Annotated in this window: 99 protein-coding genes (2 of these 99 cut by a window edge); 29 read left to right on the top strand and 70 right to left on the bottom strand. The window is 59.8% G+C overall.

What is annotated here, in order from left to right; all coding sequences use genetic code 11:
* On the bottom strand, positions 1-73 hold the beginning of the coding sequence (locus I2I05_RS00985) for a hypothetical protein (RefSeq protein ID WP_196280344.1). 377 nt of this gene lie to the left of the window's left edge; 73 of the gene's 450 nt are visible here — the first part of the coding sequence; the start codon lies at positions 71-73; the stop codon falls past the left edge of the window.
* Between the two features lie 271 nt (positions 74-344).
* Here I2I05_RS00985 and I2I05_RS00980 point away from each other — a divergent pair, with 271 nt between their 5' ends.
* Complete coding sequence (locus I2I05_RS00980) at positions 345-791, top strand: hypothetical protein (RefSeq protein WP_196280343.1); 447 nt, start codon at positions 345-347, stop codon at positions 789-791.
* Between the two features lie 298 nt (positions 792-1,089).
* Positions 1,090-2,328 carry an MFS transporter gene (locus I2I05_RS00975; RefSeq protein WP_196280342.1) on the top strand — a complete coding sequence of 413 codons (1,239 nt, stop codon included), beginning with the start codon at positions 1,090-1,092 and terminating at the stop codon, positions 2,326-2,328.
* 32 nt (positions 2,329-2,360) lie between these two features.
* On the opposite strand, the gene I2I05_RS00970 is transcribed toward I2I05_RS00975, so the two are convergent.
* Entirely contained in the window at positions 2,361-2,822 is a 462-nt protein-coding gene (locus I2I05_RS00970) for a GNAT family N-acetyltransferase (RefSeq protein ID WP_196280341.1), read from the bottom strand.
* Between the two features lie 140 nt (positions 2,823-2,962).
* On the opposite strand from I2I05_RS00970, the gene I2I05_RS00965 reads away from it, so the two are divergent.
* The 4 genes from I2I05_RS00965 to I2I05_RS00950 all read left to right on the top strand — a co-directional run bounded on the left by I2I05_RS00965 (position 2,963) and on the right by I2I05_RS00950 (position 5,066).
* On the top strand, positions 2,963-3,388 hold the full coding sequence (locus tag I2I05_RS00965; protein WP_196280340.1) for a hypothetical protein: 426 nt from the start codon (positions 2,963-2,965) through the stop codon (positions 3,386-3,388).
* A gap of 106 nt (positions 3,389-3,494) precedes the next feature.
* Positions 3,495-3,941, top strand: a complete 447-nt coding sequence (locus tag I2I05_RS00960) for a DUF6526 family protein (RefSeq protein WP_196280339.1) — start codon at positions 3,495-3,497, stop codon at positions 3,939-3,941.
* Between the two features lie 83 nt (positions 3,942-4,024).
* The gene (locus I2I05_RS00955) at positions 4,025-4,327 is read left to right on the top strand and encodes a DUF4286 family protein (protein ID WP_196280338.1); all 303 of its coding nucleotides are present in this window, start codon (positions 4,025-4,027) and stop codon (positions 4,325-4,327) included.
* Positions 4,328-4,457: 130 nt separating this feature from the next.
* Positions 4,458-5,066: an arylesterase gene (locus I2I05_RS00950; RefSeq protein ID WP_196280337.1), complete on the top strand. Its 609-nt coding sequence runs from the start codon at positions 4,458-4,460 to the stop codon at positions 5,064-5,066.
* Here I2I05_RS00950 and I2I05_RS00945 read toward each other — a convergent pair.
* Together I2I05_RS00945 and I2I05_RS00940 are read right to left on the bottom strand one after the other, a co-directional pair.
* Positions 5,029-5,946: a DUF72 domain-containing protein gene (locus I2I05_RS00945; RefSeq protein ID WP_196280336.1), complete on the bottom strand. Its 918-nt coding sequence runs from the start codon at positions 5,944-5,946 to the stop codon at positions 5,029-5,031. The two genes, I2I05_RS00950 and I2I05_RS00945, sit on opposite strands and share 38 nt — an antisense overlap.
* Positions 5,947-5,978: 32 nt before the next feature.
* Complete coding sequence (locus tag I2I05_RS00940; RefSeq protein ID WP_196280335.1) at positions 5,979-6,566, bottom strand: phospholipid scramblase-related protein; 588 nt, start codon at positions 6,564-6,566, stop codon at positions 5,979-5,981.
* 501 nt (positions 6,567-7,067) lie between these two features.
* Here I2I05_RS00940 and I2I05_RS00935 point away from each other — a divergent pair.
* Together I2I05_RS00935 and I2I05_RS00930 are read left to right on the top strand one after the other, a co-directional pair.
* Entirely contained in the window at positions 7,068-7,955 is an 888-nt protein-coding gene (locus tag I2I05_RS00935; RefSeq protein ID WP_196280334.1) for a septal ring lytic transglycosylase RlpA family protein, read from the top strand.
* 157 nt (positions 7,956-8,112) lie between these two features.
* A complete protein-coding gene (locus tag I2I05_RS00930) occupies positions 8,113-10,545 on the top strand; it encodes a penicillin acylase family protein (RefSeq protein ID WP_196280333.1) in 2,433 nt (810 codons plus the stop codon).
* 124 nt (positions 10,546-10,669) lie between these two features.
* Here I2I05_RS00930 and I2I05_RS00925 read toward each other — a convergent pair whose 3' ends face one another.
* Positions 10,670-10,996 carry a hypothetical protein gene (locus I2I05_RS00925; protein WP_196280332.1) on the bottom strand — a complete coding sequence of 109 codons (327 nt, stop codon included), beginning with the start codon at positions 10,994-10,996 and terminating at the stop codon, positions 10,670-10,672.
* Positions 10,997-11,367: 371 nt separating this feature from the next.
* Positions 11,368-12,072 carry a C40 family peptidase gene (locus tag I2I05_RS00920; protein ID WP_230688068.1) on the bottom strand — a complete coding sequence of 235 codons (705 nt, stop codon included), beginning with the start codon at positions 12,070-12,072 and terminating at the stop codon, positions 11,368-11,370.
* 334 nt (positions 12,073-12,406) lie between these two features.
* Between I2I05_RS00920 and I2I05_RS00915 the strand changes: the two genes are divergently transcribed.
* Positions 12,407-12,769, top strand: coding sequence for an eCIS core domain-containing protein (locus I2I05_RS00915; RefSeq protein WP_196280331.1), 363 nt, complete (start codon positions 12,407-12,409; stop codon positions 12,767-12,769).
* Positions 12,770-13,071: 302 nt separating this feature from the next.
* Positions 13,072-13,842, top strand: a complete 771-nt coding sequence (locus tag I2I05_RS00910; protein ID WP_196280330.1) for a hypothetical protein — start codon at positions 13,072-13,074, stop codon at positions 13,840-13,842.
* 129 nt (positions 13,843-13,971) lie between these two features.
* Here I2I05_RS00910 and I2I05_RS00905 read toward each other — a convergent pair whose 3' ends face one another.
* Both I2I05_RS00905 and I2I05_RS00900 read right to left on the bottom strand, forming a co-directional pair.
* Positions 13,972-14,898 carry a helix-turn-helix domain-containing protein gene (locus I2I05_RS00905; protein WP_196280329.1) on the bottom strand — a complete coding sequence of 309 codons (927 nt, stop codon included), beginning with the start codon at positions 14,896-14,898 and terminating at the stop codon, positions 13,972-13,974.
* A gap of 159 nt (positions 14,899-15,057) precedes the next feature.
* On the bottom strand, positions 15,058-16,218 hold the full coding sequence (locus I2I05_RS00900; RefSeq protein WP_196280328.1) for an acyl-CoA dehydrogenase: 1,161 nt from the start codon (positions 16,216-16,218) through the stop codon (positions 15,058-15,060).
* 207 nt (positions 16,219-16,425) lie between these two features.
* Here I2I05_RS00900 and I2I05_RS00895 point away from each other — a divergent pair, with 207 nt between their 5' ends.
* Both I2I05_RS00895 and I2I05_RS00890 read left to right on the top strand, forming a co-directional pair.
* Positions 16,426-16,788: a DoxX family protein gene (locus I2I05_RS00895; protein WP_196280327.1), complete on the top strand. Its 363-nt coding sequence runs from the start codon at positions 16,426-16,428 to the stop codon at positions 16,786-16,788.
* 42 nt (positions 16,789-16,830) lie between these two features.
* Complete coding sequence (locus I2I05_RS00890) at positions 16,831-17,418, top strand: hypothetical protein (RefSeq protein ID WP_196280326.1); 588 nt, start codon at positions 16,831-16,833, stop codon at positions 17,416-17,418.
* 16 nt (positions 17,419-17,434) lie between these two features.
* Here the strand turns inward: I2I05_RS00890 and recJ are convergent, their stop codons facing one another.
* The 12 genes from recJ to pdhA form a co-directional block, all read right to left on the bottom strand.
* The gene (gene recJ / locus I2I05_RS00885) at positions 17,435-19,174 is read right to left on the bottom strand and encodes a single-stranded-DNA-specific exonuclease RecJ (protein WP_196280325.1); all 1,740 of its coding nucleotides are present in this window, start codon (positions 19,172-19,174) and stop codon (positions 17,435-17,437) included.
* 243 nt (positions 19,175-19,417) lie between these two features.
* On the bottom strand, positions 19,418-21,244 hold the full coding sequence (locus tag I2I05_RS00880) for a tetratricopeptide repeat protein (protein WP_196280324.1): 1,827 nt from the start codon (positions 21,242-21,244) through the stop codon (positions 19,418-19,420).
* A 204-nt stretch (positions 21,245-21,448) separates the two neighbouring features.
* On the bottom strand, positions 21,449-23,575 hold the full coding sequence (locus I2I05_RS00875; RefSeq protein WP_196280323.1) for a peptidylprolyl isomerase: 2,127 nt from the start codon (positions 23,573-23,575) through the stop codon (positions 21,449-21,451).
* Between the two features lie 242 nt (positions 23,576-23,817).
* Entirely contained in the window at positions 23,818-24,081 is a 264-nt protein-coding gene (locus I2I05_RS00870) for a hypothetical protein (protein ID WP_196280322.1), read from the bottom strand.
* 67 nt (positions 24,082-24,148) lie between these two features.
* Positions 24,149-24,724 carry an LPS export ABC transporter periplasmic protein LptC gene (gene lptC, locus I2I05_RS00865; RefSeq protein ID WP_230688066.1) on the bottom strand — a complete coding sequence of 192 codons (576 nt, stop codon included), beginning with the start codon at positions 24,722-24,724 and terminating at the stop codon, positions 24,149-24,151.
* Positions 24,725-24,752: 28 nt separating this feature from the next.
* Positions 24,753-26,090, bottom strand: a complete 1,338-nt coding sequence (locus tag I2I05_RS00860; protein ID WP_196280321.1) for a porin family protein — start codon at positions 26,088-26,090, stop codon at positions 24,753-24,755.
* The gene (locus tag I2I05_RS00855; RefSeq protein WP_196280320.1) at positions 26,077-26,817 is read right to left on the bottom strand and encodes a type III pantothenate kinase; all 741 of its coding nucleotides are present in this window, start codon (positions 26,815-26,817) and stop codon (positions 26,077-26,079) included. The genes I2I05_RS00860 and I2I05_RS00855 overlap by 14 nt, the downstream gene beginning before the upstream one ends.
* Positions 26,818-26,980: 163 nt before the next feature.
* On the bottom strand, positions 26,981-29,008 hold the full coding sequence (locus I2I05_RS00850; RefSeq protein ID WP_196280319.1) for a pseudouridine synthase: 2,028 nt from the start codon (positions 29,006-29,008) through the stop codon (positions 26,981-26,983).
* 199 nt (positions 29,009-29,207) lie between these two features.
* Positions 29,208-29,591 (bottom strand): TraR/DksA family transcriptional regulator, encoded by a 384-nt coding sequence (locus I2I05_RS00845; RefSeq protein ID WP_196280318.1) that lies wholly within the window; start codon positions 29,589-29,591, stop codon positions 29,208-29,210.
* A 183-nt stretch (positions 29,592-29,774) separates the two neighbouring features.
* The gene (gene ribH / locus I2I05_RS00840; RefSeq protein WP_196280317.1) at positions 29,775-30,251 is read right to left on the bottom strand and encodes a 6,7-dimethyl-8-ribityllumazine synthase; all 477 of its coding nucleotides are present in this window, start codon (positions 30,249-30,251) and stop codon (positions 29,775-29,777) included.
* 122 nt (positions 30,252-30,373) lie between these two features.
* Entirely contained in the window at positions 30,374-31,147 is a 774-nt protein-coding gene (locus tag I2I05_RS00835) for a tetratricopeptide repeat protein (RefSeq protein ID WP_196280316.1), read from the bottom strand.
* A gap of 65 nt (positions 31,148-31,212) precedes the next feature.
* Positions 31,213-32,244 carry a pyruvate dehydrogenase (acetyl-transferring) E1 component subunit alpha gene (gene pdhA, locus I2I05_RS00830; RefSeq protein WP_196280842.1) on the bottom strand — a complete coding sequence of 344 codons (1,032 nt, stop codon included), beginning with the start codon at positions 32,242-32,244 and terminating at the stop codon, positions 31,213-31,215.
* A gap of 221 nt (positions 32,245-32,465) precedes the next feature.
* On the opposite strand from pdhA, the gene recF reads away from it, so the two are divergent.
* Together recF and I2I05_RS00820 are read left to right on the top strand one after the other, a co-directional pair.
* Entirely contained in the window at positions 32,466-33,581 is a 1,116-nt protein-coding gene (recF, locus tag I2I05_RS00825; RefSeq protein ID WP_196280315.1) for a DNA replication/repair protein RecF, read from the top strand.
* A gap of 73 nt (positions 33,582-33,654) precedes the next feature.
* Positions 33,655-33,963: a DUF721 domain-containing protein gene (locus I2I05_RS00820; RefSeq protein WP_196280314.1), complete on the top strand. Its 309-nt coding sequence runs from the start codon at positions 33,655-33,657 to the stop codon at positions 33,961-33,963.
* A gap of 398 nt (positions 33,964-34,361) precedes the next feature.
* Here I2I05_RS00820 and I2I05_RS00815 read toward each other — a convergent pair whose 3' ends face one another.
* Both I2I05_RS00815 and I2I05_RS00810 read right to left on the bottom strand, forming a co-directional pair.
* Positions 34,362-34,748 (bottom strand): helix-turn-helix domain-containing protein, encoded by a 387-nt coding sequence (locus tag I2I05_RS00815; protein ID WP_196280313.1) that lies wholly within the window; start codon positions 34,746-34,748, stop codon positions 34,362-34,364.
* 281 nt (positions 34,749-35,029) lie between these two features.
* Positions 35,030-35,875 carry a glycerophosphodiester phosphodiesterase family protein gene (locus tag I2I05_RS00810; protein ID WP_196280312.1) on the bottom strand — a complete coding sequence of 282 codons (846 nt, stop codon included), beginning with the start codon at positions 35,873-35,875 and terminating at the stop codon, positions 35,030-35,032.
* Positions 35,876-36,069: 194 nt separating this feature from the next.
* Between I2I05_RS00810 and I2I05_RS00805 the strand changes: the two genes are divergently transcribed.
* Entirely contained in the window at positions 36,070-36,693 is a 624-nt protein-coding gene (locus I2I05_RS00805; RefSeq protein ID WP_196280311.1) for a hypothetical protein, read from the top strand.
* Positions 36,694-36,786: 93 nt separating this feature from the next.
* Here I2I05_RS00805 and I2I05_RS00800 read toward each other — a convergent pair whose 3' ends face one another.
* From I2I05_RS00800 to I2I05_RS00750, 11 genes are all read right to left on the bottom strand, one after another.
* A complete protein-coding gene (locus I2I05_RS00800; protein ID WP_196280310.1) occupies positions 36,787-37,077 on the bottom strand; it encodes a PLDc N-terminal domain-containing protein in 291 nt (96 codons plus the stop codon).
* Between the two features lie 99 nt (positions 37,078-37,176).
* Positions 37,177-37,827, bottom strand: a complete 651-nt coding sequence (locus I2I05_RS00795) for a rhomboid family intramembrane serine protease (protein WP_317192292.1) — start codon at positions 37,825-37,827, stop codon at positions 37,177-37,179.
* Positions 37,828-37,833: 6 nt separating this feature from the next.
* A complete protein-coding gene (locus tag I2I05_RS00790) occupies positions 37,834-38,805 on the bottom strand; it encodes a polyprenyl synthetase family protein (RefSeq protein WP_196280309.1) in 972 nt (323 codons plus the stop codon).
* Positions 38,806-39,013: 208 nt separating this feature from the next.
* Complete coding sequence (gene rnr, locus I2I05_RS00785; RefSeq protein WP_196280308.1) at positions 39,014-41,503, bottom strand: ribonuclease R; 2,490 nt, start codon at positions 41,501-41,503, stop codon at positions 39,014-39,016.
* A gap of 237 nt (positions 41,504-41,740) precedes the next feature.
* The gene (locus I2I05_RS00780; protein WP_196280307.1) at positions 41,741-43,645 is read right to left on the bottom strand and encodes an ABC transporter ATP-binding protein; all 1,905 of its coding nucleotides are present in this window, start codon (positions 43,643-43,645) and stop codon (positions 41,741-41,743) included.
* Between the two features lie 256 nt (positions 43,646-43,901).
* Complete coding sequence (locus I2I05_RS22250; protein WP_317192291.1) at positions 43,902-44,063, bottom strand: GIY-YIG nuclease family protein; 162 nt, start codon at positions 44,061-44,063, stop codon at positions 43,902-43,904.
* Positions 44,064-44,097: 34 nt separating this feature from the next.
* Positions 44,098-44,424: a hypothetical protein gene (locus tag I2I05_RS00770; protein ID WP_196280306.1), complete on the bottom strand. Its 327-nt coding sequence runs from the start codon at positions 44,422-44,424 to the stop codon at positions 44,098-44,100.
* A gap of 111 nt (positions 44,425-44,535) precedes the next feature.
* Entirely contained in the window at positions 44,536-45,222 is a 687-nt protein-coding gene (locus I2I05_RS00765; RefSeq protein ID WP_196280305.1) for a lipoprotein signal peptidase, read from the bottom strand.
* Positions 45,223-45,389: 167 nt separating this feature from the next.
* Positions 45,390-48,833, bottom strand: coding sequence for an isoleucine--tRNA ligase (gene ileS / locus I2I05_RS00760; RefSeq protein ID WP_196280304.1), 3,444 nt, complete (start codon positions 48,831-48,833; stop codon positions 45,390-45,392).
* Positions 48,834-48,965: 132 nt separating this feature from the next.
* Positions 48,966-51,413, bottom strand: a complete 2,448-nt coding sequence (locus I2I05_RS00755) for an efflux RND transporter permease subunit (RefSeq protein ID WP_196280303.1) — start codon at positions 51,411-51,413, stop codon at positions 48,966-48,968.
* 255 nt (positions 51,414-51,668) lie between these two features.
* Positions 51,669-53,171 (bottom strand): glycine--tRNA ligase, encoded by a 1,503-nt coding sequence (locus I2I05_RS00750; protein ID WP_196280302.1) that lies wholly within the window; start codon positions 53,169-53,171, stop codon positions 51,669-51,671.
* A 206-nt stretch (positions 53,172-53,377) separates the two neighbouring features.
* Here I2I05_RS00750 and I2I05_RS00745 point away from each other — a divergent pair, with 206 nt between their 5' ends.
* Positions 53,378-54,781: an inorganic phosphate transporter gene (locus tag I2I05_RS00745; protein WP_196280301.1), complete on the top strand. Its 1,404-nt coding sequence runs from the start codon at positions 53,378-53,380 to the stop codon at positions 54,779-54,781.
* A gap of 185 nt (positions 54,782-54,966) precedes the next feature.
* Here the strand turns inward: I2I05_RS00745 and I2I05_RS00740 are convergent, their stop codons facing one another.
* The 13 genes from I2I05_RS00740 to I2I05_RS00680 form a co-directional block, all read right to left on the bottom strand.
* The gene (locus I2I05_RS00740) at positions 54,967-55,452 is read right to left on the bottom strand and encodes a hypothetical protein (RefSeq protein WP_230688064.1); all 486 of its coding nucleotides are present in this window, start codon (positions 55,450-55,452) and stop codon (positions 54,967-54,969) included.
* A 42-nt stretch (positions 55,453-55,494) separates the two neighbouring features.
* Positions 55,495-55,989, bottom strand: coding sequence for a DUF4385 domain-containing protein (locus tag I2I05_RS00735; protein ID WP_196280300.1), 495 nt, complete (start codon positions 55,987-55,989; stop codon positions 55,495-55,497).
* A gap of 935 nt (positions 55,990-56,924) precedes the next feature.
* The gene (locus I2I05_RS00730; RefSeq protein WP_196280299.1) at positions 56,925-58,553 is read right to left on the bottom strand and encodes an Ig-like domain-containing protein; all 1,629 of its coding nucleotides are present in this window, start codon (positions 58,551-58,553) and stop codon (positions 56,925-56,927) included.
* Positions 58,537-58,818: a hypothetical protein gene (locus I2I05_RS00725; protein WP_196280298.1), complete on the bottom strand. Its 282-nt coding sequence runs from the start codon at positions 58,816-58,818 to the stop codon at positions 58,537-58,539. Before I2I05_RS00725 ends, I2I05_RS00730 begins: the two co-directional genes overlap by 17 nt.
* The gene (locus I2I05_RS00720) at positions 58,818-59,723 is read right to left on the bottom strand and encodes a class I SAM-dependent methyltransferase (protein ID WP_196280297.1); all 906 of its coding nucleotides are present in this window, start codon (positions 59,721-59,723) and stop codon (positions 58,818-58,820) included. The genes I2I05_RS00725 and I2I05_RS00720 overlap by 1 nt, the downstream gene beginning before the upstream one ends.
* A gap of 147 nt (positions 59,724-59,870) precedes the next feature.
* The gene (gene mnmG, locus I2I05_RS00715; RefSeq protein WP_196280296.1) at positions 59,871-61,739 is read right to left on the bottom strand and encodes a tRNA uridine-5-carboxymethylaminomethyl(34) synthesis enzyme MnmG; all 1,869 of its coding nucleotides are present in this window, start codon (positions 61,737-61,739) and stop codon (positions 59,871-59,873) included.
* Positions 61,740-61,995: 256 nt separating this feature from the next.
* Positions 61,996-62,721 carry an arginine-tRNA-protein transferase gene (locus I2I05_RS00710; protein WP_230688063.1) on the bottom strand — a complete coding sequence of 242 codons (726 nt, stop codon included), beginning with the start codon at positions 62,719-62,721 and terminating at the stop codon, positions 61,996-61,998.
* Between the two features lie 105 nt (positions 62,722-62,826).
* Positions 62,827-63,321 carry an rRNA maturation RNase YbeY gene (ybeY, locus tag I2I05_RS00705; RefSeq protein ID WP_230688062.1) on the bottom strand — a complete coding sequence of 165 codons (495 nt, stop codon included), beginning with the start codon at positions 63,319-63,321 and terminating at the stop codon, positions 62,827-62,829.
* Between the two features lie 6 nt (positions 63,322-63,327).
* Positions 63,328-63,774 (bottom strand): ATP-binding protein, encoded by a 447-nt coding sequence (locus I2I05_RS00700; RefSeq protein WP_196280295.1) that lies wholly within the window; start codon positions 63,772-63,774, stop codon positions 63,328-63,330.
* 122 nt (positions 63,775-63,896) lie between these two features.
* Positions 63,897-67,406, bottom strand: coding sequence for a DUF4175 family protein (locus I2I05_RS00695; RefSeq protein WP_230688061.1), 3,510 nt, complete (start codon positions 67,404-67,406; stop codon positions 63,897-63,899).
* Positions 67,407-67,533: 127 nt separating this feature from the next.
* On the bottom strand, positions 67,534-68,301 hold the full coding sequence (locus tag I2I05_RS00690) for an exodeoxyribonuclease III (RefSeq protein WP_196280294.1): 768 nt from the start codon (positions 68,299-68,301) through the stop codon (positions 67,534-67,536).
* Positions 68,302-68,429: 128 nt separating this feature from the next.
* A complete protein-coding gene (locus tag I2I05_RS00685; RefSeq protein WP_196280293.1) occupies positions 68,430-68,813 on the bottom strand; it encodes a hypothetical protein in 384 nt (127 codons plus the stop codon).
* Positions 68,810-69,190: a carboxymuconolactone decarboxylase family protein gene (locus I2I05_RS00680; protein WP_092671126.1), complete on the bottom strand. Its 381-nt coding sequence runs from the start codon at positions 69,188-69,190 to the stop codon at positions 68,810-68,812. The genes I2I05_RS00685 and I2I05_RS00680 overlap by 4 nt, the downstream gene beginning before the upstream one ends.
* Before the next feature lie 208 nt (positions 69,191-69,398).
* Here I2I05_RS00680 and I2I05_RS00675 point away from each other — a divergent pair, with 208 nt between their 5' ends.
* Positions 69,399-70,100, top strand: coding sequence for a ComF family protein (locus tag I2I05_RS00675; RefSeq protein ID WP_196280292.1), 702 nt, complete (start codon positions 69,399-69,401; stop codon positions 70,098-70,100).
* Positions 70,101-70,172: 72 nt separating this feature from the next.
* Here the strand turns inward: I2I05_RS00675 and I2I05_RS00670 are convergent, their stop codons facing one another.
* The 3 genes from I2I05_RS00670 to I2I05_RS00660 form a co-directional block, all read right to left on the bottom strand.
* Positions 70,173-71,444 (bottom strand): SUMF1/EgtB/PvdO family nonheme iron enzyme, encoded by a 1,272-nt coding sequence (locus I2I05_RS00670; protein ID WP_196280291.1) that lies wholly within the window; start codon positions 71,442-71,444, stop codon positions 70,173-70,175.
* Positions 71,445-71,513: 69 nt separating this feature from the next.
* Complete coding sequence (locus I2I05_RS00665; protein ID WP_196280290.1) at positions 71,514-72,560, bottom strand: PorP/SprF family type IX secretion system membrane protein; 1,047 nt, start codon at positions 72,558-72,560, stop codon at positions 71,514-71,516.
* Positions 72,561-72,652: 92 nt separating this feature from the next.
* Positions 72,653-73,822, bottom strand: a complete 1,170-nt coding sequence (locus I2I05_RS00660; protein ID WP_196280289.1) for an OmpA family protein — start codon at positions 73,820-73,822, stop codon at positions 72,653-72,655.
* Between the two features lie 545 nt (positions 73,823-74,367).
* Here I2I05_RS00660 and I2I05_RS00655 point away from each other — a divergent pair.
* Both I2I05_RS00655 and I2I05_RS00650 read left to right on the top strand, forming a co-directional pair.
* Positions 74,368-77,403, top strand: coding sequence for an AsmA family protein (locus I2I05_RS00655; RefSeq protein ID WP_196280288.1), 3,036 nt, complete (start codon positions 74,368-74,370; stop codon positions 77,401-77,403).
* Positions 77,404-77,515: 112 nt separating this feature from the next.
* Positions 77,516-78,361: a DUF4382 domain-containing protein gene (locus tag I2I05_RS00650; RefSeq protein WP_196280287.1), complete on the top strand. Its 846-nt coding sequence runs from the start codon at positions 77,516-77,518 to the stop codon at positions 78,359-78,361.
* A gap of 85 nt (positions 78,362-78,446) precedes the next feature.
* Here the strand turns inward: I2I05_RS00650 and I2I05_RS00645 are convergent, their stop codons facing one another.
* From I2I05_RS00645 to fumC, 6 genes are all read right to left on the bottom strand, one after another.
* A complete protein-coding gene (locus I2I05_RS00645; protein WP_196280286.1) occupies positions 78,447-79,067 on the bottom strand; it encodes a thioredoxin family protein in 621 nt (206 codons plus the stop codon).
* 83 nt (positions 79,068-79,150) lie between these two features.
* Entirely contained in the window at positions 79,151-79,648 is a 498-nt protein-coding gene (locus I2I05_RS00640) for a DinB family protein (protein ID WP_196280285.1), read from the bottom strand.
* Between the two features lie 92 nt (positions 79,649-79,740).
* A complete protein-coding gene (locus I2I05_RS00635) occupies positions 79,741-80,202 on the bottom strand; it encodes a DUF6970 domain-containing protein (protein WP_196280284.1) in 462 nt (153 codons plus the stop codon).
* A gap of 133 nt (positions 80,203-80,335) precedes the next feature.
* Entirely contained in the window at positions 80,336-80,749 is a 414-nt protein-coding gene (locus I2I05_RS00630; protein ID WP_317192290.1) for a diacylglycerol kinase family protein, read from the bottom strand.
* Positions 80,742-81,335: a GNAT family N-acetyltransferase gene (locus I2I05_RS00625; RefSeq protein ID WP_196280283.1), complete on the bottom strand. Its 594-nt coding sequence runs from the start codon at positions 81,333-81,335 to the stop codon at positions 80,742-80,744. Before I2I05_RS00625 ends, I2I05_RS00630 begins: the two co-directional genes overlap by 8 nt.
* A 186-nt stretch (positions 81,336-81,521) precedes the next feature.
* A complete protein-coding gene (fumC, locus tag I2I05_RS00620; RefSeq protein ID WP_196280282.1) occupies positions 81,522-82,916 on the bottom strand; it encodes a class II fumarate hydratase in 1,395 nt (464 codons plus the stop codon).
* 202 nt (positions 82,917-83,118) lie between these two features.
* Here fumC and I2I05_RS21720 point away from each other — a divergent pair, with 202 nt between their 5' ends.
* From I2I05_RS21720 to I2I05_RS00600, 4 genes are all read left to right on the top strand, one after another.
* Positions 83,119-83,499: a dodecin family protein gene (locus tag I2I05_RS21720; RefSeq protein ID WP_230688060.1), complete on the top strand. Its 381-nt coding sequence runs from the start codon at positions 83,119-83,121 to the stop codon at positions 83,497-83,499.
* Positions 83,500-83,689: 190 nt separating this feature from the next.
* Positions 83,690-85,960, top strand: a complete 2,271-nt coding sequence (locus tag I2I05_RS00610; protein WP_196280281.1) for a transferrin receptor-like dimerization domain-containing protein — start codon at positions 83,690-83,692, stop codon at positions 85,958-85,960.
* Between the two features lie 182 nt (positions 85,961-86,142).
* Positions 86,143-87,960, top strand: a complete 1,818-nt coding sequence (locus I2I05_RS00605; protein WP_196280280.1) for a CocE/NonD family hydrolase — start codon at positions 86,143-86,145, stop codon at positions 87,958-87,960.
* Between the two features lie 79 nt (positions 87,961-88,039).
* Positions 88,040-89,131, top strand: a complete 1,092-nt coding sequence (locus I2I05_RS00600) for a proline iminopeptidase-family hydrolase (protein WP_196280279.1) — start codon at positions 88,040-88,042, stop codon at positions 89,129-89,131.
* A 74-nt stretch (positions 89,132-89,205) separates the two neighbouring features.
* Here I2I05_RS00600 and I2I05_RS00595 read toward each other — a convergent pair whose 3' ends face one another.
* The 3 genes from I2I05_RS00595 to I2I05_RS00585 all read right to left on the bottom strand — a co-directional run bounded on the left by I2I05_RS00595 (position 89,206) and on the right by I2I05_RS00585 (position 92,757).
* Entirely contained in the window at positions 89,206-90,453 is a 1,248-nt protein-coding gene (locus tag I2I05_RS00595) for a S8 family serine peptidase (protein ID WP_230688059.1), read from the bottom strand.
* 458 nt (positions 90,454-90,911) lie between these two features.
* Positions 90,912-92,084 carry an energy transducer TonB gene (locus tag I2I05_RS00590; RefSeq protein WP_196280278.1) on the bottom strand — a complete coding sequence of 391 codons (1,173 nt, stop codon included), beginning with the start codon at positions 92,082-92,084 and terminating at the stop codon, positions 90,912-90,914.
* The gene (locus I2I05_RS00585) at positions 92,071-92,757 is read right to left on the bottom strand and encodes an RNA polymerase sigma factor (RefSeq protein ID WP_196280277.1); all 687 of its coding nucleotides are present in this window, start codon (positions 92,755-92,757) and stop codon (positions 92,071-92,073) included. Before I2I05_RS00585 ends, I2I05_RS00590 begins: the two co-directional genes overlap by 14 nt.
* A 103-nt stretch (positions 92,758-92,860) precedes the next feature.
* Here I2I05_RS00585 and I2I05_RS00580 point away from each other — a divergent pair, with 103 nt between their 5' ends.
* Entirely contained in the window at positions 92,861-94,843 is a 1,983-nt protein-coding gene (locus I2I05_RS00580; protein WP_196280276.1) for a vWA domain-containing protein, read from the top strand.
* Positions 94,844-94,978: 135 nt separating this feature from the next.
* Here the strand turns inward: I2I05_RS00580 and I2I05_RS00575 are convergent, their stop codons facing one another.
* The 6 genes from I2I05_RS00575 to I2I05_RS00550 form a co-directional block, all read right to left on the bottom strand.
* Positions 94,979-96,040, bottom strand: a complete 1,062-nt coding sequence (locus I2I05_RS00575) for a DUF6268 family outer membrane beta-barrel protein (RefSeq protein ID WP_230688058.1) — start codon at positions 96,038-96,040, stop codon at positions 94,979-94,981.
* A 94-nt stretch (positions 96,041-96,134) separates the two neighbouring features.
* Positions 96,135-96,590 (bottom strand): DUF2147 domain-containing protein, encoded by a 456-nt coding sequence (locus tag I2I05_RS00570; protein WP_196280275.1) that lies wholly within the window; start codon positions 96,588-96,590, stop codon positions 96,135-96,137.
* 257 nt (positions 96,591-96,847) lie between these two features.
* Positions 96,848-97,657, bottom strand: a complete 810-nt coding sequence (locus I2I05_RS00565; RefSeq protein WP_196280274.1) for a porin family protein — start codon at positions 97,655-97,657, stop codon at positions 96,848-96,850.
* 279 nt (positions 97,658-97,936) lie between these two features.
* Complete coding sequence (locus tag I2I05_RS22415) at positions 97,937-99,166, bottom strand: DUF7619 domain-containing protein (protein WP_394368720.1); 1,230 nt, start codon at positions 99,164-99,166, stop codon at positions 97,937-97,939.
* Between the two features lie 1,761 nt (positions 99,167-100,927).
* Complete coding sequence (locus tag I2I05_RS00555; RefSeq protein ID WP_196280272.1) at positions 100,928-102,064, bottom strand: hypothetical protein; 1,137 nt, start codon at positions 102,062-102,064, stop codon at positions 100,928-100,930.
* Between the two features lie 683 nt (positions 102,065-102,747).
* Complete coding sequence (locus tag I2I05_RS00550) at positions 102,748-103,305, bottom strand: RNA polymerase sigma factor (protein WP_196280271.1); 558 nt, start codon at positions 103,303-103,305, stop codon at positions 102,748-102,750.
* A gap of 233 nt (positions 103,306-103,538) precedes the next feature.
* On the opposite strand from I2I05_RS00550, the gene I2I05_RS00545 reads away from it, so the two are divergent.
* The 3 genes from I2I05_RS00545 (at position 103,539) to I2I05_RS00535 (ending at position 106,524) form a co-directional block, all read left to right on the top strand.
* Positions 103,539-103,943 carry a BlaI/MecI/CopY family transcriptional regulator gene (locus I2I05_RS00545; RefSeq protein ID WP_196280270.1) on the top strand — a complete coding sequence of 135 codons (405 nt, stop codon included), beginning with the start codon at positions 103,539-103,541 and terminating at the stop codon, positions 103,941-103,943.
* Positions 103,921-105,288, top strand: coding sequence for a TonB family protein (locus tag I2I05_RS00540; RefSeq protein ID WP_196280269.1), 1,368 nt, complete (start codon positions 103,921-103,923; stop codon positions 105,286-105,288). The genes I2I05_RS00545 and I2I05_RS00540 overlap by 23 nt, the downstream gene beginning before the upstream one ends.
* Before the next feature lie 198 nt (positions 105,289-105,486).
* Positions 105,487-106,524: a hypothetical protein gene (locus I2I05_RS00535; RefSeq protein ID WP_317192289.1), complete on the top strand. Its 1,038-nt coding sequence runs from the start codon at positions 105,487-105,489 to the stop codon at positions 106,522-106,524.
* Positions 106,525-106,605: 81 nt separating this feature from the next.
* On the opposite strand, the gene I2I05_RS00530 is transcribed toward I2I05_RS00535, so the two are convergent.
* The 4 genes from I2I05_RS00530 to I2I05_RS00515 form a co-directional block, all read right to left on the bottom strand.
* The gene (locus I2I05_RS00530; RefSeq protein ID WP_196280268.1) at positions 106,606-108,174 is read right to left on the bottom strand and encodes a DHA2 family efflux MFS transporter permease subunit; all 1,569 of its coding nucleotides are present in this window, start codon (positions 108,172-108,174) and stop codon (positions 106,606-106,608) included.
* A 146-nt stretch (positions 108,175-108,320) separates the two neighbouring features.
* Complete coding sequence (locus I2I05_RS00525; protein WP_230688057.1) at positions 108,321-109,436, bottom strand: HlyD family secretion protein; 1,116 nt, start codon at positions 109,434-109,436, stop codon at positions 108,321-108,323.
* Positions 109,437-109,513: 77 nt separating this feature from the next.
* A complete protein-coding gene (locus tag I2I05_RS00520) occupies positions 109,514-109,960 on the bottom strand; it encodes a universal stress protein (RefSeq protein ID WP_196280267.1) in 447 nt (148 codons plus the stop codon).
* A 140-nt stretch (positions 109,961-110,100) separates the two neighbouring features.
* Entirely contained in the window at positions 110,101-111,435 is a 1,335-nt protein-coding gene (locus I2I05_RS00515; RefSeq protein ID WP_196280266.1) for a TolC family protein, read from the bottom strand.
* A 232-nt stretch (positions 111,436-111,667) separates the two neighbouring features.
* Between I2I05_RS00515 and I2I05_RS00510 the strand changes: the two genes are divergently transcribed.
* Complete coding sequence (locus I2I05_RS00510) at positions 111,668-113,797, top strand: sigma-54-dependent Fis family transcriptional regulator (protein WP_196280265.1); 2,130 nt, start codon at positions 111,668-111,670, stop codon at positions 113,795-113,797.
* Between the two features lie 95 nt (positions 113,798-113,892).
* Complete coding sequence (locus I2I05_RS22090) at positions 113,893-114,015, top strand: hypothetical protein (RefSeq protein WP_262895128.1); 123 nt, start codon at positions 113,893-113,895, stop codon at positions 114,013-114,015.
* A 70-nt stretch (positions 114,016-114,085) separates the two neighbouring features.
* Here I2I05_RS22090 and I2I05_RS00505 read toward each other — a convergent pair whose 3' ends face one another.
* Both I2I05_RS00505 and I2I05_RS00500 read right to left on the bottom strand, forming a co-directional pair.
* Positions 114,086-114,565: a DinB family protein gene (locus tag I2I05_RS00505; RefSeq protein WP_196280264.1), complete on the bottom strand. Its 480-nt coding sequence runs from the start codon at positions 114,563-114,565 to the stop codon at positions 114,086-114,088.
* Positions 114,566-114,761: 196 nt separating this feature from the next.
* Positions 114,762-115,343: the 3' portion of an SdiA-regulated domain-containing protein gene (locus I2I05_RS00500; RefSeq protein WP_196280263.1), read on the bottom strand. The gene runs 366 nt beyond the window's last position; only the last 582 of its 948 coding nucleotides appear in the window; its start codon lies beyond the right edge, outside the window; the stop codon is at positions 114,762-114,764.

Raw genomic sequence — 115,343 nt, 5'->3', positions numbered from 1 at the left:
AGGACAGGCTCCGGTCGAACATGCGCAGCCAGGCCGCCGCCGCGCTTAGCCCGAACAGCCCGATTCGTGTCATGAGGTGGCGCATCGCCCGGCCAAGGTACGGGCGGCGGTGCGTCCGGGCCAACGCCCGACGCCCCCACCGCGTTCTGTGAGCCGCTAACCCGCTTCAATCGGGTGCCAGTAATGGTTTAGCCAAAGGGTCCCAAACGTGACCGAACGGTTCGCCAAACGTTTCGAACCGTTTCACGAGGCGCTGCGTGAACGTTTCGGCGCCTCTTTGTCCCCGAAAGGAGGGTTACTTTGTCACGGAACTGCTTCAAGTGCCATCATCGCTCCTTTCGCGCATGGGTTTCTTTGTCCTATTGCTAAACAAGGAATTATCTCCAGCAAGAGTGGCCAGCCTGCTCGGGCGCCTGTTTGCCATCGAAGCAGCTTCTGTAGCGGAACTGCTCTCCACTGCCTCCAGTCAGCTCTACTACGAAATCCGCTTGCTTCAGCAGGACACTGTTCCCCGTAGCGATGACCCCGCAGCCATCTTCTTCGTGGAGTTGTGCATCTATCCTCACGGGCAACTCCAGGCCCTTTACGACAGCGACCAAGCGGTTGCTCGTGCGTTCTCCCACGAAAGCCAGCTGCCCGTTATCGTCGGTGCCCAAAACAAATTAGACCCGTACCGCTGGCTGCTGTTCGAAGCGGAGCAAGTGTACGAAGTGGACGAGTGGCCGGAGGACGAGGAGACTGCGGCCATCACGGTGACCAGAGAGAATAAAACACGGCGGCCTTCACGTTAAGCAGGCCCGAGCCAACGCATCCAGGTTCCTTTATGAAAAGCGGCGTTCACCAAAACGGAAATTTAAACCAACCATCACCATACAAACACTATTTTACAAGAGCGCATTGTCGTCCCTTGGCTGCGCTTTAATATTTCCAACTACACATAAACGCCGTTTTGAAAGAGCTTCGGCCCAACCTACACGGCTTCGGAAGTTGCCGCCCAAAGCAAGGCGTCTTGCTGCTTTCCTGGTGGCGGCGAGCCGCTTTGCTGATGGATTTTTGTACGCCATCTGCTTGCGCACGCTACATTTCGCCATGCAAGCCACTCAAACCCCAAAAGTCACTGTTTTTTCCGCCGCTGTGATTGTGGCAGCGCTGGGCTATTTTGTTGATATCTACGACCTGATTCTATTCAGTATCGTGCGGGTCCAGAGCCTCAAAGACCTGGGCATCATCGACAAAGCCGAGGTTACCAATCAAGGCTTGTTCCTGATAAACATGCAGATGGGCGGCATGCTGGTCGGCGGTATCCTGTGGGGCATTCTGGGCGACAAGCGCGGGCGGCTGTCGGTATTGTTCGGCTCGATTCTCCTTTATTCCCTGGCCAACCTAGCCAACGGCTTTGTGACTTCCGTGGAGCAATACGCCTGGCTGCGGCTCATTGCCGGCATCGGCCTGGCCGGGGAATTGGGCGCGGGCATCACACTGGTGAGCGAAAGCCTGCCCAAGGAAAAGCGCGGCTACGGCACCATGGTGGTAGCTACCGTGGGCGTGAGCGGCGCCATGCTGGCCTACTGGGTGGGCGAGCAGCTGGGCTGGCGCAACGCTTACTTTGTGGGCGGCGGGCTGGGCCTGGCGCTGCTGCTGCTGCGCGTGAGCGTGTTCGAGTCGGGTATGTTCCAGCAGGTGCAGGCCCAGACGGAAGTGGCCCGCGGCAACTTCCTGAGTTTGTTCACCAACGGCGCCCGCTTTGGCAAGTACCTGCGCATCCTGCTGATTGGGGTGCCGCTGTGGTTTGTGGTGGGCATTTTGGTGACGCTGGCGCCGGAGTTTGGGCGCGAGCTGGGCCTCACGGGCGAGGTCACGGCCGGCTTGGCGGTGTTCTGGTGCTATTTCGGGCTGGTGTTTGGCGATTTTATCAGCGGGGCGCTCAGCCAGCTTTGGCACTCGCGCAACAAGGCGCTGCTGGTGTTTCTGGCGTTTTGCGCCGTGCTGGTGGCGGTCTATCTGTTCGCCATCAAGGGCGCCTCGCCCACGGTTTTCTACGCTGTGTGCTTTGTGCTGGGCATGTCGGTGGGTTTCTGGGCGCTGTTTGTGACGGTGGCGGCCGAGCAGTTCGGCACCAACCTGCGGGCCACGGTGGCTACCACGGCGCCCAACTTTGCCCGCGGCTCGGTGGTGCTGCTGGTGCCGGCATTTAAGTACTTGAGCAGCCAGTTTGGCTTCGTGCCCGGGGCAGCCATCCTGGGCGGTGTGTCGCTGCTAATGGCCTTTTGGGCGGTGAGCACCCTGCCCGAGAGCTACGGGAAAGAGCTTGATTACGTAGAAGAGTAGCACAGCCGAACCGGATTTGCTGGCTGACGGGCTCAGATGCTCAGCCGCATTTCCAGCAGGTGCGCGGTGAAACCCGCTTTTTCGTAGGCCCGCCGGGCGGGTTGGTTGTGGGCGTATACTTCGAGGCGGATTTCGGTGAGGCCTTGCCCGGCCACCCACTGCTTGAGGGCGTCCAGAATGAGGCGATTGATGCCCTGCCCGCGGTAGGCCGGTGCCACATACATGAAGCCCAGGTACGCATACTCCGCGTGCTGGTGGTACGCCTTGGCCGGTTGAATGCGGGCGTAGCCGGAGCCCACGAGTTGCTGCGCACACTCGGCAACCAGCAGCCGGGATTGAGAACTGGCCAGCAGCTCCGGCAGGTTATAGTAGCTGATGGCTTCGTGCCGCAGCGTGGGGTCGAAGGGCCGTTCCGCCTCAATCACGCCTTGCTCAAAGCGCAAAAGCGTTTCCAGGTCATTGAGCGTTGCCAGGCGGATAGAAACCTCGTTCATAGTGCTTTATTGAAGAAAAAGGAATTGGGGCTGGCAAATATTGCCGGCTGAATATGGTTGAAGTTATTACTTCGTCAACTTCCGGCAGTGGCTTGCGTTTCAGGCAGTAATCATTCGTTGTTTGATTTCTAAATCCTATCATGAAAAACCTATTCCTTAGCGGCGCCCTCCTGGCCGCCCTTTTCGTTGCCACCACCGCATTGGCCCAAACCACGCCGATGCCAGCCCCGACTCCAACCCCCGACCCAACTGCCGTGCCGCTCACCCCCGAGCAGCAGAAGCAGCGCACCGACGACGCCAAAGCCGCTTACGAGCAGCAGCAACAGCAAGCCAAAAACAACGAGCAAGCCGTGCGCGACACGAAGAGCCAGCTCAAGGAGCAGGCCAACCAGGAAAAAGACCTGAAAAAACAGCTCCGGGCCCAGCGCGAAGAAGAAAAGATTCAGAAAGTGCAGCTGAAAGAGCAGCGCCGCGCGGCCCAGGAAGCCAAAAAGCAAGAACGCGTCGCCAAAGACTTGGCCAAAGCCGAGAAGCGCCGCGTGAAGGAATTGGAGAAAGCCAAGTAATTCGCCACTTGCTCCGTTAAGAAAGCTCCGGCCTCGGCCGGGGCTTTTTTTTGGCGTATTCCGCCCCGCTTCTTTTACCTTTCGCCCTCCTGCTTACTTCCAACCCATGGCCAACCCCACCAAAAACACCCCCATGTACTACCCGTGGCACCACTTTGTGCTCGTGCCCCTGGCCCTGCTCCTGGCGGGCTACGCCGTGCTGCGCTACACCAAAGTGGCCGGCGACGACGACCAGATAGCCCGGCTCTGGTTCAGCGTAGCGGCGCTGGCCATCATCGGCTTGGGGGTGCTCATCATGCTGCGGCAGCACTACGCCCTGCAACTGCAGGACCGAATTTGCCGCCTCGAGGTGCGCCAGCGGTATTTCGAAGTCAGCGGCCAGCGCTTTGCTGCGCTCGAAAAACAGCTCAGCCTCAGCCAAATCCTGAGCCTGCGCCTGGCCGGCGACGCCGAGCTGCCCGCCCTGGCCCAAGCCGCCGCTACCGATAAACTTTCGCCAAAAGACATTCAGGCCCGTATTACCAATTTTCAGTTCGACTCCCTGCGCGTCTGAAAAGGGTGCCTGAGCAGTGGCGGGAGTTCTTTTTGCTTCTAGCCGCCCATGTTCAGCCCCCGTTCACTCCTTTCTTCTTCCTCATGATTCTCTACAACGTCACCAGCAGCATCGAGCCCAGCGTGGCCGACCAGTGGCTGGACTACATGCGCACCACGCACATGCCCGAAGTGATGGAAACCGGCTTTTTTCTAAAAAGCCAGCTCTGCCGCCTGCTCAACGAAGAAGACAACGGCATCACCTACGCCGCCCAGTACTACTGCATCAGCGTGGAGCAGCTGGAAGAATACCAACGCGTGTGCGCTCCCGCCCTGCGCGCCGACATGGAAGCCCACTTCGCGGGCCAATACGTGTCATTTCGCACCGTGCTCGAGGTCGTGGAATAGCTCATTGCTTTATGTAGCGCGGACTTTGCAGCCCGCGTGTTCGCGCCATTTGGGTATCTGTCGGAAACGCGGACTACAAAGTCCGCGCTACGGCACAAAAACGGCTTTGGTGCTGTTGAAATAGCACCCTATGAAAAACCTTATCTTCTTCGGCGACAGCCTCACCGCGGGCCACGGCCTGCCCGCTGCCGCCAGCTTCCCGTCCCTGATTCAGCGGCGGCTCGACGAGCAGCAGCTTCCTTATAAAGCCTACAACTACGGCGTGAGCGGTGAAACCAGCGCCGGCGGGCGCCAGCGCTTGGCTTCGGTGCTGGCCCGGCATCCTATCGATGTGTTCGTGCTGGCCCTGGGGGCCAACGACGGCATTCGGGGCATTCCGGTGCGCGAAACCACCCACAACCTGCAGTTCATTATCGACGCCGTGAAGCGTCAGTACCCGGAGGCACAAATTGTGCTGGCCGGCTTGGAGTTTCCCTTCGACCTAGGCCCACTGGGCGGCCATCGCTTGGCCCACTACGCCACCGAATTTAAGGCCCTGTTCCGCACCCTGGCCGACAAAAACAGCTTGCCCTTCGTGCCCTTCCTGCTGCAAGGCGTGCTGGGCCGCCGCGAGTTGAACCTCGCCGACGGCGTGCACCCCAACGCGGCAGGCCAGCGCATCCTGGCCGACAACGTATGGCAGATTCTGGGCCCGCTGCTGCTTAGCCGAACAGATTCCCCTGTACCGGCTGGGGAATGACGAACGGGGGCGGCACCGCAATGCCCGTTAGCTCGCGCATCTTATTGAGGAAATAAGTGGCGAGGACGGGCGCGTGGCGCACGTCTTTCTGATGAATGAAAAAGTAGACGTCGTGCACACCCTGCGCCACCCAGGCGGCCAGGCGCTCGGCCCAGGCGTCGGCACGCTGGTAGTCGGTGCTGTGCAGGCCGTGCCCGTTGAAACGGATGAAGGCCACCGGCGTGGTCAGGCGCATGGGCAGCACATCGCGCCGGCCGGCCACGTCGGTTATCACCAGTGTTTTGTTCAGGGCCTCGAAGGTGGCAAATACAGCATCGGCCAAGGCTTTGTCGGCAAACCAACGGGGATGGCGCAGTTCCACCGCCAGCGGCACGGTTTCCGGAAAGTCGAGCAGAAACCGCTCCAGACGCGGCAGGTGTTCGGGGCCAAAGTGCGGCGGCAACTGCAGGAAGGCCCAGCCCAGGTTCTCGCCCAGGCCCTCGTAGGCGCGGGCCATCGGCACCACCAAATCATCGGCCTGAAACAACTCCCGCTCGTGGCTGATGCTACGCGGCAGCTTGGGGCAAAACTTAAAACCGGGCCCCACGGCCGCGCACCAGCGGCGCACCGTGGCCGCATCGGGAATGCGGTAGTGCGTGGTGTTCAGCTCGATGCTATTAAACTGCTGCGCGTAGTAGTGCAGGTAGTCGGGCTCTTTGATGCCCGCGGGGAAGTAGGTGCCCAGCCATTCCTTATTGGTCCAGATGGGGCAGCCCACGTGCAGGCCGGCCGGGGCGGGCTGCGTGGCGCGGGCGCGCGCCAGCACCCGGGCCGTTTCGGGGTGGTCGGGCGGGAGCCGAAAATCAACGTAGCGTAAGTCGGGCAGGCGGCCGAAATCCATGCCGCAAAGGTAGGGACCGCACCGCCAGGGCGCTATTCCGCGAACACCATGTCGATGCACAGCGCGGCCGCCACAATCATGGAACGAATGGCGTCCGTGGCCGCCACAGTGGGTTCGATGTTGATGACGTAGTTGTCGGCCGAGGTGAACAACTCCTTGCCCAGGCCCATCCACTTTTTGGTCACCAGCGCAATTTGCTCGCCGTCGCGCAGAAACTTGTAGTTGAAGCTGGTCACTTTGCCTTCCACCGTGCAGATTACCCGGCCGCCGCCGTCGAGCACGTCCAGCTTGCCGCCGAAGCTGAGCACGTGCTGCCGAAACGAGCCCACCAGCGCTTGGTTGCCATCGAAGACCTGCACCGTGGACCGGAACAACGAAACGCCCCGCGTGAGGCGCAGCACGTCCTGCCCTACCCCGTCCTTCACCTCAATGTCGAACGGCGTCTGGGTTTTGTACTTCGTGAACCGGAACATTTTCGTGAAAAAGCCCAATTTGGGTTCTCGGCATTCCAGCAGCGGCTGCTGCGATTCCAGGTCCAGAATGTCGTAGCTGTTGGCCGCTTTGAACATGCCAACGTGCTCTTTCACGAAGAACTGGTTTTTAGTAAGAATTTGGTTCATGCAAGGATATAGTTACTGCTGTAAGTAAGCTGCAAGTATAGCCTTATTAAACCCCCGAAGCTTGGCTAAGCGCAATATTTAACGGATAACGAAGCTCCCGCACCGCCTCGGCATGCCAACTGCTTGCCATGTCCCGCAATCGGTCTGGTTAAGGTGCGGTTTCTTTCCGCTCCGGCTTGGGTCTCGCAGTTAACTCATTACGAAAAAATCGGGACTTACGCAAACAGGTTCTGCAGGTAGTTTGACGTGCAATGCCCAAATTTTGCACGTACTGCATAATCTAATTTTTGCACCTGCGCAATGGGTTGCCACCAAATCTGCAAAATATACTTTGAGAGCCTCTCACGGCTGCTTTTCCCACTAGCATGTGAATAAATTAAATGCAAGTTTTAGCGGAAAAGCCCAATTTTTTACCTAATCCAGTTAGTAGCTGGGATGCAAAATTTAGCAAAGCGCGGGTGGATGCGCCTATGTTTGTTTCGCTCACCATCTGCAAATCGCATGATTTTATTTCGTCCCTTCAAAGTACCCGTCCTTTCCAGCGTTCTATTTCTGTTGCTGACTTTGCTGAGCGCTCCGGCGCACGCCACTACCCCCGGCACCACCAAAGCCACTTCAACCCCGACTACTTCCGCCACTACGGTGCTGCGGGGGCGGGCCTCCTGGTACGGCAGTTACTTTCAAGGCAGACGAACCACGAGCGGCGAGCGGTTCAACCGCTTCAAGTACACCTGCGCTCACAAAACCCTGCCCTTCGGCACCCGCATGCGGGTGACGAACGTGAAAAACGGGAAGTCGGTGGTGGTGCGCGTGACGGACCGCGGCCCCTACCGCCACCAGCGCATCATTGACCTTTCAGAAATTGCGGCGCGGCCGCTCGGCATCACCGAATGCGGCGCCGCCACCGTGGTAGCCGAAGTAGTAGCTCCCGAAACGCCCCTGGGCCCGGCCACTACGCCCGATAACCTGGCCGCCCTGTTCGCCGCCGACCCCAACCCCGAGGCCGCCTTCACCACCTACTCGGTACCGAACGCCATTCCGACCCTCGCCGAGCCCGCAACACCGGCCGAGCAGCCCGTCCTCATTGCGGCTTCCAGCGCCAGCAAAATCGAAGTAATGACCGCCACCGAATCCGTGAACTGCCCGTCGGGCTTCCTCATTCAGGCCGGCTCTTTTGTTGATGCCGCCAACGCCCACGCTGTGGAGGCCCGCATCAAATCCCTGCTGCCCGAAGTGCAGGTGAATGTATCGCAATACCTGCTCGATGGGCGCCAGCGCAGCCGCGTGCTCGTGGGCAACTTCGGCGAACGTCCCGAAGCCGAGGCCGTGCGCCAGCAGCTCATGGTGTGGGGCATTGGCGGCATGGTGCGCGAGGTAGCGCTTCGATGACGCTGGGCAACAAGTAGCTACTAGCAAGCGCCGAGCAATCGGCCGGAAGGGCTGGAAACGCAAAAGCAATTGATGACATTGTCGTTACTTGCCGGGCGTTTCCAGCCTTTTTTTGGCTCGCGCGGTGCGCTATTCTTTACTTCCTACGCTTTACTAAATGATAAAGGCCCTGTTGGCGCTGGCCGTCACCCTCACGCTGGTTTGGACGCTGAACACCAAGCACGGCGACGTGCCCCCGTTTGGCAAGTTGCTGAGTCCGTACCGCGGCTTTTGGCAAAACGCCGAGGCCCGCCAGGCTTTTCCTACGCAGCAAACCCTGGCGCTGCCCGGCCTTCAAAAGCAGGTGACGGTGCGCTACGACGACCGCCGCGTGCCGCACGTGTTCGCCCAAAACGACGCCGACCTCTACTTCGCCCAAGGCTATCTTACGGCCCGCGACCGCCTCTGGCAGATGGAATTCCAAACCCACGTAGCGGCCGGCCGGCTGGCCGAAATTGTAGGCCCGGCCCGGCTGGAAACCGACCGATTTTTCCGGCGGATGGGCCTGCCCTTTGGCGCAGCGAACTCCCTGAAGGTAATGATGGCCGACCCCACCACACGCACCGTGCTGACGGCGTATTCGGCGGGGGTGAATGCATACATAGACCAACTCACGCCCGCCACGCTGCCCTTCGAGTACAAGCTGCTCGACTACCAGCCCGAACCGTGGCAGCCCCTGAAATGCGCGTTGCTGCTCAAGTTTATGGCCTGGGACCTGAGCGGCCGCACCGACGACTTGCGCATGAGCAACATCCAAGGCAAATACGGCCCGGCGGTAACCCAAGACCTGTTTCCGGACTACCCCACGCGCGAAGACCCCATCGTGCCGGTGGGCACGCCGCTGGATTTCCAGCCCCTGCCTGCCCCACCCGTACCGAAGTCGTTTGCAACGGCCCAGGTGGCCCACCAGCTCCGCACCGAACCCGACGCCGAGCTGGGCTCCAACAACTTCGCGGTGAGCGGGGCCAAATCGGCCTCGGGCTACCCGCTGCTGGCTAACGACCCGCACCTGCAGCTTAACCTGCCCAGCATTTGGTACCAGATTCAGTTGAATGCGCCGGGCGTGAACGTGTACGGCGTCACCATTCCGGGCGCGCCCACCGTTATTATTGGCTTCAACGAAAACACGGCCTGGGGCGTGACCAATGTGGCGGCTGATGTGCTCGACTTCTACCAGTTGAAGTTCAAAGACAAGACCCAACGCGAATACTGGCACGCCGGCCGCTGGAAACCCGTGCGCCGGGTAGTGGAGCACATCAAAGTGCGCAACCAGCCCGACCGGCTCGATACCGTGCTCTATACTCACCACGGCCCAGTGGTGTACGATAAGCCGGAGAAGCCCTTTATTGCCCAAACGCCCATTGCCCACGCCATGCGCTGGACGGCCCACGACGGGGCCAACGAAGTGCTGGCCTTTTACCAGCTCAACCGGGCCCGCGCCTACCCCGACTACACAGCCGCGCTGGCGCACTACGGTTCGCCGGCACAAAACTTTATTTTCGCTGATAACCAAAAGGACATCGCCATCTGGCCCAATGGCCGCTTCCCGCTGAAGTGGCGCAACCAGGGCAAATTCATTCTTGACGGCACCGACCCGGCCTACGATTGGCAGGGTTGGATTCCGGCCGCGCACAATCCCCATGTGAAGAACCCAGCGCGCGGCTTTGTGAGCTCGGCCAACCAGTTTTCGGCGGGGCCCGACTACCCGTATTACCTCAACTGGAATTACGCCAATTACGAACGCGGCCACCGCATCAACCAGCGCCTCGGCGCCATGCGCCAGGTAACGCCCGACAGCCTGCGCCAGCTCCAGAACGACGTGCTCGACCTCAACGCCCAGCTGATGCTGCCGAAAATGCTGGCCTTGGTGGCCGCGCCCGCCCTTGGTTCGGCGGAGGCCAAGGTGCTGGCCGAAATGCGCCGCTGGCCGCATCAGTACACTGCCGATGCCATTGGTGCGAGTGTGTTCAACCTGTGGTACAACGACTTTGTGAAACGAATCTGGGAAGATGACTTTGGTAGCAAGGTCACTGGCGTGGAAATGCGCTACCCGCCCCGCGACCGCACCAACAACCTGATTCTGAACGAACCCAATTCGCCCTGGATTGACGACCGCCGAACGCCCGCCAAGGAAACCCTGCCACAGCTGGCACTGCAAAGCCTGCGCTTTGCCACCGACTCGCTGACGCGCAAGCTTGGCCCTTTCGGGCCCAAATGGCGCTGGGCCAACCAAAAAAGCACCGACGTGCTGCACCTGCTGCAGCTCCCCGGCTTCGGGCAGTTGGACGTGGACTGCGGCGGCGGGGCGGGCATTGTGAACGCCACTTCGGAGCGCAACGGTCCTTCCTGGCGCATGGTGGTGGCGCTGGGCCCCCGGGTGCAGGCCTACGGCGTGTACCCCGGCGGCCAGAGCGGCAACCCCGGCTCGCCCTTCTACAACAACCTGCTGGAAACCTGGCGTGTGGGCCAGCTCGACGAATTGGTGTTTCTGCGCTCTGCCCAGGAGCAGCACCCGCGCGTGCCCACGGCCTGGACACTGCAGGGCAAATAAGGCATTATCCAGCGCCGCTTCCGGGCCGAGTGACATTAAGAGTACCTTTTGCGGGCAAGCTTGACCCGAACGCAAAAAAGCCGCTCCCGAAGAAGCGGCTTTTTTTTGCGTTTTAGGGGCGCGGCTATTTGTTGCCGTTTCCTTTGCTGTGGCTGCCGGCCAGCTGGCGCTTGTCTTCGCGGGGAGTTACGTCCTGGGCTTCGCCCTCGCCTTCCTTGTTTATTTCCCGGCCAATGAAGATGATGGCGACCGTCGCCAGCGCGGCTACGCCCAGCACCATCTGGGTGGGGGTAAACTTGTGGGCGGCTTTGCGCAGCAGCACGCCGCCGTGTTTCAGCAGGTCGTCCATGTGCTCATGCCGGCCCTGAATGACGTGGAAAGCGCTTTCAAAAGTGCGGGCCAAGTCTTCGGGCATGATTTTTTCGAGCTGCTGTTCGATTTGCGAGTCCATATAAAGGGTATTGAAAAGAAGAGGTGAAAGGTGACGAGGCGTTGGCCTCGAAAAATGCTGTACGCAAAAGTCCTCAGCTGGGCTAATTTTCTTCCGAAATTCATGTGAAATACCCGATGCCAGCGTCACCGCTTCGCCTCGTCCCAAGCGCGCACTATCTGGCTCTTACGGCTCATAGTCAGCATTGTATTTCCTCTTAGTCACGAGTTGTATCGCACCGATAGCCGTAGCCAATGACTAGCGACACTCTTTAATGCCGCGCCTTGCGGAAACACCTACTCAGGAGCAACTTTATGCCAATGGAAGGCTACAAAAAAAGCGCCCGGCCGTATAGGCCGGGCGCTTTGCCAGGTGCTGATGAAACGCGCCGCTTACTCGGCCGAGGCTTCGGCTTCGGCGGCGGCCGGTACGCGGCCGGCCGCATAGAAATTGCGCTGGTAGTAAGGCTGCTTTAAGGAACTCACCATGACGCCGCCGTTGGTAGCAGAGTGGGCGAATTTCCCGTTTTTCAAATAAATGCCGACGTGGTAAATGGGGCCTTTGCCGCGACGGAAGAAAACCAGGTCGCCGGTTTTCATCTCGCTCTTGGCAATGTGCTTGGTGGTGGAAAACATGGAGCGCGACGAGCGCTGCAACGTGATGCCGTACACCTCGCGGAACACGCGGGTAACGAAGCCGGAGCAATCGGTGCCTTTGCGCGAGTTGTTGCCGTAGCGGTAGGGAGTGCCTAGCCAGTCGGTTACGGACTGTAGCAAGTCCTTGTTTTCATCGAAAGCCAAGTGCAGGCCCAGGGTCTGCGCGTAGTAGTTATAGGCCAGCGAGTCGCGCGAGGCGGCCAAGTCAGCCGCTGTGGGCACCAAGGCGGGCTTGGCCGCAGGCCCATTGGCCGGGGCGGCAACAAGCGTGGGAAGTTCGGAGGCGGGCTCGGTCGTCGTCAGGGCGGGAAACAGCGATGCTTCGGCTACGACAGGCGCCAGAGCGGCACGGGACGTAATCGAAGCATCGGGGGAGCGCTCGAAGAAGAAGGAGAGAGCCAGCGAGCCGGCGGCGAGGCAATACAGAAAGCTATTTTTCATTGTCCGTCGTAGGGGGGTGGGTCACAAATTCCGGATTCCTGCTGATGGGAGGAAGCGCCGGGCAGTCGGTTTCTTAGGCGATAGGCAAGGCTGCGAGGAGCCGAGAGAAGAGGTTAGAAAAAGAGTTATTATCCGGTAATTCATATTGTTTATGAAATCGGACTTAGGGTAAAGCTAGGCCTAACTTTTGATAAACACAGCATTGTATCCCGGAAAAAATCAAATTTTCTTATTAAAATATAATTTTATCTTCCTTTAATAACTTCTACAGTTGCAACCATCCCGTAGTCGCTGCCGTATTAGCTCGCCCCAAATATTTCCCTACCTTTCTTCTATGCAAAATCTCCGAACCTGGACTCGCTCGCCGCTGGCGCGCATCGCCTGCTTGGTGCTGGGCAGCCGGCGCGTGGCCATGGTTATCGGCCAAACGGTGCACCTGAGTGGTACCACCCGCGAGCAATTCTTGGCCGATGCCGAATGGGTGGCCCATGAGTTGGTGCACGTGCGCCAGTTCAAGGAGCACGGGTTCGTGCCTTTCCTCTGGAAATACCTCGTGGAGTCGGTGCGGGTGGGCTACTACCACAACAAGTATGAAGTAGAAGCCCGCGAGGAGGCCCGTCGCGTGGTGCTGGCCAACCCCGACCACGTGCTGCTGCCCTTGCCCAAACACGCCCAACCCAAAGAGCCGCGGGCATAGCCGCGCTTTCCTTTCGACGCCCTGCTATTGACCAAGTATCAGCGCGGCTGCGTCTTTCGTTTTGGAGCCTTATTGTGGCCGCCGCCAACGAGTGATTTCGGCTGGTGCAGGAGTGTAAACAGCGCTTCTTTACCGGCGAGAAACTCTTTAGTACAGCCGTAGTTTGATGCCGGCAGCCTTATGGCCAAGGTTTAATTTCTTGACGGTGAGTGCAACTTATGACGGGGAACTTACGAATACAAAGCCCCGCGGCTTTCGGCCGGGGCTTGTTGATTCCTTTCCACCATTTCCTTCTTTTCACTATGGACAACCAACCAAACCAGTCGGGCAACCCCATGTCCGGTGACGACGTTCGTAACCAAAATACCGGTTCTACCCCCGGCAGCACGGGCTTGACCGGTGCTGAAACTTCGGGCACATCCGGTGCATCGCGCAAATCGGGCACAACCAATGGCCCAGCCCGGAGCGGTGCGGCCCAGCCTACTGCCAGCACGCCAGGCAGCAATTTAGGCAATCCGAGCAACAACCCGCAAAACGTCCGCGAAGGTGATAAAAGCGGCAACGTCCTCGACAAAGCGCTCGAAGGCGGCAAGAAATGGATTGAAGATTCTGGCGTACTCAACAACGTAAACCAGCTGCCCCAGAGCGTGAAAGACTGGAGTTCGCGCGCCGCAAGCCGCGTAAACGACCTGACGACCACCCAGAAAATTGTGGGCGGGGCCCTCTTGGCCGTAGGCCTTGGCTACTTGGCCACCCGCAAAGGCAAATCGGAAAAGTCCGAGGCCCGCTACAACCGCCAGGGCAGCAGCTACGGCCGGCGCTCCAGCTACGGCTATCAGGCACCCGATGCGTCCAACAGCCGCCGCACCAGCGTAGGCAGCGGCCGCACCGACAGCGGCTCGCCCTATGGCAACAGCGGCAGCAGCTACGGCTCGGGCTCCAGCGGCAGCTATAGCAGCGGCAGCAACGCCGGCTCTGGCTTTGGCTCGTCGACTTCGGGCGGTGATTTCAGCGCTCGGACTTCGGAAAGCAGCTACCGTTCAAAAACCGACGATTTCCGCAACATTGAATAGCGTTTAAGCCTCGTGCATAATTAAAAAGCCCCGCTTCTTACCGAAGCGGGGCTTTTTAATTATGCGGTTGACTGGTTCTAGAGGAGTTACTACACTATCAATTCCCGCACGACGACCGTCAAGTCAACCTTAAATGTTCATGGCCGATTCGCGGCGGCGCATTTTGCCGGCCGGAATACCGAACATCATCTTGAAGCGGCGGCAGAAGTAAGCGGTGTCTTTGTAGCCTACTTCTTTGCCGATGTCGCGGATGCTTTTCTTGGTGGTGCGTAGCAGGAACACGGCGCGCTCCATGCGCTGGTATTCGATGTAGTCCTGCGGGTTGATGTTGGTCAGCATCTTGAAGTACTGGCCCACGTAGTCTTCGCTCACGTTGGCTACGCCGCTCAGCACTTTGTTGCTCAGGTCGCCGCCCAGGTTCTCCTTGATGTAGTTGAACAGGTCGATGAGGCGCGGGTCCTTGAAGTAGGTGCTGTTGGTGGCCAGCTGCTCCACAAACATGTTGTTGCGCAGCACGTAGCGCACCACTTCCACCACTATATTTTCGGTGTAGATGTTGATGAGGCGCTCGCGGCCGGGCAGGTCCTGAATGCTCTCTTCCACCACCTTAATCACGAGGTTGGCCAGCTTGGGCTGCCCCGAGATGAGAAAGGCCGGCACGTCGAGCGAGGCGAAGAAGTTCACCGAGTCGAACACCTTGGCTTCGAAGCTGACGAAGCTGTGGCTTTCGTCGGCATCGCCGATGAGGTCGAGGTTGTCGTTGGAATGAAAGAACTTGTCCTTGTTGGTAATCAGGTCGTCGTTGGAAATGACGCGGTTCTTCTGGTCCTGGCCATAGCTCACACGGGTGGGCCGGCCGCCGGGAATGAAGAGCATTTCGCCTTCCTCCACCACCATTTCTTCTTCGCCGAAGGTAATGTGCCCCTTATGCAGCAGAATGAGGTTGTTGCCAACATCGTAGGAATTGCGCACCGTGAAGGGCTGATGCAACACCAGGTTTTTGGCCTTGATGTAGCGGACGCCTAACGACTCGATGACTTTATTGTAATCTTCCATAATTCGGGATGCCAAAACGGCCTGAGGGAGGGAGCGGACTGGGTAACTGGGTGGCTACCGCAGTGCAATATAACAGCTTGAAATTCACAAAAACTAAAAACCCAGCCATTTAGTGGCTGGGTTTTGTGCAATGAATCTGAATTTTAGGCTATTCGCTCCTTACTTGAGGATTTCCCGCGAAATCACAATTTTCTGAATTTCAGAAGTCCCCTCGTAAATCTGGGTGATTTTGGCATCGCGCATGAAGCGCTCCACGTGGTATTCTTTCACAAAGCCGTAGCCACCATGTATCTGCACGGCTTCTACGGCCGAGTCCATGGCCACCTTGGAGGCAAATAGCTTGGCCATGGCGCCGGATTTGGCGTAGTCGGCGTGGTTGTCCTTGTCGGCGGCGGCTTGCAGGCAGAGCAGGCGGGCCGCGTCGATGTTGGTAGCCATGTCGGCCAGCTTAAACTGGATGGCCTGGTGCTTGGCGATTTCGACCCCAAACGCCTTGCGCTCCTTGGCGTATTTCAGGCTGAGCTCCAGCGAGCCGGAGGCGATGCCGAGGGCCTGCGAGGCGATGCCGATGCGGCCACCGGCCAGCACCTGCATGGCGAACTTGAAGCCGAAGCCGTCGGCCCCGATGCGGTTCTCCTTGGGCACCTTCACGTCGGTGAACATCAGCGAGCAGGTGTCGGAGCCGCGAATGCCGAGTTTGTTCTCTTTGGGACCCTGAATGAAACCGGGCATGTCCTTGTCCACAATCAGCACGTTGATGCCGCGCGACTTCAATTCGGGGTTTGTTTGGGCGATTACGAGGTACACCGAAGCGGTGGTGCCGTTGGTAATCCAGTTCTTGGTGCCGTTCAGGAGGTAATGGTCGCCCATGTCCTCGGCGGTGGTGCGCTGGCTGGTGGCGTCGGAGCCGGCTTCGGGCTCGCTCAGGGCGAAGGCGCCGATGATTTCGCCCGAGCACAAGCGGGGCAGGTACTTCTGCTTTTGCTCTTCGGTGCCGTATTTCTCCAGTCCCCAGCACACCAGCGAGTTATTCACCGACATGATGACCGAGCACGAAGCATCGACTTTGCTAATTTCTTCCATCGCCAGCACGTAGCTCACGGTGTCGAGGCCCGAGCCGCCGTATTCGGGGCTCACCATCATGCCCATGAAACCCAGCTCGCCCATTTTCTTGACTTGCTCGGTAGGGAATTTCTGGTGCTCGTCGCGCTCGATGACCCCGGCCCACAGCTCGCTCTGGGCAAAATCACGGGCGGCGTCGCGCACGGCCAGCTGCTCTTCGGTCAGCTGATAAATGTTAGTGGAAGTGGCGGTTTGCATGAACAGGGTGGGAAAATGGATTAATGGAACAAAAGTACGCCCGGGGCGCGGGGCGGGCAAGGTGCACGGTAAAGCGGGCGGTTCAGAAGCTTAACCATTTGAGAGAGAAAAATATTAACTAGCTACCCGCAATTATGGCGGCTATACGGGCGAGCGGCCCACAATGGCGGCCGTTGCCACGCCATTAAGCCCCACATTTACGGGCCTATGACCGTATCCTCTTTGAGCCGCTATGGGTTGGCCCTGCTTTTTGTGCTGGCTGGCAGCTGGCATTTTGTGCAGCCCAGTACTTACCTGGCCATTATGCCCCCACCGCTGCCCCAACCCTTGGCGCTGGTGTACATAAGTGGCTTTTTCGAAATCCTGGGAGGATTGGGGCTGCTGTTCCGCCGCACCCAGCGCGTGGCCGCCTGGGGCTTGCTGGCGCTACTGGTGGCGGTGTTTCCGGCCAATGTGTACATGGCGTTGGCCTACGAACAGCTCGGCATTCCGGGTTGGGTGGCGTGGGGACGGCTGCCGCTACAATTGCCGCTGCTCTGGTTGGTGTGGCGCACCATGCGGCAACCGTAGCGTCAAGCTAAATTGCGGCCACTTTCTACCAAAAATCACTTTATGACATCCCAGTACCTGCTCGCCGGACTGCTGGCAGTGAGTAGCCACTCCCTGGCCTGCGCCCAAATCAACGCACACCAGCCCTCCTCCGAGCCTCCAGTTACTGTCACTCAAGCGGCTACATATGGCGCCGCTTATGACTCGTTGATGCAACGCGTAGTTGCTATACGAAACCAAAGCACCGCTCGAATCGCCGAATTTAAAGCTATGCAGGGGTCCATGGGTGGACTACACCGAAAGATAAAGGCTTATGCGGGGTCGCCACAGGCCGCCGTCAGCGACGATGGCACTCAGTCTGGGGCGCATCTCGTCACCCAGAAAACCATCAAGCACCGCTTTGGCATTGAGCTAGAGAAAGTGGTGCATTACGACGCCAACAATCATGTTGTGCTGCGGGAGCGCTACGAAAACCGACGGCTTACCCGGCTCGAATTGTTCGAATACAAGGCGCCCCTCAACTCACCCGTGGCCAGCTGGCTGTTCGTACGCGGCGACTATTTGCGTCACACAAACTCGCCGGTTTCCTTGGCTTACAAAACCACTCAGCAAAAGCGCTACTACTATAGCCCCCGGTCAGCAGGCGAATAAACCGTCCGTTTAGTGCTTACTCCCACCGCACGTCCAGCAACCGCAGCTGTACGCTGCGCTGGCCGCGGTACTCGTTCAGCTCCACCGTGTAGCAGGCGCTGAAGGGCTGGCCCTGTTCGATTTCGGGCAGATAGTCGGCCAGGCCGAAGCCGATGGCGTCCACGGCCGGGCCCTGGGCGTCGGCCGAAGCCAGGCGAAGCTTGAGGTGCCCCTGCCCTACCACCCGGGCACTATTGGGCACCGCTACCAAGCGCTGCGAGGCAAACACCGGGTTGGGATTGCCGGGCCCGAAAGGCTCCATGCGGCGCAGCTCGGCAAAAAATTCCTCGTTTACCCGGCTCAGTGGCAGCGTAGCGGCTACCTCCACCGGGCGCACCAGGTGCTCGGTGGTGAGGGTACCCGCCACTACTTCCTCAAAACGACGCTGGAAGGCAGGCACGTTTTCTACCTTCAGGGTGAGGCCGGCGGCGGCGCGGTGCCCGCCAAACTGGTCGAGCAGGGGCGCGCAGGCCTCTAGGGCCTCGTGCACATCAAATCCCGCCACGGAGCGGGCCGAGCCGGTGGCCTTGCCATCGCGCTGAGTGAGAATGACGGTGGGGCGATAGTACTGGTCGAGGCAGCGCGAGGCCACGATGCCGAGCACGCCCTGGTGCCAGTCGGCTTTATAAAGCACGGTGGCGCGAGCATTCTGCAGCGTGGGGCTGCCGGCAATCATGTCCAGCGCTTCCTGGGTGGTGTGCTGGTCGGAGCCGCGGCGCTGCTGGTTCATCTGGTCCACCACTTCGGCGGTGTAGCGGGCTTCCTGCTGGTCGGGGGCCAGCAGCATGGCCACGGCCCGGCGGGCGTCGCCCATGCGGCCGGCCGCGTTGATGCGCGGGGCAAAGCCAAAGATGAGGCTGCTGATGCCCAACGGGCCTTCGCGCAGGGTAGCCAGCTCGCGCAGGGCCGCCAAACCAGGGCGCAACAGGTGGGCGTCTTCGTTAAAGCGCCGAAGGCCGTGGGCCGCCAGAATCCGGTTTTCACCGGTGATGGGCACAATGTCGGCGGCGATGCTCACGGTGGCCAGGTCCAGCAAGTCGTGCAGGGGTGCTTCGGGCCGGCCCAAATGCTCGCCCAGGGCCTGCATCAGCTTAAAGCCAACGCCGCAGCCCGACAGTTCTTTGTACGGGTACGCGCAGTCGGCACGCTTGGGGTCGAGCACAGCTACGGCGGCGGGCAGTTCCTCGCCGGGCAAGTGGTGGTCGCAGATGATGAAATCGACGCCCTTGCTGGTGGCGTAGGCCACCTGCTCCACGGCTTTGATGCCGCAGTCGAGCGCGATAATGAGCGTGAAGCCGTTAGTGGCCGCAAAATCAATGGCTTTTTCAGAAATGCCGTAGCCCTCGGTGTAGCGGTCCGGAATGTAGTCGCGCAGCCGCGCCTCGCCGAACAGGGGCGTGAGGTAGCTCATCACAGTGGCCACCGATGTGATGCCGTCCACGTCGTAATCGCCCAACACGACTACCTTTTCGCCTTCGTTGAGGGCGCGGCTGAGGCGGGCCACGGCGCGGTCCATGCTGCGCATCAGCAGCGGGTTGGGCAGCTGGCGCAGGTCGGGGTGGAAGAAGGCGGCGGCGGCTTCGGGCGTGTCGATGCCACGCTGCACCAGCAGGGCGGCTATTTCGGGGGCGATGAAGAGGGCCTCGGTCAGGCGTTGGGCCCGTTGAGGGTCCGATTCGGGGATATAATTCCAGCGCTTACTAGCGGATATGGGCATCGGATACGTAGTAGAAATGGTCTCAAAAGTACGACCAAACCCCTCCCCCACGCCGGCTGGCTTATCTTTGGCCCCCGGCGCCCTACTGCCGCGGCCTATGCGTCAGCTCCAAGAATTCTACCGCAAGTACCGCCAATACATCCTTTCCGATGGGTTGATGTACGTGGTGTTTATTGTGGCGCTGGCCCTGATGTTCGTGTTTTTTGGGTAATCCGGCGGCAGCTTAAGGCCGCCGCATGGGCGCTACACGCCATCGCCGCGCAGTTTCCGGAACCGCTTGCGGGCCTCGGCCACGTAAATACTTCCCGGGTATTTGGTGATTACTTGGTTGTATAGTTCCTGGGCTTTCCCCTTGTCCTTCATGTCCTCCTCCTGAATCCGGGCCAGCAAGAACAGTGCATCGTCGCTCAGCACGTCGTACTTGGGATTATTGGTGATGCGCTCGAGCGTGGCTGTAGCGGCGGTGAAGTCACCAGTACGGCGCTGCAGCTGGGCTTTCAAATAATAGGTGTCGTCGGCGAGGGAATGACCAGGGAACTTCTCCAGCAGCACATCCAGGCCCGCTATGGCCTCCTTCAGCTTGTTCTGAAACACGAGCTGCTCCACAGCGGCGTAGGCGCGCAGGCCCAGGCCCAGCGTGTCTTCCACGGTGTTGTCCTGAATCAGCAGCGAGAGCTGCATGGCGTCGTTGGCGATTTCGCGCGTGGTGGCTTCTTTCAAAATGTCGAGGTGGCTTTGCGCAAGCTTAAAGTCGCCGGCATAGTAGCTCAGGCGGGCGTTGCGCAGCTTGGCCTCGTAGCCAAGTGGAGAGTCTTTGTGAGACTTCTCGACCTGCGAATACAGGAGTGTGGCTTCCCAGGGCTCTCCTTTCAGCAAATACAGGTCGCCGAGGGTGACTTTGGCTTCGTCCACCACGTCGTTGCTGGCCCGGGGCATGTCAATTACTTCCTGTAGCAAAGTCATGGCCTTGGCGCGGTCGTTTAGCTGGAAAGCGTGCAGGTTGGCCAGGTTGCGGAGCACGGGCGCCGTGTCGGGGGTCCGGCCCTGCTCGGTCAGCAGCTGCTCGTAGTCGGTGACCAGGGCGCGCACTTTGGTTAAATCCACCGGATAGGTTTCGCGCACCTGCGCCTCGCGCGCCTGGAGCAACCGCTGGCGGGCCACATTGCCGTAAGGACCGTTGCGGTATTCCCGGGCCACGTAGCCAAAGCCCTCAATGGCGCTTTCGTAGTCCTTGTTTTGCTGCGCAATGGCAGCTAGTTCCATTACCCGGACGCCCTCGCCGCGCCCGCGCCGGTCCAGCGCGCGGGCCTGCACCAACGCCCCGGCAAAGTCGCGCCGCTGCATTTGCAGCCACAGCAGCAGTTCGCTGTAGGTAGCTTGGTCGGGGTGTTCCTGCGTAGCCGTGAGCAACAGTCTTTCCAGCGCGTCAAAATCCTTTTCCTCGCGCAGGGCGTTTTGCAGCATGTTGCGCACAAAGGGCAGCTGCTTTTCATCCAGCGCAATCAGGCGCAAGGTCTCAGCCAGCACTTGGGGTTGGTTCTGGCTTTGGGTGTAGAGCTGAATCAGCTGCGGAGCGTACTCCGTGTCGTTCTTGGCCAGCGCCCGGCCGCGCAGGTACGTGCGCTCGGCCCACTGGGGCAGCTCGCGGCGGCTGAACTCGGCGGCCACGGGCTGCACCTGCGACGGGACAAGCTGGCTCAACACTTTTTGCCACTGCTTTTCGGCGGCCGGGGCATCGCCGGCGGCCGCATACACGCCCCCCAAGGCCACGCCCAGGGTCGCATCTTCCGCGTGCTGCTTCATGGCTTTTTTCGCCAGCTTCTCGGCGTCTTTGTGCCGTTTCAAGGCTTGCAGCGAGGCCAGATACACGGGAAATACGGTGGGGCTGGTTTGCTCGGCGGCGGGGAGCTTTTCCAACAGAAACACCACTTTGTCGTGCTCGCCCCGGCGGGCGTAGTCATTGGCCAAAGCGGTACCGCTTACCGGCGCCCAGGCTTTGTCGGGTTGCTGAGCCTGCGCCGGCAAAGCCAACAAAAACGAAGCGGCTACTACTAGGAAATGCGGACGCATATATTCAGGAGTCGGTTCAAGCGGAGGACATGAGCTAGCTGCCAAGCGGCAGCCCGTGGGCTTAAACGCTGGGCTTGGCGCCGTTCGTTCAACAAAAAAGCCAACAGTGCCTTCCGTTGTTTCGAAGGCAGGGCAATGACGCTGAAAAACAAAAAAGGGCCGCCCCCGAAGGTACGGCCCTTTTCAAATTCAGGAATTGACGTCCTAGAAAAACTTCGTGCGGTTGTCCTGTACGTTCGACTTGGCCTTGATGGCCTCGTAAATCTTGCCGTCCTGCTGCTGGGCGCGCTGCTGAACGAGCTGCTGCTGCACGGCTTTCAGGTCGGTAGCGGCGGCCGTGGGAGCGGCTACGCTCACCGGCTCAATCACCAATACGCCCTGTTCGCCTTGAATTGGAGCGGACTTCTGTCCGGGCTTCAGGCCGAAGGCTTTGCCCACGGCTACGGGCTCAAAGCCCACGTTGGCGAGGTTGCCCTGGCCCAGGGTTACGTCCGGGGCAACGCCCACCTGCGCGGTAGGACCATACTTGGCTGCCATGTCTTCCAGGGTGCCAGTTTTGGGCAGCTTGGCCAGGATTTGCTTGGCCTTTTCCTCGTTGCGCACGCCAGCCGAGAGTTCTTCTTTCAGAGCCGAAACCGAAGCGGTGCCTTTGGCGCGCTCGTCGGTGAGGGCGGCAATGACGTACTGGTCGCCAATTTCGTAGACCTCAGAAATGTCGCCTACTTTGGTTTCGCTGCCCGTCTGGTTGAAGCCAAAGGCCCAACGCACGAGTTCACGAGCATTTTGCAGGTTGTTTACGTTGCGGGCGCCCCGGTCCAGGTTTTTGGCTTCCTGCTTTACCAGCGTTTTGTCCTTGGTCACCAGCTTGCGGAAGCTCTCCAGGTCGGTGGCTTCGCCCTTCAGCTGCTGCGCTTTGGCGTAGGCGGCTTCGCGGGTGGCATCGGTCGGGGCAATGCTCTTCTTCACTTCGGCTACCTGGTAGGTTTGCTTGGTGGGAGCGGCGGTTACTTTGATAATGTGGTAGCCAAACGACGTTTCTACGAGGTTGGGCAACAGGCCGGGCGCGGTGGCCGCGAAAATGGCTTTCTCAAACTCGGGCACCATGCGGCCCTGGCCGAACCAGCCAAGGTCGCCGCCCTGGTCCTTGGTGCCATCGGTACCGAACTGACGGGCCATGGCGCCAAAGTCGGCGCCGGCTTTGATTTTGTTGAGGATATCCTGCGCCTTGGTTTTGGCGGCGGCTTTGGCTTCGGGCGTGGCGCCGTCGGCCTTGATGAGGATGTGGCTGGCGCGGGCGGCCAAGTCCTTGCCGGCGCTTACGCCGGTCACTTTGTAGAGCGAGTACGTGCCGTTTTCAGCGTAAGGACCGTAGATTTTGCCTTGGGCCAAGGGCAGCTGCTTGCGCAACTCCTCGGGCAGGTCGGCGGGGCTACGGAAGGCCTTCGTGTAGGGCTGCTCCGAATTCGCCATCACAAACAGCGAATCCACCGGAGCCGAAGCAAATTGGGTTGCCAGTTCGGCAATCGTGGTTTTCACGGCAGTACTGTCTTCTTTCGAAGCAACCACCGGAATGGTGATGTACTCCACCGAGCGGCCGTCTTCTACTTTGTACTTGCTCTTGTTCTTGTCGAGGTACGCTTGCAGTTGGGCGTCGGTCACTTTCACGGCCGAGTCGGAAATGCTGGCATACGGCACGAACAGGTACTTCACCGTCGCCTTGGTGTTCTGCAGCGTGTTAAAACGCTTGGCTTCGGCGGTGGTCACGTACACCGAGTTTTTCAACAGCGCGTTGTACTTGTTGGCGATGCGCTCGGCGGGCAGGTTGGCTTCGAAATTGTACCAGGCCGCCTGCGTTTCGGGGGGCAGTTTGTCGAGGTTTTTCAGGTAATCAATCAGGCGCGCCTTGTCGAACTGGCCGGTTTGCTGATTGGTAAATGCCTGCTTGATGCCGGCGTTGATGTTGTCGCCCTGCACCATGTCCACCAGCTCGTCATCCGATACAGTCAAGCCCAGCTTGTCCCATTCCGGCTTGAACGCCAAGCGGTAGATGGTCTGGTTCCACGCCTGGTCGCGCAGGTAGCCCATGGCCTGGTCGTCGGGCTGGCGCTGCTGCTGCGAAATAAACGCCTGCTTGGCTTGCTCCAGGGCATTGTTGTAGTCTTCGAGCTCCACCTTTTGGCCAGCTACTTCCCCCACCACGGTCTCGTTGCGATTGAAGAGCCGGTTGTTGCCGCCTATCAGGTCGCCGCCCACAATAAAGAGGAGCATGCCGATAGCCACGAGGCCGACTGCCACGCCTGATTTTTCTCGAATCGTGTTAATTAAAGCCATTCTTGTAGTTGTCGGTTGTCTGTTATTTGTCGGTTATGAGTGGCCGGCAGCAGGTAGCCAGAGCATGCTGACAACTGCTAACGAGCAACTAACAACCCGTTGAGTAGGGTCAAAAGAGGCGCAAAATAACCAGAATTTGACCGGGAATCAAAGTTTTACCTGATTTTAAGTCCTTCGCAAAGGCAGCGGCAGATTTTATCTTAGCTGCCGGCTGCGACGCCGGTACGTCCTCAAAATGTGCCTCAGCGGCGCTTCCGGTTAGATTTGGTGGGGGTTTTGGCCCGCGCTTGCTTGGCCAGCCGGGCTTGCTCCTCCGCAATTTTGGCCGCCAACCGCTCTTGCTGCCGCCAGTACAGCAGCGGCATCCAGCAGAACATGGCAATCATGAAAATCCAGTAATTGGCCGCTATGTCGTTGAACAGCAACGTCTGGTAGATGCCAATTACCAGCGCCACCACGCCCACCGAAAAGAGGACGGTGCGCAATAAGGATTTATCGAAAGTCATGGGGAGGAATTTTACGGGCCGTTCTATTTTTCAAACCGCCAACGGAGCGGGGTGGTGCCACCCGGCCCTATTTTGCGGGAGTTGCCGTGCCCGCTGCAGGCGCGGCAAATACCCCGGTCACCTTTTTCAAGCTGTAGCGGGAAAAGTTTTGATTTGCCGTCAGGCCATAGCCGTCCACGTACTCGGTGGGCGTGGTTACTTTCACAAACGTGGCCGAATCGGTGTAAATCAGCTGCTTGGTTTTGTCAAAAAACATCTCCTCAGTGTTGAGGCGCTGCTCTTGGGGGATGTTCACTACCCGCACGTCACCGCGCATGATGTAGAGGTTTTTGGCTTTGTCGGCTTTACCGTACTTGGCCGTCAGCGTGTTCACCACGGTCCGCTTGCCATCGGCCGAATAGAAGGTCACCTGCACACCCTTGGGATAGAGCACGTCGCCGTTTTCAAACTGCTGTTCGAGCGGGGCGGTGAGCTGAAACTTGAGCTTGGCCGAGTCGCTGACCAGGGTGCGCACGTTGGTGGTTTCCATTAGCGGGCCGGTATAAACCAGCCGCGGGCCGGTGGCCGCTTTTTTATCGCAGCCCGCCAAGGCCAGCACCAGCAGCACGCCCCCACTTCCCCACCTGTCTCGGAATGCGTGCAAGTTGTTTGAGTTGATTAATGCGTGGCCGTTACTGCAAGCGCCGCTTGATGAACCAGCGGTTGTTGAGCGTCACCCCCAATTGGCCGCGGATGTAGTTTTCCTGCACGTTGCTGCTGCCCGTGGTGGCGTTGAGAATGTCGGTATTGCCCCGTACGCCGTACGTAAAGCCCAGGCTGAACGTAGTGGATTCCAGAGGCGTAGCCGTGGGCAACGGGAAGGCAAAACCCCAGCTGATGGCGCGGTCGTACAAGGTTTTTCCATCCAACTGGTATGGCATCTGCGCAACGCTCACGCCGGCGCGGTACGTCACCCGCTGGAAGTAATGCTCAACCGAACCCGGGTCGGGGGCAATTTCGCCGCCCAAGCCCACCCGCCAAGTGTTGTTGAGCGAGGTGCTCTGCTGGCCGAAACTGTTGAACTTCGACCACTGCTGCTGCGAAGCATCGAGGTTGATGCTCCAGTTCTTGTCGTTGTCGAGGCTAAAGCCGACTTGGGCCAGCATGGGAACCGCAGTGCTGCCGCGCCCGTCGCTTAGGGTCGTCGAAGGCGCAATGAGCGTACCGTCGACATTGGCTTGCTCCTGCTCCACGGACTGCTGCCCACGCAGGTTATGCCCAAAGCTGTACACGCCCGCCACGTTCATGTTGAGGTCCTTGCCCAGCTTGTGCCGGTAGTGCGCCCCGGCCCGGAAGGCAAAGTCGGAGTAGCGCGTATGGGTTCGGGTTATTGAATTGACCGACGCGGTGCTATTGGTAACCTTCACGATGGTGCCAACAGTCTCATCGACCACCCCAAAAATATAGGAAGCCGTAACGCCAACCGTGAAGCCCTTCGAAATCTGAAAGCCCTGGCCGAAGTACGCTTCGGAAATTCCGCCCGTGCCGCGGTACTGCGTCAACACGGAATCCGTGGCATTCGGTGCGCCGATTACCGGGCGCACGGTGTTCGATTCGTAGTCCACGGCGCTCAGTGGCTTCAGGCCCACGGCCGCGCCCCACTTGCTGCTCAAAGGCACCGACATGGCCAAATAGCCCAGGTTGGCGCTGCCGCTGCGGCTGGACGAAGCCGCGTTTTTCACGGTTTTGTATTGCCCGCTATAACCTGCCTCAAACGTGGTGCGGCCCGTGTAATACAGCAACGCCGGGTTTAACTCATTCACGTTCGTGGGGTTAGGTGCCGCTAGGCCCACGCCGCCCATGCCCATCTGGCGCACGCCGCCGGTGTTGGCGTTGAATTCGCCTAGGCCGATGCGGGAGTACGGCGAGTTGCCCAAGCCCTGCGCCTGCGCGCCATTCATAGCAACCAGAACCACTCCCGCCAACACCAAGCCCAAACGCAGGCAACCCATCTCTTTATTTGACAACATGATAAGCTAAAATCCGATTAAGGCCGAGCAGCACCAGCTCAGGCACCACAAAGATACGAGCCGGGAGCCGGGCCGCCAGAAAAGTAGCGTCGCCTCCCGTCAGCAACACCCCGAGACCGGGATGGAGCCGCTGATACTGAGCAATGAACCCCATGATTTCGGCCACGATGCCGTTCACCACGCCGCTCAGCATGCTTCCCGTAGTGGAGTCTCCCACGAGCGGAATCGTTGCATTGGCTGCTGGCCGCTCCAACAACGGCAGCCGCCCCGTGAACGTGTGCAACGCCCGAAACCGCATGCCAAGCCCCGGCGCAATGCTGCCGCCGTGGTACGTGCCATCGGCCGAGACAAAGTCAAATTTCAGGGCCGTGCCCGCATCCACGATGAGCGTAGGCTGCCCGGGCCGTAGTCCCGCCCCACCCACTGCAGCCGCTAGCCGGTCAGCCCCCAGCGTATGGGGGGTGGCATAGGCATTCCGCAATGGGACGGCCGTAGTGGCCGGCGAAAAGGTCAGAACTTCTCCCAGCACCAGTTTGCGCAACTCATCCGCCTGCAGCGCGGCATCTTCCGCTACCGAGGCAATGATGCAGTGCTCCGGCTGCCAGCGCTGTGTAAGCGCCAGCACCTCCGGCGCCGTGAGGCCCGCTTGCATTTCGACCAGCCGAGAGCTATCGAAACAGCCGGCTTTCACGGCCGTGTTGCCAATGTCAAGGGCAAGAGTACGCAAGTGGTTTGGCTAGATAAGAATTAAAAATAAACGTCATGCTGAGCGGAGCCGAAGCATCTCGCGTGCCACCACTAACTCAATTGTTTGGATTAGTGGTGGCACGCGAGATGCTTCGGCTCCGCTCAGCATGACGGTCTAGTGGGACTGAAAGTACTTAGGTTGCTTACAGAAAGTACTTCATCCGAATAACTTCCTGCTCGCTTAGGAAGCGCCACTTGCCGCGGGGCAGGTCCTTCTTGGTGAGGCCAGCGTACTGCACGCGGTCCAGGGCCACCACTTCGTAGCCAAGGTGCTCGAAGATGCGGCGCACAATGCGGTTGCGACCAATGTGGATTTCGATGCCCACGAAGTGCGGGTTGCCGGCTACTACGGCCACGTCGTCCACAGTGGCTTTGCCGTCTTCCAGCTCCAGGCCTTCGGCAATCTTGCGCAAGTCCTCCTCGGCCAGGGGCTGGCTGAGTTCGACTTGATAGATTTTCTTGTTTTTGTGCGAAGGATGCGAGAGCTTCTGGGCTACCTCCCCGTCATTGGTGAAAAGCAGCAGTCCGGTCGTGTTGCGGTCGAGCCGGCCCACGGGGAAAATCCGCTCTTTCGAGGCGCTGGCTACGAGGTCCATCACCGTGCGGCGGCCTTCGGGGTCTTCCGTAGTCGTGATGAAGTCCTTGGGCTTGTTCAGCAGCACATACACCGACTTCTCACGGTTGAGGTTGGTCTTGCCGTACTGCACGGTGTCTTCAGGTTGCACTTTGTAGCCCATTTCCGTCACCACTTCACCATTCACCTTGATTTCGCCGGCTGCAATCAGCGTATCGGCCTCGCGGCGCGAGCAAATGCCGGCGTTGGCGATGTAGCGGTTCAGGCGCAGTTCGTCGGTGCCGAAATCTTCCTCTTCCTCACGGCGACGCTTGTTGCCACGGGTTTTGTCGTTTTCGTAGTGCTTCAGGTTTTTGTAGTCAGGAGCTTCGCCGGGGCGCTCGCCGTAGCGGGGCTTGTCGGCACGGTTCTCCTGCACGGCCGGGCGAGCAGCGCGGGGCTTGTCTACGGCGCTGCCGTAGCCAGTGCCGGAACGACGCACGCTGCGCTCCTGGGCTTTCAGGGCCTCGCGGCGCTCGGCAAAGCTGCCGGGCGCGGGCGTCCATTTCTCGGTGCTGCGCTTCTCGTAGCTACCGGGGCGTTCGCCGGTGCTGCGGCTGGCGCCGAAGGTGGAGTTCTCGCGCTTGCCAAAAGCACCGGGGGTAAACTTCCGGCCAAACGCGGCTTCGTCGCCACGACGGTCGGCATCGCTGCCACCCGCAAAATCAGCACGCGGGGCACGCTCCTCGCGGGGCTGCGGCGGGTCCGCCTGAAACGGACGGGCCGACCGAATGGGCCGGTTCGGGCCACGCTCTTCGCTGCGCTGGAAATCTTCCGGCTCGCGGGGCGTGCTCCGACCAAAGCTGCCGCTGTTGCGGGGTGCGCTGGTCTCGTCGCGCTCGTTGGGGTTGCTCTTCTGGAACTTGCGGTTGCGCTCGCCGGGCAGGCCACGGGGTACGGCCTTCTCGCCTTCGCGGCGGTAGGGCTGGCCGTTCCAGTTCTCTTTGGGCTGATACTCGCGGATGGGACGCGCGGGGGCCGAATCCGAACCACGCTGTTCGCCGCGGTCGCTGCCGAAACCGCCACGCTCGTTGCCACGCTCAGGGCGCTCGGCGGTGCGGCCGTAGCTGGTACCGGTGCGCTGCTCCTTGCCTAAGCGAGGACGCTCGCTGCGCTCGGGCCGGTCGCCGCCGGGGCGGAACCCGCCGGGCTCGCGCTGGCTGGATTCTTTGCCGCCGCCGAAGCTCTTACCACCAAAGCCTTTGTTACCGAAGCCGCTGCCGCCTTCGCGGTTGCCGCCGCCGTAGCTACTGCCATAGGGGCGCTTCTCGCCGTCACCGGAAGGACGGCCGCCACCGAAGGCACCGTTGGTGGGGCGCCCGAAAGCGCCGTTGGTTGCCGGGCGCCCGAAAGCGCCATTGGTGGCGGGACGGCCATTGCCGGGGCGAGCGGCGGAATAGCCGCCGCGGTCGCCACCACGGTCACGGTCGCCGCCGCGGCCAGCGGGGCCGCTTGGGCCCGAACGCTCGTTTTTGTTGCCGCCGAAGCCTCCGGGGCCTCCTGCACTGCGGCCGCCGCGACGGTCCGACTTATCTTCTGAAAAATGTTTCTTGCCCATGGCTTGAAAAGTTGCTTGCCGTATCGCTACGGTATGATGAAAAACGTGGTGGTCAGAGTTGAATCCGGCGCTACCGACCGGTTAAAGCCGGCGGCCGCCGAAATGATTCATTCCCTTAAGATAAACGCAAAAGCCCGAACCTGCCAGCCGGCCGCCGCAGCGCCGGCCCACAGGTTCGGGCCTCGGGCCTTTGCGACGGTTAGTCGCGGCGCGCCATTTTGGCTTCGATGGAATGCTGGGTGTGCGGTACTGCCCGCAGGCGCTCCTTCGGAATCAGCTTGCCGGTGCCGATGCACACGCCGTAGGTACCGTTTTTGATGCGGACCTGGGCATTTTCCAGCTGCTGAATGAACTTCATCTGACGCGAGGCCAGCTGGTTCATGCTTTCCTTCTCGGCGGTGTCAGCACCGTCCTCCAGCACTTTGGCCGAAGACGCGGTGGTGTCAGTGCCCGAGTCGTTGCTCCGGTTCAAGGTTTCTTTGATGAACGCCAACTCTTTGCGGGCCGCCGTCAGCTTCTCTTGAATAATCTGGTCGAACTCATTCAAGTCTTCCCGGGAATAGCGAATGTTGTCTTCGTTCATCGAAAGGGTTAAAAAAGGAATATGGAATATTAGGAATCGGGCGAGGCTATAACCCGGCAACACGACGACCTGCTAAATGGTTTGGCAGCTCCACAATGAGCCTGTTCCCTCTAACTAAAGCCGTTGCATGCTTGTTTTTGCGGCTGCAAAGTTACGAATGCCAGGCCGCTTTTCCTCCCAATACTAAAAACCTAACATTTGGATAGCAGCCACAGCGGCTTCCACGCCCTTATTGCCGTGCTTGCCCCCGGCCCGGTCCCAGGCCTGCTCCAAGGTATTCGTCGTCACTAAGCCAAAAATGACCGGCTTATTGAACTTCAACCCGACCTGAGTGATGCCCTGTGCCACGGCGTGGCAGATGTAATCGTCGTGCTTGGTTTCGCCCTGAATAACGACGCCGAGGCAAATCACGGCATCCATCTCCTCATGCTGGGCCAGGAACTGGGCGCCTAGCGTCAGCTCGAAGCTGCCGGGCACAGTGTTGCGGTAGATGTTATCGGCGTTGGCACCGTGCTTGAGCAGGGTGTCGTAGGCGCCGGCGCTGAGTACATCGGTTATCTCGCGGTTCCAGTCGGCCACCACCAGCCCGAAACGCTTTTCGCTGATGTCAATGAAAGTGGAGGCGTCGTACTCGCTGAGGTTTTGGAGGGAAGTAGCCATAGATGGGGTTAAAAGCAGTCATCCTGAGCGCGGCGGCGGACCTTGGCACAAGGAACGGGTTTCGTTCGGGTGCGGTAAGGTCCTTCGCTGCGCTCAGGATGACAAACAGAGGTACGGATTGGTTAGTTGGCGCCTTCCAGCTTGGCTTTGAGTTGGCGGGCTTCCGCTACTTCCTGAGCCGTGGGGAATTCGTTGATGATGCGGTCGTAGGCTTTCAGGGCGCCTTCGTTGTCGTTGGCGATTTCGCGGGCCGTGCCTTCCTTCAGCAAGTAGCCGGGCGAGAAGTACTCGTTGGAGTTGTGGTCGGCGGCTTTGGCGTAGAGGTCGGCCGCTTCCTTGGGCTTGTTCATTTCCAGTTGCGCGTCGCCCATCAGGGCGTAGGCGCGGCTCTGCACGAGGTAGTCGTCCGAGCTGAAGTCTTCGAGGTAGTCGAGGGCCTCTTTGAACTTGCCCTGCTTCAGCGAAGCCACGCCGGCGTAGAAGTTGGCGAGGTTGCCGGCTTTGGTGTTGCCATACTCATTGGCCACGGTGGTCAGGCCAGGAGCCTTGCCGTCGCCCTTGATGGCTTTGTTCAGCGAGTCGGCTTCCCAGTTGTTCACAGCGCGGAACATCGTGGCTTGGGCTTTCTCGTTCTGGCTCGTGCGCCAGGTGTAGAAAGCGAAAGCGCCTACCACACCTGCCACCACAATGGCCAGGATGGTGAGCAGAACGTTGCGGTGGTTGCGCACAAAATTCTCCGAATCCACCAAGCGGGCGGCCAGTGCATCCGGGTCTTCCAGCAGCGGGTTTTCAGGCGCTAGGTTTTCGGCAGGCGCCAGCGGGTCGGCCGAAACGTTCTGAACGGGTTGCCCCTGACGGGCCTGCTGGCTCTTGCCAGTGAATGGAATCTTCGACATTACGGAGAGAATTGCTACAACAAGGCCTGCATGCAAGCCGGGTGGCCCCGGAAGGGCCGGGTTAATTAGTCGTGGATGTAAGGGTAGTCGTTCTGCACGTACACGTCCTTGTACAGTTCGTCGGGCGTGGGATAAGGCGAGTTTTCGGCAAACTCCACCGACTCGGCAACCTGGGCTTTGATGCGTTCGTCGATGGCTTCGAGGTCGGCCTCGGTGGCCATGTTGTTCGTGAGAATGGTGTGACGCACGCCTTCGATGGCGTCGCGGTGGCGGTAGTCTTCCAGTTCCTCTTTGGTGCGGTACTTGGCGGGGTCGCTCATGGAGTGGCCCTTGTAGCGGTAGGTCTTGAACTCGAGCAGCGTGGGGCCTTCGCCGGCGCGAGCACGCTCGGCGGCGCGGGCCACTGCCTCGTGAACATCTTCCACGCGCATGCCGTTCACCGGCTCCGACGGCATGTCGTAGCTCAGGCCAATCTTGTAGAGGTCGTGCACGTTCGAGGTGCGCTGCACCGAGGTGCCCATGGCGTAGCCATTGTTCTCAATCACGAAGATGACGGGGAGCTTCCACAGCATGGCCATGTTGAAGGCTTCGTGCAAGGCGCCCTGGCGCACCGCGCCGTCACCCATCGAGCAGATGCAGAGCTTGCCGGTCTTGTTGTATTTCTCGGCGAAGGCAATGCCCGCGCCCATTGGTACCTGCCCGCCCACGATGCCGTGGCCGCCCATGAAGCCAACTTCTTTGTCGAACATGTGCATTGAGCCGCCTTTGCCTTTCGAGCAACCGGTGGCTTTGGCAAACAGCTCGGCCATCACGGCATTGGGCGAGGTGCCCAGCGCCAGCGGGTGGGCGTGGTCGCGGTAAGCCGTGATGTACTTGTCGCCTTTTTCCAGCGCCGATACCTGCCCCGCCACACAAGCCTCCTGGCCGATGTAGAGGTGGCAGAAACCTTTGATTTTTTGCTGACCGTAAAGCTGGCCGGCCTTGTCCTCAAACTTGCGCATGAGCTGCATTTGCTCGTACCACTGCAGGTAGGTTTCCTTGGGAAAGGAAGTGCCAGCCTTGGCTTGCTTCGACAAGTCGGTGCCGGATGCGGCCATCTCGGGCGCGTCGGTTCCAGGCATGACGGGGTCGGGCTGACCGCTGGGCGCTGCCGCTTTGGCCTTGGCTTTTCCTTTGGTCGCAGCTGCTGCGCCATTGGTTGCCGTCGATTTTTTAGAAGCAGCTTTTACTTTCGTATCCGCCATAGCACGTTTAAGGAAAAGAATAATTCGCGTTGGGAGGGCGAAATTACGTAAAAGTGCTGGCAATACCGAACCTTATGACCCTTGACTCCCTCCAGCTGCTTTTTTTTAAGAATTACGACGACGCAGCCCTGCGTTTATCCCCCGGCCTCAACTGCTTTATCGGGGACAATGGCAGTGGCAAAACCAATTTGCTGGATGCTATCCACTATTTGTCGCTGACTAAGAGTGCGATAACCTCTTCTGACGTCCTTTGCATTAAGCAAGGCGCTGATTTCTTTGTAGTTAAGGGCAATTTCTCTTCAGATTCTGACGCTGGTCACGAAACCATTCAGGTCAGCCTGCGCCAGGGCCAGAAAAAGACCCTTACCCACAACAAGCAGCCCTATGAGCGGATGGCCGACCACATCGGCAAGTATCCGGCGGTACTCATATCGCCCTACGACACCGACCTCATTCGCCAAGGTAGCGAGGACCGCCGCAAGTACTTCGACAGCTTGATGGCCCAATTGGACCACGAGTTTCTGGAACTGCTTATTTCCTACAATGCCCTGCTTCGCCAACGCAATGCCGTGCTCAAGCAAGGCGGCGACCGGCCTTCTCACGGTTTCGACCGGGACTATCTGCTTGCGCTTGACGAGCAGTTGGCCCCCATCGGCCAACAACTCACTGCCCTGCGCGAAGCTTTCTTGGCGGAGTACCTACCCATTTTCCAACGGCATTACAGGCAGCTAGCCGATGGGCGTGAGGTCGTCACCCTCACCTACAAGAGTCAGTTAGTAGGAGCAGACTTTGCGCAATTGCTACGCAACAATGAGCGTCGCGACTTTGCCTTACAGCGCAGCACCACCGGCTCCCACCGCGACGACTTTGTCTTCCTCATGGATGAGCAACCCGTAAAAAGCCACGCTTCGCAAGGTCAGCAAAAGTCTTTCGCTATTGCTCTCAAGCTGGCTCAGTTCGAAATGCTGGCAGCCAAGCAGCAGCACAAACCCTTGTTGCTGCTCGACGATATATTCGACCGCCTCGATGACAAGCGCATTGCCCGGTTGCTAGAGTTGGTCGCCGACGAGACCTTCGGCCAAGTATTTCTGACCGACACCAACCTAGAGCGAACCGACCAAGCGCTAGCCCGGGTGACTATTCCCATCCTCCGCTTTCGGGTTCAGGATGGAACCGTCGCACCGGTTTAGCCCTTGCCAAGCGCTACCTTTGCAGCACCAATAAAAGGGTAAATTCAGCCCTTTATCTTGCTCTGACTGCTCCGTGAAAAAGCCCTCCTCCCCTACCCGCTCCGGCGACATTTCTCTCAAGGAAGGGCTCGAAGCGCTGGTGCGAACCTATCGGCTCCAGGGCAAGCTCAATGAGGTAACCGTGGTGTCGAGCTGGGAGCGAGTAATGGGAAAGGCCGTTGCCTTAAAGACCCAGGAAGTTTATGTCAACAAAGGCCGGTTATTCGTTCGCCTGACGTCTGCGCCGCTCAAGCATGAGCTGCTAATGGCGAAGACCCGCGTGGCCGAACTCATCAACGCCGAGGTGGGCGAAACCGTGATAAAGGAAGTCATCTTCCTATAAGCTCGTTCAGGAGCACCTTCCAGTTTGGGTTTCCACTCGGACGCTTTCCGTCCAAGTCTGCTAGCAAGACAGCTTGCTAAGGCTCTTCCAGGCGACCCTTGCTTTGCCTCTCCGCATTTAATCGAAATATGCTCCAGAGAAGCAAAACTCCTCCCCCGACTCTGCATACAACAGCCCCTATTGAATTGGGGTTTTAGGCACTATCCGAGCACGGCTATCATGAGGCGTGCTTCTTGACGATATCGATAGGCTCACATTGCGCCGCCTTGTATCCCTCCTTGGCGCCTGTTGTTCTTCTATTCCTTTCAGCTTCACCGAACAGGCTATGCACCCCCGTGTGGCATTGTTGTCCACGTGACTGAGGTCCGAACGAAAATGTTTCACGTGGAACATTTTTGTCACTTCGGCCCGTACACCTTTAGCAAAAGCTCATTGTAGGCCTCAAGAAGGGCTATGTACTTAGACTGTAGTAATAAAAGCTGCTTAGTTGGGTCACCGTCGGTCATTTGAGGCGGTGTTACACGTTGCGTAACAACGTTTGTAACACTAGGTCTTTGTACAGATGTTACAAATGGTAAAGATGATTGTTGAACAACTGTAAAGTCGTTTGAAAAATCATGATTAATGATGTCACCGATTCTTTTTACGATACTGTAATCAACTGTTTCTTCTTTGAATTTACGATAAATGGTGGGACGTGTAATACCCAATTCCTCCACGATACGTGTAATGGAAATACCGCTGTTTTTGATAGCTTCTTGCAGGATTTCCCCTTGGTGTGGCATAGTATGCGTGTTGTGTAACGATTATGCAAATATGTCCAATACGCACTGATTAAACAAACTTGTTCGAACAATAAAGTTACAACCAAGCACACATTACAATAACATTACAAACACAATATCTGTAACAATTACACTTATTGAGTGTATCATAAATGCGTTACACAGTACACTTGTAACACATGGAAGCTTTACGCATTACAAAAATAAAATGGCCTACTGTAGTCAGCAAGGCCATTTTTATACGGGTAAGCGTACTTTGTACTAGCACCGTGTTACCCTTGCTAAGCTGAAATCACAGATAGCATCCGGTCTGGATAATCTGTGGTCATTCCGTCGACTCCTAGAGCAATGAGACGGTGCATGTCCGCGCGTTCATTTACAGTCCAAGGCACTAGGCGCAGGCCAGGAAACGCTGTGCGCAAAGTGTGGACAGCCTTTGGTGAAACGGTCTTGAAATCGGGCCCGAACGTGGTGGGTACAAAGCCGAGTTGGGCGATGCTAGACGTCCAAGCCAAGTCATCTTCGACCAATAGGCAGAGGGCTAAGTCGGGTTGTTGATGGTGGGCCAACCGGAGGATGCGGACATCAAAAGAAAGCAACGTAGTACGATTCAAGACTTGAGCGGCGTGCACTTCCGCGAGTACCAAAGCGAAGAACTCCAGAGGTCCGGGATGAAATATATAATCGGTGTGCGGCGCACTTTTTACCTCGATTGAGTACCCCACAGGAGCACGGCCCAAGCGCAGGCTGGCTGCTTCGACAGCAGCGAAAACGTCCTTCAGCAAGGGCTTAAAAGACGGCTCCGAAACTTGCTCGGGAAAGTTGGGATGGCGCAGCCGGCCGCAGTCGCACTGCCGGATGGTGGAGTAGGGAAGCCGGTATAAGTTGTGTCGTTGGCCCTCTATCGGAGGGATGACCTGACCAGAAGCATCAAGGCAAATCAGGGGATTTAGCCACGGCTCATGCGACACGACCACTCGGTTATCGGCCGAAATGACAACATCTAATTCGAGTACATCGACCCCGAGTGACAGGGCATGCAGGAAGGCTGGCAACGTGTTTTCGGGTCGTAGACCCCGGCAACCGCGGTGGCCGTGGATTTCGGGGCGAAAGGCAGCAAGAGGCACGGAAGAAGAACTAAAAATGGATAACGAGAAAGATTAAACACGCAGAGCGAAGGCAGTGTGCGCTCCAACACCGGGAGAGAGAATGCGACGTGTTTAGAGGCAAGAAAAATGCCCCTGAGGCTGCTATACGGTAGCTCCGACAAAACCCCGAGTTTGGGGTAATTTTGCAGCTCATCCTTATTGATTCGACTTCCATGAAAAGACTGCTTTTGCTTGTATTACTCATTGCCCTGGGTGCTGGGGGATACTATTATTACCGAAGCCTGAAAAATGGGCCGAAGGGAGCGTTGGTATCGGCGGCGGCGGCGGTGCAGGCCCACGACATGGTTGCCTTTGAGAAATACGTCGACGTGAGCAGCGTAACCAGCCACCTGGTAGACGACGTAGCCCAGCAGGGTTCAGTGCTGACGTCGTTGGTGCCAGGCGGCGGCCTGATGATGGGCGGGGCGCTCCGCATGCTGAAGCCAACCCTGGCTAAAGCTGCCCACCAGGAAGTGCAGCGCTACGTGGAAACAGGCTCATTAGAGGCTGCTGTCGAAGCCGCTCCCAAGCGTATGGTGAACCTCTCACTCACTGGACTGGCCAGCCGCGTGGTGAGCCCCGAAAGCGAGTTCAAAGGCATCAAGTACACCCGGGAGGAAGGCGACAATGCCTTCGTGGGCCTGGAGGTGACGCAGCCCAAATACGACACCACAATGGTAGTGGAAGTGAAGATGCGCCGCCAGGGCGACCATTGGCAAATGACCGAAATCACGAACAGCGGCGAACTGCTGCGGGGCGTGGCCCAGCTGGAAAAGAAGCGGCTACTGAACCGGTAGAAGCCGTTAGAAAGCCCTCACGAAATGCCACAAACAAAAAGCCCGTTGCTGATAGCAACGGGCTTTTTGTTTGACTGGGAAGCTGGGGGATGACTACACTATTCCGGTGTTCGATTTGCCACGGCCGGCAAACAAGAAGTAGGCAATGAGGCCAGCGAAGGGGAAGATGAAAATCACAACGGCCCACAAAAGCTTCTTGCCAATGGTCCAGGGTTGACGGAATACATCAAACAAGGCGAATAGGTCGAGGGCCAGCAGAACGTAGCCCCAAGTAGCTAGGCTGCCATCGGCGTCGAAGCGGCTGCACGACGAAGCGAGCAGCATAATGGGCAGCAACAGGGCCACCAGAGGCAAGCGGGAGGTAAATTGACGAAGAGTTTGCATGAGGGTGGAGGGAAAGTGAAAGAATGTCTTTGCCCCATTACGCAATACTCGCTAAATAGATTATTTAAGACTACTATTCTTCGTTCAAATCATTGATAATCAAAATTTTGACTGAATGAATGTGTTTATCTGGCTGAAGAATACCGGGCCCGCCGCGGGCATGAGGACCAGCAGAAGCACTACCCCGTAGAGGGCGCCATAGAAGTGGGCGTCGTGGTTGATGTTATCGCCCCGGCGGCGGCCCATGTACCAGGAATAAGCCAGATAGAGAATACCAAACACGAAGGGCTGAATGGGAATCGGAATGGGGAAAATGATGATGCCGCCCCCGTTGTTGTTCACCGGGAAAAGCAGGATACTAGCAAACAGCACCGACGAAACCCCGCCCGAAGCGCCGAGGCTGCGGTAGCCCGGGTCGTCGCGGTGACGGAAGTAGGTGGGCAAATCGGAGAGGATGATGCCGCCCAAATACAGCAGCAAAAACAGGCCAATGCCGAGGCCCGCGCCGTACCCTTCGGCCAACGCCCGCAGCACCACCGGGCCGAAGGAGTAGAAGGCAAACATGTTGAAGAGCAGGTGGGCCCAGTCGGCGTGCAGGAAGCCGGAAGTGAGCAGGCGGTACCACTGGCCACCGGAGCGGGCCATGCGGTAGGGCTGCAGTATCCAGGAATCCATGAGCTCGTCTTTCGACCAGGCGTAGGCGGAGATGGCGACCGTGAGGCCGATGAGAATCAGAATGGGATTGAACACGGTGGGTTAGTTTTCGCGGTCCATGAGCTGGAGCGCGAGGTGATGCAGGGGCTCCTTGCGGGCTGCGGGCGCCGCCACGCGCTCCAAATGCTGGAGGGCGTCCTGGAAGTAGGTGTTGATGAGTGCCTCCGTCTGGGGGCGAATTTCGAGCTCGTCGTAGATGCTGCGCACGGCCAGCACCTTGGCGTCGGCATCGGTGACGGGCTGGGCGATGAGCTGGCGCAGGATGGTTTGCTGCGAATCGTTGGCCTGGGCCAAGGCGGTGAGCAGCAGGAAAGTCTTCTTATCGGAAACGATGTCGCCCCCTACCCGCTTGCCGAAGGTGGCGGCGTCGCCGTACACGTCGAGCAGGTCGTCGCGGAGCTGAAAGGCCAGGCCAATGTCGGTGCCGAACTGGCGCAGGTGGTCGGCATCTTCTTCGGTGGCGCCGCTGAGGCGGGCGCCCAGCTCCAAGCAGAAGCCGAGGAGGACGGCCGTTTTCAGGCGAATCATGTCCAGGTATTGCGGGATGGTTACCTGGGCTTCGGTCTCAAAATTCATGTCCCACTGCTGGCCTTCGCAGACCTCGGCGGCCGTCTGGCCGAAGCGGCGCAGGATGGTAGGCAGCAGCTCAGCGGGCACGTCCAGGAACAACTCGTAGGCCCGCACCAGCATTACATCGCCGGAGAGAATGGCCACGTTGGGATTCCACTTTTCGTGCACGGTGGCTTGGCCGCGGCGCAGCGGCGCTTGGTCCATCAGGTCGTCGTGGAGCAGGGTGAAGTTGTGGAATACTTCGGTGGCCAGCGCGGGCTTGATAATGCCGCTGAGGTCGTCGGTGAAAAGGTGGGCGCCAAGCAGTGTGAGCAGTGGCCGGATGCGCTTGCCGCCCAAGCCCATGATGTAGCGGATGGGGGCGTAGAGAGTCTCGGGCTGCTCGCCGTAGCTGAGCTGTGCCAAAGCGGCGGTGATGTTAGCGGGGAAGTCGGCTGGGGTCATAGGTGGTGCAAAGAACGGGGGCGTTGGGCATCTTCTCGGTTGCTGGCATTTGCCTCTTATCTGTCATCCCGAACGCAGCGAAGCGGAGTGAGGGACCTAAGGAGAGAGGAACAACTGGCAGTCGATAAGTACTGCTAACCGTTCCGCTTCCAAAAGGTCCCTCACTCCGCTTCACTGCGTTCAGGATGACAGACGTGAGTGACTAATGCTAGCGGCGCTTGTTGCCCTTGTGAGCACCCTTCGCCATGCCGCCGCCTTTGCCGCTCTTGTCGTAGTCGCGGTAGCCGCGGGGGGCTCCGCCGCCACGGGTGCGGCGCTCCTCGGCTTCACGCTTGATTACGTGGTCGGGGCGGTTGTCCACCAGTTCGAAGTCGATGGTGCGGTCAAGCAGGTTGGCCGACTTCACTACCACTTCCATCACATCGCCGAACTGGATGATGCGCTTGGTCTTCTGGCCTACAATGCGGTAGTTGTCCTTGTCGAGCTCGAAGAAATCGCCGGGGATGTCGCTCAGGCGCACCATGCCTTCGCACTTGTTCTCCTCGATTTCGATGTACATGCCACGCTCCGTCAGGCCCGATACCACGCCCTTGAAGGTGTTGCCGATTTCATCGGCCATGAACTCCACCTGCTTGAACTTGATGCTGGCGCGCTCGGCGTTGGCCGCCAGTTTCTCGCGGCCGGAAGAGTGCTTGCACTCCTCTTCCACGGGGTCGACGGGCACGTTCTTGCCGCCGAGCAGGTAGTGCTCGAGCAGGCGGTGGGCCATCATATCCGGGTAGCGGCGGATGGGCGAGGTGAAGTGCGAATAGTGGTCGAAGGCCAGGCCGAAGTGGCCCAGCGGCTCGGTGCTGTAAATGGCTTTGGCCATGGTCCGGATGGCGAGGCCCTGGAGCACGTTCTGCTCGGGCTTGCCCACTACTTCGGAGCTCAGATTATTGAGCTCGGTGCTCACCTTTTTCGGGTTGTCGAGCTTCAGCTTGTAACCGAACTTCTGGGCGAAGAGGGCGAAGGTTTGGAGGCGTTCGGGCTCGGGTGCGTCGTGGGTGCGGTAAACCATGGTGAAGCGCGGCTTGGTCTTTTTGAGGTTGAACACGAACTCGGCCACCTTGCGGTTGGCCAGCAGCATGAACTCCTCAATCATCTTGTGCGCGTCCTTGCGCTCCTTCACGTACACGCCGAGGGGCTTGCCTTGCTCGTCGAGGCGGAACTTCACCTCCTGGGTTTCGAAGGTGATGGCGCCTTGCTTAAAGCGCTGGGCGCAGATTTTATGCGCCATGTCGTTGAGCACATTTATCTCCTCGGCGTGGTCGCCGGCCTTGCTCTCGATGCGCTCCTGGGCCTCCTCGTAAGAGAAGCGGCGGTCGGAGTGAATGATGGTTTTGCCAAACCACGACTCGTAGAGCTTGCCGTTCTCATCCAGCTCAAACACGGCCGAGAACGTCAGCTTGTCCTCGTGCGGGCGTAGTGAGCACAGGCCGTTGCTCAGGCGCTCAGGCAGCATCGGAATTACGCGGTCCACTAGGTACACCGAGGTGGCGCGGTGCTTGCCCTCGCGCTCCAGTTCGGTGCCGGGGCGCACGTAGTGGGTCACATCGGCGATGTGCACGCCCACTTCCCAGTTGCCGTTCTCGAGCTTCTGAATGCTCAGGGCGTCGTCGAAGTCTTTGGCGTCGGCCGGGTCGATGGTGAAGGTTGTGATGTTGCGGAAGTCGCGGCGGCGGGCAATTTCATCTTCGCCGATAACCTCGCTGATGCCTTCCGACTCGGTTTCTACTTCCTCAGGAAATTCGAAGGGCAAGCCGAACTCGGCCATGATGGCATTAATCTCGGCTTCGTTGCCGCCGGCCGCGCCGAAGTTGCGGATAACCTCTCCCACCGGCTGGCGGCCGCTGTCTTCCGGAAACTCGTTGATGCGCACCAGCACCTTGTCGCCATTGCGGGCGTCGTGCAGCAAGTGCGGGGGCACAAACACGTCGAAGTACACCTTGCGGTTGTCAGCCTTCACGAAGCCGAGGGTACCCTGTACCTGCAGGCGGCCTACTATCTCAGGGCGTACGCGCTTGAGCACTTCCACCACGTCGCCCACCGGGCGGCCGTCGCGGGAGCTGCGCAGGCGCACCCGCACCACATCGCCCTGCAGCGCAAACTTGAGCTGGTCGGTGAACACGCGGATGTCATCGGCATTGCCGGTTCCCTCGGGCACCACAAAGGCGAAGTTGGGCGTGGCCAAATCGACGGTGCCAATGACCGTGTTGGTGTCGCGCTTCGGGCGGGAATCGTCGCCCACGTAGTCGAAGCCGGCCTCGCGGCGGCGATGCACCACGGGGTCCTGGCCAAACTCGGCGGCAGCAAACCGCTCCACGTCTGGGCTCGACTTCGGATGCGTCTTTTTGGTCGATTTTCGGGCATTAGACGGCATCAGCGCGGTTGCTACGGCGTCCGTATCGGCCAAGCGGTATTCGTCGTTCTGAAGCAGCGTAATGAGGCCTTTTTTGCGCAGCACCTTGATGTGCGCGAATATTTCCTCGCGCTGGCCCTTGGTCGTGACGCCGAGGCGGCGCGAGAGCTGCCGGTACGCAAGGACTTTGGTGGGGTTTTCGGTGAAGGCGCTCAGCACTTGTTCCTGGCTGATGGGCGCGGGTTCGGGCTTTTCGCGCTTGGCGCGGGGAGCTCGGGGGTTTTCGGGGGTGTTCATGTAAAAGAGTTGGCCGCCGAATAGTTGATTGGTCGCAGGCGGCGAGAGCGGAAAAATTGGTTGGCCGAATTACCGGCACGGTAAGTAAAACGCGGCCGGAGCCGCTAGGTTGTAGCGCGGGGTTGAGCTTGCGCTAGGCAATAGTAGTAGCGCGGACTTTGTAGTCCGCGTCCCAGCCAGACTCAGAACAAACCCAGATGGCGCAGGACGCGGACTACAAAGTCCGCGCTACAACTCTTACGCCCGGCTGGCCACCGCAGCCTCGATGTCCGCCAAACTATCCTTCGGGATGGCAGCCAGCAAGCCTTGGGTGTATTCGTGTTGCGGCGCGGCGTAGATAGCCGCCGCAGGGCCGCTCTCCACGATGCGGCCCTGGTGCATGACCAGCAGCCGGTCGCTCATAAACCGGGCCACGGACAGGTCGTGCGTGATGAACAAATAGGTGATACCGAACTCGCGTTTGAGGTCGTTGAGCAGGTTCAGGACCTGCGCCTGCACCGAGACGTCGAGGGCCGAAACCGACTCGTCGCAGACAATCAGCTTGGGCTGCAAAGCCAGCGCCCGGGCTATGCAGATGCGCTGCCGCTGCCCGCCGCTGAACTCGTGCGGGTAGCGCTGGAAATGCTCGTCGCGCAGCCCCACGGTGCGCAGCAGTTCCATCACTTTCGCCTTTTGCTGCTGGCGGGTGCCGCCCACGTTGTGCACGCGCATCGGCTCCCAGATGGCCTCGCCCACCGTCAGCATGGGATTGAGAGCGGCGTAGGGGTCCTGAAACACCAGCTGCAAATCGCGCCGACGGCGGCGCAAGTCCCCGCTCGACAGCTTTGCCAAATCGGTCCCTTCAAACAGGATGCTGCCCGCCGTTGGTTCCGTGAGGCGGAGCAGCGCCCGGCCCAGCGTGGTCTTGCCGCAGCCCGACTCCCCTACCAGCCCAATCGTCTCGCCGGGGTACAGCGTGAAGCTGACATCGTCGACGGCCCGCACGTAGTCGGTGGCCCGCCGGAAGAAGCCCTTGCGGAGCGGAAAGTAGACCTGCAGGTTTTGAACCTGGAGAAGCGGTTCAGTTGAGCTGGGTTTTGGGACTACCACAGGCTCGCTAACCGGCGCCGAAGTAAGCTCAACGGGGCGTGGAACATCCCCAATAGGGCTATGTTCCACGGGGAACGTTTTGGCGGTTTCAATTTTATCACGTAACTGCTGTTCCTCTACAGCCGGCCAGGATTCCGCAAGTGCCTCATCTGGCAGAGGAAGCACAGGCGCAGGTTGAGCAAAAAGCTGCCTGCTGGCGTCTTCGGCCATGAAATCGGCTACCACGGGGAGGCGTTTTTTGCCCACCGAGAGGCGCGGACGGCATGCCAAAAGGCCTTTTGTGTACGGATGTTGCGGATTTGAAAAAATATCCAGCACCGTTCCCTGCTCCACCACCTTGCCCCGGTACATCACCAGAATACGGTCGGCGATTTCGGCCACCACCCCGAGGTCGTGGGTGATGAAGAGTACGGCGGTGTTGTGCTGCCGGCGCAGGTCGTCAATCAGACGCAGCATACGGGCCTGCACCGTCACGTCGAGAGCGGTGGTGGGCTCGTCGGCGATGAGCAGGGCCGGGCGGCAGGCCATGGCCATGGCAATCATCACGCGCTGCTTTTGGCCGCCGGAAATCTCGTGCGGGTAGCTGTTGAAGATGGCTTCGGGGCGCGGCAGTTGGGCTTCGGCAAACAGCTCAATGGTGCGCTCCTTGGCGGCCTTGGGCGTGCAGTCGGTGTGCAGCAATAGCGCCTCCACCACCTGGCTGCCGCAGGTGTACACGGGATTCAGCGAGGTCATCGGCTCCTGGAAAATCATCCCGATGTCGTTGCCGCGCACCTGGCGCAGGTCGGTTTCGGAGAGTTTCAGCAAGTCGGTATTGCCGAGTTTCTCGGAGAGGAATACAGTGCTACCACTAGCAATGCGGCCGGGTGGCATCGGAATCAGCCCAAGCAAGGCCAGCGAAGTCACAGATTTGCCCGAGCCTGACTCGCCCACAATGGCCAGCGTCTCGCCCCTATTCAGCTCAAACGACACGTTGTCCACAGCCCGCACGTCGCCGCGGTGGCTGGAGAAGTCAATGGTCAGGTTGGATACGGTGAGGAGGGGGTTGGGCACGGAGGTAATTACAGAGTAGAATTTAGGCCGATTTTGAGCCTCTTTAAGCAGTTTAGATACGCAAGAACGTCAATACACCAGAACGTCATGCTGAGCTTGTCGAAGCATCTCTACCGCTTCGTTGAAGCCACCATTTCCAAGTCTCCAAATCAATGGCCTGCCAACTCGGATTAAATGCAGTAATCAGCGCGTCTTTCTTGAGGCGTGTCCAGCCTTTCAACTGCTTTTCCCGCGCTATGGCCTGTGTAGCGTCGGGCTAAATTTCAAAGTACACTAACAAATCAGCCTGATACCGTCCCGTGAATTTCCCTGCATCTCCCCGGCCGCTACTATGCTCATAAAGCCGTCGCGGGAGTTCGTTGGTGACACCGATGTATAGAACGGTTTGGGTTTGATTCGTTAGGATGTAGACATACATGCTGAATACCAGCTACTTTATCTAGAAGAATTATTTATCTGATAAACAGCTTTGAAACGCTCAACAGGAAGGCAATAACGTGAACACTGATAGCAATGCATAGTGAAACGGTCACCCATTTCTCTAAGTAGCTTTTGCCTTTGTGAGGAATAAGCGCCGGCAGTAAACCAACCAAAAAGCTGAGTAGTTGGATGCCAAAGAATAGCGTTGTGATAGTTGCACTTCGCATCTCGGGGCTCCGAGCCATCATAACATGCCCTTCAAGTGTCTGGCCGTTACCAGTTGTTGAATTGCTGATTAGAAGGTTAAGTACAGCCAATATGATGACTGCTATGAGTTGCTTTTTATTTGTGCTGTTCATGCTGGCAAAGCAAGACGATTTTGTAGGGAATACCCCTACGAAGCGGTAGAGATGCTTCGACTGCGCTCAGCATGACCGTTCTAATTGGCATGCGCAAACTGCTTCTTAGAGCTACCCCAGATTCTCCGAGTCAGGAGCTACTAGTGGGGTGCGCTCATTGGCAGCTACCGCGTTTTGCTCGCGCTGATTTTCCTCTTCCTGCTTGAAAAAACGGCTCTGATTTAGCAGAATCAAGGCCACGCCTACGAAAATCGAGGAATCAGCAATGTTGAAGATGGGCCAGAGTGAGACGTACTTCCCTCCTAGCAGCGGCCAGTTTTGGGGCAGGAAACCTTCGTAGATGTCCACGTAGAGCATGTCAATCACCTGGCCGTAGAACCAGCGTGTGGGGCTGGCAAAGGGGGCATTATTGTAGATGATGCCGTAGAAAACCGAGTCTATCAGGTTGCCAACGGCGCCGCCCAGAATCAGGGCCATGCAGGCGATGTAGCCGCCCGAAGCCCGCTGGCGGCAGAGCCGGATGATATAGTAGCTCAAGCCAAAGACAGCCAGCAGGCGAAAAGCCGTCAGTACCAGCTTGCCGTAGGGTGCCGGCAGTTCAGCTCCGAAAGCCATGCCCGGGTTCAGCGTATAGTGCAGCTTAAACCAGTTGCCGAGCAGCGGGATTTCCCCCGCCATGCCGGGCTGCATGTAGGTGTGCACGGCCCACTTCGAGAGCTGGTCGATGGCGATGATGAGCAGGGCCAGCAGGAAGAATTTAGCGGCGGATTGCTGGCGATTGGTGAGGATTGGGTGCATTCAGACGGTGCCAAAAGTGGCGAGAGCGACGGCCTTGTTTATTACCGTCTTTTTATACCTTTTATAACTGATTATCTGGCCTTTTGAGCCGATAAAGACGAGCTTATTGAGCGTTTGTGCGTCCGAGGACTCGCCGGGGATTTCACATCCAGGCGAGTCGTTCAGCATCAGGCAGTTGCGACCTCCAACCGAACCGGCACGGAGTAGTCATCAAATTCGAGCACCGAGCCGCCGTTCACATCGGCCGCAAACGTCAGGGCGAGGGCCTGTGTTTCGGTGCGGATGTAGTCGCCGAACGCAGCCACGGCGGCCGTGAGCTCGGGCTGCTGGTCGGCCAACGTGACGCGGATTTTGTCCTGCACTTCCAGGCCCGAGTCTTTGCGCAGGTTCTGGAGGCGGTTCACCAGCTCGCGGGCGAGGCCTTCCTGGCGCAGCTCGTCGGTCAGGGTCACGTCGAGGGCCACGGTGAGCGGGCCGTCGGTGGCCACGAGCCAGCCGGGCAGGTCGTCGGTGCGGATTTCCACATCGTCGGGCGCTAGCGTGATGGGCTGGCCATCTACTTCCACGGCGAGGCTTCCCTCCTTCTCCAGCTTGCTGATTTCAGCGGCCGTCATCTGCTGAATGCGGGCGCCCACGGCCTTCAGGCGCGGGCCGTATTGCTGGCCGAGGCGCTTGAAATTGGGCTTCACCGACTTCACAAGCACGCCGCTCTCGTCGTCGAGAAATTCGATGTGCTTCACGTTGATTTCGGCGCAAATCAGGTCCTCCACGAGGCCGACTTGCTCCTTGGTCGAGTCGTTCAGCACCGGCACCAGGATGCGCTGCAGGGGCTGGCGCACCTTCAGCACCGACTTTTTGCGCAGCGAGTGGGCCAGCGAGCTGATGCGCTGGGCCAGCTCCATGCGCTCCTCCAGCTTCGGGTCGATGCGGGCCGTGTCGGCCTCCACCAGCAGCGTCAGGTGCACCGATTCCGGGGCCAGGGGCGTGTTTTTGGCCACGGCTTCGGCGCGCATGCCGTCGGTCATGTTCTTATACAGCCACTCGCCGAAGAAGGGCGCGATGGGCGACATCAGCTGGGCCACCACCACCAGGCATTCCTGCAGGGTTTCGTAGGCGGCGCGCTTATCGGCGCTCAATTCGCCTTTCCAGAAACGGCGGCGCGAGAGGCGCACGTACCAGTTCGAGAGCTGGTCGGTAACGAAATCCTGGATGGCGCGGGCGGCCTTCGTGGGGTCGTAATTGTCGAGGTGGCCGCGGGCTTCCACAATCAGCGACTGCAGCTTGCTCAGCACCCAGCGGTCCAGCTCGCTCAATTCGGCGTGCGGCACACGGTCAAATTCGCTGGTCTGAAACTCGTCTAGGTTCGCGTAAAGCGCATAGAACGAGTAGGTATTGAAGAGCGTGCCGAAGAAACGGCGCTGCACTTCGGTCACGCCGGCGGGGTCGAACTTGAGGTTGTCCCACGGTGGCGCGTTGGCGATGAGGTACCATCGGGTGGCATCGGGGCCGAACTGCTTGATGGTGGCAAACGGGTCGACGGCGTTGCCGAGGCGCTTGCTCATCTTCTGGCCGTCCTTGGCCAGCACCAAGCCGTTGGCAATCACGTTTTTGAAAGCCACGGAATCTTCCAGCATCACGGCCAGGGCGTGCAGCGTGAAGAACCAGCCGCGGGTTTGGTCCACGCCTTCGGCGATGAAATCGGCGGGGAAATTCTTCTGGAATTGGCCCTCGTTTTCAATCGGATAGTGCCACTGCGCGTAGGGCATGGCGCCGCTGTCGAACCACACGTCGATGAGGTCGGCCTCGCGGTACATGGGCTGGCCGGTGGGTGAGACGAGGAAAATATCATCCACGTAGGGCCGATGCAGGTCCACTTTTTCGCCGTTAGCGTAGGGGTTGTGAGTCATGATTTCGGCCGCCACGGCCTTGTCAATCTCCGCCTTCAGCTCGGCGATGCTGCCGATGCAGATTTCCTCCGTCCGGTCCTGGCTGCGCCAGATGGGCAGCGGCGTGCCCCAGTAGCGCGAGCGGCTTAAGTTCCAGTCTACCAAGTTCTCCAGCCAGTTGCCGAAGCGGCCGGTGCCGGTGCTTTCGGGCTTCCAGTTGATGGTTTTGTTGAGCTCGATGAGCCGGTCTTTCACCGCCGTGGTCTTGATGAACCAGGAATCGAGCGGGTAGTAGAGCACGGGTTTGTCGGTACGCCAGCAGTGCGGGTAGGTGTGCTCGTACTTCTCCACTTTGAAGGCCGTGCCGTCGCCCTTCATCTTGATAACGATGCTCTCGTCCAGCGTTTTATAGTCGGCACCGGTTTCGTCGTGGCCGTCGTAGTTCTTCACCCAGCGGCCCGCAAACTCGCCCATTTGGGGCACGTAGCGACCCGTCCGGTCCACGATGGGGCCGAGCGTGCCTTCGGCATCCGGCACCATCAGCGCCGGGATGTCGGCCAGCTGCGCGGCCCGGAAGTCATCGGCGCCAAACGTGGGCGAGATGTGCACGATGCCCGTGCCGTCCTCCGTGGTCACGAAGTCGCCGTTGATGACGCGGAAAGCCCGCTCCTCGCCTTCAAAATGAGGGAAACCTTCTTTGGTACCAAACAGGCGCTCATAATGAATGCCGATGAGCTCAGCACCAGTGAGTTCAGCCTCGATTTCCCAAGGAATCTGCCTTGTTTCACTTCCCCAATCTGAATACGTTGACGGGGTTACTTTACCAATTTCAGTGAATTCGGAGAAGTAACTTTTTACCCGCGCTTTTGCCAGAACAACCCGGATATACTCCTTCGTGTAGGGGTTGATGGTGCGAACAACAACATATGGGATGTTCTTACCAACTGCTAATCCAGTATTAGCAGGCAGAGTCCAGGGAGTCGTTGTCCAAGCTAAAACGAAGACATCAGTTTCAGAATCGCCATTTGGTCTTTCCCAAACTGGAGCCGCAAAAAGCTTCTCAGAAACTGCGTCACGCTTCACCTTGAACTGCGCCACCACGGTCGTGTCCTTCACGTCCTTGTAGGTGCCGGGCTGGTTCAGCTCGTGCGAGCTAAGGCCGGTGCCGGCGGCCGGCGAGTACGGCTGGATGGTGTAGCCCTTGTAGAGCAATCCTTTGTCGTAGAGCTTCTTGAGCAGCGCCCAGCAGCTCTCGATGTACTCCGGCTCGAAGGTCACGTAGGGGTCGTTGAGGTCGACCCAGTAACCCATTTTCTCGGTCAGGTCGTCCCACTGCGCCTTGAAGCGCATGACGGTTTCCTTGCAGCGCTGGTTGTAGTCCTCCACGCTGATTTTCTTGCCGATGTCCTCCTTCGTGATGCCCAGCTCCTTCTCTACCTGCAGCTCGATGGGCAGGCCGTGGGTGTCCCAGCCGCCTTTGCGGGGCACTTGCTTGCCCAGCAGCGTCTGGTAGCGGCCGAAAATGTCCTTCACCGTGCGCGCCATCACATGGTGGATACCGGGCGCGCCGTTAGCCGACGGGGGGCCTTCGTAAAACACGAACGTGGGCTGGCCTTCGCGGCTGCTTACGCTCTTTTCAAAGATGCCGTGCTCCTTCCACCAGGCGAGGATGTCCTCGCCGAGCTGGCCGTAGTTGAGCGGCTGTTTGTATTCGGGGTATTTCATTGTTCAGTTTTAGAACGATGTAGAGACGCATACTTGCGTCTCGTCGTTGAACGGTAATCGATAGAATTTCAGGGCGAACGAGGCCCGTGCTGTGCGGGCGACGAGACGCAAATATGCGTCTCTACATCGTTCTTAAATTGTGTAGTCGCCGGCGTAGTCGCCTTCCTTTTTCATGCGGGCAAGGTTCAGTTCGGCATCGTCGTCTTCCTCGTGGTACGACTCGTCGTAATGGCGAATCAACGCGTTGTTATCTATCAAGTTGCCTCTGCCATGGTCGAAGGTAATGAGCATGGCGGGCAGCAAAATCAGGTTGGAAAAGTTGGTTATTAACAACGAAGCCGACATTAACAATCCCAAGGCCTTGGTTCCGCCGAATTCGCTGAAGGCGAAAATGCTGAAACCGACGAACAGCACGATGCTGGTGTAAATCATGCTGGTGCCCGCCTCGCTCAGCGTAACCGATACGGCTTGGCGCACGCGGTGGCCGTTGAGGGCCATTTCCTGACGAAATTTGGCCAGCAGGTGAATGGAGTTGTCGCCATCAATGCCCAGCGCAATCACGAAAATCAGCGCCGTGCTGGGCTTGAGCGGAATGTTGAAAAAGCCCATAATCCCGGCCGTCAGTATCAGCGTCACGGCATTGGGGATGAGGGCAAACAGCACCGTGCGGGCCGACCGGAAGAGAATTAGCACCACCAAACCCACCAGCCCGAAGGCCAGAAACAAGCTTTCGCGCAGGGTATGAATGATGTACTCGTTGCCCTTGGTGAAGATGATGGTGGTGCCGGTGGGGCGAATGTCCATGCCCGAACCGGTGAAAATGCGGTTCATCTCGGGCAGGATGCGCTTGTTCATCAGCGAATCGAGGTTCTGGGAGCCGATATCGGCAATTTTCAGGCTGATGCGCGCCTTCTGGCCGGTGCTGTCGGCGAAGGAGCGCAGGAGCTTGCTGTTCATGCCCGCTTCGTTGCCGGCGCCCCGGGAATTGGCCAGGGCACTGAGGATGTAGGGGCGCTCGGAGTTATCGGGCAGGCGGAAAAACTTGGGGTCGCCGTTGTAGAAGGCCTGGGTGCTGGCCTTGAGGAAAGTCACCAAGCTTACGGGCGGCGACAGCTCCGGCTGAGTCCGCAAGAACTTCTCGAACTGGTCGATTTTCTCCAAGTTCTTGAGCTTGAGCAGGCCGCGCTTTTTGTGGGTGTCGACTTCGAATTCCAGCGGCATCACGCCGTTGAAATGGCTTTCGAAAAAGGCCAAATCGGCGTTGACGGAGCTTTTCTTGGGCAAGTCGTCGACCATGTAGGAGACGGATTCGATGCGCGAAATACCGAACGCCGCGCCGGCTACCATTACCAGAGCCGCCACGTACACGGTGGGCCGGCGGTGCAGCACGAGGTAGTCAAAGAACTCCAGCAGTTTGGTGAGCGGCTTGGCATCGAGGTGCTCGAGCTGCTTGGCTGTGGGCGGCGGCAACATGCTGAACACGGCCGGAATCAGGATAAAACTGATGAAGAAGGCCGCGAAGATGTTGATGGTGGCCACCAGCCCGAACTGATACAGAATCGAAATATCGGTGAAGGCAAACACGATGAAGCCCACGGCCGTGGTCATGTTGTTCATCAGCGTGACGAGGCCGATTTTGCGGATGACCCGCGTCATGGCCAGCATCTGGTTGCCCGATTTTCGGTAGTCGTAGTGGTAGCGCGAAAGCAGGTAGGTGCAGTTCGGAATGCCGATAACGACAATAATGCTCGGAATCAAGCCCGTGAGCAGGTTGATTTTGAAACCCAGCAGCACAATGGACCCAATGCACCAGACCACCGTGACACCCACCACAATGAGCGGAAACACCACCGCCGACCACGTCCGGAAGAACACCAGCAGCGTCAGGCCCGTCACGGCCATGGCCAGCAGGGTGAAGAACTTCATTTCCGAGGCCACCTTGCTCGTCATCGTGGAGCGCACGTAGGGCAGGCCGGCGTAGTGGAGCTTGATTTTGGTTTTCTGCTCAAACTGCTTGGTGAAGCCCAAAATGTTGTTCATCACAGCCTGCCGGCGCGACGAGTTCAGGTACTTCGGGTCCATGGTCAGGGCCAGCAGCGTGGCCCCGGTCACGGGGCTGATGAGCTGGCCCTTGTAGAACTCGACGCTGTTCACGACCCGCATCAGGCTATCTAATTCGGCCTGGGTGCGAGGGGCGGTTTTGAAGATTGGGGTGGCCTTGAAGCTGTTGTTGGCGGTGTCCTTGCTGATATTCAGCAGCTTGCTCACGCTGAGCACGCCGTTCACACCTTCTACTTTGGCCAAGGTATCGGTGAGGATACGCAGCTCATTGAAGTTGCTGAGCTTGTACACCGAGCTGTCTTGCAGGCCCACCACCAGCACGTTGCCGTCTTCGCCGAAGGTCTTTTTAAAGTCCTGGAAATAAATCATATCCGGGTCGTTCGGGCTCACGACCTGGGCAAAGTCGTAGGTCATCTCCACGTCCTTGGCTTTCCAAGCCATGAACACGGTGATGACGGCCAATACCGCAATCAGCGAAATACGAAACCGAATGATGAAAAGCGCGAGCTGCTCCCACATAAAACCCTGCAAAAAGGCAAAGTTACGTAAGCGCGGCGCGGCCGTAGTTTCTACAGGTCTCGTTTGCTGGCTCTGAGCATAATCCTGAACGTTGCAAGCGGAATGAGTTCGTTCTTTCTCCCCCGTTCCACCCAAAGCAAAAAGCCCCGACTTTGGGAAAGTCGGGGCTCACTGAAACGTGAACTCTGCGAGTCCGCGCCTAGTAGAACGAATGGCGCGGTTCAGGCGCGGACTCGCAGAGTCCACGCTACATTGCTACAGTTTCTCGAAGATGCGGCGGAAGCTCACGGCCTCGCCGATGTAGCTGCGCAGTTCCGAAATCGGCATACGGGTTTGCTCGCGCGAGTCGCGGTGGCGCACGGTTACGGTTTCGTCTTCCAGGGTCTGGCCGTCGACCACGATGCAGAAGGGCGTGCCGATGAGGTCCTGGCGGGTGTAGCGCTTGCCGATGGCGTCACGCTCTTCCAGCACCAAACGGAAGTCAAAACGCAGGGCATCGAAAATTTCCTGGGCCTTCTCGGGCATGCCGTCTTTGCGAACGAGCGGGAAGATGGCGGCTTTCACCGGTGCCACGGCCGGGTGCAGCTTCAGGAAGGTGCGGGTTTTGGTTTGCTGGGCGTCGCCCTCCCCTTCCGTGATGGTTTCCTCGGTGAAGGCGTTGCACATCGTGGCCAGGAACAGGCGGTCGGCACCGACGGAGGTTTCGACCACGAAGGGCACGTAGTTGCCGTAGGCCTTGCCGGTGGCGGGGTCGATATCGGCGTCGAAGTACTGCTGCTTTTTGCGGCTCAGGGCCTGGTGCTGGGTTAGGTCGAAGTCGGAGCGGGAGTGGATGCCTTCGATTTCTTTGAAACCGAAAGGGAATTCGTACTCAATGTCGACGGCAGCCTTGGCGTAGTGGGCCAGCTTGTCGTGGTCGTGGAAGCGCAGCTTGTCGGCGGGCAGGCCGATGGCCTCGTGGAAGCGGCGGCGGGCGGCCTTCCAGGTGTCGTACCACTCGCCTTCGGTGCCGGGGCGCACGAAGAATTGCATCTCCATCTGCTCGAACTCACGCATCCGGAAAATGAACTGGCGGGCCACAATCTCATTCCGGAAAGCTTTCCCGATTTGGGCAATGCCGAAGGGAATCTTCATGCGGGCCGACTTCTGCACGTTCAGGAAGTTTACGAAAATGCCCTGGGCGGTTTCGGGGCGCAGGTACACGGGCGGCGCGTCCGAGTCCACGGCCGAACCCTGGGTTGAGAACATCAGGTTGAACTGGCGCACTTCGGTCCAGTTGCCGGTTTTGGAAACGGGGCAAAGGATTTTCTCGTCGATGATGAGCTGGCGCACGCCGGCCAGGTCGTTTTCGGTGAGCAAGCGGCCCATTTCGGCCGTGAGGGCTGCCCCACGGGCGGGGTCGCCGGCGTTTTCGTACTCGGCGGCTTTTTCTTCGAGCAGCACATCGGCGCGGTAGCGCTTTTTGCTGTCGAGGTTATCCACCATCGGGTCGTTGAAGCCGTCGATGTGGCCCGAGGCTTTCCAAGTCTGGGGCGCCATAAAAATGGCGGCGTCGAGGCCCACTACGTCGTGGTGCAGCTGGGTCATGGCTTCCCACCACAGGCGCTTGAGGTTGTTTTTCAGCTCCACGCCGTTGGGGCCGTAGTCGTACACGGCGGCCAGGCCGTCATAGATTTCGGAGGACTGAAATACGAAGCCGTATTCCTTGGCGTGGGCCACAATATCCTTGAGCTGGGTGGTTTCGAGTGCTGGGTTCATATCCACAAAAGTAGGCCGATGTGGCCCAAGCTGAAACTTGTGCGTAGAAGGCCCAAAACAAGAACAGTCCTGCTTCGGCTGCGCGCATTAGGGCGTTTTGTTTTGACGCTCTTTCCCGAGGACACAATTCGGTAACATACCGGCTGTGAACTACCTCCCTACCTTTGGCCCATGATTCAACCTAAATACCCACCAATTTCCTCTTTATGTTTGGTTTAGAACCTCACGTGCTGCTGCTTCTCGGCGTGTGCCTGCTGGCCGCCTGCGCGTTCGAGTTCGTCAACGGCTTCCATGACACGGCCAACGCCGTCGCCACCGTTATTTACACCAACACGCTGCGGCCCTGGGTCGCGGTGGTGTGGTCGGCCTTCTGGAACTTCATCGGCGTGTTTGCCGGCGGCATCAGCGTCGCCATGGGCATTGTATACCTGCTGCCGGTCGAAAGCCTGGTCGACGCCAACGTGTACCACGGCATTGCCATGGTCGGCGCCCTCATCCTCGGTGCCATTATCTGGAACGTGGGCACCTGGTATTACGGCATTCCAGCCTCCAGCTCGCACGCTCTCATTGGCTCGATACTGGGCGTGGGCATTGCCTTTTCGCTGCTGCCCGAGTCACGGGGCGCGGCTGTGAACTGGGGCAAAGCTGGCGAAACGGGCATTGCCCTGCTCGTGGGTCCGCTGCTGGGTTTTGCGCTCACCATCGGCATGATGTTCCTGTTCAAGCGCTTCATTCGCAACAAGGCCATTTTTAAGGAGCCGCACAAGCGCAAGCCCCCGCCCCTCTGGATTCGGCTGATGCTGATTGTAACCTGCACGCTGGTGAGCTTTTTCCACGGTTCCAACGACGGGCAAAAGGGTGTGGGCCTCATCATGCTGATTCTGATTGGCATCGTGCCCAGCTATTTTGCCCTCGACCAAACCAAAAACCCGCTCGACCTGCGCGAATCCCTCGGCAAAGTGGAGTACGTAATGAACCGCGTGAACCGCAACGAGTTGAGCCCCGCCGATACCAAAATGCTGGCCGAAATCCAGGTACAGACCAGCGACCTCGACCGCATTTTTGCCAACACCACCCGCATCGAGGACCTGCCCCGGCAGACGCGCTTCGAAATCCGGCGCGACATTCTGCTCATCGGCAACCGGGCCAAGAAGCTGCTCGGCTCCGAAAAAGTGAGCCTGAGCACCCAGGACCGGAGCATCTACGACGGCGCCATGAAGGAGATGAAGACCTTCACCGACTACGCTCCGTGGTGGGTGCTGTTCATGGTGAGCATCTCGCTGGCCGTGGGCACCATGGTTGGCTGGCAGCGCATTGTGAAAACCATCGGCGAGCGCATCGGCAAGGAGCACCTGAGCTATGCGCAAGGCGCCTCTTCCGAGCTGGTGGCCGCCGGCATGATTGGCATCAGTACGCAGTTTGGCCTGCCGGCTTCCACCACGCACGTGCTCACTTCGAGCATCGCGGGCTCCATGGTGGCCAGCCGCGGCGTGAAGAACGTGAACCCCGGCATGGTGCGCACCATCGCCCTGGCCTGGGTGCTCACCCTGCCCGTGACCATGATGCTCTCGGGCCTGCTGTTCCTGCTGTTCCGCGCCCTGATGGGCTAGTAAGCTCGACCAATCAAAACACAAAAAAGGCTGCCCTTCACCGGGGCAGCCTTTTTAATTCTCGGCTAATTAGCAAAATCACCGCTTGCTATTAAAACCCAAGAATTGGGGGATAACCCCACTGTTTTTAGTCACTTGTCCACTTATCCACAGGCAAAAGTCACCCAAATGTGGATAACCCAGACTTATTTGGGCCATTGCACTTCCATGTCGTCGTTGATGAAGACGCCAAAATTCACGAATTGCAGCTGGCCTTCTTCAAAGTATAAGTCAATCATTGACTTCTCGTAGGAGAGGCGAACGGCGCCTTCTTCCATGGTTTCGAGCTCGGGCGTGGGCTGGTTGTGCTGCTGCATCAGGGCCTTCACCTCGTCAACAGTTTTGCCGTGAATGGCCTCGCCGAAGAGGCGAATGTTGGGGTTGTCGGTTTCGATGCAGCTCAGGCGGAAGTCGTCTTCGCGGTCGAAGTAGAGGGAGAGCAAGTAGTCTTCTTCGTGGTAGTTCCATGCTTGGTGCTCGAAGTCGTCGTCGTCGTCCGACTCTTCGATTTCCTCGGGTTCCCCCACGAGGGTGCGCACCTCGTCCATGGTGGCGCCGAAGCGCAGCGGGCCCATGCCGGTACCCAGAATAATTTCGTTTTCGTCGATGCTCGAAGGTTGCGTGGTGTTCATGGGGTTGGGTTGAAGGGTAGGTAGCAAAGGTAGGCAGCCGCGCTACTTCCCGTATTTTTCCAGAAAGGCTTCTTTCTGGCGCAGGTACTCGGGGTGGACTTTGGCCTCGTCCCACTTGCGCTTGAAGATGGCCGCGGCTTCCACCTTGTCCACATCGGGGTGGGCGGTGCGCGGCAGCTCGGCACGGCCGTGGGCGCCGCTCTGGCCTTTTTTGTCGTCGGGCACAGGGCCGTCGTATTTTTTGCCGCCGCGGTGGTTGGCGTAGCGCCGGGCCCGGGTAAAGCCCATCTGAATGAATTTGCGGGCCATGTCGGCGCCCACAAAATCCCCGGCCTTCAAATAAGCCTCAAACAGGCCGTAAATCGTCTCCGACGACTCGGTGGCTGCCGCGGCGTCTTTGAAGCGCCAGAAGGGCAGGATTTCGCCCTTGTAGGGCTGCACCAGCAGCACGCCCTGCTCGCCCCGGCCCACGCGGTACAGCTCGGGGTGCTGGCGGAAGTCGACGGTGTGGAAATCGAGGGTGTAGTTGAATGGCATTGGCCGCTATACGGAAAGTGCCGGTGGCGGGCTACACGGCCCGGGCGGCGCCTATGTCGGGCTTTTACCGCAAGCGCTGATTTGGGTTTCTAGCTGAACTGCTTTTTTAGCAGCGAATCCCAAAATCAATGCCCGGCGCTCAACCCCTTGATTCGGGAGCAACCTTTTTAACCGGGAGCAACCTTTCGATTCGGGTTTTCCCCAACCTTAATTTTTTGTTAAATCTTTTTTCTAAAAAACTCTCTTTGTTTCCACTCATTAGGTCGGTTGATAAGTGGATAAGCTCGAGAGGTTATCCCCAGCGTGGAAAACGTGGGGGTAAGCAGGGCCTTATCCACGTGCTATCCACCACCATTGTGGAAAACAAAATATTGTTTGTCAACACTTTATCTGCATTTTCAACATCCCGCCCTGCTTTCCACATTTTCATTGTCCCCCGCAGAATGGGTGTGTGGGAAGGCCGTCTGGCGTGCAGAAGTTATCCCCGGTTATCCCCCGCCGTTTTCCCCTGTCTGGGCCCCGGAATCACCAAAAAAACTTCTACCCCACTTATCCCCGTTCAGCTTTCCTGTTTCCCCCAGGTTATCCCCGAAATTACCCCCAGCCCAAAAGGCGTGTGGAAAAGCCCGTGGAAAACCGGTGGATTACCGCTCAAAAAGGCCGTCAGTAACTGGAAACGACCATAAGTTATCCACGAATGTGGGTAAGTGCGGGCAGTTTCAGTGTTTTCAGAGGCTTTACCCACTTTTCCACTGAACATGTTAGAACCGCTATATGAAGTGGTATCTGGGGCAAATCCGCCCGTAGATTCTGTTAGTCCGCAACAACCATCGCTACGGGCAAGCCGAAATGAAAAACCCTTCTCCTTCCCCCAGCAGCCCGGGCGGGCAGCCGAATAAGAAGAAGAAGGGTATTTAACGCGAGAGTTGGCCGCTTTAAAAAGCCAGCGGCGTCACAATGTCGAAGCCGGCCCGCACCTGCTGGGGCCTAGGGTCGAGAAATACTGGTTCGGGGGGCAGCAACAGGTTGGGGTCGCCGTTGCGCCACTTGCCGTCGCCGTCGCGGTCAATCAGCACGCGCAGGCGGTAAATGCCCGGCGCAAGGTCCGAAAATGAATACGAGCCTTTGGGCGACACCAGGCTGGCCACGACCTGCAGCTTCTCATCCAGCAATTGCAGCTCAAAATTCTTCTCTTTGGTGGTGATGGTGCCGGACAGGCTGTTGGAAACGTCCTGTTCGCTGATGTCCAGGCGCAGGGGCCGCAGCCGCAGCCGCTCGCCGGTGATGGCGGTAATGGCTGAGCTGTCGAGGACGATTTCGAGGCGGGTTTTGGCCTTCGATTTGAAACGAACGGCGAGTTGGGTGCGGTCGGCGTTGAGGGTGCCATCGGCGGGCAGGCGCAGGGCGCGGCGCTTGGTCGAGTCTTCGATGATTGTGCCGAAGGGCTTATCGGCAGCCATACGCACCGGCACGGCAAACACGAACTTGACTTGCCCCTCCGGGTACACCGCGCGCGGGCTGCCCTCTACCGAATACAGGGCCGAAACGGCAACCTTCTTGGCCGTGGCGGCGGGCACCGGAAACTTCAGATTGAGGGTATCGCGGAGCACGTTGCCGGTGCTGTCGGTGGCGGTGAGCAGGAACCGGCCATCCCCCACGGCCGGGGTTTTAAAAATGACGACGCTCTTGCCGCGGTCCGTGAGCAGCACGGCTTCGGCCACGGCCGCCGAGGCCGCGCCCACCGGCGCCAGGGCGGCCGACCGCAAGCCTTCGTTGAAGCTCAGGCGCAGCTGCGTGGGGGTGTACTGGCGGGTGGTGGAAAGCGGCGGGCGCTGGTCGGGTTGGGTGAGCACCAAGGAAACCGGTCGGCTGCTGTCGCCGGCAATGGTGACGGGCGCGGGCAGGTAGGCAATTTTCTCGCCGTCGTCGAAGCGGCCGTTGTTGTTCTTATCGGCTACAGCGTACAGCTTATACGGCCCGGCTTTGAGAAACCCCAGACTGAATTTGCCCTCCTTGTCGGTAAGCACTGAATAGTAGGGCCGGCCGCGGCGCACCCCGGCCGTGTCAGCGGCGCGGAACAGGCCGATGCTGGCCTCGGCTACGGGTTTGGCCGTGAGCAAATCGGTGACGGTGCCGCTCACCTTGCCCGAATCGAGCACGGCGCCGGTGCTGAAGTTGATAAAAGCGTTTTTGGCCGGCAAGCCCTCGGTAATGTCCACCACGGCATCCCGGAAATTGATGCTGTAGGTGGTATTGGGGTCGAGCGGCTTCTCGAAAAGTAAGGTGATGGAGTTGCGGTCCTCGCGCAGCTTGTAGGGATTGTCGGCGGCCAGCTGGGGCGTGATGAGCAGGTTTTTGCTGAGCTCCTTTGTGACGACGGGCTCCGAAAATTCCAGGCGCACGAACTGCTGCTTCACGTTGCGGGCCGCGCTATCGGGCGAGCTGCTGATGCGGCGCGGCGGCGTGCGGTCGCGCGGGCCGCCCAGGGGCGGGGCCACGGCGGCGCAGCTTTCAAGCAGGGCAACCAGCGCCAGCATAGCCAGCAATTCAGCGCGAACGGACATTATACAACAGCAAGGTGGTGAGGGTAAGCACAAGAATGGCGGCGCCGATGCGCCACGCCAGCGGGCGGGTCACGACCTCGCTGGGCTCGGCCGTAACGACGGCCACGCTGCGGGCAGTATCAACTACAAAGGTGGGCGGCGGGATTTTCACCGAGTCGGCCCCTGGTAGCGCTGCTGGGGCGGGTGGCACGGTTTGGGCCTGCGCCACCGGCAGCCCTGCCGCTCCCAACGCCAATAGCAGCCCAAACCGTGCCGCCCGCCGCATCAGGCCGCCGGGGTGCGCCGACGCGCCACGTACAGCAGGCTCGAATACTGCCCTTCGTGCTGCGCCGCGTATTGGTTGGATTTGTAGCCTGCCTTCAGCACCGTGAGCAGGCCACCGGCGCGCTCGGCCTTGTGCTTTTCGCTAAGCATGCTCACATAGTAAGCATCAAGCGGCATGGGCAGAGTATCGCCGATGACCAATTTGTGCTTTTTCAGCAGCTGGGCCATGGTTTTTGGAGCGAAGTGGTAGAGGTGCCGGGGCACGTCGTAGGCCGCCCATAGCTCGCGGTAGTGCTGGGCGTCGAGGCTCTCCACGTTGGGCACGGCAATCAGCATCACGCCATCGGGCTTGAGCAGCGCCGTGAGCTGGGCCAGGGTTTCGTTGAGGGTGTGCACGTGTTCGAGCACGTGCCAGAGGGTGATGGTATCGAAAGTGCCGGGCTCAAACGCCGCCAAATCCGGCTCGCCGATGGGTTGGCCGAGGCGCTGGCTGGCCTCTTGCCGGGCGCGCGGGCTGGGCTCCAGGCCCGCTACCTGCCAGCCCGCGGCCTTGGCCGCGGCCAGAAAATGGCCCGTGCCGCAGCCGTAATCCAACAGCTTGCCCCGGCGGGGCGCGTACTTATTCAGCAAGCTCACCTTGCGGCGCATGGTGAAAAACCGGGCCACTTTGTAGGCCTGGTTTACCAGACCCGCCGCGTCGCTGTTGTGCGACACGTAGGCGTCCGACTCGTAGTAGCGGCCAATGTCGGCCGCGCCGGGCCGAGGGTTGGTGAACTGAAAGGTGCAGCCCGCGCACTGCACAATGGCAAAGCTTTCGTGGCTCACGGTTTTATCCTCCACCACCAGCTTGTTGCGAAACTCGGGTTTGCCGCACACCGGGCAGCTTTCTAATCGTTCGTAGGACACGGATACTTCTAAAAGGCAGAACTGACCGTTACTCAAACGGCGCAGCAAATTTCATAGCCCGGCAAAGTTCGCAAGATTTTAAGTAGCGCGGACTTTTAGTCTGCGAGCGAACCAATCTACTCGCGGACTAAAAGTCCGCGCTACATATTACCGACCCAAATACACCATCAGCACCGACACATCGGCGGGCGAGATGCCGCTGATGCGCGAGGCCTGCCCAATGGTTTCAGGCTGGATTTTGAGCAGCTTTTCGCGGGCCTCGTGGCTGAGCGCGGGCATGGCCCGGTAGTCCAGCCGGCCCTGAATTACGAAATTCTCTAACTCCTGCTGGCGGGCTGCCTGCTGGTGCTCTTTCTGTAAATACGTTTCGTACTTGATGTTGATAATGGCTTGCTCCAGGGCTTCCGCATCGAAAGACACCAGGGCTGCATCCAAGGCAGGCAGGGCGCGGCGCAGGTCGGCCAACTCCACGTTGGGCCGGCGCAGCAGGTTCACGGCGCGGGTCTTCTCATGAATTTCAGCCGAACCCAATTCTGTAAGTAGTGGGTTGATTTCGGCCGTCTCAATGGCAAACTTTTGAAGCAGCTCGGCCAAATCCGCCGCTTGCGCTTCCTTCATCCGCACCCGCTCCAACCGTTCATCCGAGGCCAACCCCAACTCGTGGCCCAGCGGCGTGAGGCGCAGGTCGGCGTTGTCTTGGCGCAGCAAAATGCGGTGCTCCGCCCGGCTCGTGAACATGCGGTAAGGCTCGTCGGTACCCTTGTTCACCAGGTCATCAATGAGCACGCCGATGTAGGCTTCGCTCCTTTTCAGAACGAAGGGCGCCTTGCCATGCACCTTGTTGTGGGCGTTGATACCGGCCATCAATCCCTGGCAGGCGGCTTCCTCATAGCCGGTGGTGCCGTTAATTTGGCCCGCGAAGTACAAGCCCGAAATCAGCTTGGTTTCGAGCGTGAGCGAAAGCTGGGTCGGCGGGAAGAAGTCGTACTCGATGGCGTAGCCGGGGCGGAACATCTTGGCGTTCTCGAAGCCCGCAATTTCGCGCAGGGCGCGGTACTGCACGTCCTCAGGCAGGCTGCTCGAAAAACCGTTGATGTAGCATTCCACGGTGCTCCAGCCCTCGGGCTCCACGAAAATCTGGTGGCGGTCCTTGTCGGCGAAGCGGTTGATTTTGTCCTCCACGCTGGGGCAGTAGCGCGGCCCCAGGCCCTTGATGCGGCCTTGGAACATGGGCGACTTCTCGAAGCCCTCGCGCAGGATGTCGTGCACCCGCTCGTTGGTGTAGGTGATGTAGCAGGGGCGCTGCTGCGTGAGGCGCGGCGTGTCGAGGTAGGAAAATTTGCTGGGCACCTCGTCGCCGCCCTGCACTTCCATTTTGGAATAATCCAGGCTGCGGCCGTCCACGCGGGGCGGAGTGCCGGTTTTCATGCGCCCGGCTTCAAAGCCTAGCTCCAAAAGCTGCTCGGTGATGCCGCGGCTGCCCTTCTCGGCCGCCCGGCCACCCCCAAAATTCTTCTCGCCAATGTGGATGAGGCCGTTCAGGAAGGTGCCGTTGGTGAGCACCACCGACTTGCCCCGAAACTCAATGCCGAGCTGGGTTTTCACGCCTACTACGGTATCATTTTCCACCACGATGCCCGTCACGGCTTCCTGCCAGAAGTCCACGTTGGCGATGCCTTCCAGCGTCAGGCGCCAGGCTTCGGCGAAGCGCATGCGGTCGCTTTGCGCGCGCGGGCTCCACATGGCGGGGCCCTTCGAGCGGTTCAGCATCCGAAACTGAATCATGGTCTGGTCGGTGATGATGCCCGACTGGCCGCCCAGCGCGTCAATTTCGCGCACAATCTGGCCCTTGGCCACGCCGCCCATGGCCGGGTTGCACGACATCTGGGCGATGGTGTTCATGTTCATCGTCACCAGCAGCACTTTCGAGCCGAGGTTGGCGGCGGCGGCAGCGGCTTCGCAGCCGGCGTGGCCCGCTCCTACTACAATGACGTCGTAATCTTCTTGCTGAAACATAATGGAAGCACGCGCCCGGGCGCATTCGGTATAGATAACCGCAGGAAGGCGCGGTAATAGAAACAGTTCAACGCCGGAGGCCGCTTGGTGCGTTCCAGCAGTAGTGCCCGCAAAATTACGAAATCAAAAACCCGCAGCCCGTTTCACGTGAAACGAGTTGTGGATGTAAGAATTTGGGTTAAAGCAGAGCCGTAGCGAAGCGTTTCGCCGGGGAAATTCGCCGCCGGAATGTTCGGCTTAGCATGACACGGGCCACTTATTGCGTCTGTCCGCGCAACTCTTCGGGTAGCCAGTCGGCCAGCAACTCCGCCGAATGAGCCGCCACGGCGTCCCAGGAAAAGAGCTGCCAGTGGCCGCTCACGTTGTCGAATACTTCCGTAGCAGTTGGGCTGAGAAACAACTTGTAGTCGAACTTGGGATAATCGTGCACCAGATAGCCGGGGTAGTAATAGTCCAGCTGCAGGCGGCGGGCGTAATCGGCTTTTAGCAGCAACAGGTACTTGCCCAGGCTGTGCTGCCGATAGGCGGGGTCGTAGAAATTGAGGATGCCGGCCAGGCTGCGGTCGCCGCGGTCGAAAATGCCGACGGCTACGAGTCGGTTGGCATCGCGCAGCTCGATGACGTAGGTATTGAAAACGTTGTGCTCCTCGCCGCCCAGTAATACGGCCTCCACGGTGGGCGCGGCATCGAACGTAATGGCGTTTCGGTAACGGGCGTAAAGTTCTTCGTGCTCAGCGCTGAGGCGAAGTGGCTGGATGGTGGCTGCAAAGCGGGCATTGCGCCGCATCAGCCGGCGCTGTTCGGGGCCCCATTGCATGTTGGCCAGCACCACGCGCAGCCAGTGAGCGGTGTAAATGCGGCCATCGAAGGGCACAAACTGGCAGGTGAACAAGTCCTGCTGCATGCGGTAGTAGCCCCGGCCCAGGTAAAAATCCAACGCTTCTCCCCGAATGAAGGCTGGCACAGAAGAGGAAGCGGACATAAAACGGAAACAAACAACGACGGCGCAATTGCCGCAACCAGTCGGGGTGGCAATGCCAACGCCCGCGAAAAGCGGGCGTTGAGTGGTTTCGAAGATAAGACTGCCCTAAAACGTGCGCAACGACAAGCAGTGGTCTTCTTTGGCCCGCATGGCCGTCTGGCTCAGCAGGTCCTTGTCGTGGTAGCCGAGCAGGTGCAGCACGCCGTGAATCATGACGCGGTGCAATTCGTCGCGGAAACTCACGCCCAAGTCTTGGGCGTTTTCGCGCACCCGCTCCACGCTAATGAAAATGTCGCCTTCTAAAATATCGGCATCGTCCGAATTATCGAACGTGATGACATCGGTGAGGGTGTCGTGGTCGAGGTACTCGACGTTGAGCTGATGCAGGTAGTCGTCGGAGCAGAATATGTACGTGAGCTGCACAATGCGGTGCTCGTGTACGGCCGCCACGCGCTCAATCCACCCAACAAGCTCTTCCGCATCGGCCAGCTCGAAAGCGGGCACGTCCTCCACCATGAACTCGATGCCGGGGGCTTCGTGGTGCAATTCGCCGGGCGGAGATTCGTGGTGGGGAGGCCCCACCGGCGGGTGGCTGTTCATGTTGCGTTAGGCTGCGATATGGTCGGCCGTGGGGCTTTCATCAACGGGCGCAGCCGTAAGCTGAAACGTGAGCTGCACGCGGCGACCTTCTTTGCTAAATTCAACTTCATCGGCCAAGTGCCGGATGAGGAAAATGCCCCGGCCCCCGGGATTTTCCAAGTTCTCGGGTGCAGTAGGGTCGTCCAAGTTGTCGAAATTAAAGCCTGCACCTTCGTCTTCGATTTCGAATTTGAGCAGTTGGGGCTCCACGTACAGCGACAAATAGACATTCTTATCCTTGTCGAATTTGTTGCCGTGGCGGATGGCGTTATTCACCGCCTCGGTCACGGCAACCATGATGTTGCCATAGATATCGTCCTCAATCTGAAAGGTATCCTTGGAATTATCGATAAAACTCTCCACCACGCGGATGTTTTCGACGAGTGACGGAATCTGAATTTTTACCTGCTTCATAAGGCGGTTTGATAGGGAGAGCGGCAGCGGGTTAGGGGCGGCAAAAATAGTGTATTGTACGGCAGACTTCAGCTTATCGGTTTACGATAAAACGAAGAAGTGAGCGACAAGCAAGGCAGCGTCTACTTAATCTTCTGAAAGTACTCCCCCACTTCGCGTTGGTAATACGGAGTAAGGCTCGGGGGTGTACTACGTAGTAATTCAGTTTGGCGTTCTTTATTTGCCTTGTATTTGTCGAAACCGGGCGGAAAAACCGGGGTTTTTACTTGCGCGGCCTGGGCTTCGCGCTTGGTGTCTTGGTCGCGCTCCCGGGCCGATTTCTCCACTTCCAGCAGCCGGGTGAGGATTTGCTGCTGGCGCATGATGGTTTGCTCGGTGAGGCGCTTATTGACGAGGTCGGTTTCGGTTTGCTCCATCATTTTTTTGATGTCGCCGGTGCCGCCGCCGCCCTGCTCCCCTTTGCCATCGGCGCCGCCTTCTTTTCCTTCCTTGCCGCCCTCTTTGCCGTCTTTGCCTTCGCCCGCTTGTGAGCCGCCGGGCTTGCCGTTCTGCTGCATTTTATCGAGCTGCTGCATGGCCTGGCGCAGCATCTGCTGCTGGCCGGCCAGCTTGGCCAGCTCCTGCGACATTTCCCGGCCCGACTTGCCGCTCTGCGACAGCTTCTGAATCTGCTCGTTGAGCTGTTGCTGCATCTTGCCCATCTGGCCGGGGCCGGGTTTGCTGCCCTGGCCCTGCCCTTTGCCCTTGCCTTTTTTCTTGCCGGGCTTGCCCTGGCCGTCCTGGGGCTGGCCTTTGCCGGCCTGGGCCTCCTGCTGCATCTGGTTGAGGGAGCTTTGCAGCATCAGGGCTAGGTTGTTCATGCTGGTCATGGCCTGCTGCTGGGTGGCGGTGGCCCGGCTGGGGTCGCGCTGCTGAATGTGGGTGAGCGACTCCTCCATGCGGCCGTTCATCTCGCCCACCTCCCGCGTCACAAAACTCTGAATCTTGGGCTCCTTCTTGGCCAGGGCGTACAGGGAGTCTTGCACAATTTTGGCGTCGTCGCGCAGCTTGCGCTGGGTTTGGCCCAGCTGCACAAAGCGTGGGTCGCTCTGGTCCACCTTGCGGAAATCCTTCATCAGGTTTTCCTGGTCGAAGCTGAGCGTGAGCAGATTTTCGAGGATGTCGCGCAGGTCGTCGATGTTCTCCTGGGCCTGGTCGCTTTCTTCCTCGCTCATCTGGTCGCGCATTTTCTGCGCCATCTTTTTCATGCGCTGAGCGGCGCTTTTCTGCTTGGCGGCGGCCTTCTGGTTCTGGTTTTTGCCGAGCTGCTGCTGGCTTTCCTGCATATCCTGGTCGGTCTGCTCCTGGTCGGGCTTTTGCTCGTCCATGCCGTTCTGGTCGCCCAATTGCTTGTCCATCTGCTTCAATTCCTGAAGCTCCTTTTTCAGGTCCTCAAACTCCTTCTGGTTTTCGGCCTGCTCTTGCTTCAGTTGCTCCTGCTTGGCTTTTTGCTCCTGGTTCGAGAGCTTGTTGTCGGGATTTTCCTTGTCGTTCTGCTGGGTTTTGTCGGCCAGTTTCTCTTCGTCCTTAGCAAGTTCTTCCAGCTTGTTGGCGGTTTCCTCCACCTTCTGCTCAAGCTGCATTTGCTTGAACATTTCCAGAGCGCGGTCCAACTCCTTTTGCAGGGTGTCCTCTTTGTTTTCGAGCTGCTGCAGGAGCTTCCGCATCTCGGCATCGGGCTGCTTTTGCTGTTCCAGCAGCTTTTGCAGCTTGTCGTAGAGCTTCTTCGTTTCGGGGTCCAGCAAGTCGTTCATGAGCTTTTTCAGCTCCTCGGCCTTTTTGGCCATCTCCTCGCTTTTGGGGTTGAGCTGGTCCTGCTTTTGCTGAAGCTGGTCGAACATTTTCTGCATCTGCTCCACCTGCTCGTTCAATTGCTGCTTCTGGTCGAGCATGTTTTCCAGCTGCTTGCGGTCCTGAAAGCTCAGGTCGCGCTTGGTTTTGAGCTTGTCCTGGGCCTTGGCCAGCTCACGCTCCAGCTTCTCGCTTTGCTTGGCAGCTTGGCTCATTTCACTCGCCACCGATTGTGCCTGGGCGGTCAACTCCTCGCGCATTTCGCGGCGGCCCGGCAGGCGGAACTCCGCCGGCCGGGTGCGCGCCGACTTCGGGCCGTGCACGCCGTCGTTGTCCCACGCCTCCACGTAGTACTCGAGCCGGTCGCCGGGCTGCAGGTTCAGCGGGTTCAGGTTCCAGGTGTAGGCGTACGTGCCAGCGCTTTCGCTGGGCAAAGTCAGCGGGCGCGAGGCGTAGTTGCCGGCCGCTCGGGCATTGCCGCCGCGCAGCAAACGGTAGTGCAACTCCAGGCGGGTGAGGCCATAATCGTCGCGCACGGTGCCTCCCAACGCCAAGTAGCGCCGCGTCACCGTATCCGGAAAGGCTTCGAGCGTGAGTGTCGGCACCAGGTCCGGCACGGCCGTGAGCTGGTAAGAAATCGGGTCCCGGTTCAGGCTAACGGGGTTTTTCAACCGTAGCAAGTAGGGCTGCGACCGCAGGATGCGCCGCGTGGCCACGAAAGTTTCTCCGTTGCCACTGGCCGCCAAGGTCTCATCCGGGTTTTGGAATACCAAGGCCAGTTCATCGGTAGCCGCTGTCGCGAATTCCCAGCGCACCGTGCTGCCTTCGGGAACCGTCAGGTTGCCGCCATTCTCAATGGTTTCGGCCGCCTTTCCGGTATAAGCCGGGTAGGTAACATTTACTTTGAAATCGCGCAGATTGGGCCGTTCCAGCACCGTGAGTTGGTACTCCGGCGAGTTAAAGCCGGCCCCCTTCAACTGGAACGTCACGTTTTCCTGCGGTTGCTCAAACGTGTAGCGAAACTGGTCGCCCCGCCCGGCCACCTTGCTCAGGCGCCGCTCGCTCTCGTCAAAGGCAATGCTGACATCGGCCGGCAGGGCCTCTCCGGCCACGCCCACGTCCAACGTAAAATCCTCGCCCCGAAACGCTGTCAGCTTCGGATTTTTAATCACAAATTGAAACGGTGCCGGCGGCGAATATGCCCGCTTGTAGTGCCAGATGCGCTCCGTGCCCTGCACCAAAAAGCTGGGGTAAAAAGCCAACAGCGCCAGCAGCACCACTACCGGCACGGCCGCGTACTTCCACAGCGGCCGGCTTTGCTGCTTGATATTGATGCCCTGCGCAAAGGAGATAGTGCCCATTTGGGCGGCGCGTTGCTCCAGGCTGGCCGCAATCAGTGCGTTGTCGCGGGCCTGGCCCTGCAGCTGCAGCGCGTTCAGCAGGCGGTCCTGCACTTCGGGAAACAACTCCCCTACCCTGCGGGCGGCTTGCTCGTCGCTGAGCAGCCGGCGCAGGTTGGTGAGGGCCGCCAGCGGCGTCCAAATCCAGCGCACGAAGCTGTAGGCCACCAGCGCCAGAAACCCGAACAGCAACCCCGCCCGCACCGCCGTGGGCAGGTAGAGGAAGTACTCGAGGCCGTTGAACACCACGAAAAAGGTGAGCAACAGGCCGCACGCCACCAGCAGGCCGCGCACCAGCAGGTTCAGGTAAAACTTGCGTTTAAAAGCTTCCAGCTCCGTCCGTACTCGCGCCAGGGCCGGGTATTGAGCCCCTGAAGCTCCGCCCTCCATCGTCATCTCCATAAGTGAGGTCTTAGTCAGGAAAGATACATCAAGACGGGGCGCTTGGTTCGGAGGATGTAGCGCGGACTTTTAGTCCGCGAGTAGTAGTCCTTCGCAAAGCGGCTTGCTCGCGGACTAAAAGTCCGCGCTACATTACCTCCACCCAGGCCGGGCAGTGGTCCGAATGCACCACGTCCGGTAACAGACCCGCCCCGGTCAGGCGGGGTTGCAGGGTGCCATCGGCCAGCCAATGGTCGAGGCGCCAGCCCACGTTGCGCTGGCGCGAGCCGGCCCGGTAGCTCCACCAGGAATAGTGGCCCACCGCTTCGCCGTGGTGGTGCCGGAAGGTATCCACGAAGCCATCGGCCAGGAAATCCTTGAACCACTGCCGCTCCTCGGGCGTGTAGCCGGGGCTGTTTTGGTTGGCCTTGGGGTTGTGCAGGTCAATGGCCGTTTGGCAGCAATTGAAGTCGCCGCCAATGAGCAGCGGCGGCGTGCTGCCCGCCTTTAGCCCGGCCACGTAGTCCCGAAAAAAGTGCAGCCACTCCACCTTAAACGCCTGCCGCTCCGGCCCGCTCGTGCCCGAGGGCATGTAGGTGTTCAGGACTGATACATGCTCGAAATCCAGGCGCAGCACGCGCCCTTCGTCGTCGTAGCAGCTCTGGCCACAGCCGTGCACCACGGCCGTGGGCTCTACTTTCGTGAACGTGGCCACGCCGCTGTACCCGGGTTTTTGGGCCGGATGCAGGTAGGCGCAGTAGCCCAACGCTTCAAACCCGGAAACGTCCATGGGCTCGCGCCCGGCCTTGATTTCCTGCAGGCACAGCACGTCGGGCGCCGCTTCGGCCACCCAGTCCAGCAGGCCCTTGCTCAGGGCCGAGCGTAAGCCGTTGACGTTGTAAGAAATGATTTTCATTGATTCACAATATCGAAACGTCATGCAGAGCGCAGCGAAGCATCTCGCGTGCTTTAAGTAATCCGGTCAACTGAATTAGCGGCGGCACGCGAGATGCTTCGCTGCGCTCTGCATGACGTGCTATTAACTTAAAGGTCGTCTCCCGGGTCCAGCATGAAGTACTCCAGCACGTGCCACTTCAGCATGCGCTCCTGTTCCTTCAGATTGGCGAAGGGCACGGGCCGCAGCAGCTTGTAGTGCGGCCAGCCGTCCTCGTCCACGCGCTCCAACTCGTAGTGGCCGCTGAGGCTGAAAAGCCGGCAGGTGGCGATGTGCATCAAATCCTGCTTTTGCTCTTTGGTGAACGTGGTGATGCCTTGGTTCAGCTCCTGAATGCCGATGAGCAGCAGCAGCGCGTTCAGGTCGGGCCGCTTGCCGAAGCGCGCTTCCATTTCCTGCATCAGCGTTTCCCAGCGCGCCTCAAAGTCGGCTTCGGATTCGTGGTGTTCGGCGAGCGTCAGGTCCTCGCTCATACCGCGTGCTCGGCGTGGGGTGGCGCCGGTGCTACGGCCTCTGTCTTTAGGATTTCCCAGTATTCCACCGCGCGGCGGAAGTGCGGAATCACAATGCTGCCGCCGATGATGTTGGCAATGGCAAACACCTCGTAAATCTCCTCGTCGGTGAGCTTTTCCTCAAAGCATTTGCCGAGATGGTACTTGATGCAGTCGTCGCAGCGCAGCACCATGGAGCAGGCTAGGCCCAGCATTTCCTTGGTTTTTACGTCGATGGCGCCGGGCGCATAGGTATTGGTGTCGAGGTTAAAAAAACGCTTGATGACCTTGTTATCGGCCGCCATGATGGTTTCGTTCATCCGCTGGCGGTACTCGTTGAATTCGGTTACTTGGGACATTGGTTATTTGGATGGGCGGGTTAAGATGAACGGTCCTGCTGAGCGCCGCCGAAGCACCTCGCGTGTAGCAGTAATCAATTTGATAACAACGAAGCGGGCGAGATACTTCGGCGGCGCTCAGCAGGACCGTTGTGATGAAGCACAATGCACGAGAACGGGCTACATTGCTCCTCCAAAATTACTCTCCAAAACCTCGCTTCTACCCTTCATGCTCCGCTCCCTGGCCGCCGATTTCATTGGGCTGATTTTCCCGCGCCTGTGCCTGGCCTGCCGCGAGCCGCTGGTGACGGGCGAAAACCACCTCTGCACCGGCTGCCGGGCCGAATTGCCTTACACCGATTTCCACCTGCTGCCACCCGAGCAAAACCCGCTGGGTAGGCGGTTTTGGGGCAAGCTGCCCATCCGCCATGCGCTGAGCTATCTGCGGTTTGTGCGCCACGGCCGCGTCCAAAACCTGCTCCACGAGCTCAAGTACCAAGGCCAGCGCGACGTAGGCACTGCACTGGGCCAGCTCTACGGCGCCGAATTACACAATGCAGGCCTCGCCGCCGATTTCGACCTGATTGTGCCCGTGCCGCTGCACCCGAAAAAGCTGGCCAAGCGCGGCTACAACCAGGCTGCTGCCTTCGCTACGGGCCTGGCCGAAGGGCTGAAAGTGCCCGCCAGCGCCACTGCGCTCCGCCGCACCACCAACACCAATACCCAAACCAAAAAGAACCGCGCCCAGCGCTGGGAAAACGTGGCCACGGTATTTGAAGTAGAAAACCCCACCTCGATTATCGGCCGCCGCATTCTCATCGTCGATGACGTGCTAACCACGGGCGCTACCCTGGAAGCTTGCGGCGCCGTGCTGCTGGCGGCGGGGGCCGCCGAAGTCAGCATCGCTACCATCGCCTGCGCTGACCGCTAAAGCGGTGGAAAACGCAAGGCATAAAAAAAGGGCCGCTCCTGGTTAGGAACGGCCCTTTTTATGGTAGCCCGATTATTTGTTCGAGCCTGCGTTAATCATTGCGCAACGGAAACCAATGGTTGCCGTTGCCGAATCCTCGGCCATGAAGCGACGGGTGCCGGGCGAGAGCCAATAGGCTACGTCGCGCCACGAACCACCTTTGTACACGCGCACGTGGTCGTCAATCAGCGACTGGTAGTTTTTCTTGTCGTATTTGTCAGCCGGGTCGGCTACGCCGTTGCGACGGAAGGGGTTCAAGTCTTCCACGTCCTGGTACGAGAGGGGACGGTACACGTCCTGCACCCACTCGTTCACGTTGCCGGCCATGTTGTAGAGGCCGTAGTCGTTGGGGGGGTACGAGTAGATGTACTCGGTAATCATGGCGCCGTCGTTCAGGCTACCGGCGATGCCGGCGTAGTCGCCGCGGCCCCGCTTGAAGTTCGCCAGGAACTGGCCCTGCTTCCGGCCGTAGGCGTTGCGGGTAGTTTTGCCATCCCACGGGTAAATGCGCTTCTCCTCCTGGTTTTCATTGCCAACCTCCTGCGTACCAACGAGGGCTTGGGCGGCATATTCCCACTCGGCCTCGGTGGGGAGGCGGTAGTTGGGTAGCACGTTGCCGTTTTCAATTGAGATATTGTTCTTGGCATCACCTCCGTTGCTGGCCGTGCCTTCGGCGCCGGCATCCGCCGCGTCAGCTTTCTTTTTGCGACCGAACAAACCGCCGCCCTTTTTCTTGGAACCGCCGTCGCTGCCTTCGCCAGCCAAGCGCTGGTTCACCTGCGCCGTGCGCCAGGTGCAATAGTCATCGGCCTGCAGCCAGCTCACGCCCACCACGGGGAAGTAGCGGAAGCCAGGGTAACGCAGGTAGTAGGTTACGTAGGGGTCGTTGAACGACAGGTCGCGCGCCCACACCGTAGTGTCGGGCAACGCCGACCGATAAAATTCTTCGGCCGAGTCGGTGCGGATGAAGTGCAGGTATTCCAACCAGTGAATGTTGGCCACCTCGGCTTCATCCATGTAGAACGAGGCGATGGTCACCGTGCGCTCGATGTTGTCGTGCGTCATGGTCACGTCTTCCGACTGCGAGCCCAGGACAGTGCGGCCACCTTCGATAAAAATAAGGCCCGGACCTTCGGGTACCGACTTGAAGTTGGCCACGGCCATCCCCTTCTCAGTGTTGTACTCAATGCCCGTAGTAGAGGAATATTTACCTGGCTTCGAAGCAGTGGGCGGCCCACCTTTGCCACAGCTGGCTAAGGTCACAAGGCCCACTACGGCCAAGCGTAAATAATTTGGAAAGTTCATAACAAAGTTAAAATGACTATGAGGGAGGAGGGGTTAGCAAGGGCAATTAGGACACAATAGTACAAAAAATTAGAATGCCGGACAAGGGGCCACTGGGTAAACGCGCCTTTTTAGGCGGCGATAGGCATTTTCCAGGCGGTCAAATGCATACAGGGCCAGCGTTATTTCGTGGGCGCCCCCCAAGTCGGCGCTCAGGCGGCTCACCCCCACGTCGTAGCTGTAGCCCAGGCGCAGGCCTCCCGCTCGGATGCCCGCCACCGCGGCCAGGATGTGCTGAGACCCAACGTCGCTGGGTGAAAAAATATTGCGGTAAACCGCCCCCAGCGTCACGGGCGACGCCGTGAAGTACATCCCCGTTTCGGTGCGCTGCGAACCGCCCTGCCGGGAATAGGCCCCCACCGGCGTGAAGCTCACTTCCTGGGTGGCCACTCCAGTGGCGGGCTTCACGATAAAGAATTTATAGCCGCCCGATAAGCTCAACTGCAGCGGCAACTGGCTTTGCCGCTGAAATCCCAGGCTGGGCTGGTTGAGGTGCTGGCCGGCCAGGCTGAGCCAGCCTTGCTCGGTATAGAGCACGGCACCGGTACCCAGGCTGAGGTAGTTAACGGGCTGAAAATCCAGCAACTCTGCCGAAGGGCCCACCACGGTGCCATCTTCCAGAATCTGGTCGCCAAACACGAAATTATCATATCCGACGCGCTGGCGGCCGTAGCTGGCCCGCAGGCCGCCGCTGAGGGCCAATTTCTCGTTCAGGCGGGTATGGTAGGCGTAGAGGGCGCCCACTTCCAGGCGGGTGTAGCCCACTGCTCCGCTCCGGTCCTGGTTGAGCAGCAGGCCCAGGGCGTGGTGCTGGCCCGGCCGGTCGAGGCGCAGGTCGGCGGCGGCCTGGGTGCTGACGAAAGCCCCGGCCAAGCGCGGAAACTGGTTGCGGTAGCTCAGCGTGACGCTGTAGTCGTCGACCAGCCCCGTGAAGGCAGGGTTGGTGTGGAGGCGCGTGGCAAAGGGCTGCGAGAAAAACACGTCCTGCCCCCGCGCTCCGGCCACGGTGCCGAGCAGCAGCCCTGCCGCCAGGGCAAGCCGTCGGCCGGCAAGCAACGAGGGATAGAGCACGGGCATAGGGACCGGGAAAACGCCGCCAACCTGCCGTTTAGTACGGCCGGCCCTGCGAAGGTACGGCCTGATACCCCGCGGCTAGGGCAACCAGTCGCTTACTTCTGCAGCACTTTCAGGCTCAGGCGGCGGTTCATGGCCCGGCCTTCTTCGGTGGTATTGGGCGCAATGGCGTAGCGGGGGCCGTAGCCTCGGGCGTCGATGCGGCCGGGGCTGATGCCCATGTCCACGAGGCTGGACCAGGCCATGCGGGCCCGGGCCTCGCTGAGTTGCCGGTTTACCTTGGAAGTTCCGGTGCTGTCGGTGTAGCCACCCAGCTTGATGCGGGATTGCGGGAAGGCGCGCAGAATGGCCGCCACGTTCTTCAGCTGGTTGAGGGATTCTGCCGTGAGCGTGGCCTTGCCGGCATGAAAAAATACCCGGTCGAAATTGTACCAGCCGTGGGTGAGGTCGACGGTATCGATTTGTGCTTTGGGGTTAGTAAGAAACCGGTATAGGTTGCTCTCGGTGGACTTATCCCCAACTTCTTTGATTACTGCGCCGGACGGTAGCTTGAGCGAGATGGGCGAGCCAGTCTCGTAGATGTAGTTGCCGCTGGCAGCATCGAAGTGGCCCCCGACAAGCGGAGCGGCGCCTTTGGTTGGCTCGGGCTTGTCGTTGGCGCCGCGGCGGTAGCGGGCCGGGCGGGCCGCCTTGGCCGTGAGATTAGGGCCACTGGCTCCCGGGCTCGCCGCCTTCGGGGCCGAAATCACGGGCGCTGCCGCGGCGATGGAGGCGACAATGGATTGCGGCGGAGCCTTCGCCGTTCCGTACGAATTGCTTGAAGTGGTAATCAAAACCGGGCCGCCAACCACGCTTTCCGCCGCCAATGCTTCGGAATGAACAGCCGTAGTCGCGTGGCGGCCGGAACGCGTTTTGCCGGTTGTTTCGGTTTCGAGCTTGCTTAGGGTGATGGTGAACGTAGCGGTTTTTCCTTTTTCCAAAAAGATGCTTTCTACGGTTTGGGGGCGGTAGCCGCCGCCGCCCACCCGCATCAGGTAGGGGCCACCCGCCTGCAGATTGGCAATCGAAAACCGGCCGGCTTCGTTGGCCGCCGCCGCGTAGCGCGTGCCCGAAGGCAGATGAATAACCGTGACCGCGGCTCCGGCCAACGATTTTTGGTCGTCGGACTGCACATTGCCCATCAGGCTCAGGGCAGTGTCCTGCGCTTGGCCAGCAAAAGAAGTCAGCGCCAGCCCAAGGGCCAGAAAGGTAGAGAAGAGCTTCATGAAAGATAGGAAAACTAGAAACGAACCCTATTAGGGAGGCTAAATCAACTTAGGGATTAAATGTTTGGCCAGTTGCTGTTTAAGCACCGGCAATGCAGCAGGTATTTCTTGGTTGTAGCTCTTGGTAAAGCACCCGGCTATATCAAGGCTTTATAAGAAACCAATCAAGGCGAACAAATATAATGGAAAAATACGAGTATGAAAATTTAGCAATAATATATCACTTATCTAATTGAGTGATTTGCTATTTTATTAGAATAAGCCGAGCCATATTTTTATGCATAACCGGCCTAATGAGCCTTTTTCAGCAGAAATGCGTTCTGGAAAGTCCGTGCCGTGAGCGTATTCGGAGGCATGAACGCAACCGGGTAATATTGCATTTATGCCGAAGTGCGTGGAGAAAGAGCAAATGAGTGGCGGATGGCTTCCGCCGGACGTGGCGATTTTGCGAACGCAACGTTTGGCTCGATTTTGTCCTCGCTACTGAAAAAAAGCGGTAGTTCGTGGGTTCTACCTTTGTTTGGAATAACTAATTGTCCCCTGCTATGCGGAAAATCCTGTTGGGTATCGGTATATTTTTGGTGGTGCTGGTAGCGGCCCTGGCCCTGGCGCCGGTGCTGTTTAAAGACAAGCTGCGGGCCTTGGCCGACAAGCAGATTGCCCAGCGCGTGCGTGCCACGGTGCAGTACGACCCCGCCAATATTGACGTGAGCCTGCTCCGCTCGTTCCCGGACATGACCGTGAACATCCGGGAATTGCGCGTGATTGGCCTCGACTCGTTCAGCCGCGACACGCTGGCCTACCTGCCCAACCTGCAAGTGGGCCTCGACGTGATGAGCGTGGTGCGCGGCGGCGAGATAGACATTAAAACCATTGAGCTGGAGCGGCCCGACCTGAGCCTGCGGGTGCTGAAGAGCGGCTTGGCCAACTGGGACGTTATGATTTCGGACTCCGCCGCCGCGGCCAAAGGGCAGGACACCAGCCAAGTGCACCTCGCCATCAAGGGCTGGAAAATGACCGACGGCCGCCTGCGCTACGAAGACCTGACCCTGCCCTTTGCCATGCAGGCCAGCGGCGTGAACCACTCCGGCAGCGGGGACTTCGAAAGCAACGTGTTCGACATGACCTCGCAGACCACCGCCGCCGACCTCGACATGACCTACGACGGCGTGGCCTACGTGAGCAACAAGCAACTCGACGCCGACGTGACCATGAACATGGACCTGAACAAGAGCCTCTACACGTTCAAAGACAACCAAATAAAGCTCAACGACTTCCCGTTCAGCTTTGCCGGGGCCATCGGGCTGCCCAATGAGACGGATATTACCTACGACCTCACGTTCAAGGCGCTGGAAACGGATTTTAAAACCTTGCTGAGTCTGGTGCCGGGCGTGTACACGGAGAAGTTTAAGAACATCGAAACCAGCGGCAAAGTGGCCTTCGATGGCTACTACAAGGGCACGCAGAACGAGGTGAAAATGCCCGGCTACGGCGTGAACCTGGCCGTGACCAATGGGCAGTTCAAATACCCGGACTTGCCTCAGGCGGCCAAAAACATCAACCTGAAAATGCAGGTGGATAATCCCTCGGGCTACACCAACAACGTGAAGGTGAACATTCCGCAGTTTCACCTCGACCTGGGCCCCAACCCCGTGGACGGCAACATCGCCATCGACGGCCTGGAGCCGATGCGCGTGGATGGCCGCGTGAAAGCCAACGTGAACCTGGCCGAGGCCCTGAAAGTGTACCCGGTGAAGGATTTGGCCATGCGCGGGCAACTGTTCGTGGATGGCACGGCGAAGGGCATTTATTCCAAGACGCAGATGCCGGTGGTCAACGCCGCCATTCGCCTCACCAACGGCTTTGTAAAGTCGGCGCAGTTCCCGGCCCCGATTGAGAACATCAACCTCAACGGCACGGTGGTGAACACCACGGGCAAGGTCAACGACACCCAAATTAATCTGCCGCAGTTCCGGATGGTGCTGGAAGGCGAGCCGCTGGAAGGCCGACTCACGGCCCGCAACATCGACAAGCCGGTGTTCGATGCCAACGTGCGCGGCACGGTGGACTTGACGAAAATCACCAAGATTTTCCCCCTCGAAGGCATGACCGTGACCGGCCGCGTGGCCGGCAACATTGCGGCCAAGGGCAACATGGCCGACGTGGAAGCCGGCCGCTACCAGAACGTGGTGGCCAGCGGCACGGTAAAAGCCAATAACGTGACCTACAAGAGCAAAGACCTGCCGCAGGGCGTGAAAATCAGCAGCGGCACGGCCACGTTCAACAACAACCAGATTAACCTGCAAAGCCTGACCGGCATGGCCGGCAGCTCCGATTTTGCGGCCTCGGGCACGGTGAGCAACTACATGGGCTACCTCTTCACGCCAGGACAGTCGCTGAAGGGCACCATGAACGTGAACTCGCGCAATTTCAATGTGAACGAGTGGATGGTGGACGAGGTGTCGGCCAAGCCCACGGCCACCGGCGGCAAAGCCCCGGCCAAAGCCGAAGGCGTGCTGCAAATCCCCAAATACTTTGACCTGGTACTGAACAGCCGCGTGGATAACGTGACGTATGACAACCTCAAGCTCAGCAATGTGGCGGGCACCGTGACGGTGCGCGACGAAATGGCCAAGCTCAACAACATGACCTTTAATACTCTGGGTGGCACCTTCGGCACCACGGGCAGCTACAGCAGCAAAAACCTGGCGCATCCCAAATTCGACTTTGGGCTGAACATCAAGAACCTCGACATCCAGAATGCTTTTTCGGCGTTCACCACCATTAAGCGGCTGGTGCCGCTGGCGGCGCAGGTGGAAGGGGTGTTCGGCACCAACTTCAGCGTGAGCGGCGAAATGGGGGCCGACATGCTGCCCAACCTGGCCACGCTCACGGGCAAAGGAGTGGTGGACGTGGTGAAGGCCGCCATCAACCAGTCGGAAGTGATGAGCAAAATTGCCAGCCTAACCACGCTGCCCGAGCTGAAAACGCTGGTGGTGGTGAACAAGGCCATTCAGGCTAACATCGTGAACGGCAACCTGGTGGTGCAGCCCTTCGACCTGACTGTCGGCGACGTGAAAATGACCTTTGGCGGCTCGAACAGTTTGTCGGGGGCCCTGGCCTACGTCACTGCCCTGAACGTGCCCACCGGCAAGCTGGGCAGCGCCCTGTCGAGCAAGCTCACGCAGCTCACCGGCGTGAAGGACATTCAGGGCACTGAGCGCGTAACGCTAGGCCTGAACATTGGCGGCACCATGACCAGCCCCGTGGTGAAACTGACCAGCGGCAGCGTGAAAGACCAAGGCAAAGCCATTGTCACGAACGTGGTAAAAACCAAACTGACCGATGCGCTTCTGGGCCTCGCCCAGAAGAAGCAGGCCCAGCGCGACAGCACCACCCGAACCGAAGCCGCCGCCGACCAAACCGCGGAAGAAAAGGCCCGTACCGTGGCCGAAAAAGCCCGTTTGGAAGCCCAGGCGCGCCTGCGCAACCAGGTTGGTCAAGGCCTGAATAGCCTCTTTGGGAAGCCCAAAGCCAAGCCTAAGCCGGTTGAGCCCACGCCCGCAGATTCCACGAAATAATACAATTGGAACATGGCGTTAATAAGGTTGGCAGTATTATTGCCCCGGGCCGGCAACCAACGGCCTAGGTGGGCCGTTTCACGACCACTTGATTAACCTCATCCGTTTCCTCATGAAGATTACTCGTCTATTTCCCCTGGCTTGCGTTGCGCTCTTGGGCCTGGCTAGCTGCTCCAAAGATTCTGATTCGAACGGAGCCGAAACGTCCAAGCTCGAAGTGCGCCTCACGGACGCCCCCGGCAATTTCCGTAGCGTGGTGCTGGACGTGCGCCAGGTAGAAGTGCATCTGAAAGAGGAAAACGACCCGGATGGCTGGAAAATGCTGACCTTCACGCCCCAGGCCATCAACGTGCTGGAGTACGTCAACGGCAAGTCGGCGCTGCTGGTTAGCGAGGATTTCGCCCCCGGCGACCTCAAGGAAATTCGCCTCATCCTCGGCCCCGATAGCTATGTGATTGGCCGCGATGGCCAGCGCTACGACCTCAAAACCCCCAGCGGCCAAACTTCCGGCGTGAAACTGAAGCTGAACAAAGCCACCCTGCGCGAGCGTGAAACCTTCCAGCTGCTGCTCGATTTCGACGTGGCCAAGTCCATTGTGGAGCGCGGCAACTGGAGCCCCGGCAACGACAAAAAAGAGCGCTACCTGCTCAAGCCCGTGATTCGGGTGGTGGCGCAGGGCTTGCGCGCCGGCATTCGCGGCACGGTGAACCCGGCGGCGGCCCTGCCCCAGATTTTGGCCATTCGCTCCACCATTCTCGGTCCTGATACGGTTAGCACGTCGGCCGATGCGTCGGGCGCCTACCAGCTCGGTGGCCTGGCCGCCGGTACCTACCGCGTGGAGTTCTTCCCCAGCACCACGGCCCCTACCGGCCAAGCTGCTTACACCAATGTCGTCCGCACCGGCGTGGTGGTTACCAACGACAACGTCACGGACCTGGGCACCACGGCGCTCAACTAATCAGCGAAGCCATAACAACCAAAAAGCCCCAACCTCGCGCGAGGTTGGGGCTTTTTGGTTGTTATGGCTTCGCTGAAAGAAGGCTTTACAGCCGCTGCAGCAGGGCCAAAAGTTCGCGCTGGGTGCTGAGGGTGCGGTCTTTGGCGTACCAGCCGTGTAGCTGCGTCGCGAATTCCTGGTAGGGTACGCCTTCGTGCTTGAGGCGCGTGAACAGTTCCTGCGCCGGCGCGGGGCGCGGGCCCCACGTAGCGGCTTCGGTGAGGGTGTCGGCGTGGAGCACGACGAGCTTGGGAATGGAACGGCCGCCGTGGGTGAGGTAGCGGTCCATGAGGTCGAAGTTTTCATCGCGCAGCACGTAGCGCGTGGTGAGCTTGCTGTGGCTGGACCGGGCAATGGCTTCGAGCACGGGCACCAGCTGGGCGGCGTCGCCGCACCAGCCTTCGGTAATCACCAGCCACACGTAGTGCTGCGGCAGTTGCGCGAGCACCTGCTGCAGTTCGGGCAGCAGCTGGATGGTCTTGTCCAGACGCTGCATACGCGTGATGTTGAGGTGCGCGTAGTGGACAAGCTGCTCGCTTTGGTTGGGCCCCGTGGTGCGGTTTTGGGCCATCAATTCGTCGAGAAGCTGCCGGTAAGCCGCGTAGGAATAAGCGCTGCGGAGGCGTTCCGGGGCGATGACGGGAAGGGATGAAAGGATTTCGGACATAAAACGGCGGAGCTTCGGTGGGAAAAGCCCCTAAAAAACCCTTCCGGGTTGGGAAGGGTTTTCGAGACCACAAAGTAGCTGCTTTACAAGCTCGGCACGGCCTGCTTGGCGGCCGCCGACAACTCGCGGCAGTACGTAATAAAATCGGAATTGACGGGCTCGAAGCCGTGGTCGCGCAGGCGGGTGGCCACTTGGGCGCGGTGGTAGCTGGCGTGTACCACGGCGTGGGTCAGGATATCGTGCACCATGCTGTCGTAGCTGTCACCCAGCGAATTGGTGTAGGAAATCAGGCGCTGCAACTCCGTTTCATCGGCCTGCACCATCAGTTGGTGCAGGGGTTCAGAAGTTTGCTGGTGCAGTTGGTGGCACGTGGCCAAGTCGTGCTCCTGCCACACTTTCACGGGGCTGGCTGTGCCGCCGATGCGCGAAATCCAGATGGCTTGGGCATTGAGCACGTGGCTGAACAGGCGCAGCACCACGGGCGGGATTTCCTGGCCAGTAGCGGCCACTTCGTCGAGGCGCTTGAGCACCGTGGTATTGGCCCACACGTTGAAAGCACCGAGTTTTTCTAGCGTATTCATAATTTAAAAAATGACTGATTGACTGAGTAACCAAGTGAGTGCAGAAAACAGAAAAGAAACCTACTCTTTAGTTCTGCGCTACTCCGTTACTCTTAGCGGGGGTCTTGCCAGACCAGTTTTTCGTTGGCTTTGTTTTTTTCGAAATCGGGGCACTTGCCGTCGCCCTTGCCCGTAATGCCGCCATCGGGCTGGCACACCAAGCGGCCCTGTGAGTCAAATACCTGCGAATATTGGTCGCAACACGGTGCCGATTGGTAGTACACCGTTTGGCCGCCGTAGCTGTAGCTCAGAATGCGGGTAATGGGGTTGCGCTTGCGTTCGCTCAGCACGGCGGCAATGCGCGCTTTCAGCCAAGCTGGGCGCGCGGTGGTATCGGATACGGCCACGCGGGCCGGCACGGGGTCCACGGTATTGGCGCTGGTGGGGGCAGGTGTGTCGGGGCCGCTCGCGTACCCGGTGGTGGGCGGCGTGGTGGGTGTGGTCACGCTCACTTGGTTGTGGGCACAGGCCGAGGCGAGCAGAGCGCAAAGGGCTAAGGCGAGCAGATTTTTCATTTCAAGGGAATTAATCAAATCAACAGTCAGGCCGCGCCGCACTTCCGCCTGCTTTACGCCGGGCTTATCCAATGAGTTGGTTTTTCTGCTTCATTTCGTTGGCTTTGCCCGCGGCTCTTCTACGCTGAACGGGCTACTGGCGGCCGGCAAGCACATGCGGCCCAAACACCAACGCTCCCACCACCAGCGCCCCCAGAGCCGCCAGCAGCACGGCCCCCGCCGCCACGTCCTTGGCCTTGCCCGCCAACGGATGGTAGGCCGGCGAAGCCAAATCGGTGAGGGCTTCAATGGCGGTGTTTACCAGTTCGGCGGCCCACACGCTGGCGATGGCTAGGGCCACCAGCGCCCATTCCAGCCGGGTTAGGTTACAATAAAACCCTAGCCCAATCACCACCACCGTGGCCAAGGCGTGAAATTGCAGGTGCACTTCAGAGCGCAATGCCGCCCACACGCCCCGGAAGGCGTGCCCGAAGCTGGCCACGCGCCGGCGCCATAGCCCATCGGGCGGGCGCAGCCGTTGCGAAGTAGGGGGAGCGGGCTCAGCCACGGGGTTCAAATTCCTGAAATACCGACTGCCGTAGCTCCGACCACTCCGACCTGATGATGCTGAAAATGACCGTGTCTCGCCGAATGCCGCCCTGCGTGGGCCGGTGGCTGCGCAGGGTGCCTTCCTCGGTGGCGCCCATGCGGGCCATGGCGGTGCGGGACTTCTCGTTGCGGGAGTCCGTTTCCAGCTCCACCCGCTCGTAGCCCAGCTGCCCAAAGGCGTGGCTGAGCAGCAAATGCTTGGCCGCACGGTTCAGCCCCGAGCGCTGAAACGCCGTGCCCACCCAGGTGTAGCCGATGCTCAGGCGCTGGTCGGCCGGCACTACGTTGTAGTAGCTGGTGCTACCGGCCACGGCGCCCGTTTTCCGGTCGACGATGACGAACGGGTAGCGCAGCCCCTGCTCCCGCGCCTCCAGCGCTTGGCGGATGTAGGCAGCCAGGCTCACCGCGTCATCGCCGCGGGTGAGGGTGTAGCGCCAGAGCACCTCCTCAAAAGCCACGGCTTTGAGGGCTTCGTAATCGCCAATTTCCAAGGGCCGAAGGCGGGCGCGGTTGTTTTCGAGAACGACGTTCGCAGAGAAATCCATCGGGGCAAAGATGCTGGTAAAAAAGAAAAGCCGCTCAGCGGTTTCCTAAATAAAACGTCATGCTGAGCGCAGCCGAGGCATTTCGCGTGTGGTAGCAAATCCAATCGACTGGGATTACTACCACACGCGAGATGCTTCGGCTGCGCTCAGCATGACGGGCTTGAGTTGAGAGGAAAGCGAGTGTATCTACCGGCCCACCATTTCCTCAGGTTTCAGCCACTCGTCAAACTCGGCTTCGGTCAGGTAGCCCAGCTGGAGGGCGGTTTCCTTCAAGGTTGAGCCGTTTTTGTGGGCGGTTTGGGCAATTTCGGCGGCTTTGTAGTAGCCGATGTGCGGATTGAGGGCCGTCACGAGCATCAGGCTGCTGTCAACGTGCTTTTTGATGTTGGCTTTGATGGGCTTGATGCCCGAGGCGCACTTGTCGGTGAAGCTCACGCACACGTCGCCGATGAGGCGGGCGGAGTGCAGGAAGTTGTAAATCATCATCGGCTTGAACACGTTCAGCTCGAAGTGGCCCATCGAGCCGCCGACGGTGATGGCCACGTCGTTGCCCATCACCTGGGCCGCTACCATGGTCATGGCCTCGCACTGCGTGGGGTTCACTTTGCCGGGCATGATGCTCGAGCCGGGCTCGTTGTCCGGAATGTCGATTTCGCCGATGCCAGCGCGCGGGCCGGAGCTGAGCATGCGGATGTCGTTGGCAATTTTCATTAAGCTCACGGCTACCGTTTTCAGGGCGCCGTGGGCTTCCACGATGGCATCGTGGGCGGCCAGGGCCTCAAATTTGTTTTCGGCCGTGATGAAGGGCAGGCCGGTGAGGTCGGCAATGTGCTGGGCCACGTTCACCGAGTAGTTGGGCGGGGTGTTGATGCCCGTGCCCACGGCCGTGCCGCCGAGCGCCAATTCGCTCAGGTGCGCGAAGGTGTTGTTGATGGCGCGCAGGCCGTGGTCGAGCTGCGAGACGTAGCCCGAAAACTCCTGGCCCAAGGTGAGGGGCGTGGCGTCCATGAAGTGGGTGCGGCCGATTTTCACGATGTCCATGAACTCCTCCGACTTGGCTTTCAGCGCGTCGCGCAGCTTCTCGATGCCGGGAACGGTGGTTTCCTTCAGGATTTTGTAGGCCGCGATGTGCATGGCCGTTGGGAAGGTGTCGTTCGAGCTCTGGCTCTTATTCACGTCGTCGTTCGGGGCCAGCGCCTTCTTCTCGTCCGTGAGCTGGCCGCCTTGCAGCACGTGGCCGCGGTAGGCAATCACCTCGTTCAGGTTCATGTTGCTCTGCGTGCCCGAGCCGGTTTGCCACACCACCAAAGGGAACGAATCCGCCAGCTGGCCGGCCAGAATTTCGTCGCACACTTTGCCAATCAGCTCGGCCTTGTCGGCGGGCAGCACGCCGGCGTCGCGGTTGGTGAGGGCAGCGGCTTTCTTCAGGTAGGCGAAGGCGGCGATGATTTCCTTGGGCATCTTGTTGATGTCCTGGGCAATGGGGAAATTCTCGATGGAACGCTGCGTTTGCGCGCCCCAATAGGCGGTAGCTGGCACCTGCACGGTGCCCATGGTGTCCTTTTCGGTACGGAAATCCATTGGTTGGTTGTGCTGATTAAGAGAAGGGTTGAGGCGCTGGTGAAAGCCAGCCCGGTGCGCAAAAGTACAGCGCGGCCGAACGGCAGCTTTTATTCTAACCGAAATAGCCGCCAAATGGCTTGGCGCGTACACAGCGGCAGCGCCGGAAACGAAAAAGCTCCGGAAGCGCTACCACCAACACATTTCCACATCACCCTGCCCCATGTCCTCCATCAAACAAGTTATTGAAGTCCTCGCCTCGTCCGAGAAGAGTTTTGAAGACGCCGTGCAGCGCGCCGTGCAAAGCGTCAGCGCGTCTATTCCCAATATTTCGTCGGTCTTCATCAAAGACCAAAGCTGCAAGGTGCGCGACAACCGCATTGTGGAGTACCGCATCACGGCCAAGGTGAGTTTTGGCACGCCGGTGGCCGAATTCGACATGTCGGACATTGAGCGCACCTTCGCCGAAGCCCCCGAGCCCGCCGGCAACGGCGCGCCCGACTACAGCCACGTGGCCATCAAAACCGAGCCCGAACTGCCCCGCGAAGTAGAGCCCGGCGGCAGCGCCACCGAGCCCGAGAGCGGCGGCGGTTACAGCGGCTAGAGAATTATTGGCTCCTTGCGGACCCGCTAGCGCCGCGCTGCTCCATTGTGGCGCGGCGCGGCGTTTTGGCTTTTGAGAAGTTAGTAAAAGGTCAAAAGCAGTTAGCCGGAAGTATCTGATTTGCGCTACCTTTCGCAGATTCACCGGGCGGTTGGTTTTAACAGCTGCCCGCCCATTTTCTGCAAGGAATATGAAGCTAAAACGCTACGCTTACTTCCTCACGGCCAGCCTGCTGCTGAGTGCCCCCGCCTTCGCCCAAACTGCCCCGGCCGAACCCAAGCCGCTGCTGGGGTTTGACGCCGCCGCGGCCACTGCCCAGTACCAGCTCGAAACGAAATTCGACGCCCAACTCAAAACCGACAACCTGCGGGATTGGATGAAGCGGATGGCCTCCCGGCCCCACCACGTGGGCTCGCCGCACGGCAAGGACAACGCCGATTTTATGGCCGGCCTGTTCAAGTCCTGGGGCTATGAAACCCGCATCGACGTGTCGTACGTGCTGTTTCCCACGCCCAAGCTGCGGCTGCTGGAAATGGTGGCCCCTACCCCATTCAAAGCCGGCCTCACGGAAAAGCCGCTGGCCGAAGACGCCACTTCCGGCCAAACCGCCGAGCAGCTGCCCACCTATAACTGCTTCTCGAAAGACGGCGACGTGACCGCCGAGCTGGTGTTTGTGAACTACGGCGTGCCCCGCGACTACGAGGAGCTGGAGCGCCGCGGCATCGACGTGAAGGGCAAAATCGTCATCGCCAAATACGGCGGCTCCTGGCGCGGCATCAAGCCCAAAGTGGCGGCTGAAAAAGGCGCCATCGGCTGCCTGATTTACTCCGACCCCAAAGACGACGGCTACGGCCAGGGCGACGTGTACCCCAAAGGCGCGTTCAAGCCCGAAACCGGCGCCCAGCGCGGCTCCGTGCTCGACATGCCCACCTACCCCGGCGACCCGCTCACGCCCGGCTACGGCTCCACCAAAAACGCCAAGCGTCTTGACTACAAAAAGGCCCCAACGCTCACCCAAATCCCGGTATTGCCCATTTCCTACGGCGATGCCCAGCCCCTGCTGGCGGCCCTGGCTGGCCCGATGGCGCCGGATGCCTGGCGCGGTGGCCTGCCCATCCCCTACCACCTAGGCCCGGGGCCGGCCAAGGTGCATTTGAAGTTGGAATTCAACTGGAAAAATGAGCCGGTCTACAACGTCATTGCCACGATGAAAGGCAGCCTCTACCCCGAACAGTGGGTGATGCGCGGCAACCACCACGACGCTTGGGTGAACGGCGCCAGCGACCCGCTCTCCGGCATGGTGGCGGAGCTGGAAGAAGCCCGCGCCATCGGCGAGCTGTACAAAACCGGCTGGCGGCCCAAGCGCACGCTCATGTTCTGCGCCTGGGACGGCGAGGAGCCCGGCCTGCTGGGCTCCACCGAATGGGCCGAGACCAACGCCAAACAGCTGCAGAAGAACGTGGTAGCGTACCTGAATACCGACAACAGCGAGCGGGGCTTTCTCTTCGCCGCGGGCTCGCACACGCTCGAAAAGTTCTTTAACCAAGTGGGCCGCGACGTCATCGACCCCGAAAAGAACATGTCCATTAACGACCGGCGCCGGGCCTTTGACCTGATAAATGGCAACCCCGAAGCCCAGAAAGACGCCCGCGACCGCGCCGACCTGCGCATTGCCGCGCTGGGCGCTGGCTCCGATTATTCGCCCTACATCCAGCACCTCGGCATCCCGTCGATGAACGTGGGTTTTGGCGGCGAGGGCGAAGGCGGCGAGTACCACTCCATCTACGATTCCTTCGACCACTTCACCCGCTTCAAGGACCCCAATTTTGCCTACTGCAAGGTGTTGGCCCAAACCATGGGCCGGGCTTCATTGCGCTTAGTCAATGCCGACGTGCTGCCCTTCGAGTTCCAGAACTTCTCCAACACCGTGGCCAAGTACGGCACCGAGGTGAAGCTCCTCACCGACAACATGCGCACCGAAACCGACAAGCAGGCCAAGCTTCTCGCCGAGAAGCGCTACGAAGCCGTGGCCGACCCCACCGAAACCCTGCTCCCGCCCAAGGCCCGGGAAGCTGTGCCCTACCTCAACTTCGCGCCGCTCGATAATGCCTTGCTCAAGCTGGAGCAAAGCGCCAACGCTTACGCCCAGGCCCGCAAAACCAACACGAGCCTTTCCAACGACCGCAAGAAGGAACTGGACCAATTGCTCTACCAAGCTGAGCAGCAATTACTGAGCGCCGAAGGCCTCCCCCGCCGCCCCTGGTACCGCCACCAGATTTACGCCCCCGGCTTCTACACCGGCTACGGCGTGAAAACCCTGCCCGGCATCCGCGAAGCCGTGGAAGAACGCAAATGGGCCGAAGCCGACGAGCAGATTAAGCGCACCGCCGCGGCCGTGGAACGGTTTTCCGCGCAGGTGAGCCGTGCCGCCGCCGTAGCCGCGCCGGCCCCGGCGCAGTGAGCAACAAGGCATAAATGATTTGCTGAAAGAACGTCATGCAGAGCGCCGCGAAGCATCTCGCGTGCTACCACTAATCCTGTCGAATTGGATTACTCCCCGAGCGAGATGCTTCGCTGTGCTCTGCATGACATACGATTATTAAAACGCCACTTTCCCCCCAACCCCCACTCCTTCCCCCTTTCATGACCAAATCTTTCCTCTTTCTCCTGCTGCTGCTGGTGCTACCCGCTTTTGCACAGGCCCAACCTTCTGCCAACGCCGCTACCCCGGCGAAAACCAATTCCGACGCCAAGGCCGTCACCTTCATCTGGGGCCAGAAAATCCCGGTGCGCGACGGCGTGAAGCTCAACGGCACCGTATTTAAGCCGCGCGTGATGGCGCAGCCGCTGCCGGTCATCTTCACATTCACGCCTTATGTAGGCGATGCCTACCAGGACCGAGCCATGTATTTTGCCCGCCACGGCTACGTGTACGTGCTGGTGGACGTGCGCGGCCGGGGCAATTCAGAAGGCAAATTTGCGCCGTTTGAGAACGAGGGCCGCGACGGCTACGATGTGGTGGAATGGCTGGCCAAACAGCCCTGGTGCAATGGCAAAGTGGCCATGTGGGGCGGTTCCTACGCCGGTTTCGACCAGTGGAGCACGGCCAAGGAACTGCCGCCGCACCTCACCACCATGGTTCCTGCCGCCAGCGTGTACCCCGGCCTCGATTTCCCGGCCCGCAACAACATGATTACACCCTACACCATGCAGTGGCTGAGCTACACCAGCGGCAATACCGGCAACGACAAGCTGTTTGGCGACTACGGCTTCTGGCGGCAGAATTTCGTGACGATGTACGAGCACCACCTGCCCTTTCAGCGCCTCGACAGCCTGGTGGGCAACCCCACCACCGCCTTCCAAACCTGGCTGAAGCACCCCGCCGCCGATGCCTACTGGGATGCCCTGGTGCCCAACGCCACGCAATACCAGCAGCTCAATATTCCCATTCTCACCATCACGGGCCATTTCGATGGCGACCAGTTTGGGGCCTTGGGCTACTACCGCCAGCACATGCAGCACGGCAGCGCCACCGCCAAGCAGAACCACTACCTCGTGATGGGCCCCTACAACCACCCCGGCACGCGCACGCCGGTGGGCGCCTTGGGCGGCCTGAAATTCAGCCCCGCCGCCTTGCTCGACCTCAATAAGCTGCACAAAGAGTGGTACGACTGGACCATGAAAAGTGGCCCCAAGCCCAGCTTCTTGCAAAAGCGCGTGGCCTGCTACGTGATGGGCCAGGAAACCTGGAAATATGCCGACGACCTCGAAACCCTAGCCAACCAAAAGCAGCTGTTTTACTTGAGTTCTATGCCGGGCCAGGGCCACGATGTGTTCCAGGCCGGGAGCCTCAGCGCTGCGAAACCCACGGGCAAATCCAACCCGGATACCTTCACCAACAACCCGTTGGATAACTCGTTCATTAACGACACCACTGGCAGCGCGGAGTATTACCTGGACCAGCACGCCGTGGTGGCGCTGGCCGACAAGGGGCTGATATACCAAAGCGCGCCCTTCGCGGAGGACACCGAAATCACCGGGCAGCTCAAGTTCAGCGCGTGGCTGGCCCTGAACGTGCCCGATACCGACCTGGAAGTGGGCGTGTACGAAATTCGCCCCGATGGCAGCAGCATCTACCTGACCACCGACGTGAAGCGGGCCCGCTACCGCGAGTCGTTGCGGGAAGCACGCCTGGTAAAGCCCGGCGCCGTGAACCGCTATACCTTCGACACCTTCATGTTTTTTTCGCGCACCGTCAAGCGCGGCAGCCGGCTCCGGCTGGTGCTCACCACGCCCAACCCCATGGCCTCGGCCCGCAACTACAACGGCGGCGGCAACCCCACGGCCGAATCCGGCAAGGACGCCCGCACCGCCGTCATCAGTGTCTACCACGACGCCCAGCATCCCAGCGCGCTGGAACTGCCCATCGTGAAAAAGCCGTTGGGCACCGCGGCGCGCTAGCCGAATTCTCAGAACAGCGCCGGCCCCTCCTATTGAATACTAAATCGTCTTTCTAATTGTTACTTTTTTCCCCGGTAGAATGAAGTGTTTTGCTCCCCTGCACTTGGCAGCATCGTTGCTGATAAGTGCCTCACTTATTGCGGGCTGCAGCCGGCCTGAAGCGCCTGCCGATACCGCCGTTGCCGTTCCCGCGGCCGGGGTGCCGGCCTCCTACTTTCAGCCCACCGAAACGGGCGTGCAGGACGGCGGCGTGCGGGTCATTCCCATCACCACGCCCAAGGGCAAGTTCAACGTCTGGACCAAGCGCTTCGGCAACAACCCCAAGGTGAAGGTGCTGCTACTCAACGGCGGGCCGGGCGCTACGCACGAGTATTTCGAGTGCATGGAGAACTTCCTGCCCCGGGAAGGCATCGAGTTCATCTATTACGACCAACTCGGTTGCGGCAACTCCGACAACCCCAAGGACACCGCCATGTGGAGCCTGCCCCGCTACGTGGAAGAAGTGGAGCAGGTGCGCCAGGCCCTGAACCTGGACAAAACCAATTTCTTCCTCCTGGGCCACTCCTGGGGCGGAATTTTGGCGGCCGAGTATGCCCTTAAATACCAGCAAAACCTTAAAGGCCTCATCATTTCGAACATGATGATGAGCTGCCCCGCCTACGGCCGCTATGCTCAAGAAGTGCTGGCCAAGCAAATGAAGCCCGAAGTACTGGCCGAAGTGCGCCGGATTGAGGCCAAGAAAGACTTTGCCAACCCGCGCTACATGGAGCTGCTCATGCATAATTTCTACGCCGAGCACATCCTGCGCCTGCCCCTCGACCAGTGGCCCGAGCCGGTGTCCCGCTCCTTCGCCAAAATGAACCAGTCGCTCTACGTTACCATGCAGGGCCCCAGCGAGTTCGGCGTAGCCGGCAAACTCCTGAACTGGGACCGCACCGCCGACCTGCCCAAGCTCACCGTGCCGGTGCTGTCCATCGGCGGCAAATACGACACCATGGACCCCGACCATATGCGCATGATTGCCGCCAAGGTGAAGAACGGCAACGCCCTCATCTGCCCCAACGGCAGCCACATGAGCTTCTACGACGACCAGCAAACCTATTTCACCGGCCTCATCAAGTTCCTGAAATCGGTAGACGACGGCTCGTTCCGAGGCGGCGCAACGCTATAGAGCGAGCCAGGATTTAACGCGAAAAAGGCCGCCCCATCGGGCGGCCTTTTTGTATCTGAAGCGGAGGAATGCCCTTACAGATGGGCTATCCGGTCGGCAATGCCGTCGGGGTCGTTTTTCACGCTGCCACTGGTGGTGAAGGCCTTGCCGCGCAGCAGGAGCACGCCCGCCATGTGGGGCGTGGCCATCGACGTGCCGCTGATGGTGTTGTAGCCGTCGCCAATCCAGGTGGATTTGATGTACACGCCGGGCATGCAGTAGTCCACAGGCGGGTTGCCGAAGTTGGAGAACGAGGCCCAGTTGTCGTAGCTGTCCATGGCCGAAATGGTGAAGATGTTGGCGCCGTTGGCCCGGGCGGGCGAGTTGAGCGCGGCGTTGCCGGCATTGTTGCCCGCGGCCAGCGCAAACAGAATGCCCTTGTTCGACGCGTTAATTACGGCGTTGTCGAGGGCGAGCGAAGCGCTGCCGCCCAAGCTCATGTTGGCCACGTCGCCGGCCTGGCCGTTGGCGCCCACGTAGTCGATGCCGGCAATGACGCCCGACGACGTGCCGCTGCCGCTGGCATCGAGCACCCGCACCGCCACCACCTTGGCGTTGGCGGCCACGCCCACCACGCCGAGGGTGTTGTTTTTGGCCGCAATGGTGCCGGCTACGTGCGTGCCGTGGCCATTGCCATCCTCCGCCGACGTGCTGGTGCTCAGGAACGAGCGGCTCCGGGCCACGTCCACGTTCAGGTCGGGGTGGTTCAGGTCGATGCCCGTATCGATAACCCAGGCGGTTTTGCCGGTGCCGTCGCCGTAGCCCACCCGCGTGATGCCACCCGGCACGGTTTGGGTGCTGGGCGTGGGCGCTGGCGTCGGCTCCGAAATTGGGCTTTTGGGCCCCCTCACGGGCTTGCCCAGGGAAATAATGCGGTCGGCTTCGACGTAGCTCACTTGGCCGTCTTTGGCTAAGCCAGCGGCTTGCTGAGGCGTCAGCTTGGCGGCAAAACCTTTCAGCACGTGCCCGTAGGCCACGCCCACGGCTTCGGAGCTCAGGCCGCGGCCCCGCAACAACCCCTGGGCAGCGGCCCTCACCTTGCGCACTTTTTCCGAGTAATTATCGGCGGGCGAGGTAGCCACAGCGCCGTCTTTCAACACCACAATGTAGTGGCCCGGTACCACGTCGTCAGCCCGCGATTCAGCCACCGTAGGCGCTTCGGCTGTGGGATTTGCCGGCTCCACCGATTCCCGGGAACAGCTCATAAATACGGCAGACGAGGCAAGCAGCGAACCACTCACGAGCCACGAAGCAAGACGGATGTTGGAAGAGCGTTTTTGCATTATGAGAAATTAGTGTTGGTGATAAATAGAGTTAGAAATGTCGGAGTAATTAGATGTAAAGACAGCGTATTGAAATTCGACAGAAGAGAAATATTTATACTTGCAGCAGGCGAATAAAAAATGCTAGAGTAACTATAGCGTCATATGAAACCTGGGTGATTAGTCCCATTATATTCATTGGGTGCCAAACTAACCCTTGGGTAGAATGATTCATTTAATTTTCTTAGCCCAATATTTTTCCCGTATTTTTTTATCGTAAGCAGAATTAGTGCAATTTTATAATCGATAATCGTGGCGTCAACGCCTCCGTGTATTTGCTTGAAAATGCCAACTTCTAGTTTGAGTGAAAGCCAGTGAATTTTGAATAAAATTCATGCAGAGCAACGGCCGGCGGCTATAAAAAAAACCGCCCGAACCAAGTGGTTCGGGCGGCGCATTTTTAGGGGAAGAAAACCGATTTAGAAAGGCACGGTAAGCTCCATTGGGAGGGGCGCCCGGCGGCCGCCGGAAATTCCCGGTTGCCAGGCCGGGCCGTCGCATACAATGCGCAGGGCCTCGGCGTCGTAGTCGGCGCGCAGGCCGCGGGTCACTTTCAGGTCGCTGAGTTTGCCATCGGCTCCTACCACGAATTTCAGCCGCACCGTACCGGTCAGGCGGATAGCTGGCGTTTCGGGTTCAAAGGCGGCGGCTTCGCTGCGGAGGTATTCGCGCAGAGCCACTGAGCCGCCCACCGGGGCGGGTTTGATGCTGGGCGCGGCGGGCATGGGCGTGTTGGCCACGCGGGCTGCGGCGGAATTGGCTGCCATCGGAGCAGTTTCTACTGCTTTGGCTTTTGCCGATTGGCTGGCCACCGCTTCGGAGCGGAGCGTGGCGAGGGTATCAGCGGCCGATTCTTGCGCCTGCACCTCGTCGAGATTGGGGACAGCAGGGGCGGCGGCCATGCTGGCGGGCGCATTATCCTCATTGGCCTGCTGCAGCACCGATTGCTTGGCCTCCGAAGATTCCGGCACCATGGCGTAGTCGGCTTTCACCTCCTTGTCAGCCATGCGGATGCGTTTGGCGGCGCGGCCTGCCCTTCGCTGGGTGGCAGAGCGGGCGGCCGAAGGAGGCGGCGCCGTTGTTACGGCTGCGTAATCGGCCGATGCCGCCGTTTTGGAAGCACCAGCGTCGGCCGCATCGGGGGCGCTAGCTTGCTCAAGAGCCGGCTCTGCCGACGTTTGCGGCGGCGCTGCTGCTATGGGTTGTGGGGCCTCTAAGCGGGCTTTGGCAACGGGGTCGGGGTCGCGTTGCTCCAAGCTCCAGATGCCTCCGGCTATCCCGCCCAGCAGCGCGGCCGCGGCCGCTAGGCGGGGCCACGCCCAGCGGGTAGCCAGCGGCACGGGCTGCGGGGTCCCGGTGCGGGCTTGCAGGCGGGCGCGCAGCGTGGCCACGGCTTGGTCGGTGGTCGGGGCGTCGCTCATCGAGAACCCTTCTACCAAGTCAGCGCAGCGCTCGCAATCAAGGGTGTGGGCCTCAATGCGGTGCTGCTCGGCGTGGGCCAGCGTGCCGGTCGCGTAGGCGCGCAGCTCGTCCGTGGCCGGGTGGGGGCCGGAAGCAGGCAGCGGAGCAAAAGGCGAATCAGCGGGCGACATGGAGCGGATTATTGTTGGAAGCGGGAAGGGGCGGGCGGGGCGTGGGTTCTGGTTTGGGCGGGGGCTCCAGTTGGCGGCGCAACATGCGCTTGCCGTTTTGCAGGTGGCTGCGCACGAGGTTCAGCTCCAGGCCAGTTTCGGCGGCGATGTCGCGGTAGCACTTCTTTTCGAGGTAAAACAATTCGAGGCAACGGCGCTGAGCGGGCGGAAGCAGGGCCAGGGCCGCCTCCATGCTTTGCAGGCGGTTTTCGGTTTCTTCGGCATCCTCGGCGGCAGCTTCCTCGTCCAGCAGATGCCGGGCGCCGGCTGTTTCCACATCGGCCGCATCAGGTAAGCTGAGAATGAGCGGCCCGGCGCTGGGGCCGGCGCGCTTGCGGGCGCGCAGCTGCATCAGGCAGTGGTTGCGGGCGGTGGTGTGCAGCCAGGCCGGGAAGTTGTCGGGCGCGTGGGTGCGCAGGGCTTTCACGAGGTGCTCAAACAGCTGCATCACGGCATCCTGGGCGTCTTCGTCGGGCGGGGCAAGGTAGCGGCGGCACACGGCAAACGCCTCGGGCAGGTACCGGTCGTAGAGCAGGCCCAGGTCCGTTACGGCGCCGTGCAGGCGGTAGCGGGCCAGCAGTTCCTGGTCGGAGAGCGGTGCGGTGGCGGCAGAGGAAGAGCGGCGGAAGAACATGGAGCACGGAAGATAGGCGACGCCACTATTTTTTTCGAGCCGATGTGCATTTGGCCGCTTGCTCGCATCAGCTAGCCATACCTCACTCCCAAACCCTGTTGCTATGAAAAACCTCCTGCTCCCGGCGCTGCTCGCGCTGCTGGCCCCGGCCGCAACTGCTTTTGCCCAACACGCCCCGGCGGCCGTGCTGCCCGACACGCTGCACAACCACGAAGTGCGGGGCACCGTGCGGGAAGCCCGTACCGGCCAGCCGCTGCCCGGCACCACCGTCCTCGTGAAAGGTACCAACACGGGCACTTCTACCGACCAAAACGGCTACTACACCCTGCTGGTGCCCAACGCGCCTCAGGCCACGCTGGTGTTTTCTAGCATTGGCTTCGCGACGGTGGAACGCTCTGTGCAACAAGCCCGGGTGCTCAATGTGAGCTTGGTGCCCGATACAAAGCAGCTAAATGAGACAGTAGTGACCGGCCGTGGGGTGCGCGGCGTGGCGCGGGCCGTCACCGGCAGCGTGAGCACCCTGGCCGGCCGGGTGGCGGGGGTGAATGTGGACAAGAAAAGCAAGCGTGGGGCCTATGAAATGCACGACAGCAACCAGCCAACCGGCGCGCCCTATCCGGCCCAAGCCGAAGCCGGCGCGGGCGATACCTACGCCAAAGTGAAGGAAAACGCTTTTTTTACGGTTAAAAACGCCCCGCTCAGCACCTTTGCGCTCGACGTGGACAACGCCTCGTACAGCAACGTGCGCCGCTTTCTCAACGAAGGCCAGCTGCCCCCACGCGACGCCGTGCGCGTGGAGGAAATGCTGAACTACTTCCGCTACGACTACGCCGCACCGCCCACCGCATCGCCCGACCCCGTGCGCATCAGCACCGAATTGGCGGTTTGCCCCTGGAATACGGCCCATCAGCTGGCCCGCATCGGCATCCAAGCCAAAAAGGTGGAAACTACCCAGCTGCCGCCCGCCAACCTGGTTTTTCTGGTCGACGTGTCGGGCTCGATGGCTGGCCCCGACCGCTTGCCGCTGGTGCAAGCGGGCCTCAAGCTGCTGGTGAAACAGCTCCGGCCCCAGGACCGGGTGGCGCTGGTAGTGTACGCCGGCGCGGCCGGCTTGGTGCTACCGCCCACGCCCGGCTCGCAGCCACAAGTCATCCTCGAGGCCATCGACCGGCTGCAGGCGGGGGGCTCCACGGCCGGCGGCGCGGGCTTGCGCCTGGCGTATTCCACGGCCCGCCAATCCTTCAATAAAGCAGGCAACAACCGCGTCATTCTCGCCAGCGACGGCGACTTCAACGTGGGCGAAAGCAGTGAGCAGGCCCTGGAGCAGCTCATCGTGGACCAGCGCGAGAGCGGGATTTTTCTGACCGTGTTAGGCTGCGGCCGCGGCAATCTGCGCGATTCCCGCATGGAAACCCTGGCCGATAAAGGCAACGGCAACTACGCCTACCTCGATAACCTTGACGAAGCCGGCCGGGTACTCGTGGCCCAGTTCGGCGGCACGCTCTTTACGGTGGCCAATGACGTAAAGCTCCAGGTTGAATTCAATCCCGTCCGCGTGGCCAACTACCGCCTCGTGGGCTACGAAAACCGCCTGCTCGAAGCCGAAGATTTCAACAACGACCGCAAAGACGCCGGTGAGCTCGGCGCCGGTCATACCGTCACGGCGCTCTACGAGATTGTGCCCGTAGGCAGCCCCCAGCCCTTGGTTGACCAGTTAAAATATCAAGCCGAGAAGGCCAGCCCCGCCGTGGTTTTGGCGCAAAGCGCCGGCGAAGTGCTGACCGTGAAGCTGCGCTACAAAGAGCCGCAGGGCAACAGCAGCAAGCTCCTGACGCAAGCCCTCACCGGCGCGCCGGCCGCCATTGCCAGTGCCTCGCCCGACTTCCGCTTTTCCGCTGCTGTGGCCCAGTTCGGCATGTTGCTGCGCCAGAGCGAGCAGCGCGGCACTGCCACCTGGGCCGCCACCGAGCAACTGGCCAACAACGCCCGCGGCACCGATGCCGACGGCTACCGCGCCGAGCTCGTGCGCCTCGTGCGCTTGGCCGAAGGCCTGAGCGGCAGCAGCGGCAGCATAGGAAAAAGGTAGGCTGTAGCGTGGACTCTGCGAGTCTTGGAGGAGATTTCTCCTACGCGTGGACTCCCAAGGACCATGCTACTAATCAAAAGGCCCCCTCGCAGCTGCGAGGGGGCCTTTTAGTGCATCTAAAACCAAAGCACCAAATTATGGGCTAACCAGGTTCAGGCTGATGTTGAAATACAGCGGGTTGGTGAGCGTGTTTTTGTACAGCGAGGGTTCCGAGCCCAGCGTGCTTTCGCGCTCGCCGGTCACGTCCTGGTTGCGGAAGGCGTCGTTGCGGTAGTTGTAGCGCAGGCCAGCTTGCGCCGACACCCACACGAAGCCCGAAAGCTGGCGCTCGTAGGTAAGGCGGGGCTTCAGCTCGCCGCGGCGCAGGTACACCTCGTCGGGTCCGATGTTGCCCAGATAGTAAGTGTTGCCTTCCAGCTCGTAGCCGAATTTTAGCAAGGCGTTGGTGCCGAAGTTGCGGCGAATTTCGGCGCGGGCTGGAAACACCACTTCGCAGCCCCACTGCGGCGAGAAAGTGCGGTTGTAGAGCAGCACCGGAATGTGCAGCAGCTGGCCGGCGCGGTAGGTGCGGCTCAGGCCCACGCCCCACTGCAGGTTGTCGTTGGGCTTCCAGCCGTAAATGCCCGTGGCACTGAAGGTGAAAGCTTCGGTCTGCACGTCCTTGAGGCTGCGGTAGTTGCCGTTGGCGTCGAGGTTGAGTTGCAGGATAACGAAGTGCTTGTTGTCGATGGGGTTAAAGATGGTGGTGTTCAGGCCCGTTGTGCGCAGGCCGTCTTGCAGCTTGTCGAAGTAAGGCGACCGTTCGGCGTTGGCCAGGTCCATGCCCGTGTTCCAGTACGTCAGGCCCACGTTGAAAATAAAGTCGTTGCGCGAGATGACCGGCGCGTTGAACGCCAGTCGCACGCCGCGGGCCGAGTTCACGCGGGTTTCCACGGCCGCCGTGCTGGCGGGCAGCGGGCCGGCGGTGGTCATGTCGTAGCCCAGCTGGCCTTCGTACCCCACCGAAATCAGCTTGGTGGGCGTGAGGTAAAGAACTTTCTGGGTGTTGTAGGTGCCCGCGCCCGCGCCGACATCGCCAAAGTCGTCGAAGTTTTCGTCGGCTGCCGGCGCGGTGGTGCGGGTGGTGTCAGTGACTTGGGCCGCCGCTGGCGCCAGGGCGAGCACGCAGGCCGCGAGCGTAAAGTAGAGGAATTTCATGCAGTGGGTGGGATGGTGAATCAACCAAAAGTAGGTATCCCGAGCCACTGCCCAGCAGGGGCAGTAGCTCGGGAAAATCAACAACAGCAGGCTATTATTTTTTTACTTGGCGCTTCCACACGTCGGTTCGCCCAAAGAGCGAGACGCCTATAAAGCCACGCACTTCCAGCGTGTTGGCGTCCACCAAGGTCATTTCGCAGCTGTAGTCGCTGCCATTTTTGGGGTCGTAGATTTTCCCGTTTTCCCACTTGTTGTCGCCAGCGTAGGTGAAGTCGCGCATGTTTTCCAGGCCTTTGAGAGCAATTTTACGCTTGGTTTCCTCGGGGTTGTTCACGTCGGTGCGGGGCGTGCCGTCGGGGTTGTTGGCCACTTTCAGCCACACCAGGCGGCCATAGTATTTATCGCCTTTCTTGAAAATCTGAATCATGCCGGTTCCCTCCCCGTTTTTCCAGACGCCGAGAACGTCATCGGGTTTGGCAGCGGCTTGAGCCGCGAAAGCAGCCATTACGAGGCTAAGGAGCAGGAAGAATCCTAAAAAACGTTTGGTCATGGTGGGTTTTTTTTAATGAAAAATGAAAGAGCAATTAATGGCAAATGTATACATAGGAACCAATAAATCTAAGAGCTTTAGCAGGTTGCGTACTGCTTTCCCTAAACCAGTAGGGCCATAGCGTTTTATTGAGCGGAAGCCAGCCAATAAAAAGGCCCCACTGTTGCAGCAGTAGGGCCTTCATAGCTTAATTCAGATAATCACTGAAAGGATTGATGAACAGGTATAAGTGGAATAGAATGGCTGATAATCAGCGGCTAAAAAGAGAAGTTCAGGCCCGCTTTGATTACCCGGTTCTGGGCATCGAAGCGGTTGCCGGTGTCGAGTGACGACAGGCCGTAGTCGTAGCCAGCACTCAGGCCCAGGCCGTTTTCAAACTGGTAGCCTAAGCCCGCCACGGCGGCAAAGTCCACTTTGCGGAGTTGGTTGGAGATGTCGAAATCCTGCTGGTAAGCGCTGAATCCCAGCGCGCCGGCTTCAACACGGGCCTTGCCGCTGACCAAGAACGAAGCCTGTGGACCGGCGTAGAGGTAGAAGCCGGGGGTAACGAATACTTTGGCGAGCACCGGCACATCGATGTAGGCCAAGCGGGCCGTGCCGGTGAGGTTGGTATTCAGGAAATCGAGAGCGGGCACCGGCACTTTGCCTTGCAGCACGGTGCCTTTTTCGGAGTACGAAACGCCGGGCTCAATGGCAAAGCTTGGGCCCAGGGGCAGCGTGGCGTAGAGGCCAGCGTAGAAGCCGGGGCGCATTTCGCGGGTGATGGCGCCATCGGGCAGGTAGCCGGTGAGGTCAGTGAAGCTTTTCACGGCGTCGCCTTGCACATCGGCCAAGTTCAAACCGCCCCGGAAGCCGAACCGAACGCCGGAATTGCTGCTAACGGGAGTGGAATACGCTGACTGGGTGCGGGCTGGCGCGCGGCGCACCGGCGCCGTGGTGCGGGGCGACGGCGCAGCTTTGGGGTTGCCATAGGCATCGCGGGCGCCCTGGGCCGAAGCCGACCCGGCAAAAGCAGAAATCAAAAGGCAAGCCGCGGCCAGGCCGCCCGAAAGGCGTGAAATTTTCATAACCAAAATGGTTGGAGGAGTGAAAGAAATCGGCCCGTCGCTACCGGGCCAAATGCCCGGCTATTGGGCCGATGAAAAGATGTATTACAAAACCGTGCCAAACCAGTTGGAGCGTACCGGACCCGGCCCGGGGCCCCGCCCACTGTGCCGACCAAGGGCTGTAATGCACCCATCAGCGGGCTCCTAAAATCGACCAAACGCCGGGACTCTCAAACGCAAAAAAAGTCGGGCCATCCTTGATACAGGATGGCCCGACTCTTGGGCAGAAGGTGTTGGGGGCTATTCGCGCACTACTTGGCTGCTGCTGGCTGGGCCCGTGGGCGGCGTGATGCGCAGCACGTACAGGCCTGGGGCTAGGCCGTGCAAGTCCAGCGTTTGGCGCAGGGCGCCGGCCGGGGCCTTCAGGGTTTGCTGGCGCACGAGGCGGCCCAAGGCATCGAGCAATTCTAAGCGTACGGAGCCGGCGGTGGCTAGTTCCGTAACCACAGTAATGGCGTCGGTAGCGGGATTCGGGTAGGCGCTCCAAGCGGCGGCATCGTGGTGGTCTAGGGCTGCCGTGGCCAGAAACACCGTGGTGGTCGCGGTGTTGGTGCGCACGGGGGCGTTGTAGTCAAAGAAAATATTGGCGTGATTGGGAATGACTTCGCCCACTGCCAGCGTGGCTTGCGGCAACACCCGGAACCGTACAAATCCTTGCGAGCGAATCACGTTCTGGTTGCGGTGGGGGAGTCCGATATTGAGGAAGCGCACCGTGAGTTCACCTTTTCCAGTCAGGCTCCAGATGCAGTTGTGCGACTGGGCCACCAACTGCAAGGTGCTGAGCCGGAGCTTTTGGAAATTGAGCGTGTCTTTCACAATCACCGTGAAGGCCGTGTCGGTTCCCATGTTCTGGAAACGCACTGTGTAGTCGAGCGGCTGGCCAGCGGCCACTTGCGTCGGTGTGAGGCGCGCGTAGTTCACGGTGATGTCGTTGGGGTCAAACGAGGCGGTGACGGTTTGGACGTTGCTGGTCGTGTTATCGGCCGGGGCAACATCGGCGGCGAGCGGCGCGGAAGCGGTGGACGTGAGCACCGTGCCCGGCGGGGTATTGGTGGGCAAGCTGAACAGCACGTCGAAATCGAGCCGGTTGAAAGGGGCCAGTCCGGCGTAATTCCACGTGATGGCCTGGCCTGCCCGGGTGCCGCTGGGCGTGCTGCTCACGTATTCGGCGTGGCTATCAAGCGTGGCCGTGACGGTGCCATTGGCTGTAGTAGTACCCACGTTTTCCAGCGTGGCGCGGTAGCGGGTGGTGAAGCCGGGCCGCGCCGGACCATAAGGCGTGAGCGTGATGCGCACGTCGGCTTGGTTAGGGATTGGGGCCAAGCCAAAATGCTGCTCACTTACCAGTTGGCTAACGCCGCTGAACGTGCCCGAATACCTGCCACCGTTGCCGGGCTGACTTACCGTGTAGTAGGTGGGAATCCGTGCCAAACTCAGGGAGTAGTTGCCGGGGCTGGCGTATGCTTGCATCGTGCCTGTCATGTCCACCGGGAAATAGGTGGTGGTAGTGCCCTGAACCAAAGCCCCGGTGAGTGGAATCGGGAAAATGCCTTCTGTTGCGTCGCGTTGCCCGTTCGCATTCTGGTCTAGGTACACCTGCCCGCGAAGCGTGTTGGCATACGCGTTGAGGCGGGTCACAATGCTGCCCCGGCCCACCGTTGTCTGACTGCCCAGTTGAATGGTGGGCGCCGGGCCTATAGGGGGGCCGACCCCATTACCCCGAACAACTTGGCCTACGGAGTACACGTTGCCGCGCGCATCCAAGCCCATGCTTGTGGGCCGATAATAGGGCGGCTGCGCCGAGACGGTGGGGATTGGGCCCGGCCAAGTATCAGCTACGGCCCACTGTTCGAGGCCCTGAGCCGTGTAGTGAACGAAGGTGACAGGTGCTCGTAGCTCTAGGGTACCCAGTACCAACGATGCGGGGCTAGGGGAAGCAATAATTGAACCGGGAGATAATCTCACTGTTACGGTTACGCCAGCGTTGTTTGCCACCAAGAGTTCCCCTGGATAACTGGGGTACCAGTTTGGTATGGGTTGCCCACCGCGGGCCCATACCACAACTCCGGCGGCATTGTACTTGGCCAGAAAGTAACCAGAAGTTAGCGTGAGGCTCCCAATCTGCAATGGCTGGTAGCCCGTGCCTGTCACGTAAGCATTGCCGTTGGCATCTGCGGCCAGGCTCTTGATGGCGGCAAATCCTCGCCCTTGCTGCGTTGTGGTGCCTACTATTCGGCTCCACTGATGAGTGCCGGTACCGTCGAAGCTGCTCAAAAAGCCATTGGTACTCCCTCCTCCGGAAACTGTAAGCAATGGGTTAGCCGTGCCCGCACCCAGATACAACGAATTTAGAAGCAATCCACTAATCAAAAAACCTCCGCTGGGCTTGGGTCCCATCTGCAGGCCGCTTAGTGAGAGAAACGAAGTGCCGTGTAGCACGCGCACCCATTGGGTCGTACCGGTGCCGTTTGTTTGGAGTATGAAAGCGTCGTCAGCCTCTGCGTTTGTGCCGCTAACAGTGCCAGGATTTAACAACACGCCCAGTACATAGGCGCGGCCGGCATCGTCGGCCACTACCCCAAAACTGCCATCGTATAAATTAAGGTCTGGCAGCGCACGGGTCCATTGCAGCGTTCCACCTGCCGACGCTTTGGCGTAGAAGGCGCGGTTGGGAGTAACCGGAATGGCGGTGCCGTCCCAAGTACCGCCGCCCGCAACTTCTTTGAATGCGGTAATGAACACCCCGTCGGCGCTGTTGTCCACCGCCATCTTCGTGATTACCAAGTCCTGCAACTGTTTTATCCATAGCACAGTACCCGTCGAATCGTATTTAATGACGGCTGCGGAGCCGGTTGGGGCTGCCGTCAGCACAGTACTCTCCACTATAAGACTTTCCCGGAAGGGGATATAGGCGTAAGTATTCCCGTCAGCATCGGTTGCACTTACTTGGCGACTAGCAGTCGCGTAAGCCGTATCGGTAGGAGTTCGGGCAATCTTCGCCCAGGCGAAGGACTGCGCCCGCGCCGACCCCAGGCCGGCCAATATCAGGAAAAATACCAGCAGGTAGCAAGAACGTAGTATTTTCATCAGCAACAAGAAAAGAAAGGGAGGAAAGCCAAAAGCGTGGCCGCGCCGTGAACCTTGCTACTGCCCCGGCCGGAGCGCAGCACCGCGTTTCAGAAGGCCAGACCAGCCCCCTGCGAAAAAGGCTGCTGGCCGAGCCGGAATTAGTTACAGTTTAAACCGGATGCCCAATTGCAGGCCGGTGGCCGTGGGCTGCTGGCGCAGCCCCGTTTCGGGCTTATAGATGGATAGGGCCTGCCAGCGCATGCTGGGCGCCACGCTCACGGTGAGGCGGTTGGTGAGGGCGTAATTCAGCGCCAACGAGCCGGAAAGAGCCACGTTGAGCGCCCGGAACGGCCCGGCCCCGGCCCGGATGGTTTCGGTGCGGAAGTTCTCGCCGTCCTCCGTCACCACCTGCGTGCCGCCGAGGAAAAACTGGAGTTGCGCGCCGGCGGCCACATCGGCCCACCAGCGGCCCGAACCCATGGTGAGGCGGTAGCGCAGCAGCACCGGCACCGTGAAAAACCGGTAATTGGGCTGAAGCAGCTTGGACGTAATGGTCTCGTACTTGCTGATGAGCGGCGTTACCGTCCGGGTGATGGCGTGGATGCTGTCGCGCTGGACCGTGGTAGTGAACACCGTGTCCTGGCGAGGCACGTACACCGTGTCGTAGCGAATGACCTGGCCGCTGGGGTTGAACACCGGCGAGAGCTGCGGCATCTGGACAATGCGGATGGAATAGGTTCGGTTGGTGGAGGTATAGAAGCTGGTGGTGCGGGTGGTGGTGGAGTCGTAGCGTACCCGTACCTCGGTGTTTTTGGTGGTGAGGCGCAAGTCGGCGCCGTAGGTGTTGTAGCCCACGCCGCCGCCTACGCTCAGACGGGGCGTGAGCTGGTATTCGGCCAGCAAGGCGGCGTTGAGGCCGGCGCGGCCGGTTTCATGGTTGCGGCGCAGGGCCGTGAGGCTGTCGCCCTCGGGGCCTTGCAGGGTAAGGGTATTTTGCTCGGGTGTGGCCGTTAGCAGCAGGCTCCACTTGCGGGCCGCGGGTTTTTCAGGGTCAATTTCGGGTGGGCGGGCGGCCGTATCGGGGCGGATGGCTAGGAGCGGAGCGGCGGGTAGGATGTCGCCCAAGACCAGCAGTGTGCTGTCGGTGCGGCGTTGGAGGCGCAGCAGTTCGGCTCGCTCGGCGCGCAGGGTGGCCAGCAGCGCGGCCCGGCTGCTGGCCGGCGGGGTACCGGGGCTCAGCGTGGTGATGCTGGGGAGTTGAACCAACGTTTCGCGCTCCAAGGCTGCCAAGGTGCGCAAGGTGGCCGGAACGAGCTCCGCGGTGAGCGCCGGAACGCCGTTTATCGTGTCACCGGCAGCCCGTGTTTCTGCGGAAGCCGCAGCAATTGTTGCAATTCCAGCGATTGCAGCGGATGAAGGCGTGGGAGAACCTTCTTTACCAACTGCGGTAGCGGTAGCCAGTGACAGAGGGCCTGCAATGTGAGGTGCAGAAGCTGGCGTGGTAAAATCCGGGTGCTGCGGGGGCACCGCACCACGCGTTTGGGCCATTGCCGCCACGCGTGTCCGTGTACGACTAGGCATGGCCCCAACAGCGGCTGCTTCCTGGGCAGTATATGAACGTTGAACAGCAGTACGCGTTCCATTATTGTGGGTATTTGGCTCTGTGGAGCGGGCTTGTGGCTTTGCGAACGCAGATTTTTCCTTGGTGGAGTTAGTGGTTACAGTCGTTTCCAAGACCGCGCGCTTTATCCCGGGAGAAGTTTCTCCCCGCGGCAGCAGCCAGCCCAGCAGCCCCGCCAGCAGGGCCGTGAGTCCAAACAGTAGCGGCAATGGCAACGGCCGTCGGCGCGGGCGCAGCATGGGGGCTGGCGCCCCGATGCGTTGCTCAATGCCGGCCCAAACGTGCGCGCTCGGGGTCAGGTCAAAATCTTCGAATTTGTCGCGCAGGGAGTGGTCGAGGCGGTTTTCTTCCGGTTCTTCCATCATAAGTTCAAGTAGCTGGTCTGCCGCTGGTGCAGCAGGTGAAGTTGTTTGCGGGCCTTGCTGAGCTGGGCCTTCGAAGTGCTGACCTGAATGCCCAGCAGTTCCGCTATTTCGTTGTGGGTGTAGCCGTCCACGGCGTAGAGGTTGAGCACGAGCCGGCAGCCGTCGGGCAGTTGCTCCATCAGGGCCAGCACCTCGGCCACGCCCAGGCGGTCAAGAGCATTAGCATCGGCGGCGAAGGGCTCGGGCACGTCGTCGAGCAGCAATTGCTGGCGGCGGTGCTGCCCGCTTTGCCAGTGGTTGAGGGCCGTGGTGACCACAATGCGCCGCAGCCAGCCTTCAAACGACCCCTCGGCTCGGAAATCGTTCAGTCGCGTAAACGCCTTCACGAAGGCGTCTTGCAAAATGTCTTCGGCCTCAGGCACCGAGCGCACGTAGCGGCGCGCCACGCCCAGCATGCGCCCGGCAAAGTGAGCATAGAGTTGGCGTTGGGCCGCCGGCTCGTGGCGGGCGCAGCGGGAAAGAAGGTCGGCTAAGTCAGCGGGTGGAGCCGGCATGGGGGCAAGGTAAGCCCGGGCGTCGGGCAGGTGCGGGCCAGACCCGTGCCGACGCCAAAAGGCTGCCGACCCAAACAATTATTTTTTTCAACGATAAGGTGGTCGGCTAATTAATAGCGGTATAGAGATGGACAAACCAGGCCGACACAAATTAAACTAAGAAAATAGTTTTTAAACTAAAAATTTAGTTATACGTTTGCGTTACCTTAACATCATCTCCTGATACCTATTCCATGGACCCGTCCTTCCCTGAACTCACCCGCGCCGAAGAACAAGTGATGCAGGTGCTTTGGCGGCTTGGCCCCTCCTTCGTGAAGGACGTGCTGGCCGAGCTGCCGGCCCCCGCGCCGGCCTACAACACGGTGTCCACCATCATCCGCATCCTCGAAACCAAGGGCTTCGTGGACCACGAGGCTTTCGGGCGCACGCACCGCTACTTCGTGCTGGTGGCCCAGGACGAGTACCGCCGCTTCTCGCTGCGCAAGCTGCTGGGCGGCCACTTCGGCAATTCCTTCAGCCGGCTGGTTTCCTTCTTTGCCAAGGAAGAAAACCTCGATGCCGCCCAGCTCGACGAGCTGCTTCGCCACGCTTCCCATCCCCAAACCCCTGATTCCAATGAACCCAATCAGCCTGCTTAATTGGATGCTGCTCAGCACGGTGCTGCTGGGCGCGTGGTGGCTCTGCTACCGTTTGCTGTTGCGCTCAGAGCGCAGCTTTGTCTACAACCGGGTGTTTCTGGTGCTGGGGCCGGTGCTGGCGGCGGGCCTGCCGCTGTTATCCCTGAGTTGGCTAGCTAGCTGGGTAGCAGGCCAGGGCAAGCTGGCTGGAATGGCGTCGGTGCTGCTGCCTTCGGTGGTAATAGGAGCGAAGACAACCGGCGAGGCCACTGGGGTAGACTGGCCGTTCTGGGTGCTGGCAATTTACCTAAGCGGCGCGGTGTTTATGCTGGTGAAATTGGGCTGGGAGCTGGGCCGGTTGTGGCTGAGCACGCGCCATTTGGCCCGCGAGCAGTGCGCCGGCTACACGCTGGTGCGCACCCACGGCACGCTGGCCACCAGCTCCTTTGGCAAAGCCGTTTTTTGGGACGAAACCCTGCCGCTGAGTGTCACCGAAGCCGGCCAAGTGCTACGCCACGAACTCGCTCACGTGCAACAAGGCCACACCTACGACCGCCTGCTGCTGGAGCTGCTGCGCGTGGCACTGTGGTTCAACCCCTTTGTGCACCTCAGTGGCCGGGCGCTGGCCCTCACCCACGAATTCTTAGCCGACGAAGCCGCGCTGCGCCACGACGCCGCTGTGGCGCCAGCCTTTTCGCCCACACATTCCTACGCTCACCTTTTGGCCCGGCAAGTAGCCACCCGTCTTGGTTTCTCCATCCCGCTTGCGCACTCCTTTTCCCATTCCCAAACCTTACGTCGCATAGCCATGATACACCAAAATTCTCCCATTCGCCGCTGGAAACAGTGGTTCGCGCTGCCGCTGCTGGCAGTGTCCTTCGTCACCGTTGCCTGCGAGCGAAATCTACTTGTGCCCGACATGCCTCCGCCCCCGCCGCCCACCGTCATGGACGCGACACCTCCACCCCCACCGCCGCCGCCCCCTGCGCCGGATATCGCGCCTCCGCCCCCACCAGAACTGCTTGGGCAGGAAAATCCCGGTCCTGGTAAGGTTTACACTTACGTCGAAAAGATGCCTCAACTTCCCGGTGGGGGCGGCAATAGGGCCATTATAGATGCCATTAAAAGCAACCTGGCTTATCCGTCAGTGGCGTCGGCTGACCGGAAGCAGGGGCGGGTATTTGTTTCCTTTATCGTGAACAGCGAAGGGCAGGTACAACAGGCTAAAATTGTTAAGGGCTTAGCTCCTGCGTACGATGCGGCGACGGTGGCAGCCGTAGAAAAATTGCCGCGTTTTGTGCCTGGTCAGCAAGACGGTAAGGCCGTCTCCGTCACCTTCACGGTGCCCGTGGAGTTTGCTAAATAGGCATTTGTTGCAAAAAATAAACAGCGGCTTGTTGCAGGTCCGGAGCTACGGCTCCCGGCACTTTGCGGCCCGCTGCCTGGAGAAACCGCTCGAAAAGCTCCGCCACTGGGCGGGGCCTTTCTGCGTTAGCCTCGACAACAACCGCTCAAAAGGGGTTAACTTGCGGGTAGTATTCCCCTTCTTATTCAGATTTATTCCGTGTTGTTTTCCCTCCTGCCGCGCCACGTTGTAGTGGCTGCTTCGCTAAGCCTGCTGGCTGCCGCGAGCTTGCCCGCCTGCCAAACCCGTCCTGCCGAGGGCGAGCCCGCCGCCGGCCTCGCTGCCGACGGCAGCACCGCCCCCGCCACGCCCGCGCCCATTGACTCGGCCCAAATCCGGATGCAGGTCATCCGCCGCGATTCGTTGCTGGCCGACTCCATCATGAAGAAAAGCGGGCAGCTGCCGGGCGCCATCCTGCCGGGCAAGCGCATCGTGGCTTTCTATGGCAACATCCGCTCGAAGGGCATGGGCATTTTGGGCCGCGAGCCCAAGGAGCAGATGTTCCGCAAGTTTGAGAAGGTGCTGGCCGAGTGGCGTGCCGCCGACCCCAGCCGGGGCGTGCAGGCCGCGTTGCACAACGTCACCATCACGGCCCAGGGCACGCCCGGCAAAGACGGCAAGTGGCGCCTGATGAACTCCAAAGCCACCATCGAAGAGGTGCTTAGCTGGGCCAAGGAGCACAACTGCATTCTGTTTCTGGACGTGCAGCCCGGCCATAGCACGCTGGCCGCCGAACTGCCCAAGCTGGAGCAGTACCTCAAAGACCCCATCGTTCACCTGGGCATCGACCCCGAGTTTTCGCTCTCCACCATGCCCGGCGTGCGCCCCAACCAGAAAATCGGGACCCTCGACGCCAAGGACGTGAACTTCACCGTGAACTTCCTGGCCCGCATCGTGAGCGAAAACAAGCTCCCGCCCAAAGTCCTGACCGTGCACCGCTTCACGCGGAAAATGATTACCAACTACAAAAACATCAAGCTCGACCCCCGCGTGCAGATTGTGATGCACATGGACGGGCACGGCGAGCCCACGCTCAAGAAGGATTCCTACAAAGACTACATCGTGGCCGAGCCCGTGCAGTACACCGGCTTCAAGCTGTTCTACGAGTACGATGCCCGCCCCAAGCCCCACCACATCATGACGCCCGAGGAGGTCATTGCCCTAACGCCCTCGCCGCTGTATATTCAGTACCAGTAAGCGCTGAACAGCTCTACGCAAAAGGCCCCGGCAGAATGTTCTGCCGGGGCCTTTTGCGTGCTTGTTGAGACAGGACGTTGTCTAGTGGGCGTCCAGGCTAATCTTGCCGATAACCTTTACGCGCTTGATGAGCAGCACCAGCGGCAGGCAGACCACGAAGAATAGCCCAATCATCGTGAACACCTGCGAGTAGGTGATGATGGATACTTGCTTCATCAGAATGCCTTCCAGCGCGGCGTAGGCCTGCTGGCGGGCCTGCTCCAGCGAGAAGCCGCGCGACAAAAAGTTCTGGGTGAACGCCTGTATGCGCTCCACGGTGTTGGAATCGTAGAGCGAGATGTGGGCCAGCGGGCTGATGCGGTTCTGGGCGATGCTGCGCTCCAGGTACGTGCCCACAATGGCCACCCCAAACGAGCCGCCGAGCTGCCGAATCATGCCGGTGAGGCCGGCCGCCTGGCCCGCGTCTTTGCCCGAGAGGCCGGCCAGGCTCATGGTGGTGATGGGCAGGAAAATCAGGCCCATGCCCAAGCCGCGCACCATCAGGGGCCAGAAGAAGTCGTCTTCGCCGGCGGTGGGCGAAATGATTTGGGCCATCCAAAACGTAAAGACGAAGAAGATGAAGAAGCCGACCGGAATCATGTACTTCTGGGGCACGCCGGCTTGCAGCATTTTACCGATGACGGGCATCATCAGGCCCGAGGCCAGTGCGCCGGGCAGCAAGATGTAGCCCGTTTGGGCCGCACTGAAGCCGAGAATTCGCTGTGTGAAAATCGGGAAGATGAACACCGAGGCAAACATGCCAAAACCTAGCACAAACGACAGCACCGCGCCCACAGCCAGATTGCGGCTCTTGCCGAGCACCCGCAAATCCACGATGGGCTGCCGGGCCGTGAGCTCGCGCCACACAAAGCCAACCAGGCCAATGGCCGCCAGCACGGTGAAGGTGTTGATGTAGGTGCTTTCGAACCAGTCCTCGCTTTCGCCCTGCTCCAGTACCAGCTGCAGCGAGCCCACGCCCATAATCAGCAAGCCAATGCCCAGCCAGTCAATCTCGCGCAGGGGCCGCGGAATGGCATTCTTGATGCGTTCGGGGTCGCGAATGAACAGCAAGGTGAATATCGCGGCCATGATGCCCACCGGCACGTTCACGTAAAAAATCCAGGGCCAGTCGTAGTTGTCCACGATGTAGCCGCCCAGCGTGGGGCCGATGGTGGGCCCGATAATCACGCCCATGCCAAACAAGGCCTGGCCCAGCGGCAGCTGCTTGGGCGGGAACGTGTCAATCAGAATCGACTGCGAGGTAGCCATGAGCGCGCCCCCGCCAATGCCCTGAATGAAGCGGAAGGCCACCAGCTCCCAAATGTTGGTGCTCTGGCCACAGGCAATGGAGGCGATGGTGAAAATCAGCACCGACGCGAAGTAGTAGTTGCGTCGCCCAAACTGCTCGGCCAAAAAGCCGGTCATCGGGATGATAATGACGTTGGCGATACCGTAGGAGGCTATCACCCAGGTTACTTCCTGCTGCGTGGCCGAGAGGTTGCCCATCATCTGGGTCAGGGCCACGTTCACAATGCTGGTGTCGATGAGCTCCAGCAAGCAACAGAGGACCACCGTGATGACGATAATCCACTTGGTAAATCCGGTTTCCATTATAGCTTAATTATGAGTCACAAGGCCGTCATGTTGAGCGCAGTCGAAGCATCTCTACCGCTTCGTTGTGGCAGTATTGATTACCACTGCAGTAGAGATGCTTCGACTGCGCTCAGCATGACCGTTTTTTTAAGGCTTGCGTGGTTTTACTTCAACTCCACAATGGCGTTCACGCTCATGCCGGCGCGTAGCGGGTGCTGCGGGTCCACTTTGTCGAGAGCAATTTTCACGGGGACGCGCTGGGTCACTTTCACGAAGTTGCCGCTGGCGTTGTCGGGAGGCAGCAGGGCGAAGCGGGCGCCGGTAGCGGCGGAGAGCGACTCGATGTGGCCTTGGAATTCCTGATTGGGATACGCGTCCACTTCCAGTTTCACGGGCTGGCCCACTTTCATGTCTTCCAGCTGCGTCTCCTTGAAGTTGGCGATAATCCAGGTTTTCTCGCTGCCCACCAGGCCCATGAGCTGCTGGCCGGGCATTACCACCTGGCCGGGCTGCACGTTTTTCTTGCTCACAATGCCGTTGGCGGGCGCCACCAGCGTGGTGTAGCTGAGCTGCAGGCGGGCGTTGTCGAGGTCGGCCTGGCGCTGCTTCACCACGGCCTGGGCCACGGCTACTTGCTGCTGCGAGGCGGCCACTTGCTGGCGGGCCACGCCCACTTGGTCAGTAGCGGTGGCGCGCTGGGCGTTGGTGGCGCGCAGGTTGGCCTGCACGGCATCGTACTCACTCTGCGGAATGATGTCCTGCTCGCGCAGAAACGTGCTGCGCTTGAGGTCTTTGCGCAGCTTGGCCTGATTGGCTTCGCTCACGCCGATGGTGGACTGGGCGGTGCGCACGTTGGCCTGGGTGGTGCCCACGGCGGCGCGGGCGGCGGTTACCTGGGCTTGGGCGGCGGCCAAGGCGGCCTCGGCGGCGTTCACGCGCTGCTGGTAGTCGGAGGGGTCGAGGGTGGCGAGAACGTCGCCCTTTTTCACGGGCTGGTTGTCTTCCACCTTCACCTCGAGCACCGGCCCGCCCACGCGGGGCAGCACCGGAAACACGTCGCCCTCCACTACCGCATTATCGGTGCTTTCGTGAGCTTGGGCAAACTGGTAGCGCGTCCAGCCGTAGAAACCGCCCGCCAGCAGCACCACGGCCAGAATAATGAACATGAGCGGGTTGCGCCGCTTGGGCTCCTCCATAATCGTTTCCGTCTCCGGCAAGGCCGCGTTGGGATAAGGAGCTGGGGCGTGGTGTACGGCGGGAGAGTGTTGAGGCTGGGCCATCTTGGTAAGGTACAGGTGTCGGGGTTTTTTGAGGAAAAGGAAAAGCAGAAACGAGAAGGAAAAAGGCCAAGCGGCCTTTAGCTCGGCTTTTCGGTGGTTTCTGGTTGGAGGGGCGCCCGCACCAGCAGGGTGGCGCAAGCCGCAGTGCGCAGCACAATCTCGGCGGTGCTGCCCATCAGGAAGCGGGTGATGCCCGTGCAGCCGTGCGCCCCAATCACAATGAGGTCGGCCCGCTGGCGGCTGGCTTCGGCCACTATTTCGGCCGCGGCTTCGCCTTGCACGATGCCGGTTTGCACCCGCTTCGTGCCGGCTTGCTCGGCCACGGCGCGCAGGTCCTGCAGTCGCTGAGCACAAGATGCCGGACGGGCCGCCGAGGGCTCACCAACCGGAGTTTCCTGCGGTTCGCACACGTGCAGCAGGCGCAGTTCGGCCCCGGTTGCTACGGCCAGCGCCGCCGCATACGCCACCAGCCCCGACGATGCGGCCGAGAAATCGAGCGGGCAAAGGATGGTGGAAAGGGTCATTTGTTTGAGGAAAAGCAGTTGTACAACAGGTCGTCATGCAGAGCACAGCGAAGCATCTCGCGTGCAGTAAGTAATTAGTGGTGGCACGCAAGATGCTTCGCTGCGCTCTGCATGACGGCCTACTTTATTGTTCTAGTCGGCTACTTCCAAATCTGCTCGCCGGTGGCGCGCTTGAGCTGGTACTGGCCGAGGGTATAATTATAGACGGCCTGGGCGCGCGACAAGCGGGCCTGCGCCAGTTGGGTTTCGGCGTCTAGCACGTCGAGGTTAGTGCCCACGTCGTAGCGGTAGCGGGCCCGGGCGCGGGTGAGGGCGTCGGTGGCCTGGGCAATTTGCTGCTCGGCGTTGGTGTAGCGGGCCTGGCTGAACTCCATGTTGTTGACGGCCTGGCGCACATCGGCCCGGATTTGTTCCTGCAGGTCCTGGGTGCGAGCCACGGCGCTGCGGGAGTTGGCGAGGGCCTCCACGCGCTGGTTCTTGTTCTTGTTGCCGTCGTAAATCGGCACCGACAGCTGCACCACGCCCACCGTGTTCGGGCGAATTTGGTTGAGGTCGGGCAGATAGCCGTTTTTGGCACCCACTTGCGCGCCCACGCCCAGGCTGGGCATGTTGCTGCGTTCCACAAGGCGCTGCTGGAGCGTGGCGGAAGTCTCGGCGTCGCGGGCCAGCTTGATTTCGGGGCGGCTGTCGTAGGCCCGGGCCAGTTCGGCGTTCACGTCCACGGTTTGGGGCTGAAAGGTCAATTGGCCCTTCACCGGAACGTCGGCCTGCGACGGCTTGTGCAGCAAGCGGGCCAGTTGCACCTGCTGGTTGCGGAGCTGGTTTTGCAGGTCAATCCGGGTGTTTTGAGCTTGCGTAATGCGCACGTTGGTAGTCGTCACGTCGAAGCGCGTGCTCACGCCGCCCTGCACCCGCTTCTCCATCTCGTTGCGGTGGGCACGGAGGGAGGCAATCTGGGCGTCCTGCACCTTGATGCTTTCGCGCATGAACAGGATGTTGTAGTACACCTGCGCCGCGTTGAAGGCCAAGTCGCGCTTGGTCACGTTCACGTTGTCGCGGGCGGTTTGCACCTGCGATTCGGCCAGCTTTACCTGGGCGTCGCTCTTGCCAAAGTCCAGCAGCAGGTACTGCGCCGTGATGTGGGCGTCGTAATTGTTGTTGGGGGCCAGTTGCAGGATTTCGCCGCCAAACGGCAGCTGCACCACCGGGTCGATGCGGGTGTAAGTGGCCGTGCCGGTGATTTGGGGCAGGAAACCGGTGCGCGTTTGGGCCAGCCGGCCGTTGGCGGCATTGGCCAGCTCATCGAGCGAGGTCACCGCCGGGTTGGCATCGAGCACCGAGCGCAACGTGCCATCCAGGGTCAGCGAATCGCTGATAATATCGATGCCAGCAGCCGTCTGTGCCGAGGCCGAACCAGCACTAACCAGCGCCAGCGCAACAGCCACAACGGCCAATGGTGAAAAACGAGAAAACATAAGCAAAAGCAGGTTTGAATCTGCCGGAGCCTACCGAAACTTGTGCCAAGGAGTGTTCAGCTGAATAAATCCAATTAATCCCAATCCATTAAGTTGGTTATCAACGATATTTATAATTTTAGCGCTGTTGTAAACCAACGCTGCAAAAATCTGTTTTCCTTAAATAGCAGGGATTCCCCAAAATTATTTCCTGTTATTTAAGGAAAAGCCTTTTCAACAGGCCGCTAGCTTTATGCCCGAACAAGACGATACCCTGCTGCTGCATTTAAACGAAGCCATTGCAACGACCCGCGACAAGGACTCGCTGTTTAAAATAGTTACCACCAAGCTCCGCCTCATTTTTCCGTTCGACCTCATCGGTATCAACGTGTTTGATGCCGAATTGAAGAACAAGCGGCTTTTCCTGCGCGACTACTACGGCGCCGAAGAAATTGTGTCGGAGTTGCCCGCCACAGTGGACTATTTCACGCCCATCGCCGGTTCGCCCGTCGAAAAACTCGTGGCCGACCCCCGCGTGCGTCAAATCACGCTCCAGGACTATATGGGCGACTACCCGGCCTATGAGCCCTTCCTGCGCATGCTGCACTTAGGCGTTTCGCAGCTCACGGTCGTGCCCTTGCGCACGGCGGGCCACCTCACCGGCTTTCTCACGCTGGCCTCGCGCCGCCGTCCCAATCTCACCCCCGCCGACGAAAAGCTGCTGGAAAAAATCGGGTCGCTGGTCGCCGTAGCTGTGGCCAACACCCTCGCCTTCGAGGAAGTGGCGCGCCGCGAGCAGGAGCGTACCCTGCAGCTCAACATCAACAACGCTTTGCTCAGCATCAAGCAGCGCGAACCGCTGTTTCGGGCTGTGGCCGAGGAGCTGGGGCGCCTGGTACCGTTTGCCTATTTCGGTATTCGGGTGCAACGAGCGGGGCAGCAAGCGAATATTTTTCAAGCCTTTGCGGAATTCCTGCGCGATACGCCTGAAGCCCCGCTGGTAGCCTTGGACCCCGAGCGCGACCAGGACCAGCGCCTCAGCGACCCCGCCGGCATCTACCAGCAAAACAGCGAACTGCTGCACGAACCGGCCATTTATTCCGGCGCCGAATTCAAAGAGTTGGCCGTGCGCTACCCGCGCTTGCGCTACATCTACGAGCATTACGGGACGCGGGCGGTGCTGGTGGCGCCCATTTGGCAGCGCCCCGATGGTGCGGCCGTGCTTACCCTGTCCGCCGCCCGGCCCGATGCCTTTCGGAACGAGGACCTGGCCACGGTGGTGGCCTTGGTGCCGCAAATTGCCCTGGCGTTGGAAAACCTCTTTGCCTTCGAGCAAATCGAGGAGCTACGGGCCCAGGTAGAGCAGGAGCGCACCTATTTGGTGGACGAAATCAACACCTCGGCGCGCTTTGGGGCCGATTCGGGAGCATTCATCGGCAGCGGGCCCGCCTTGCAGCAAACCTTGCTCCGCATCCGCCAAGTGGCCTCTACTGACACCACCGTACTGATTTCGGGCGAAACCGGCACCGGCAAGGAATTGGTGGCCCGCGAGTTGCACAACGCCTCGCCCCGCCACAACCGAGCCCTCATCAAGCTCAACTGTGCGGCCTTGCCCGCCCAGCTCATCGAAAGCGAACTGTTCGGGCACGAAAAAGGCGCGTTTACCGGCGCCGTGGAGCGGCGCATTGGCAAGTTTGAGCTGGCCAACGGGGGCAGCATTTTCCTCGACGAAATCGGGGAGCTGCCGCTCGACCTGCAAGCCAAGCTGCTGCGCGTGTTGCAGGAGCGAGAGTTTGAACGCTTGGGCGGCACCAAAGTCCTGCATTCCGATGCTCGCGTCATCGCCGCTACCAACCGCGTGCTGGCCGACGAAGTAGCTGCCGGCCGCTTCCGGGCCGACTTGTACTACCGCCTCAACGTCTTTCCCATCGCGCTGGCCCCGCTCCGCGAGCGCCGCGAAGATATTGAGCCGCTGCTGCGCCACTTCGTGCAGCGCCTGAGCAAGCGCCTTGGCAAACCCATTCGGCAAGTTCGTCCGGCTGATTTGGCCGCGTTGCAGGCCTATGGCTGGCCGGGTAATATCCGCGAGCTAGAGCACGTGCTGGAGCAAGCTATTATTGTGAGCCAGGGCCCCTTTTTAGAGTTTGCAGGATTTGCTGCTGCGCCCCTGGTACTGGCATTGCCAGCGGGGGCAGCCAGCAATTTTGCGCCCCTCAAAACGCTGAAGGAGCAGGAGCGCGACCACATTCTGGCGGCGTTGCAGCGCACCGGTGGCCGGGTAAGCGGCGCGCAGGGCGCCGCTCTATTGCTCGACATTAACCCAAAAACACTGGAGGCCCGGATGAAAAAGCTGGGCATCCGGCGCACGGTGGGCGTGGAGTAGCTCGGGGCGGTCTACGCCAAGAAATAACCGTAAAAATGGCCGCCGAGGAAAGCCAGCCGTACACTAGGCTACTTTCCATAAAACAACCCACAACCATGGCCAATACGACCACCACCCCGAAGCACACCGACCCTGCCACCAAGCGTGACGAGAAAAAGAACGAAGTAGAGGTGAAGGATAAAGTCTCGGGCAAGACCATTAAGACGCAGAAGAAGTAATTTTCTTTAAGAAGCAAAAAGCGCCCGGCACGTCTGACGTGTCGGGCGCTTTTGCGTTATAGGAGGCTCATTACCAATTGCTCAGCAGGCGGCGCACCAGAATGATTTCGCCGGTGTGATAAGCCGTGTGGTCGGCGATGAGCATGGCCTCGCGCAAAATAGTTTGGCCGGTGCCATGCGGTATGGGGGCCAGCAAGTTGGTTTTCTCATCGTGCAGCAAGTCGATGAACCGCTGGCGGTCGGCCTGAATTTGGGCTAGCGTGCCTTGCCATTGCTGTTTGTCGGCGGTAGCATCGCGGGCGGGCCAGTAGCCGGCTGGCCAATCCGGTGATTCGTGCTTTTCGCCCAGCGAAAACTCTACAATATCCCACTGCGCGATGCGAATGTGCTCGGCTAATTGCCAAATGCTGTAGGGCGCATGCGGCACGTGTTGGTTCCAGATTTCGGGCGTCAGGTCGGCGCAAGCCTCCTCGAAGGTGACGTGGGCATTACCCTGGGTGAGCAGGCTGATAAGCTCGGCTACGATGCCTTGTTTGGTGGCTTTATCCACGGGGAATTATGGTTCGGTGGTTTTCGGGAAGCTGTACTTGCTGGTTTCAGCGCATAACATGCCCTTCCAAGCAGCTCGGGAAATGAAATTACGCTACGCGTTTCTAGAATCGTTCTATTTATGGTTTAGGGTGCGCTGGCTTAATGGTGGTGAAAATTAAGGAAGCGAGCACAGGGGACGAGAAGGCAGCGCGGTGTTAACGTGCAGTCCGAAACAAGTAAATCGAAGCCTGGCCGGACTTTTTGCCCGCTTCTGTGGCGATGTACATGCTTCCATCGGGCGCGAAGGCCAGGCCTTCGGGCTGCGGAAACAAGTCCGTGGGCAAGGATTGCGCGGCGATTAGCTCCCCGGTAGGGCTGAGTTCAACCAAGGTGTTTTGCCGAGCCGAGAGCACAAATACGTGGCTGGTGCGCGGGTGCACGGCCACGGCCGACGGGGCAAACCCGCGCGAAGAAGCCTTTGTTGAGCCTTTCTTCCCGGCCTTTTTACCCGACTGTTTGGTCTCTGGTACCTCAGTTGGCAGCGCGGTGCCAATGGCGGCGATGTCGAGCACGAAAGCTGGTTTGGTTTCGGCCCGGTAGGTGCCCCGCTGCAGGCGGTACACAGCGCGTTTGGTGGCCGGCAGGTTGGCGCCGGCGTCGCCCTTGCAGGCCACTAGCAGCGTTTTAGTGGCGGCATCATAGGCCAGGCCTTCGGGCTCGTTGGCAAACGTGAGGCCCGTTTCGAATTCCTGCGTGGTGGTGCCATTGTACTGAAACAGCGTGCCGTCGCTGCGCAG

Source organism: Hymenobacter jeongseonensis (genome assembly GCF_015694725.1).
In the GTDB taxonomy this organism is placed as follows: Bacteria; Bacteroidota; Bacteroidia; order Cytophagales; family Hymenobacteraceae; genus Hymenobacter; species Hymenobacter jeongseonensis.
The sequence above is the reverse complement of the archived record's forward strand: the minus strand, read 5'-3'. Positions and strand labels throughout refer to the sequence as shown.

Bases quoted from the DNA above. Each gene is read 5' to 3' on its own strand.
- I2I05_RS00980 (WP_196280343.1), top strand. From the start codon at position 345: ATGGGTTTCTTTGTCCTATTGCTAAACAAGGAATTATCTCCAGCAAGA.
- I2I05_RS00975 (WP_196280342.1), top strand. From the start codon at position 1,090: ATGCAAGCCACTCAAACCCCAAAAGTCACTGTTTTTTCCGCCGCTGTG.
- I2I05_RS00970 (WP_196280341.1), bottom strand. From the start codon at position 2,822: ATGAACGAGGTTTCTATCCGCCTGGCAACGCTCAATGACCTGGAAACG.
- I2I05_RS00965 (WP_196280340.1), top strand. From the start codon at position 2,963: ATGAAAAACCTATTCCTTAGCGGCGCCCTCCTGGCCGCCCTTTTCGTT.
- I2I05_RS00960 (WP_196280339.1), top strand. From the start codon at position 3,495: ATGGCCAACCCCACCAAAAACACCCCCATGTACTACCCGTGGCACCAC.
- I2I05_RS00955 (WP_196280338.1), top strand. From the start codon at position 4,025: ATGATTCTCTACAACGTCACCAGCAGCATCGAGCCCAGCGTGGCCGAC.
- I2I05_RS00950 (WP_196280337.1), top strand. From the start codon at position 4,458: ATGAAAAACCTTATCTTCTTCGGCGACAGCCTCACCGCGGGCCACGGC.
- I2I05_RS00945 (WP_196280336.1), bottom strand. From the start codon at position 5,946: ATGGATTTCGGCCGCCTGCCCGACTTACGCTACGTTGATTTTCGGCTC.
- I2I05_RS00940 (WP_196280335.1), bottom strand. From the start codon at position 6,566: ATGAACCAAATTCTTACTAAAAACCAGTTCTTCGTGAAAGAGCACGTT.
- I2I05_RS00935 (WP_196280334.1), top strand. From the start codon at position 7,068: ATGATTTTATTTCGTCCCTTCAAAGTACCCGTCCTTTCCAGCGTTCTA.
- I2I05_RS00930 (WP_196280333.1), top strand. From the start codon at position 8,113: ATGATAAAGGCCCTGTTGGCGCTGGCCGTCACCCTCACGCTGGTTTGG.
- I2I05_RS00925 (WP_196280332.1), bottom strand. From the start codon at position 10,996: ATGGACTCGCAAATCGAACAGCAGCTCGAAAAAATCATGCCCGAAGAC.
- I2I05_RS00920 (WP_230688068.1), bottom strand. From the start codon at position 12,072: ATGAAAAATAGCTTTCTGTATTGCCTCGCCGCCGGCTCGCTGGCTCTC.
- I2I05_RS00915 (WP_196280331.1), top strand. From the start codon at position 12,407: ATGCAAAATCTCCGAACCTGGACTCGCTCGCCGCTGGCGCGCATCGCC.
- I2I05_RS00910 (WP_196280330.1), top strand. From the start codon at position 13,072: ATGGACAACCAACCAAACCAGTCGGGCAACCCCATGTCCGGTGACGAC.
- I2I05_RS00905 (WP_196280329.1), bottom strand. From the start codon at position 14,898: ATGGAAGATTACAATAAAGTCATCGAGTCGTTAGGCGTCCGCTACATC.
- I2I05_RS00900 (WP_196280328.1), bottom strand. From the start codon at position 16,218: ATGCAAACCGCCACTTCCACTAACATTTATCAGCTGACCGAAGAGCAG.
- I2I05_RS00895 (WP_196280327.1), top strand. From the start codon at position 16,426: ATGACCGTATCCTCTTTGAGCCGCTATGGGTTGGCCCTGCTTTTTGTG.
- I2I05_RS00890 (WP_196280326.1), top strand. From the start codon at position 16,831: ATGACATCCCAGTACCTGCTCGCCGGACTGCTGGCAGTGAGTAGCCAC.
- recJ (WP_196280325.1), bottom strand. From the start codon at position 19,174: ATGCCCATATCCGCTAGTAAGCGCTGGAATTATATCCCCGAATCGGAC.
- I2I05_RS00880 (WP_196280324.1), bottom strand. From the start codon at position 21,244: ATGCGTCCGCATTTCCTAGTAGTAGCCGCTTCGTTTTTGTTGGCTTTG.
- I2I05_RS00875 (WP_196280323.1), bottom strand. From the start codon at position 23,575: ATGGCTTTAATTAACACGATTCGAGAAAAATCAGGCGTGGCAGTCGGC.
- I2I05_RS00870 (WP_196280322.1), bottom strand. From the start codon at position 24,081: ATGACTTTCGATAAATCCTTATTGCGCACCGTCCTCTTTTCGGTGGGC.
- I2I05_RS00860 (WP_196280321.1), bottom strand. From the start codon at position 26,090: ATGTTGTCAAATAAAGAGATGGGTTGCCTGCGTTTGGGCTTGGTGTTG.
- I2I05_RS00850 (WP_196280319.1), bottom strand. From the start codon at position 29,008: ATGGGCAAGAAACATTTTTCAGAAGATAAGTCGGACCGTCGCGGCGGC.
- I2I05_RS00845 (WP_196280318.1), bottom strand. From the start codon at position 29,591: ATGAACGAAGACAACATTCGCTATTCCCGGGAAGACTTGAATGAGTTC.
- ribH (WP_196280317.1), bottom strand. From the start codon at position 30,251: ATGGCTACTTCCCTCCAAAACCTCAGCGAGTACGACGCCTCCACTTTC.
- I2I05_RS00835 (WP_196280316.1), bottom strand. From the start codon at position 31,147: ATGTCGAAGATTCCATTCACTGGCAAGAGCCAGCAGGCCCGTCAGGGG.
- pdhA (WP_196280842.1), bottom strand. From the start codon at position 32,244: ATGGCCGCATCCGGCACCGACTTGTCGAAGCAAGCCAAGGCTGGCACT.
- recF (WP_196280315.1), top strand. From the start codon at position 32,466: ATGACCCTTGACTCCCTCCAGCTGCTTTTTTTTAAGAATTACGACGAC.
- I2I05_RS00815 (WP_196280313.1), bottom strand. From the start codon at position 34,748: ATGCCACACCAAGGGGAAATCCTGCAAGAAGCTATCAAAAACAGCGGT.
- I2I05_RS00805 (WP_196280311.1), top strand. From the start codon at position 36,070: ATGAAAAGACTGCTTTTGCTTGTATTACTCATTGCCCTGGGTGCTGGG.
- I2I05_RS00800 (WP_196280310.1), bottom strand. From the start codon at position 37,077: ATGCAAACTCTTCGTCAATTTACCTCCCGCTTGCCTCTGGTGGCCCTG.
- I2I05_RS00790 (WP_196280309.1), bottom strand. From the start codon at position 38,805: ATGACCCCAGCCGACTTCCCCGCTAACATCACCGCCGCTTTGGCACAG.
- rnr (WP_196280308.1), bottom strand. From the start codon at position 41,503: ATGAACACCCCCGAAAACCCCCGAGCTCCCCGCGCCAAGCGCGAAAAG.
- I2I05_RS22250 (WP_317192291.1), bottom strand. From the start codon at position 44,063: ATGTATGTCTACATCCTAACGAATCAAACCCAAACCGTTCTATACATC.
- I2I05_RS00770 (WP_196280306.1), bottom strand. From the start codon at position 44,424: ATGAACAGCACAAATAAAAAGCAACTCATAGCAGTCATCATATTGGCT.
- I2I05_RS00765 (WP_196280305.1), bottom strand. From the start codon at position 45,222: ATGCACCCAATCCTCACCAATCGCCAGCAATCCGCCGCTAAATTCTTC.
- ileS (WP_196280304.1), bottom strand. From the start codon at position 48,833: ATGAAATACCCCGAATACAAACAGCCGCTCAACTACGGCCAGCTCGGC.
- I2I05_RS00755 (WP_196280303.1), bottom strand. From the start codon at position 51,413: ATGTGGGAGCAGCTCGCGCTTTTCATCATTCGGTTTCGTATTTCGCTG.
- I2I05_RS00750 (WP_196280302.1), bottom strand. From the start codon at position 53,171: ATGAACCCAGCACTCGAAACCACCCAGCTCAAGGATATTGTGGCCCAC.
- I2I05_RS00745 (WP_196280301.1), top strand. From the start codon at position 53,378: ATGTTTGGTTTAGAACCTCACGTGCTGCTGCTTCTCGGCGTGTGCCTG.
- I2I05_RS00740 (WP_230688064.1), bottom strand. From the start codon at position 55,452: ATGAACACCACGCAACCTTCGAGCATCGACGAAAACGAAATTATTCTG.
- I2I05_RS00735 (WP_196280300.1), bottom strand. From the start codon at position 55,989: ATGCCATTCAACTACACCCTCGATTTCCACACCGTCGACTTCCGCCAG.
- I2I05_RS00730 (WP_196280299.1), bottom strand. From the start codon at position 58,553: ATGTCCGTTCGCGCTGAATTGCTGGCTATGCTGGCGCTGGTTGCCCTG.
- I2I05_RS00725 (WP_196280298.1), bottom strand. From the start codon at position 58,818: ATGCGGCGGGCGGCACGGTTTGGGCTGCTATTGGCGTTGGGAGCGGCA.
- mnmG (WP_196280296.1), bottom strand. From the start codon at position 61,739: ATGTTTCAGCAAGAAGATTACGACGTCATTGTAGTAGGAGCGGGCCAC.
- I2I05_RS00710 (WP_230688063.1), bottom strand. From the start codon at position 62,721: ATGTCCGCTTCCTCTTCTGTGCCAGCCTTCATTCGGGGAGAAGCGTTG.
- ybeY (WP_230688062.1), bottom strand. From the start codon at position 63,321: ATGAACAGCCACCCGCCGGTGGGGCCTCCCCACCACGAATCTCCGCCC.
- I2I05_RS00700 (WP_196280295.1), bottom strand. From the start codon at position 63,774: ATGAAGCAGGTAAAAATTCAGATTCCGTCACTCGTCGAAAACATCCGC.
- I2I05_RS00695 (WP_230688061.1), bottom strand. From the start codon at position 67,406: ATGGAGATGACGATGGAGGGCGGAGCTTCAGGGGCTCAATACCCGGCC.
- I2I05_RS00690 (WP_196280294.1), bottom strand. From the start codon at position 68,301: ATGAAAATCATTTCTTACAACGTCAACGGCTTACGCTCGGCCCTGAGC.
- I2I05_RS00685 (WP_196280293.1), bottom strand. From the start codon at position 68,813: ATGAGCGAGGACCTGACGCTCGCCGAACACCACGAATCCGAAGCCGAC.
- I2I05_RS00680 (WP_092671126.1), bottom strand. From the start codon at position 69,190: ATGTCCCAAGTAACCGAATTCAACGAGTACCGCCAGCGGATGAACGAA.
- I2I05_RS00675 (WP_196280292.1), top strand. From the start codon at position 69,399: ATGCTCCGCTCCCTGGCCGCCGATTTCATTGGGCTGATTTTCCCGCGC.
- I2I05_RS00670 (WP_196280291.1), bottom strand. From the start codon at position 71,444: ATGAACTTTCCAAATTATTTACGCTTGGCCGTAGTGGGCCTTGTGACC.
- I2I05_RS00665 (WP_196280290.1), bottom strand. From the start codon at position 72,560: ATGCCCGTGCTCTATCCCTCGTTGCTTGCCGGCCGACGGCTTGCCCTG.
- I2I05_RS00660 (WP_196280289.1), bottom strand. From the start codon at position 73,822: ATGAAGCTCTTCTCTACCTTTCTGGCCCTTGGGCTGGCGCTGACTTCT.
- I2I05_RS00655 (WP_196280288.1), top strand. From the start codon at position 74,368: ATGCGGAAAATCCTGTTGGGTATCGGTATATTTTTGGTGGTGCTGGTA.
- I2I05_RS00650 (WP_196280287.1), top strand. From the start codon at position 77,516: ATGAAGATTACTCGTCTATTTCCCCTGGCTTGCGTTGCGCTCTTGGGC.
- I2I05_RS00645 (WP_196280286.1), bottom strand. From the start codon at position 79,067: ATGTCCGAAATCCTTTCATCCCTTCCCGTCATCGCCCCGGAACGCCTC.
- I2I05_RS00640 (WP_196280285.1), bottom strand. From the start codon at position 79,648: ATGAATACGCTAGAAAAACTCGGTGCTTTCAACGTGTGGGCCAATACC.
- I2I05_RS00635 (WP_196280284.1), bottom strand. From the start codon at position 80,202: ATGAAAAATCTGCTCGCCTTAGCCCTTTGCGCTCTGCTCGCCTCGGCC.
- I2I05_RS00625 (WP_196280283.1), bottom strand. From the start codon at position 81,335: ATGGATTTCTCTGCGAACGTCGTTCTCGAAAACAACCGCGCCCGCCTT.
- fumC (WP_196280282.1), bottom strand. From the start codon at position 82,916: ATGGATTTCCGTACCGAAAAGGACACCATGGGCACCGTGCAGGTGCCA.
- I2I05_RS21720 (WP_230688060.1), top strand. From the start codon at position 83,119: ATGTCCTCCATCAAACAAGTTATTGAAGTCCTCGCCTCGTCCGAGAAG.
- I2I05_RS00610 (WP_196280281.1), top strand. From the start codon at position 83,690: ATGAAGCTAAAACGCTACGCTTACTTCCTCACGGCCAGCCTGCTGCTG.
- I2I05_RS00605 (WP_196280280.1), top strand. From the start codon at position 86,143: ATGACCAAATCTTTCCTCTTTCTCCTGCTGCTGCTGGTGCTACCCGCT.
- I2I05_RS00600 (WP_196280279.1), top strand. From the start codon at position 88,040: ATGAAGTGTTTTGCTCCCCTGCACTTGGCAGCATCGTTGCTGATAAGT.
- I2I05_RS00595 (WP_230688059.1), bottom strand. From the start codon at position 90,453: ATGCAAAAACGCTCTTCCAACATCCGTCTTGCTTCGTGGCTCGTGAGT.
- I2I05_RS00590 (WP_196280278.1), bottom strand. From the start codon at position 92,084: ATGTCGCCCGCTGATTCGCCTTTTGCTCCGCTGCCTGCTTCCGGCCCC.
- I2I05_RS00585 (WP_196280277.1), bottom strand. From the start codon at position 92,757: ATGTTCTTCCGCCGCTCTTCCTCTGCCGCCACCGCACCGCTCTCCGAC.
- I2I05_RS00580 (WP_196280276.1), top strand. From the start codon at position 92,861: ATGAAAAACCTCCTGCTCCCGGCGCTGCTCGCGCTGCTGGCCCCGGCC.
- I2I05_RS00575 (WP_230688058.1), bottom strand. From the start codon at position 96,040: ATGAAATTCCTCTACTTTACGCTCGCGGCCTGCGTGCTCGCCCTGGCG.
- I2I05_RS00570 (WP_196280275.1), bottom strand. From the start codon at position 96,590: ATGACCAAACGTTTTTTAGGATTCTTCCTGCTCCTTAGCCTCGTAATG.
- I2I05_RS00565 (WP_196280274.1), bottom strand. From the start codon at position 97,657: ATGAAAATTTCACGCCTTTCGGGCGGCCTGGCCGCGGCTTGCCTTTTG.
- I2I05_RS22415 (WP_394368720.1), bottom strand. From the start codon at position 99,166: ATGCAAGCATACGCCAGCCCCGGCAACTACTCCCTGAGTTTGGCACGG.
- I2I05_RS00550 (WP_196280271.1), bottom strand. From the start codon at position 103,305: ATGCCGGCTCCACCCGCTGACTTAGCCGACCTTCTTTCCCGCTGCGCC.
- I2I05_RS00545 (WP_196280270.1), top strand. From the start codon at position 103,539: ATGGACCCGTCCTTCCCTGAACTCACCCGCGCCGAAGAACAAGTGATG.
- I2I05_RS00540 (WP_196280269.1), top strand. From the start codon at position 103,921: ATGAACCCAATCAGCCTGCTTAATTGGATGCTGCTCAGCACGGTGCTG.
- I2I05_RS00530 (WP_196280268.1), bottom strand. From the start codon at position 108,174: ATGGAAACCGGATTTACCAAGTGGATTATCGTCATCACGGTGGTCCTC.
- I2I05_RS00525 (WP_230688057.1), bottom strand. From the start codon at position 109,436: ATGGCCCAGCCTCAACACTCTCCCGCCGTACACCACGCCCCAGCTCCT.
- I2I05_RS00520 (WP_196280267.1), bottom strand. From the start codon at position 109,960: ATGACCCTTTCCACCATCCTTTGCCCGCTCGATTTCTCGGCCGCATCG.
- I2I05_RS00515 (WP_196280266.1), bottom strand. From the start codon at position 111,435: ATGTTTTCTCGTTTTTCACCATTGGCCGTTGTGGCTGTTGCGCTGGCG.
- I2I05_RS00510 (WP_196280265.1), top strand. From the start codon at position 111,668: ATGCCCGAACAAGACGATACCCTGCTGCTGCATTTAAACGAAGCCATT.
- I2I05_RS22090 (WP_262895128.1), top strand. From the start codon at position 113,893: ATGGCCAATACGACCACCACCCCGAAGCACACCGACCCTGCCACCAAG.